General features: G+C 59.7%; 102 protein-coding genes, 2 pseudogenes and 1 riboswitch (2 of these 105 only partly in view). Of the genes and pseudogenes, 60 read left to right on the plus strand and 44 right to left on the minus strand.

The genetic code is table 11. The features are described 5' to 3' along the window. On the minus strand, positions 1-1206 hold the 5' portion of the coding sequence (murA, locus tag FP026_RS03975; protein ID WP_149633325.1) for a UDP-N-acetylglucosamine 1-carboxyvinyltransferase. It extends 51 nt beyond the left edge of the window; only the first 1206 of its 1257 coding nucleotides appear in the window; it begins with the start codon at positions 1204-1206; the stop codon falls past the left edge of the window. Positions 1207-1434: 228 nt separating this feature from the next. On the opposite strand from murA, the gene FP026_RS03980 reads away from it, so the two are divergent. From FP026_RS03980 to FP026_RS03995, 4 genes are all read left to right on the plus strand, one after another. Then, entirely contained in the window at positions 1435-2295 is an 861-nt protein-coding gene (locus FP026_RS03980) for a MurR/RpiR family transcriptional regulator (RefSeq protein ID WP_149633326.1), read from the plus strand. 101 nt (positions 2296-2396) lie between these two features. Continuing rightward, the gene (locus FP026_RS03985; RefSeq protein WP_149633327.1) at positions 2397-3173 is read left to right on the plus strand and encodes an SDR family oxidoreductase; all 777 of its coding nucleotides are present in this window, start codon (positions 2397-2399) and stop codon (positions 3171-3173) included. A gap of 120 nt (positions 3174-3293) precedes the next feature. Beyond that, complete coding sequence (locus FP026_RS03990; RefSeq protein ID WP_149633328.1) at positions 3294-3566, plus strand: type II toxin-antitoxin system VapB family antitoxin; 273 nt, start codon at positions 3294-3296, stop codon at positions 3564-3566. Further along, positions 3563-3976 (plus strand): type II toxin-antitoxin system VapC family toxin, encoded by a 414-nt coding sequence (locus FP026_RS03995; protein WP_149633329.1) that lies wholly within the window; start codon positions 3563-3565, stop codon positions 3974-3976. The genes FP026_RS03990 and FP026_RS03995 overlap by 4 nt, the downstream gene beginning before the upstream one ends. 73 nt (positions 3977-4049) lie before the next feature. Here the strand turns inward: FP026_RS03995 and nadC are convergent, their stop codons facing one another. From nadC to FP026_RS04015, 4 genes are all read right to left on the minus strand, one after another. Further along, entirely contained in the window at positions 4050-4907 is an 858-nt protein-coding gene (gene nadC / locus FP026_RS04000) for a carboxylating nicotinate-nucleotide diphosphorylase (protein WP_149633330.1), read from the minus strand. A 1-nt stretch (position 4908) separates the two neighbouring features. Next, positions 4909-6450 carry an L-aspartate oxidase gene (locus tag FP026_RS04005; RefSeq protein ID WP_149633331.1) on the minus strand — a complete coding sequence of 514 codons (1542 nt, stop codon included), beginning with the start codon at positions 6448-6450 and terminating at the stop codon, positions 4909-4911. Beyond that, on the minus strand, positions 6447-7418 hold the full coding sequence (gene nadA / locus FP026_RS04010) for a quinolinate synthase NadA (RefSeq protein WP_149633332.1): 972 nt from the start codon (positions 7416-7418) through the stop codon (positions 6447-6449). The genes FP026_RS04005 and nadA overlap by 4 nt, the downstream gene beginning before the upstream one ends. A gap of 69 nt (positions 7419-7487) precedes the next feature. Continuing rightward, the gene (locus FP026_RS04015) at positions 7488-8390 is read right to left on the minus strand and encodes an NUDIX hydrolase (protein ID WP_149633333.1); all 903 of its coding nucleotides are present in this window, start codon (positions 8388-8390) and stop codon (positions 7488-7490) included. A 136-nt stretch (positions 8391-8526) separates the two neighbouring features. On the opposite strand from FP026_RS04015, the gene FP026_RS30105 reads away from it, so the two are divergent. Continuing rightward, the gene (locus FP026_RS30105; protein WP_188112486.1) at positions 8527-8835 is read left to right on the plus strand and encodes a hypothetical protein; all 309 of its coding nucleotides are present in this window, start codon (positions 8527-8529) and stop codon (positions 8833-8835) included. A 152-nt stretch (positions 8836-8987) separates the two neighbouring features. Here the strand turns inward: FP026_RS30105 and FP026_RS04025 are convergent, their stop codons facing one another. Then, positions 8988-9680, minus strand: coding sequence for a GntR family transcriptional regulator (locus FP026_RS04025; protein WP_149633335.1), 693 nt, complete (start codon positions 9678-9680; stop codon positions 8988-8990). A gap of 129 nt (positions 9681-9809) precedes the next feature. On the opposite strand from FP026_RS04025, the gene FP026_RS04030 reads away from it, so the two are divergent. From FP026_RS04030 to FP026_RS04050, 5 genes are read left to right on the plus strand one after another with little or no spacing between them, the layout of a single operon-like run. Beyond that, entirely contained in the window at positions 9810-10814 is a 1005-nt protein-coding gene (locus FP026_RS04030; RefSeq protein ID WP_149633336.1) for an ABC transporter substrate-binding protein, read from the plus strand. A gap of 53 nt (positions 10815-10867) precedes the next feature. After that, the gene (locus FP026_RS04035; RefSeq protein WP_149633337.1) at positions 10868-11683 is read left to right on the plus strand and encodes an ABC transporter ATP-binding protein; all 816 of its coding nucleotides are present in this window, start codon (positions 10868-10870) and stop codon (positions 11681-11683) included. A gap of 3 nt (positions 11684-11686) precedes the next feature. Continuing rightward, positions 11687-12550: an ABC transporter permease gene (locus FP026_RS04040; RefSeq protein WP_149633338.1), complete on the plus strand. Its 864-nt coding sequence runs from the start codon at positions 11687-11689 to the stop codon at positions 12548-12550. A gap of 55 nt (positions 12551-12605) precedes the next feature. Next, the gene (gene araD / locus FP026_RS04045) at positions 12606-14342 is read left to right on the plus strand and encodes an L-arabinonate dehydratase (protein ID WP_149633339.1); all 1737 of its coding nucleotides are present in this window, start codon (positions 12606-12608) and stop codon (positions 14340-14342) included. A gap of 18 nt (positions 14343-14360) precedes the next feature. Then, positions 14361-15086 carry a ribonuclease activity regulator RraA gene (locus FP026_RS04050; protein WP_149633340.1) on the plus strand — a complete coding sequence of 242 codons (726 nt, stop codon included), beginning with the start codon at positions 14361-14363 and terminating at the stop codon, positions 15084-15086. A gap of 51 nt (positions 15087-15137) precedes the next feature. Here the strand turns inward: FP026_RS04050 and FP026_RS04055 are convergent, their stop codons facing one another. Together FP026_RS04055 and recX are read right to left on the minus strand one after the other, a co-directional pair. After that, positions 15138-15716, minus strand: a complete 579-nt coding sequence (locus FP026_RS04055; protein ID WP_246665252.1) for a DUF922 domain-containing Zn-dependent protease — start codon at positions 15714-15716, stop codon at positions 15138-15140. A 99-nt stretch (positions 15717-15815) separates the two neighbouring features. Continuing rightward, positions 15816-16352 carry a recombination regulator RecX gene (recX, locus tag FP026_RS04060; protein WP_149633342.1) on the minus strand — a complete coding sequence of 179 codons (537 nt, stop codon included), beginning with the start codon at positions 16350-16352 and terminating at the stop codon, positions 15816-15818. A 259-nt stretch (positions 16353-16611) separates the two neighbouring features. On the opposite strand from recX, the gene FP026_RS04065 reads away from it, so the two are divergent. Then, positions 16612-17643: an aldo/keto reductase gene (locus FP026_RS04065; protein WP_149633343.1), complete on the plus strand. Its 1032-nt coding sequence runs from the start codon at positions 16612-16614 to the stop codon at positions 17641-17643. Between the two features lie 69 nt (positions 17644-17712). Here the strand turns inward: FP026_RS04065 and FP026_RS04070 are convergent, their stop codons facing one another. Then, a complete protein-coding gene (locus FP026_RS04070) occupies positions 17713-18747 on the minus strand; it encodes an aldo/keto reductase (RefSeq protein ID WP_149633344.1) in 1035 nt (344 codons plus the stop codon). A gap of 94 nt (positions 18748-18841) precedes the next feature. Between FP026_RS04070 and FP026_RS04075 the strand changes: the two genes are divergently transcribed. Continuing rightward, on the plus strand, positions 18842-19744 hold the full coding sequence (locus FP026_RS04075; protein WP_149633345.1) for a LysR family transcriptional regulator: 903 nt from the start codon (positions 18842-18844) through the stop codon (positions 19742-19744). Between the two features lie 62 nt (positions 19745-19806). Here FP026_RS04075 and FP026_RS04080 read toward each other — a convergent pair whose 3' ends face one another. The 7 genes and pseudogenes from FP026_RS04080 to FP026_RS04105 all read right to left on the minus strand — a co-directional run bounded on the left by FP026_RS04080 (position 19807) and on the right by FP026_RS04105 (position 24012). Beyond that, positions 19807-20466, minus strand: a complete 660-nt coding sequence (locus FP026_RS04080) for a peroxiredoxin (RefSeq protein WP_149633346.1) — start codon at positions 20464-20466, stop codon at positions 19807-19809. Between the two features lie 113 nt (positions 20467-20579). After that, positions 20580-21164 carry an RBBP9/YdeN family alpha/beta hydrolase gene (locus FP026_RS04085; protein WP_149633347.1) on the minus strand — a complete coding sequence of 195 codons (585 nt, stop codon included), beginning with the start codon at positions 21162-21164 and terminating at the stop codon, positions 20580-20582. A 65-nt stretch (positions 21165-21229) separates the two neighbouring features. Continuing rightward, the gene (locus FP026_RS30110; protein ID WP_188112487.1) at positions 21230-21406 is read right to left on the minus strand and encodes a hypothetical protein; all 177 of its coding nucleotides are present in this window, start codon (positions 21404-21406) and stop codon (positions 21230-21232) included. A 51-nt stretch (positions 21407-21457) separates the two neighbouring features. Next, on the minus strand, positions 21458-22018 hold the full coding sequence (msuE, locus tag FP026_RS04090) for an FMN reductase (RefSeq protein ID WP_149633348.1): 561 nt from the start codon (positions 22016-22018) through the stop codon (positions 21458-21460). Between the two features lie 388 nt (positions 22019-22406). Continuing rightward, positions 22407-22620, minus strand: a pseudogene (locus tag FP026_RS30835) (NADP-dependent oxidoreductase); the annotation flags it as partial. 11 nt (positions 22621-22631) lie between these two features. Further along, positions 22632-23054 carry a DoxX family protein gene (locus FP026_RS04100; protein ID WP_149633349.1) on the minus strand — a complete coding sequence of 141 codons (423 nt, stop codon included), beginning with the start codon at positions 23052-23054 and terminating at the stop codon, positions 22632-22634. 109 nt (positions 23055-23163) lie between these two features. Beyond that, on the minus strand, positions 23164-24012 hold the full coding sequence (locus FP026_RS04105) for a DODA-type extradiol aromatic ring-opening family dioxygenase (RefSeq protein ID WP_149633350.1): 849 nt from the start codon (positions 24010-24012) through the stop codon (positions 23164-23166). A gap of 151 nt (positions 24013-24163) precedes the next feature. On the opposite strand from FP026_RS04105, the gene FP026_RS04110 reads away from it, so the two are divergent. Both FP026_RS04110 and FP026_RS04115 read left to right on the plus strand, forming a co-directional pair. Further along, positions 24164-25087, plus strand: coding sequence for a LysR family transcriptional regulator (locus FP026_RS04110; RefSeq protein ID WP_149633351.1), 924 nt, complete (start codon positions 24164-24166; stop codon positions 25085-25087). 213 nt (positions 25088-25300) lie between these two features. Further along, the gene (locus FP026_RS04115) at positions 25301-26737 is read left to right on the plus strand and encodes a family 16 glycosylhydrolase (protein ID WP_149633352.1); all 1437 of its coding nucleotides are present in this window, start codon (positions 25301-25303) and stop codon (positions 26735-26737) included. Between the two features lie 158 nt (positions 26738-26895). Here the strand turns inward: FP026_RS04115 and FP026_RS04120 are convergent, their stop codons facing one another. The 4 genes from FP026_RS04120 to htpG form a co-directional block, all read right to left on the minus strand. Next, on the minus strand, positions 26896-28206 hold the full coding sequence (locus tag FP026_RS04120) for an HlyD family type I secretion periplasmic adaptor subunit (protein ID WP_149633353.1): 1311 nt from the start codon (positions 28204-28206) through the stop codon (positions 26896-26898). Then, positions 28203-29942 (minus strand): type I secretion system permease/ATPase, encoded by a 1740-nt coding sequence (locus FP026_RS04125; RefSeq protein WP_149633354.1) that lies wholly within the window; start codon positions 29940-29942, stop codon positions 28203-28205. The genes FP026_RS04120 and FP026_RS04125 overlap by 4 nt, the downstream gene beginning before the upstream one ends. 334 nt (positions 29943-30276) lie before the next feature. Then, entirely contained in the window at positions 30277-31050 is a 774-nt protein-coding gene (locus tag FP026_RS04130; RefSeq protein WP_432444092.1) for a siderophore-interacting protein, read from the minus strand. Between the two features lie 279 nt (positions 31051-31329). Next, positions 31330-33216, minus strand: a complete 1887-nt coding sequence (htpG, locus tag FP026_RS04135) for a molecular chaperone HtpG (protein ID WP_149633356.1) — start codon at positions 33214-33216, stop codon at positions 31330-31332. Positions 33217-33504: 288 nt separating this feature from the next. On the opposite strand from htpG, the gene FP026_RS04140 reads away from it, so the two are divergent. The 16 genes from FP026_RS04140 to FP026_RS30115 all read left to right on the plus strand — a co-directional run bounded on the left by FP026_RS04140 (position 33505) and on the right by FP026_RS30115 (position 54105). Beyond that, positions 33505-34389 (plus strand): AraC family transcriptional regulator, encoded by an 885-nt coding sequence (locus FP026_RS04140; protein WP_149633357.1) that lies wholly within the window; start codon positions 33505-33507, stop codon positions 34387-34389. Between the two features lie 169 nt (positions 34390-34558). Then, the gene (locus FP026_RS04145; protein WP_149633358.1) at positions 34559-36745 is read left to right on the plus strand and encodes a TonB-dependent siderophore receptor; all 2187 of its coding nucleotides are present in this window, start codon (positions 34559-34561) and stop codon (positions 36743-36745) included. A 101-nt stretch (positions 36746-36846) separates the two neighbouring features. Beyond that, positions 36847-37740, plus strand: coding sequence for an ABC transporter substrate-binding protein (locus FP026_RS04150; RefSeq protein WP_149633359.1), 894 nt, complete (start codon positions 36847-36849; stop codon positions 37738-37740). Positions 37741-37747: 7 nt separating this feature from the next. After that, positions 37748-39739 (plus strand): Fe(3+)-hydroxamate ABC transporter permease FhuB, encoded by a 1992-nt coding sequence (fhuB, locus tag FP026_RS04155; protein ID WP_432444093.1) that lies wholly within the window; start codon positions 37748-37750, stop codon positions 39737-39739. Beyond that, positions 39736-40785 carry a siderophore-interacting protein gene (locus FP026_RS04160; RefSeq protein WP_149633360.1) on the plus strand — a complete coding sequence of 350 codons (1050 nt, stop codon included), beginning with the start codon at positions 39736-39738 and terminating at the stop codon, positions 40783-40785. Before fhuB ends, FP026_RS04160 begins: the two co-directional genes overlap by 4 nt. A 116-nt stretch (positions 40786-40901) precedes the next feature. Further along, a complete protein-coding gene (locus FP026_RS04165) occupies positions 40902-41489 on the plus strand; it encodes an ANTAR domain-containing response regulator (protein WP_149633361.1) in 588 nt (195 codons plus the stop codon). 61 nt (positions 41490-41550) lie between these two features. Then, positions 41551-42843, plus strand: a complete 1293-nt coding sequence (locus FP026_RS04170; RefSeq protein WP_188112488.1) for a CmpA/NrtA family ABC transporter substrate-binding protein — start codon at positions 41551-41553, stop codon at positions 42841-42843. A gap of 369 nt (positions 42844-43212) precedes the next feature. Beyond that, entirely contained in the window at positions 43213-44511 is a 1299-nt protein-coding gene (locus FP026_RS04175) for a CmpA/NrtA family ABC transporter substrate-binding protein (protein WP_149633363.1), read from the plus strand. A gap of 34 nt (positions 44512-44545) precedes the next feature. Beyond that, positions 44546-45442 (plus strand): nitrate ABC transporter permease, encoded by an 897-nt coding sequence (gene ntrB, locus FP026_RS04180; protein ID WP_149633364.1) that lies wholly within the window; start codon positions 44546-44548, stop codon positions 45440-45442. A gap of 10 nt (positions 45443-45452) precedes the next feature. Next, on the plus strand, positions 45453-46250 hold the full coding sequence (locus FP026_RS04185; protein ID WP_149633365.1) for an ABC transporter ATP-binding protein: 798 nt from the start codon (positions 45453-45455) through the stop codon (positions 46248-46250). Between the two features lie 4 nt (positions 46251-46254). Next, positions 46255-48705: a nitrite reductase large subunit NirB gene (nirB, locus tag FP026_RS04190; RefSeq protein WP_149633366.1), complete on the plus strand. Its 2451-nt coding sequence runs from the start codon at positions 46255-46257 to the stop codon at positions 48703-48705. 10 nt (positions 48706-48715) lie between these two features. Continuing rightward, positions 48716-49063: a nitrite reductase small subunit NirD gene (gene nirD, locus FP026_RS04195; protein WP_149633367.1), complete on the plus strand. Its 348-nt coding sequence runs from the start codon at positions 48716-48718 to the stop codon at positions 49061-49063. A 213-nt stretch (positions 49064-49276) separates the two neighbouring features. Beyond that, the gene (locus FP026_RS04200) at positions 49277-51934 is read left to right on the plus strand and encodes a nitrate reductase (protein ID WP_149633368.1); all 2658 of its coding nucleotides are present in this window, start codon (positions 49277-49279) and stop codon (positions 51932-51934) included. A gap of 137 nt (positions 51935-52071) precedes the next feature. Next, positions 52072-53103 carry a CorA family divalent cation transporter gene (locus tag FP026_RS04205; protein WP_149633369.1) on the plus strand — a complete coding sequence of 344 codons (1032 nt, stop codon included), beginning with the start codon at positions 52072-52074 and terminating at the stop codon, positions 53101-53103. Positions 53104-53167: 64 nt separating this feature from the next. Beyond that, positions 53168-53674: a hypothetical protein gene (locus tag FP026_RS04210; RefSeq protein ID WP_149633370.1), complete on the plus strand. Its 507-nt coding sequence runs from the start codon at positions 53168-53170 to the stop codon at positions 53672-53674. 257 nt (positions 53675-53931) lie between these two features. Next, on the plus strand, positions 53932-54105 hold the full coding sequence (locus FP026_RS30115; protein WP_086005378.1) for a hypothetical protein: 174 nt from the start codon (positions 53932-53934) through the stop codon (positions 54103-54105). 77 nt (positions 54106-54182) lie between these two features. Here the strand turns inward: FP026_RS30115 and FP026_RS04215 are convergent, their stop codons facing one another. The 3 genes from FP026_RS04215 to FP026_RS04225 form a co-directional block, all read right to left on the minus strand. Next, positions 54183-55016, minus strand: a complete 834-nt coding sequence (locus FP026_RS04215) for an alpha/beta fold hydrolase (protein WP_149633371.1) — start codon at positions 55014-55016, stop codon at positions 54183-54185. A gap of 353 nt (positions 55017-55369) precedes the next feature. Beyond that, positions 55370-56383, minus strand: a complete 1014-nt coding sequence (locus tag FP026_RS04220; RefSeq protein WP_149633662.1) for an alpha/beta hydrolase — start codon at positions 56381-56383, stop codon at positions 55370-55372. Positions 56384-56640: 257 nt separating this feature from the next. Then, positions 56641-57333: a DJ-1/PfpI family protein gene (locus FP026_RS04225; RefSeq protein ID WP_149633372.1), complete on the minus strand. Its 693-nt coding sequence runs from the start codon at positions 57331-57333 to the stop codon at positions 56641-56643. Positions 57334-57418: 85 nt separating this feature from the next. Here FP026_RS04225 and FP026_RS04230 point away from each other — a divergent pair, with 85 nt between their 5' ends. Together FP026_RS04230 and FP026_RS04235 are read left to right on the plus strand one after the other, a co-directional pair. Beyond that, positions 57419-58372 carry a GlxA family transcriptional regulator gene (locus FP026_RS04230; protein WP_149633663.1) on the plus strand — a complete coding sequence of 318 codons (954 nt, stop codon included), beginning with the start codon at positions 57419-57421 and terminating at the stop codon, positions 58370-58372. 138 nt (positions 58373-58510) lie between these two features. Continuing rightward, positions 58511-59422 carry an acetamidase/formamidase family protein gene (locus FP026_RS04235; RefSeq protein ID WP_149633373.1) on the plus strand — a complete coding sequence of 304 codons (912 nt, stop codon included), beginning with the start codon at positions 58511-58513 and terminating at the stop codon, positions 59420-59422. A 4-nt stretch (positions 59423-59426) separates the two neighbouring features. Here FP026_RS04235 and FP026_RS04240 read toward each other — a convergent pair whose 3' ends face one another. Together FP026_RS04240 and FP026_RS04245 are read right to left on the minus strand one after the other, a co-directional pair. Next, positions 59427-61169 (minus strand): cation:proton antiporter, encoded by a 1743-nt coding sequence (locus FP026_RS04240; protein ID WP_149633374.1) that lies wholly within the window; start codon positions 61167-61169, stop codon positions 59427-59429. 172 nt (positions 61170-61341) lie between these two features. Next, positions 61342-62388 carry an NAD(P)-dependent alcohol dehydrogenase gene (locus FP026_RS04245; RefSeq protein ID WP_149633375.1) on the minus strand — a complete coding sequence of 349 codons (1047 nt, stop codon included), beginning with the start codon at positions 62386-62388 and terminating at the stop codon, positions 61342-61344. Between the two features lie 247 nt (positions 62389-62635). Here FP026_RS04245 and FP026_RS30120 point away from each other — a divergent pair, with 247 nt between their 5' ends. Continuing rightward, a complete protein-coding gene (locus tag FP026_RS30120; RefSeq protein ID WP_188112491.1) occupies positions 62636-62776 on the plus strand; it encodes a hypothetical protein in 141 nt (46 codons plus the stop codon). 22 nt (positions 62777-62798) lie between these two features. Here the strand turns inward: FP026_RS30120 and FP026_RS04250 are convergent, their stop codons facing one another. After that, entirely contained in the window at positions 62799-64259 is a 1461-nt protein-coding gene (locus FP026_RS04250) for a DHA2 family efflux MFS transporter permease subunit (RefSeq protein ID WP_210247955.1), read from the minus strand. Between the two features lie 418 nt (positions 64260-64677). Here FP026_RS04250 and FP026_RS04255 point away from each other — a divergent pair, with 418 nt between their 5' ends. Further along, positions 64678-65472: a FadR/GntR family transcriptional regulator gene (locus FP026_RS04255; RefSeq protein ID WP_149633376.1), complete on the plus strand. Its 795-nt coding sequence runs from the start codon at positions 64678-64680 to the stop codon at positions 65470-65472. A 137-nt stretch (positions 65473-65609) separates the two neighbouring features. On the opposite strand, the gene FP026_RS04260 is transcribed toward FP026_RS04255, so the two are convergent. After that, positions 65610-67109, minus strand: a complete 1500-nt coding sequence (locus FP026_RS04260; RefSeq protein WP_149633377.1) for an MDR family MFS transporter — start codon at positions 67107-67109, stop codon at positions 65610-65612. Positions 67110-67491: 382 nt separating this feature from the next. On the opposite strand from FP026_RS04260, the gene FP026_RS04265 reads away from it, so the two are divergent. The 4 genes from FP026_RS04265 (at position 67492) to FP026_RS04280 (ending at position 73743) form a co-directional block, all read left to right on the plus strand. Beyond that, positions 67492-68625 (plus strand): ROK family transcriptional regulator, encoded by a 1134-nt coding sequence (locus tag FP026_RS04265; protein ID WP_149633378.1) that lies wholly within the window; start codon positions 67492-67494, stop codon positions 68623-68625. A gap of 7 nt (positions 68626-68632) precedes the next feature. Further along, positions 68633-70075, plus strand: coding sequence for a M81 family metallopeptidase (locus tag FP026_RS04270; protein ID WP_149633379.1), 1443 nt, complete (start codon positions 68633-68635; stop codon positions 70073-70075). Positions 70076-70534: 459 nt separating this feature from the next. Further along, entirely contained in the window at positions 70535-71767 is a 1233-nt protein-coding gene (locus tag FP026_RS04275) for an HlyD family secretion protein (RefSeq protein ID WP_149633665.1), read from the plus strand. After that, the gene (locus tag FP026_RS04280) at positions 71749-73743 is read left to right on the plus strand and encodes a glycosyltransferase (protein WP_149633380.1); all 1995 of its coding nucleotides are present in this window, start codon (positions 71749-71751) and stop codon (positions 73741-73743) included. Before FP026_RS04275 ends, FP026_RS04280 begins: the two co-directional genes overlap by 19 nt. Before the next feature lie 145 nt (positions 73744-73888). On the opposite strand, the gene FP026_RS04285 is transcribed toward FP026_RS04280, so the two are convergent. From FP026_RS04285 to FP026_RS04315, 7 genes are all read right to left on the minus strand, one after another. Beyond that, a complete protein-coding gene (locus FP026_RS04285; RefSeq protein ID WP_149633381.1) occupies positions 73889-74227 on the minus strand; it encodes a slr1659 superfamily regulator in 339 nt (112 codons plus the stop codon). Positions 74228-74245: 18 nt separating this feature from the next. After that, positions 74246-74800: a slr1658 superfamily regulator gene (locus FP026_RS04290; RefSeq protein ID WP_149633382.1), complete on the minus strand. Its 555-nt coding sequence runs from the start codon at positions 74798-74800 to the stop codon at positions 74246-74248. Between the two features lie 4 nt (positions 74801-74804). Continuing rightward, positions 74805-77165: a SpoIIE family protein phosphatase gene (locus FP026_RS04295; protein ID WP_149633383.1), complete on the minus strand. Its 2361-nt coding sequence runs from the start codon at positions 77163-77165 to the stop codon at positions 74805-74807. Further along, complete coding sequence (locus tag FP026_RS04300; protein ID WP_149633384.1) at positions 77162-78337, minus strand: class I SAM-dependent methyltransferase; 1176 nt, start codon at positions 78335-78337, stop codon at positions 77162-77164. The genes FP026_RS04295 and FP026_RS04300 overlap by 4 nt, the downstream gene beginning before the upstream one ends. Beyond that, on the minus strand, positions 78334-78840 hold the full coding sequence (locus FP026_RS04305) for a ubiquinone biosynthesis methyltransferase UbiE (protein ID WP_149633385.1): 507 nt from the start codon (positions 78838-78840) through the stop codon (positions 78334-78336). Before FP026_RS04305 ends, FP026_RS04300 begins: the two co-directional genes overlap by 4 nt. A gap of 43 nt (positions 78841-78883) precedes the next feature. Continuing rightward, a complete protein-coding gene (locus FP026_RS04310) occupies positions 78884-80587 on the minus strand; it encodes a putative bifunctional diguanylate cyclase/phosphodiesterase (protein WP_149633386.1) in 1704 nt (567 codons plus the stop codon). Positions 80588-81214: 627 nt separating this feature from the next. Next, a complete protein-coding gene (locus FP026_RS04315; RefSeq protein WP_149633387.1) occupies positions 81215-82273 on the minus strand; it encodes an HD-GYP domain-containing protein in 1059 nt (352 codons plus the stop codon). Between the two features lie 485 nt (positions 82274-82758). Between FP026_RS04315 and serA the strand changes: the two genes are divergently transcribed. The 4 genes from serA (at position 82759) to FP026_RS04335 (ending at position 87026) form a co-directional block, all read left to right on the plus strand. Further along, complete coding sequence (gene serA, locus FP026_RS04320) at positions 82759-83997, plus strand: phosphoglycerate dehydrogenase (protein ID WP_149633388.1); 1239 nt, start codon at positions 82759-82761, stop codon at positions 83995-83997. 158 nt (positions 83998-84155) lie between these two features. After that, positions 84156-85166 carry an AraC family transcriptional regulator gene (locus FP026_RS04325; RefSeq protein WP_188112492.1) on the plus strand — a complete coding sequence of 337 codons (1011 nt, stop codon included), beginning with the start codon at positions 84156-84158 and terminating at the stop codon, positions 85164-85166. 36 nt (positions 85167-85202) lie between these two features. Then, positions 85203-86411, plus strand: coding sequence for an MFS transporter (locus FP026_RS04330; protein ID WP_149633390.1), 1209 nt, complete (start codon positions 85203-85205; stop codon positions 86409-86411). 417 nt (positions 86412-86828) lie between these two features. Further along, complete coding sequence (locus tag FP026_RS04335) at positions 86829-87026, plus strand: hypothetical protein (RefSeq protein ID WP_149633391.1); 198 nt, start codon at positions 86829-86831, stop codon at positions 87024-87026. 84 nt (positions 87027-87110) lie between these two features. On the opposite strand, the gene FP026_RS30905 is transcribed toward FP026_RS04335, so the two are convergent. The 5 genes and pseudogenes from FP026_RS30905 to FP026_RS04360 form a co-directional block, all read right to left on the minus strand. Beyond that, entirely contained in the window at positions 87111-87419 is a 309-nt protein-coding gene (locus FP026_RS30905; RefSeq protein ID WP_149633392.1) for a DUF982 domain-containing protein, read from the minus strand. A gap of 798 nt (positions 87420-88217) precedes the next feature. After that, positions 88218-88427 (minus strand): cold-shock protein, encoded by a 210-nt coding sequence (locus tag FP026_RS04345; RefSeq protein WP_149633393.1) that lies wholly within the window; start codon positions 88425-88427, stop codon positions 88218-88220. Between the two features lie 307 nt (positions 88428-88734). Beyond that, positions 88735-88938, minus strand: a complete 204-nt coding sequence (locus FP026_RS04350; RefSeq protein WP_149633394.1) for a hypothetical protein — start codon at positions 88936-88938, stop codon at positions 88735-88737. A gap of 55 nt (positions 88939-88993) precedes the next feature. After that, positions 88994-89092: pseudogene (rpsU, locus tag FP026_RS04355) on the minus strand (30S ribosomal protein S21); the annotation flags it as partial. Between the two features lie 416 nt (positions 89093-89508). After that, positions 89509-89718 carry a cold-shock protein gene (locus FP026_RS04360; RefSeq protein WP_149633395.1) on the minus strand — a complete coding sequence of 70 codons (210 nt, stop codon included), beginning with the start codon at positions 89716-89718 and terminating at the stop codon, positions 89509-89511. A gap of 384 nt (positions 89719-90102) precedes the next feature. Continuing rightward, a riboswitch (guanidine-I (ykkC/yxkD leader) is annotated at positions 90103-90216 on the plus strand. A gap of 74 nt (positions 90217-90290) precedes the next feature. Between FP026_RS04360 and FP026_RS04365 the strand changes: the two genes are divergently transcribed. The 12 genes from FP026_RS04365 to FP026_RS04425 all read left to right on the plus strand — a co-directional run bounded on the left by FP026_RS04365 (position 90291) and on the right by FP026_RS04425 (position 104633). Then, positions 90291-91364, plus strand: a complete 1074-nt coding sequence (locus FP026_RS04365; protein WP_149633396.1) for a putative urea ABC transporter substrate-binding protein — start codon at positions 90291-90293, stop codon at positions 91362-91364. Between the two features lie 57 nt (positions 91365-91421). Further along, complete coding sequence (locus tag FP026_RS04370) at positions 91422-92240, plus strand: ABC transporter permease (protein WP_149633397.1); 819 nt, start codon at positions 91422-91424, stop codon at positions 92238-92240. Then, positions 92237-93058 carry an ABC transporter ATP-binding protein gene (locus FP026_RS04375; protein WP_149633398.1) on the plus strand — a complete coding sequence of 274 codons (822 nt, stop codon included), beginning with the start codon at positions 92237-92239 and terminating at the stop codon, positions 93056-93058. The genes FP026_RS04370 and FP026_RS04375 overlap by 4 nt, the downstream gene beginning before the upstream one ends. Positions 93059-93060: 2 nt before the next feature. Continuing rightward, positions 93061-93879: an urea amidolyase associated protein UAAP1 gene (locus FP026_RS04380; protein WP_149633399.1), complete on the plus strand. Its 819-nt coding sequence runs from the start codon at positions 93061-93063 to the stop codon at positions 93877-93879. 15 nt (positions 93880-93894) lie between these two features. Beyond that, a complete protein-coding gene (locus FP026_RS04385; RefSeq protein WP_149633400.1) occupies positions 93895-94545 on the plus strand; it encodes an urea amidolyase associated protein UAAP2 in 651 nt (216 codons plus the stop codon). 1 nt (position 94546) lies between these two features. After that, entirely contained in the window at positions 94547-98083 is a 3537-nt protein-coding gene (gene uca / locus FP026_RS04390) for an urea carboxylase (RefSeq protein ID WP_149633401.1), read from the plus strand. Next, positions 98083-99894, plus strand: coding sequence for an allophanate hydrolase (gene atzF / locus FP026_RS04395; RefSeq protein ID WP_149633402.1), 1812 nt, complete (start codon positions 98083-98085; stop codon positions 99892-99894). The genes uca and atzF overlap by 1 nt, the downstream gene beginning before the upstream one ends. A gap of 759 nt (positions 99895-100653) precedes the next feature. Beyond that, positions 100654-101496 (plus strand): transporter substrate-binding domain-containing protein, encoded by an 843-nt coding sequence (locus FP026_RS04405; protein ID WP_149633403.1) that lies wholly within the window; start codon positions 100654-100656, stop codon positions 101494-101496. A gap of 57 nt (positions 101497-101553) precedes the next feature. Then, positions 101554-102216 carry an amino acid ABC transporter permease gene (locus FP026_RS04410; RefSeq protein ID WP_149633404.1) on the plus strand — a complete coding sequence of 221 codons (663 nt, stop codon included), beginning with the start codon at positions 101554-101556 and terminating at the stop codon, positions 102214-102216. Positions 102217-102222: 6 nt separating this feature from the next. Further along, positions 102223-102882, plus strand: a complete 660-nt coding sequence (locus tag FP026_RS04415; RefSeq protein WP_149633405.1) for an amino acid ABC transporter permease — start codon at positions 102223-102225, stop codon at positions 102880-102882. 13 nt (positions 102883-102895) lie between these two features. Then, on the plus strand, positions 102896-103666 hold the full coding sequence (locus FP026_RS04420; protein ID WP_149633406.1) for an amino acid ABC transporter ATP-binding protein: 771 nt from the start codon (positions 102896-102898) through the stop codon (positions 103664-103666). Between the two features lie 163 nt (positions 103667-103829). Continuing rightward, positions 103830-104633, plus strand: coding sequence for an IclR family transcriptional regulator (locus FP026_RS04425; RefSeq protein ID WP_149633407.1), 804 nt, complete (start codon positions 103830-103832; stop codon positions 104631-104633). Positions 104634-104710: 77 nt separating this feature from the next. Here the strand turns inward: FP026_RS04425 and FP026_RS04430 are convergent, their stop codons facing one another. The 4 genes from FP026_RS04430 to FP026_RS04445 all read right to left on the minus strand — a co-directional run bounded on the left by FP026_RS04430 (position 104711) and on the right by FP026_RS04445 (position 107727). Then, positions 104711-105502: an amino acid ABC transporter ATP-binding protein gene (locus FP026_RS04430; protein ID WP_149633408.1), complete on the minus strand. Its 792-nt coding sequence runs from the start codon at positions 105500-105502 to the stop codon at positions 104711-104713. Beyond that, positions 105499-106167 (minus strand): amino acid ABC transporter permease, encoded by a 669-nt coding sequence (locus FP026_RS04435; RefSeq protein ID WP_149633409.1) that lies wholly within the window; start codon positions 106165-106167, stop codon positions 105499-105501. The genes FP026_RS04430 and FP026_RS04435 overlap by 4 nt, the downstream gene beginning before the upstream one ends. Continuing rightward, on the minus strand, positions 106164-106805 hold the full coding sequence (locus tag FP026_RS04440) for an amino acid ABC transporter permease (RefSeq protein ID WP_149633410.1): 642 nt from the start codon (positions 106803-106805) through the stop codon (positions 106164-106166). The genes FP026_RS04435 and FP026_RS04440 overlap by 4 nt, the downstream gene beginning before the upstream one ends. A gap of 94 nt (positions 106806-106899) precedes the next feature. Next, entirely contained in the window at positions 106900-107727 is an 828-nt protein-coding gene (locus tag FP026_RS04445) for a transporter substrate-binding domain-containing protein (protein ID WP_149633411.1), read from the minus strand. 230 nt (positions 107728-107957) lie between these two features. Between FP026_RS04445 and FP026_RS04450 the strand changes: the two genes are divergently transcribed. The 4 genes from FP026_RS04450 to FP026_RS04465 all read left to right on the plus strand — a co-directional run bounded on the left by FP026_RS04450 (position 107958) and on the right by FP026_RS04465 (position 111641). Next, positions 107958-108701, plus strand: a complete 744-nt coding sequence (locus FP026_RS04450) for a UTRA domain-containing protein (RefSeq protein ID WP_149633412.1) — start codon at positions 107958-107960, stop codon at positions 108699-108701. Continuing rightward, a complete protein-coding gene (locus tag FP026_RS04455) occupies positions 108698-109639 on the plus strand; it encodes a LysR family transcriptional regulator (RefSeq protein ID WP_149633413.1) in 942 nt (313 codons plus the stop codon). Before FP026_RS04450 ends, FP026_RS04455 begins: the two co-directional genes overlap by 4 nt. 110 nt (positions 109640-109749) lie before the next feature. Beyond that, a complete protein-coding gene (locus tag FP026_RS04460) occupies positions 109750-111090 on the plus strand; it encodes an LLM class flavin-dependent oxidoreductase (protein WP_149633414.1) in 1341 nt (446 codons plus the stop codon). Between the two features lie 11 nt (positions 111091-111101). Then, entirely contained in the window at positions 111102-111641 is a 540-nt protein-coding gene (locus FP026_RS04465) for a flavin reductase family protein (protein ID WP_149633415.1), read from the plus strand. On the opposite strand, the gene FP026_RS04470 is transcribed toward FP026_RS04465, so the two are convergent. Then, positions 111618-112781 (minus strand): aminotransferase, encoded by a 1164-nt coding sequence (locus tag FP026_RS04470; protein WP_149633416.1) that lies wholly within the window; start codon positions 112779-112781, stop codon positions 111618-111620. The genes FP026_RS04465 and FP026_RS04470 overlap by 24 nt on opposite strands. Before the next feature lie 258 nt (positions 112782-113039). Here FP026_RS04470 and FP026_RS04475 point away from each other — a divergent pair, with 258 nt between their 5' ends. Next, on the plus strand, positions 113040-114167 hold the full coding sequence (locus FP026_RS04475) for a DMT family transporter (protein ID WP_246665232.1): 1128 nt from the start codon (positions 113040-113042) through the stop codon (positions 114165-114167). A 407-nt stretch (positions 114168-114574) separates the two neighbouring features. Then, a protein-coding gene (locus FP026_RS04480) for a class I SAM-dependent methyltransferase (protein WP_246665233.1) crosses the window boundary here: on the plus strand, positions 114575-115343 show its 5' portion. Its footprint extends 32 nt past the window's final position; the window shows 769 of its 801 coding nt (coding positions 1-769); it begins with the start codon at positions 114575-114577; the stop codon falls past the right edge of the window.

A 115343-nucleotide genomic window follows, 5' to 3' on the forward strand; every position in this document is an offset into this window, starting at 1 on the left:
GAGCTGCTCGTAGCCGCGGTCGAGATGATAGACGCGGTTGACGATGGTTTCGCCCTTGGACACGAGGGCAGCGAGAACCAGCGACACGGAGGCTCGAAGGTCCGTCGCCATCACCTGGGCGCCCTTGAGCGGTGCTCCACCACGCACCAAAGCCGTCGTGCCCTGCAGCGTGATTTTGGCACCGAGCCGCGTCAATTCCGGCACGTGCATGAAGCGGTTTTCGAAGACCGTCTCGCGGATCAGCGAGGCACCCTCGGCGCAGCAGGCGAGAGCCATGAACTGCGCCTGCAGGTCCGTCGGAAAGCCGGGATAGGGTTCGGTGGTGATATCGGCTCCCTTGAGCGGGCCGCCTCGAGAGACGACGAGACCGCGATCGCTCGGCCAGACGCTGACGCCCATGGCCTCAAGCGCCTGGACGACGGAGGCCAGATTTTCCAGCCGGGCATGAATGAGCTCGAGCTGGCCGCCGGTAATTGCAGCCGCCACGGCATAGGTGCCCGCCTCGATACGGTCGGGAATGCCATGATGCCTGGCGGGATGCCAGTCGGTGTCGCCATCGATGAGGATGCGATGCGTGCCTGCGCCTTCGATGCGCGCACCCATGGCGCTGAGGCACGCCGCTAAATCCGCGACCTCCGGCTCGCGGGCGGCATTCAGGATCTCGGTTTCGCCCTTGGCCGCGCAGGCGGCCATCATCGCCGTTTCCGTCGCGCCGACGGATGGCGAACTCAGAACGATCCGCGCGCCCTTCAGCCCATTTAAAGCCGAAGCGACGATCAGGCCGCTTTCGATCGCGATATCGGCACCGAGGCTCGATAGCGCCTTGATGTGCATATCGACGGGCCGCGCCCCGATGGCGCAGCCGCCGGGAAGCGAAACACGCGCATGGCCGAAACGGGCAAGCAACGGCGCAAGCACCAACACGGTCGCCCGCATACGCCTGACGGTATCGTAGGACGTCTCCTTCGAGACGATGTTATTCGCATCGATCGTCGTGCCATGCGGCCCGCGCTCAACCCTGGCACCGTGCAGGGCAATGACATCGAGCATGTTCTCGACATCGCTGACCGAGGGCAGGTTCGTCAGTTCGAGCGGATATGGGCTCAAAAGCGCTGCGGCGATCTGCGGCAAAGCGGCGTTCTTGGCGCCGGCAATGGTCACCGCGCCCTGCAACCGTCTGCCGCCGGAGATGCGAAGTCTGTCCATGATGAATATCCGTCCAGGAAATAGACAAGGACACAAAGGTCCCTCGCCTGTTCCTCTCAAAGATTATTCGACCATTCCATACTGTCAACGGGAATTGGAATTTTTTATTCCAATTTGCTGTGATAATGTCTGATCGCGCGAAGCAAGGTTGCCGACGTTGAACCGGATGTTATTTTCAGCATGCTTCGCGTCGAAGGGTGAAGCGGCCTCGATGGCTCGAAGGGACAAATGTCGATCTTAAAGAAAATCAGCGCACAGCTGGAAAGCATGGCCCCCGCCGATCGCCAGATCGGGCAATTCATCATCGACAATCCCGACCAGATGCTGCGCCTCTCCTCCGCTGCTCTCGCGGCAGAAACCGGCCGCAGCCAATCGAGCGTCGTTAAGTTCAGCCAGAAGCTCGGCTATGCCGGCTATCAGGAAATGAAGCTTGCCGTCAGCGAGGCCAAGGCGCAGGAATGGCAGGCGCCAGCCGGCATGATCCACGGCACGATCGAAGTGGGCGATGGCTATCTCACGATCCTGCAGAAGCTGCTGGGCAGCAAGATGCAGGCCATGCAGCAGACCATCTCGGTCAACAACGAAGCCGACATCGAAAAAGCACTCGAAGCGCTTCATGATGCCCGGCGCATCCATCTTGCTGGCGTCGGCGCGTCGTCGCTGGTCGCACGCGACTTTTCCTACAAGTTGATGAAGCTCGGACGCAACGTGCTTCACGACAGCGACAGCCATGTGCAGATGGCCAATGCGTCGACATTGGGTCCGGACGACCTGCTTTTTGCGCTTTCCTACTCCGGCGCCAGCATCGAGACGCTGCGGATCGCCGAGCTGGCAAGCCAGCGCCAGGCAACCGTCGTTGCCGTTACCGGGCTACAGGACAATCCGCTTGCTCGTGTCGCCGATATCTGCCTGCACACCGTCGGCGACGAGGATCGTGTCCGCTCGTCGGCAATCACCGCCCGCGATGCACAGCTGATGCTGACCGACCTGCTGTTCATTCTACTGGTGCAGCGCCAGCCCGACGCCAACGACTATGTCCATAATAGCGAAACGGCCGTTTCAGTGCTGAAGGCCAAGCGTCTTTCATAAGATCGCGCTCCGGTAACCAAGCTGTGACGACCGCGACCCTGTACGGTGGTGATTTCGGGACGTAGCTTGGCGATCCAAGCAAATCATTCCGGAGACATTCCATGGACCTTGGCCTCAAGGATAAGGTCGTTCTGATCACGGGCGGCTCGAAGGGCATCGGCTATGCCTGTGCTGAACTCTTCCTGCGGGAAGGCGCCCGCGTTGCGATCTGTTCGCGCTCGCAATCCAATATCGATGCGGCACTCTCGAGGCTTCCCGGCGCGTATGGCTATACCGCCGACCTGATCTCCGACGAGCAGGCACTTGCCATGGTGAATAAGGTCGAGTCCGACGTGGGCCCGATCGATATCCTCGTCAATAGCGCAGGTGCCGCGGCGCGCACGCCGGCGGACGAGTTGACCCCTGCCATCTGGCGGGCTGCGATGGATGCGAAATACTTTTCCTACATCAATGTGATCGATCCCGTCATCAAGCGCATGGGCACACGCGGAACGGGCGCCATCATCAATATCATCGGCAATGGCGGCAAGATCGCCTCCCCCGTCCACTTGGCCGGAGGATCGGCCAATGCCGCCCTGATGCTCGCAAGCGTCGGGCTTGCCAATGCCTATGCCGGCAAGGGTGTGCGCGTCGTCGGCCTCAATCCAGGCCTCACCGAAACCGATCGCGTCGCCGAGGGCCTGAAGGCGGCGGCGAAGGCTTCGGACTCGACCGAGAAGGAAGCGCTAGCCGATGCGCTGAAGCGCATCCCAATCGGCCGCATGGCAAGCCCGACCGATATCGCCAATGTCGTTGCTTTTCTGAGCTCGGGCAAGGCGAGCTACGTCACCGGCGTCGTGATCAGCATGGACGGCGCGCAGGTGCCGGTCGTGGTGTGAAAGCTGAGTAGCGGCTTGGTCGCATCAGAATGACCAGACTCAACTTGATCGAGACCCTTTTCCATTGAAGAAGCGATGTAGGCATGCTATCTAGATTACCCATCTAGAAAGATAGCGACCATGGCGTTGAGCATCAAGACCGAAGAAGCAGATCGGTTGGCGCGGGAATTGTCCCGACTGACCGGCGAAACCATGACCGACGCCATTACCCAGGCCATGCGCGAGCGGCTTGAGCGGCTGCGTGCCGAGCAGGAAGCGCAGGGCGACTATATTGCCCGCATGAAAGCTTTCGTTCGCGGGCGCGCTGACCGCTACGACCGCCGACCCGTCACGAAACAGGAATGGGATGAAGCGGTCGGCGACACAGCTGAAGAACTCGATTTCCGCCGATGATGATCGTTGATGCGTCTGCCATCATTGCGATCATGTTCGAGGAGGCAGAAGCCTCCGACTGCATGGTGGCCCTTCAGACCGATAGTCTTCGTCTCATATCGGCTGTGAATTACGTCGAAGCCGGCACGGTCATGGCGGGCAGGGTCAAAGAGGGAAACCGGCGCGAAGCGATTGCCGATCTGGACGAGTTTTTAACCGAGTTCCGCATCGAGATTGCCTCGATAGACGAAAACCTCGCGCGTGCCGCAATGAAGGCTCGTGTGGAATACGGCAAGGATTTTGGTACGCGAGGCGGCCTGAATTTCGGTGATTGCTTTGCCTATGCCCTTGCCAAACGACATTCAGCCCCTCTGCTCTATGTCGGAGATGATTTTGCGTTGACCGATGTGCAATCCGCATTGACGAAGTAAATGACCAACTGGAAGCTGGAGGGCCGGTAACCTTGCGTTCCCGGCGTTCCAAAATGCGGAACCTCGCCCTGCCTCAGACCACCGCCTTCCAGTCCAGTCCGATATCGAGCGTCGGCGCGCTATGCGTCAGCCAGCCGACGGAGATGAGATCGACGCCGGAGGCGGCGATTGCGGCAGCCGTTGCCGGCGTAATGCGGCCCGACGCTTCGGTAATGGCCCGGCCGCCGACGATATCGACCGCCTCGCGCAGTTGATCCAAGGTCATATTGTCCAGCAGCACGGCGTCGACACCCTCCTGCATCGCTTCGCGAAGCTGCTCCAGCGTATCCACCTCGACCTCGATCTTGACCATATGACCCACTCCCACCTTGGCGCGGCGGATGGCTTCAGTGATGCCACCGGCAATGGCGACGTGATTGTCCTTGATCAACACGGCGTCATAGAGCGCGAAGCGATGGTTCATGCCGCCGCCGGCGCGCACCGCGTATTTTTCCAGAGCCCTGAGACCCGGCGTCGTCTTACGCGTGCAGACGATCGAAGCCATCGTGCCGGCGATTGCCTCGACGATACCGCCGGTCACGGAGGCAATGCCTGAGAGATGGCCGAGGAAATTGAGCGCGGTGCGCTCCGCCGTCAGCAGAGCGCGGGATGGTCCCTCGATTGTCGCGATGACGTCGCCTGCTTCGACCTTCGTACCGTCGGGCACGTGACGGGTCATGGCGATAGCAGGATCCACCAGCTGGAAGGCCAGTTCGGAGGCATCGAGACCTGCAACCACGCCGGGCTGGCGGGTGACCATAGCAACGCGGGACCGATGTTCCGCCGGGATGACGGCAGTGGATGTGACGTCGCCGGCAAGGCCGAGATCTTCGACCAATGCATTGCGCACCGGCGGCTCGACGATCAGGCGCGGGAGGGGAGCAAGCGTCATATCAGGCACTCCTTGCCATCGAATAGGGGAGGACGGACCTGGCTATATCCAGGGCATCAGTGAGATACATCATGCGGCGCTGCGCATGTTGCAGTTTCAGCGGAAAATCCGTGCGCGCATGGGCGCCGCGCGATTCCATCCTGAGGCTCGCGAAGACGGCGATCAGCAAGGCCACCAACGCCGGATCGGTTGCCGTGCTTTCGTTCTCGCAAAGCGGCAGGAGTGCCGCGATCGCGCCATGGATGGCGCCGGCATTGCGCAGCACGCCGAGATGCCGCGACACGATCGGCCGGACGAGCGTCAGGTCTGGCGCGAATGTCTCGGGAAGTCGGTTCTGCAATCTTGCGGGGCTTGCATCCGTGCCGGCAATATCGCGCGCCGCCCGCATGCCCATGACCGCAGCCTCCAGCAGGGAGTTGCTGGCAAGGCGGTTCGCGCCGTGCAGGCCGGTGGAAGCTGCCTCGCCCACCACCGATAGGCCGGGAACCGAACTGCGACCGCTCTCGTCGGTCGCCACGCCGCCCATATGATAGTGAACGGCCGGACGCACCGGGATAAGGTCGCTCGCCGGATCGACGCCTGCCTCATGGCAAAGAGCCTCGATGACTGGAAAGCGCGCGGCGAAACGGTTGCCCAGCGCATATCGTGCATCGAGGAAAACCCGGCCGCCTCGGGCGATTTCCGCGCTGATGGCGCGTGCGACGACATCCCGCGGCGCAAGCTCGGCACCCTCAACGCCTGCCATGAAGCGCTCGCCGCTTTCATTGACGAGGAGCGCGCCTTCGCCGCGAACCGCTTCACTGACGAGCGCCAGGGGGCGGCGGCGGCTATCGAGCGCCGTCGGATGAAATTGCACGAACTCCATATCGGCAAGCCGTGCCCCGGCCCGTGCCGCAAGCGCAATCCCCTGTCCGAAATTGCCGACCGGATTGGTCGTGGCATCGAAGAGTCCGCCAATGCCGCCCGTGGCAAGGACGATACGAGAGGACGGCAAGACGACATTGCCCTTGTCGGTCAGGCACAGAAGGCCGGCGACGCGATCCCCATCCAGCAACAGCCGCTGCGCCTGATAGCCCTCGAGCACCGTGATCGACGGCGTGCGGGCGACCGCCTCGGCAAGCGCGCGGACAATGGCGGCACCCGAACCGTCGCCCTTGGAATGCACGATACGCCGAAGTGAATGTGCGGCTTCAAGGCCTAAAGACAATTCTCCGGCATCATCGCGATCGAATTCGACACCCGCCCGCTCCAGCGCGGCGATCGCCGCTGGAGCTTCCGCAACGATTCTTGCCGCCACCTTCGCGTCGCAGAGCCCGTCGCCGGCGACGAGCGTGTCGGCGAGATGCAGGGCTGCACTATCGCCCTTGCCGATACTGGCGGCGATACCGCCCTGCGCCCAGGCGCTTGAGGTCTCCGCGCCGATCAGGGCGCGCGTGACGATCACGGTCGGCTCGGGCGCCAGCGTCAGCGCCGTCATCAATCCGGCAAGGCCGCTGCCGACGATAACGATGCGGCCGCTTAGCTCTTCGAGGATCTCGCTCATATCGCCAGCATCCTTTCAACCGCCCGACGGGCGTCTGCGGCAATCGCCGGGTCGATCGTCACCTCATGACGCCCTTCTTCCAAAGCCTTGCGGATATTGCCAAGGGTGATGCGTTTCATGTGCGGGCAGAGATTGCAGGGGCGGATGAATTCGACGTCCGGATGATGCACGGCGACATTGTCGCTCATCGAACATTCAGTCAGGAGAACGACGCGCGACGGACGCTTTTTGCCGACATAATCGGACATCACGGCGGTCGAGCCCGCAAAATCCGCTGCTGCGACGACATCGGGTGGGCATTCCGGATGCGCAAGCACGGTTACGCCAGGATAATTCTCGCGAAGCTGGCGGATATCGTCTGCCGTGAAGAGTTCGTGAACCTCGCAGTGCCCATGCCAGGCAATGAGCTCGACATTGGTTTCGCGCGCGACGTTGCGTGCCAGATATTCATCCGGAAGCATCAGCACCTTCGGCACGCCGAGCGATTCCACCACCTGCCGGGCATTGCCCGAAGTGCAGCAGATATCAGACGCCGCCTTCACGGCTGCCGACGTATTGACATAGGTGACGACCGGAACGCCCGGATGGGCCTCACGCAGCAAAGCGATATCCTCGGGCGTGATCGATTCCGCCAGCGAACAGCCGGCCTCCATGTCCGGGATCAGAACCGTCTTTTCCGGGTTCAGCAACTTGGCCGTCTCTGCCATGAAATGCACGCCGGCGAGGACGATGATGTCGGCATCGACCTCCACAGCCTTGCGAGCGAGCGCGAGACTGTCGCCGACGATATCGGCGACCCCGTGGAAGATTTCCGGCGTCTGGTAGTTGTGCGCGAGAATGACGGCGTTGCGGCGTCGCTTCAATTCAAGGATCGCCTCGACGTCATCCTGGAACGTCAGCCATTCGGCTTTCGGGATGACGCGGCTGACACGATCGTAGAGGGAGGATGCGGATACGGGAAGATTCATGACCGGCTCCTTATTATACTCACTTTGAGCATATTATGCGCAAATAGATATTCTCAAGCTGAGCATATGTCAATTGCGGGAGAGCGGTAATTTCGTTCCGGCGAGTTCGCGTTCTTCAAGCACGGCGCGGCGGAAGCGGAAGAGCTTGGCGGGGCGGCCGCCGGTCTCACTTTCGGTGCCGCCGGTCTCTTCCACCAACTCCTGCTGTTCGATCAGCCGGCGGAAATTCTGCTTATGCAGTGTCAGGCCTGCGAGCGCCTCCACCGTTTTCTGCAATTGCAGCAGCGTAAAATTCTCCGGCATCAGCTCGAACACGACCGGGCGATATTTGATCTTGGCCCGCAGCCGCGCCATGCCGGTCGCAAGGATGCGACGGTGATCGGCAAACATCGATCTGCCGAAATTATGCTTGAGATCGCAGCCCGCCTCGGAGACAAGACGTGCTTCGTAGAGCAGTTCATAGCGCTGCAGAACAAGATCTTCGTTCCATGCCGCACCATTCAGTCCGAAGTCGAAGTCAGCGCGGCGTCGGCGCTGGCCGCTGCGCATCGCGTCCTCCTCGATCCAGGTAGTCAGGCGGGCGGCAATATCGTCGAGGATCGGCGGCCGGCCATCTCGATGATCCTCCCAAGGAAGATATTCGTACCAGCCATGCCAGCCCGGCATGCCACCGCCGGGGGCCGCCTGCTCGCGCACCAGCCCCAGATAGCTGATGGAAATCGTGCGCCCGCCGAGAATTTCGTTGTTTCGATCGCGATCGGCAAACGTATAGAGCTGCTCCAGATAGCCGACAGGGTGGGCCGTCTGGTCCTGAACCCATTCGCGCAATCCGCTCTGCAGCGTGCGATGCCCGAGCTCGAACGGACCGGACGGCAAGGCATCACCCGACCGCACCGTCATCACCCTTGGATCGCTGCCCGTGACAGCCGTCAGAACCGCGATCAGCTCGGCATGCGCTAGCCCGATGGTCAAGCGAACTCCATGATTTGTTTGCCTGTGAACCTTGTCGCATGAAGTAAGGTACAAGCCAATGCGGGCACTTGGGCGCTCCACATCTCACACCGGCCCGACAGGGTGAAATACTCTATTTGGAACATGCCGATCGGGAGTGCAGCGCGACCTCGCCGGCGACGCTGCATATCCACAAGGCGAAGCGCATCAAGCCGGTTATCAGGAATTGCGATCTTTACGACTGCGACGGCAGCAGATTTCTTCCCGCCTCAGTAAGGACGACAAAACCTTGTTCCCGTTCAACAAGGCCAAGATCCACTGCATCCTCCCATATGGGCAAGCGAGGACAACTCGTCCGCCACGCATCCATAACTTCATGATAAGGTCGGGGACCAGCTTTCAAGAAAACCAGGAGATCGATGACAAGGGTATTGGGCGCTTCCAACGCAACCTCCTTGAGTGGTGAATTGGAAATCTACATCCTCAGATCATCATTGTCATGCTGCGCCGGACGAGTTCTAGCAGCCAGCCGGTATCAGTGGCTCAACAATTGACGGCAGCATTGATCCTTCGCTTGTGCCACAGGCAATCCAACCGACCAAATCCAACAGAATAAGTCTAGCGGCTCACATAATCCGGATATTGTTCACAAATCAGATCGATGATCGACAAGGTGCCGGAGAGGTGCTTGCGCAGGGCGGCGACGGCGGCCTCCGCATCGGCGGAACGGACAGCGTCGACGACTGCCTGATGATCGACGATGATCTGCTCCAGCTTGCCAGGCATCGGCAGGTTCAGCATGCGCAGCCGGTCGATATGCACCCCCTGGCGCCGGACGGTCGACCAGAGGCCGAGGATATCCGCTCTCTCGTAAAGCACCCGATGAAAATCCTTGTCGAGCGAATCGAAGAGATCGTAGGTCTCGGGAGACATGACATGCTTCTGACGGACCAGAACGGTCTCCAAAGCCGCGGCCGTTTCATCGGGTGAATCCAGCGTCAGCCGTCGAACGGCTTCAAGCTCGATCGACAATCGCAGGAAATGCGCCTCGATGGCGTTGCGGACATCGATCCGCGAAACGACGGTCGCATATTGCGGATAGACTTCGACCAGCCCTTCCTCCTCGAGCCGGATCAGAGCATCGCGCACTGGTGTCTGGCTGACATTGAATTCGCTTTGCAGCGAGATGCGCGACAGGACCGTGGTCGGCGGCAGGCTCATGGAAAGGATGCGCGACCTTAGGATTTCCAGGATCTGCGGCGCGACCTGACGGGAACGATCAAGAGCGAATTCCTTCGGATTGAGCTTCACTGGCGGCCTTTCTGATCACGAGAACCTGCTCATTAAACACAAATGAAGGCTTGATGCACTGATACATTAGTGCTTTAGTTCGATGAAGCCAACTTCAATGTCTCAGAGTTGGATCCATGGAAGGAGCTAATGAGAGGATTTCTTCGCTGTCTGACTGCAGTCGGCATGGTGATTGCCGGCAGCCTTTCGGCCAATGCTGCCGAAAAGACGGATATTTCGATCACGCGGCAACCCGGTATTCTCTATCTGGCGAGCCACGTCATGGAGACACAGAAGCTGATCGAGAAGCACGCGGCCGCCGATGGCCTGCAGGGCCTCAAGGTAGAATGGCGTACCTTCAGCGGCGGCGGCGCGCAGACCGACGCGCTACTGTCAGGCAACGTCGACATCGTCAACACCGGCACCGGCAATCTGCTGCTGCTTTGGGACCGCACCCGAGGCAAGGTCAAGGGCATCGTCACCAATTCGGCTCAGCCCGTCATCATGGTTTCGCGCGACCCGCGCATCCAGTCGCTGAAGGATATTCAATCTGGCGACAAGATCGCCGTGCCAACCGTCGGCGTCTCGACGCAGGCGATCCTGCTGCAGATGGCCGCCGCGCAAATGTATGGCGACGACCAGGTGCACAAATTCGATGCCAATACGGTGCAGCTTGGCCACCCTGACGCGATGGCGGCGCTCGCCAACCAGACCCATGAGGTCAAGAACCACTTCTCCGCTCCGCCCTTTCAATATCTCGAACTGAAGCAGCAGGGCGTTCACAAGGTCATCGATTCCCGCGACATCATCGGCGGCGAATTGACCCAGGGCACCTTCTTCACCACCACCCAATTCGCAAGCGCCAACCCGACCATCATCAAGGCCGTGCGTGAGGCGACGGCTGAGGCCATCGATCTCATCAAGAAGGATCAAAAATCGGCCGTGGAAGCCTACAAGACCGTCAGCGGTGACAAGACCAGCGTCGAGGATCTCATGGCGATCCTGAATGAGCCGCACATGATGGAGTTCCGCATGGATCCGCAGGGAACCATGAAGTTTGCGGCCCACCTCTACAAGATCGGCACATTGAAGACCATGCCCAAGGCCTGGACCGACTACTACCTGCCGGAAGCCGCCGATCTCAACGGCAATTGACGCGCCCAGGCGGCGCGAATGCCGCCTTCAAGCCCATCCTTCGGAGAAGGCCCATGCTTCAGGCAAAAACGCACGCCGACGTGGCGGTGACGGAAAAGATGACCGCAAAACCGCTCTTGAATGTCGACAGGGTAACGCTTCGCTACAAGACGCCGAACCTGCTGATCACCGCGACGGAAAACGTTAGCTTCTCGGTGGCCCAGTCAGACCGCTTCGTCCTCCTCGGCCCCTCTGGCTGCGGAAAATCGACGCTGCTGAAGGCCATCGGCGGCTATATGACGCCGACGACGGGCCGTATCGAAATCAAGGGGCAAACCGTCAAGAAACCTGGCGCCGATCGCATGATGGTCTTCCAGGAATTCGACCAGTTGCTGCCCTGGAAGACGGTTCTGGAAAACGTGATGTTCCCGCTGACGACGGCCCGCCGCCTGCCGCGCGGCGAAGCCGAGGCCATCGCCCGCGACTATATCGAGAAGGTCAAGCTCACCCGTGCGGTCGACACCTATCCGCATATGCTGTCAGGCGGCATGAAACAGCGTGTTGCGATTGCCCGCGGGATGGCGATGCAGCCCGATATTCTCTTGATGGACGAGCCCTTCGCAGCACTCGATGCGCTGACGCGCCGGCAGATGCAGGACGAGCTCCTGCAGCTCTGGGAAGATATCCGTTTCACCGTCATCTTCGTCACCCATTCGATCGCCGAGGCGATCAAGATCTCCAACCGCATCCTGCTGCTGTCGCCGCATCCCGGCCGCGTCAAGGCCGAGGTGCGCGACGTGGAAGCCGTCCGCGACGATCCGGCGGCCGCCGCCAAACTGGAGCAGGAAATTCATCACATGCTGTTTGCCGAACAGGGGCACAGGGAGTAATCCATGAGCGCACCGCAGATTATCCTAGCCCCCGCACCGAGCGAAGCGGCGGGCCATATTGCCGCCGTCGAACAGAAGCTCGGCACGATCGAGCTCCTCTGGCAATCGACCCTCTTCCGCAAGTCGTTGCTGATCGTCGTCCTTGCCATCATCTGGGAGGCCTATGCCCGGCATCTCGACAATCCGCTGCTGTTCCCGACGCTCAGCGACACGCTGACCGCGCTTTACGATCGCTTTGTCGACGGCGTTCTCCCGGCGCGCATTTGGACCACGCTGAAGATACTGGTGACGGGTTACATCTCGGGAACGGTTCTTGCTGCCGTGCTGACGGTCGTTGCGATCAATACCCGCATCGGCACCGATTTTCTCGAGACCATGACGGCGATGTTCAATCCGCTGCCGGCAATCTCGCTGCTGCCACTCGCCCTGATCTGGTTCGGGCTGGGGCCGGCAAGCCTCGTCTTCGTGCTCATACATTCGGTCCTCTGGGCCGTCGCGCTCAATACACATGCGGGCTTTCTCGGCGTCTCTCGCACCTTGCGCATGGTCGGCGCCAATTATGGGCTGACGGGATTTTCCTATGTCTTCCGCATCCTGATCCCCGCCGCCTTCCCGTCGATCCTCACGGGGTTGAAGATCGGCTGGGCCTTCTCCTGGCGCACCTTGATTGCCGCCGAGCTTGTCTTCGGCGTCTCCTCCGGCCAAGGCGGTCTCGGCTGGTTCATCTTCGAAAACCGCAATCTTCTCGACATCCCCTCCGTCTTTGCCGGCCTGCTGACAGTCATCGTCATCGGCCTTATTGTCGAAAACCTCGTCTTCCAGACGATCGAGCGGCGCACCCTGCTAAAATGGGGCATGAAGGAATGATGCGGCGCACGGACTTATCCTTTCGGCCAACATTCGGATACAAGGCGCAAATACAATGAACAGCAGGAAGAAGCCCCAGGACTTGCGCAGCGCCAGATGGTTTGCGCCGGATGATCTTAGAAGCTCGGGACACCGTTCACGCACCATGCAGATGGGCTATGCACCCGAGGAATGGACGGGCAAGCCCGTCATCGCCATCCTCAACACCTGGTCCGACGCCAACCCGTGTCATGCGCATTTCAAGCACCGCGTCGAGGACGTCAAACGCGGCGTCCTGCAGGCTGGCGGTTTCCCGCTCGAACTGCCTGCGCTTTCGTTGTCGGAAAGCTATGTGAAGCCGACGACCATGCTCTATCGCAATATGCTGGCGATGGAAGCTGAGGAACTGCTGCGCTCGCATCCCGTCGATGGGGCCGTGCTGATGGGCGGCTGCGACAAGACCACGCCGGGCCTCGTCATGGGCGCCCTTTCCATGGGATTGCCGATGATCTACCTGCCCGCCGGCCCGATGCTGCGCGGCAATTATCGCGGCGAATATCTGGGTTCGGGCTCCGACGCCTGGAAATTCTGGGACGAGCGCCGCGCCGGTACCATTTCGGAGAAGGAATGGGTCGATGTCGAGGCCGGCATCGCGCGTTCCTACGGCCACTGCATGACCATGGGTACAGCGAGTACCATGACGGCAATCGCCGAGGCGCTAGGCCTCACACTGCCCGGTGCCAGCTCGATCCCCGCCCCCGACGCCAACCATATCCGCATGTCCTCGGCCGTCGGCCGGCGGATCGTCGAGATGGTTTGGGAAGACTTGCGGCCGGAGAAGATCATCACGGCTGCCGCCGTCAACAATGCGGTCGCTGTCGCCATGGCGACGGGCTGTTCCACCAATGCCGTCGTGCATCTGATCGCAATGGCACGCCGCGCCGGCGTCAATCTCTCGCTTGACGATCTCGACAAGGCCGGGCGCACGACGCCGGTGCTCGCCAATATCAGGCCGACCGGCAAGACCTATCTGATGGAGGATTTCTACTATGCCGGCGGCCTGCGCGCCTTGATGGCGAAGCTCTCTTCGAAGCTCGACCTCTCGGCGCTGACCGTATCCGGCGTCACCCTAGGCGAAACGCTGGAGGGGGCGAAATGCTACAATGACGACGTGATCCGTTCGCTCGACAATCCGGTCTATCACGAGGGGTCGCTTGCGGTACTGAAGGGTAATCTCGCGCCGACCGGTGCCGTTATCAAGCCCGCCGCCTGCGATCCGCGCTTTCACAAGCACCAGGGACCGGCGCTCGTCTTCGACAGCTATCCGGAAATGAAGGCGGCTGTCGACAACGAGGATCTCGACATCACGCCCGATCACGTCATGGTGCTGCGTGGCGCCGGCCCGCAGGGCGGCCCGGGCATGCCCGAATGGGGGATGCTGCCGATCCCGAAAGCACTTCTGAAGAAGGGCCACAGGGATATGCTTCGCCTTTCCGACGCCCGCATGAGCGGCACCAGCTACGGCGCCTGCATTCTGCACGTCTCGCCGGAATCCCACGTCGGCGGCCCACTGGCGCTGCTACGCAATGGCGATATCGTCCGCCTCGATCTTGCAGCGCGACGCATCGACATGCTTGTCGACGAGGATGAGCTGCAGCGCCGGCGCGACGCCTGGGTCAAGCCGGCGGAAAAATACGGCCGCGGCTTTGGCTGGATGTTCTCGCGCCATGTCGCCCAGGCAGACACCGGCTGCGATTTCGACTTCCTGGAAACCAGCTTCGGCCCGACGCCGGGCGAGCCCGACATCTATTGATCACGAGGGATATATCGCATGAGCAATTACGTTTTGAGTAGCGAGACGCGTAACAAGCTGATGGGCGTCGCAACACCGACGATCGCCACCGCGCTTTTCAAGCGCGGCCTGCGCAACCAGTTCATTCAGGATGTGCGGCCGCTCTCGTCAAAGAAGGCGAACATGGTCGGCCAGGCCTTTACGCTTCGCTATATTCCGGCACGCGAAGACTTGAACACGCTCGAAGTCTTCCGCAACCCCGAGCATCCGCAGCGCGCCGCCGTCGAGCAATGCCCGCCGGGTTTCGTGCTTGTCATGGATAGCCGCAAGGATGCGCGCGCTGCCTCGGCAGGTTCCATCCTCGTCTCGCGGCTCCAGGTGCGTGGTGTGGCCGGCGTCGTCACCGACGGCGGTTTCCGCGACAGCCCGGAAATCGCCGCTCTCGATATCCCCTCCTATCATCACCGCCCGTCCGCACCGACTAACCTGACACTGCATCAGGCGATCGAAATCAACGGCCCGATCGGTTGCGGTGACGTGGCGGTTTTCCCCGGCGACGTTCTCGTCGGCGATAATGAGGGCGTCATCGTCATCCCCGCCCATCTCGCCGATGAAATCGCCAATGAGACCGTGGAGATGACGGCTTACGAGGATTTCGTCACCGAAGAGGTCATGAACGGCGCGACCATCATCGGCCTCTATCCGGCGACCAGCGACGCTCCGAAGCTCAAATTCGCCGAATGGCGGAAGCGGAAGGGCCGCTGAGGCCATCTGTCAGGCGCAGCCAGTCCGTATGACTGGCTGCGTTTCTCACAGCTATTCTTCTCTGACCAGCTTCAGTACGAGCTGCTGGAGATTGCCGCCGTCGCTGAATTCGACCTTGTCGAAATCGCTGTTTTTCTGCCGCTCTTTGCTGGAAATCTCACCGAGCCGCTTTGTGAGTTCGACGCGGATCTTGCTGCATTTCGAGTCATCCGGCACGGAAAAGCCGACGCTTATAGCTTCGATCTCCTTGACCATATCCTTGATGAACCCACCATGCACACGCTCATGCGCCTCGACGCCGGCGATGAATTTCTGCCAGCTTTTGCGGGTCGAAGCGGACAGTTGCGCCGAGGGTTTCGGCAAGGTGTAGGTGATCATCAGCTTCGGTATGTTGACCGTGATCATGCAGGCGCCATCCGGCTGCGGCTCGTATTTCCGCGTCCAGGTGAGTTTGAAATCGGTATGGGCGATCGCCCTCACCTTAGGGCCAAGTAACGGGCCTCGCTCGCCGATCGAATCGTAAAGTTCGGCCCCGGTTGTTCCGGCAATCGCATAGGTCTTGACGATCTCAACCGGCTGCCAATCCGCCTGTGCTGCAAAAGGATAAAAGGCGATGCCCACCGCCAGCATACGCAACGCAATATCTGATTTCACCGAGATCCCCATGCCTAGCCACACGCGAGCGCGGCAAACTAACCGGCGCGATCAACCATGACAATGCGGGCCGTGTCAAACGGCCGAGGTCGACTGCAACAGGTCTTCGGCATCCTCTCGCTCCATATCGAAAACCCTCTTGCCGATCGCGAAGCTGAAGCCATTGCGGGCGAAAGCGGATAGTTCCTTCGCCTTGCGTTTCTCGTCGAGGTCACCGCGCCGGAAGGGACCGAAGCCACGCTTCCGGGCAAAGATGACGGCGGAATGGAGATCATCGACCTCTTCCACCGCCGCGACGACCGTTTCACCATCTATGCCCTTGGCAGCGAGCTTGAAGGCAATGGCTTTCTTCGACTTGCCGGACCGAACTGCCGAACGCGTGCTGATCTCGGCATAGGCGACGTCATCGAGGACCTTCAGCTCATAGGCGAATTTGACGGCAAAATCGGCAAGCGCCTTAATCTGCACGTCGCCGATATCCTCAAATTTCTGCTTCGCCTTCTTGGAAATCGCATCGAACAGCTGCTTCTCGGTCATCATGCGACGTTCGAGGCGATAGATGGTGGAGTTGCGTGCCCAGGAGAGCATGCGGCTTGTCGGCGCTTCATCCATGAAAAGGGCCATTCGAGAAGAGAGGAATCATCACGGAGAATTTTACGCGAGCAGGGCCAACCAGGCAACGAATGCGCTTGGTAATCATGGGATGATTGGCTATGGTGTCTCTGCGGCCACGGCGTTGAAACGCCGAGCGTCGAACCCCATCGACGGTGGAGGCCGTCTCAAGCATCACATTGCTATGGATCACGGAGCCTGCGGCTCTCCCGACCGCTTTGCCGATCGGGCACCAGCGCTCCGTTCAGAGGAGGCAGAAATGGATTATCGCAAGCTCGGCCCAAGCGGGGCCGTTGTCACGGCCTATTGCCTTGGCACCATGACTTTCGGCGCGGAAGCAGACGAGGCCGCGTCGCATAAACTTCTCGACGATTATTTCGCATGGGGCGGCAATTTCATCGATACCGCCGATGTCTACAGTGCCGGCAAGTCGGAGGAGATCATTGGCCGCTGGCTGAAGGCTCGCCCCGCCGAAGCCCGCCAGGCGATCGTCGCCACCAAGGGCCGTTTCCCGATGGGCAACGGACCGAACGACATCGGTCTGTCGCGCCGTCATCTCGGCCAGGCGCTGGACGATTCGCTGCGCCGTCTCGGCATCGAGCATATCGATCTCTACCAGATGCATGCCTGGGATGCCCTGACGCCGATCGAGGAGACGCTACGGTTTCTCGACGATGCCGTGCGCGCCGGCAAGATCGGCTATTACGGTTTCTCCAACTATGTCGGCTGGCATATCGCCAAGGCCGTCGAGATCGCCAAGGCACAGGGTTACACGCGCCCGGTCACGCTGCAGCCGCAATATAATCTGCTTGCCCGGGATATCGAGCTTGAAATCGTCGATGCCTGCCTTGATGCCGGCATAGGTCTGCTTCCCTGGTCGCCGCTTGGCGGCGGCTGGCTGACCGGCAAATATAAGCGCGACGAGATGCCGACCGGCGCCACAAGGCTTGGCGAAAACCCCAATCGCGGCAGCGAATCCTTCGCGCCGCGCAATGCGCAGGAGCGCACCTGGGCCATCATTGCCGCCGTGGAGGAAATCGCCAAGGCGCGCGGCGCTACCATGGCACAGGTGGCGCTTGCCTGGACGGCCGCACGTCCGGCGGTCACCTCCGTCATCCTCGGCGCCCGCACGCGTGAGCAGCTTGCCGACAATCTGGGCGCGGCCGAATTGAGGCTGACGGACGCGGAGATGGACAGGCTGAACGAGATCAGCGCACCTCAGCCCGCTGCCTATCCTTACGGCGAGAGTGGTCGGAACCAGCGCCATCGCAAGATCGAGGGCGGCCGCTAAATACGGTTGGCGGCGGAGCAGTCAATTTGCTCCGCCGCCATCATTGCCATAGTCCGGAGTACTACCGCGTCAAACCAGCGGCGGATTGAGTCTCGCAAAGCCTTCCTGACGCCGATACGGAAAATAGGGGTAGGGAGCCGTCAGCTCGCTCACCTTGTCCAGCTTCTCGATCTGCTCTTTCGAAAGCGTCCAGCCGACCGCACCGAGATTTTGCCGCAGCTGCTCTTCGTTGCGCGCGCCGATGATGACGCTGGCGACCGTCGGCCGGCTCAGCAGCCAGTTGATCGCGATCTGCGGCACGCTCTTTCCGGTCTCGCCGGCGATCTCATCCAGCACATCGACGATATCGAACAGCTTCTCGTCATCGACGGGCGGACCGAAGGTCGCTGTCTCGTGCAGCCGGCTCTTTTCCGGCAACGGCTGCCCGCGACGGATCTTGCCGGTCAACCTGCCCCATGCGAGCGGACTCCAGACCAAGGCGCCGACGTTCTGATCCTTACCCAGCGGCATCAGCTCCCATTCGTAATCGCGGCCGGCGAGCGAATAATAGACCTGATGGGCGACGTGTCGGACATAGGCGTACTTGTCGGAGATGGCGAGCGACTTCATCAGCTCCCAGCCCGAGAAGTTGGACGCTCCGATGTAGCGGATCTTTCCTGCCGTCACGAGGCCATCAAGGGTGGAGAGTGTTTCTTCGACCGGGGTCGAAGCGTCGAAGGCATGCAATTGCAAGATGTCGATATAATCGGTCCCGAGGCGGCGCAAGGCAGCGTCGACCGATCTGATCAGCCGCGAACGCGAACTCCCCCAATCGGCCGGCCCCTCGCCCATCGGCAAAGCTGTCTTCGTCGAGATCAGCACGGCATCGCGCCTGCCACGGATCGCTTGGCCGAGTACCTCCTCCGATGCGCCTGCCGAATAGACATCGGCCGTATCGAAGAGATTGACACCCGCCTCCAGGCAGATATCGACCAGACGGCGCGCCTCCGCCGCATCCGTCGAGCCCCAGGCGCTGAAGAGGGGGCCGCTGCCGGCAAACGTGCCGGCGCCGAAACTGAGCACGGGAACGCGCAAGCCGGAAGCACCGAGATTTCTGTATTCCATCGTCTGTCTCCTGTTGGTTCTTCAGATAGATAGATCACCAAAGGAAAGTGATATAGATTACCGGTCAGAAATTGATTTGTGATTTGAATTCATCATGAGCCGCCAAGAGATCAACCGTTCTGCCGAAATGGAAGTTTTCGTGCGCGCCGTGGAACTTGGCGGCTTCACCGCTGCCGCCACGGCCTGCCGCATGACGCCCTCAGCGGTCAGCAAACTTATCACAAGGCTGGAAAGGCGTCTTGGCGCCCGTCTCATCAACCGCTCGACACGGCGGCTCCAGCTCACCCCCGAGGGCTGCGCCTTCTTTGAGCGGAGCGTTGCCATCCTCGCCGATATCGCCGAGGCAGAACGCCACGCCTCGGCGGGAGAGCAGGCCGCCGGCCATATACGCATCAACACCAGCGGCTCGTTCGGAAACCATGTGCTGGCCCCGCTTGTGCCCGCTTTCATGGCGCTGCACCCGAATATCTCGCTGGAGATCTTCCACACCGACCGAATCGTCGATCTCATGGAAGAGCGAGCCGATGTCGCAATCCGCGCCGGGCCGCTGAAAAGCTCCAGCCTGACGGCCCGCAAGCTTGGAGCAGCGCGCAAGGTCATCGTCGCTTCGCCAGCTTATCTGCAGCGGCACGGCATGCCCCGTTCCTTAACCGAACTGGAGAAACATTGCCGCATCGGCTTTGCCTATTCCCGGGCAATCGAAGGCTGGCCGTTGCTGGTTGACGGCGAGATTGCGACGATACCGACCCCTCGCAGCCTGCAGGTGAGCGACGGAGAGGCCATGCGCCACCTTGCGCTCGGTGCCGCCGGCCTGGCACGGCTCGCCGACTTCACCGTCAAATCGGATATTGCCGCTGGTCGTCTGCTGCCGATCCTTGAAGAGCTAAACCCCGGCGACGTCGAGGAATTCCATGCCGTCTATATCGGCCAGGGCGGCCCGTTGCCGGCCCGCGTACGGACGCTTCTGGAATTTCTGCGTGAAAACGTCAGCCTTTGAAAAAGCAATGCGGCCTTTGCGGCCGCACCGCTTCTCCAGCAAATTTCAACCGCTTGTCCGGATCAGGCGGACGGCTGGCGGGTCTTGCGCAGATAGGGCAATACCGTGTCGAACGAGCCGAAACGGGTAATAGCATCTTCGTTGGACACGGCCGCCGTGATGATGACGTCTTCACCCTGCTGCCAGTTTGCCGGCGTCGCGACCTGATGCTTTGATGTCAGCTGGATCGAGTCGATCGCGCGCAGGATTTCGCCGAAATTGCGGCCTGTCGTCATAGGATAGGTGAGGATCAGCTTGATCTTCTTGTCGGGACCGATGACGAAGACGGAGCGGACGGTGGCGTTGTCGGCCGGCGTGCGCCCTTCCGAGCTTTCGCCGGCACCGGCCGGCAGCATGTCATAAAGCTTGGCGACCTTGAGGTCCTTGTCGCCGATCAGCGGATAGTCGACGTCGAAGCCCGTCGCCGTCTTGATGTCGTTCTTCCACCGGCCGTGACTTTCGACGGGATCGACGGAGATGCCGATGATCTTGACGCCGCGCTTGCGGAATTCACCTTCGAGACCGGCCATCGCGCCGAGTTCCGTCGTGCAGACGGGCGTGAAGTTCTTCGGATGGGAGAACAGCACGGCCCAGCCATTGCCGATCCAGTCGTGAAACTGGATTTCGCCTTGGGTCGTGTCCGCCGTAAAATCCGGAGCAATATCGTTGATGCGCAAACTCATTGTCTTACCTCCAAAGTTCTGCCCCGTTGCACGCCTTAAATGCGCCGACGTGGGGCAGGATCAGTAAATCCGCTGCACAATGGCGCCGAACGTTCGATATGAAAAGCCTTCTTTTAAATGGGGGCTGCGACAGCCGTCGAAAACCCTTGCGGCCGGCGATGTCTGCTGCGCGCCTTCAGCATTTCGAGGAAGCCATAACCGCTTGGCCAGCGCCCGAAGCCGCTGGCAATATTGATGTGCCCCGCAAGGCCGATATTGCGGACATCGGAATTCCAGAGCCGCCCGAACAAGGTCAGCCGGTCGAGCCTCATATAGATATCGTTCAGGCTTCCGATCGTGATGCTGGGAAAAGGCAAGGCTTCAGTCGGCATCGTGCCGAAGGAAAGATGCCCGGCATGCAAGGCTTCCGTCACCGGAATATCGCAGGGCGCGACCAGCAGCGCTCCCTTGACCCTTCGCGCGGCGGGGCGGCCTGCCAATCTTGCCGTCAATACGCAGCCCAGGCTGTGCGCGACAATATAGGCATCGCCGGCCTCTTCCAGCGCTTCCTCCAGTTTTTCCATCCAGCTGCCGAGATGGGGAAAATCCCAATCGTTCTGCTCGACCAGCTGGACATCTTGATGGTCCTGCAACCAGTGACGCTGCCAATGCCCCTCACCTGAACCAAAGAGGCCTGGCGCGATCAGTACTCTGGTCATGGAAGCCTCGCGACGAATAACGACAGGAAACTCAACCCGCGACAGGACATCAAAGGCGCATCCTTTCAATACCAGGGCGCCGGCGTGGAGCACCAATAATAGATCTCGTAGTCACGGGCGGAGAGTTCTCGTTCCCGCTCCACAGATTCCACCCAGTCAACGGACCGCGTGCGAATATCCACTCTCTGCAGCGCCGGACCGGCAAAAATCGTCTTCAGGCGGCTGATGACATTCCATCTCATGTAACCCTCCATTCCGTTGACAAATCCGAGACGTTCGGGTGTGACCGACCATCATTCCGCAGCGGCAAGCCTTGTCACCGGATGCGGGAAAAAGGCCGCGAGCTCGCCGACGACCTCGTTGATGCGGTTGGCCAGCGGCTCGGACGAGACTTTGTAGTCGGTGAAATCGCGATCCGACGCATAGACCGCCGTCGGCAAGGTATGGGCCATGAAGAAGCCGAAGAGCGGCCGCAGCTGATGCTCGACCATCAGAGCATGCCGATCTCCACCGCCGGTCGCCGCGATGATGATCGGCTTGGCTCGCAGCTCATGCGGATCGATGAGATCGATCAGATGCTTGAACAGCCCGGGATAGGATCCCTTGAAGGTCGGCGAACCGATGATGAGAGCATCGGCCGACACGATCTCGTCGATCACGCTTCTCGCCTGATCGTCGAGATCCTTGCGCCATTGTGCCAATCCGAGGGAGGCGCCGACATCGTGCAGATCGTAAACCCTGTTGATGAAGCCATACTGCTCGCTTGCCAGGTCGGCAACGGTCTGGACCAGCACGTGGGTCTTCGACGGCCTGTTGAAGCTGCCGGCAAAGCCGACGAGTTTGGGCGCACTCATTCTCATCCCTTCCGAAGAATCCAATGCGTTTTCGATAATGCGAATATTGTCCATTAAAATAGTAGATTAAAAGGAACAGCCATCTCTTGGGTCGCCGGAAACGGAAAATCTCTTTCCCATCTCATGACCTGCGGCGCGCCTATTTGAGTTTGTGCGACTGGGTTGGATCGGATTGCAGAGATTTCAGCGTCCACCCGTTGGATCAGGGCGAATAGGATGAAACACGTGCCACTGATTGTGACACCTGTTCTCCAGTGAGACGTTGTCATCAATTGGCCAGCCTTTCGGCAGAGGCTATCGAGCCAGCAAACGGGCTCAAAACATCGTTTCAGTGTCCGTTGGCGACGGCGAAATGGCGAAGGTGCGCGCGACGATCGATAATGAATGCTCAATGCTTGAGCACGACTTTGCCTTGCGCTCCCTGGCGACCGCATCTTGAGACAGACCCAGCTGTTCTAGGGCAAAACCCGCGAAATCGGTATCACCAGCAATCCGCGGGCTGCCGCGTCGAGTGTCGCGGCATCGGTTCGATGATAGAGTTCGTGGATGGTCATCCGGTCGCCGGGATTGGCGTCCTCAGGCACTGGAACGATGCTTGCGACCGGCGTTAGCCTTATGCGCGCTCCGTGAGCGATACCTGCTTCGAAGAGCCGCGCAGAATGTTGTCGAATGCCCAGCCGCCGGCGCCGGCAAAGGCGATATAGAGGAAGGTGAAGCAAAACATGATGGCGGCCTCGCCCATGTTGAGCGCCGGCCAGAAGCCCTGGGGTGCATGTGCCATCCAATAAGCCGCCGCCATTTCGCCCGACGCGACAAAGGCGGCGATGCGCGTGTAGAGACCGACAGTCATCAACAAACCGGTGACGATTTCAATTGCGCCGGCCACGAGCATGATGGCGGGCAACGGGTAGGTTACGCCGGGAATTGCCGCCGGGAACTGGAAGAATTTCATGGTTGCATGCTCAAGGAACAGCAGCGCGGTGACGATCCGCAAAATGGCGAGAACGTGAGGCGTCCATTTCGTCGTGTTCAACATAGTACTTCTCCTGAATGGCCGTTGAGATCGTCAATCGGCGGTAGCTTTGAGTTCGAGATTTTTCGTCCGGAGTTTCATTACTGGCTTGAGTGCGGCGTCGAGGGATCGCTCATTCCGCCTCCCCATCGAGCGTAGCTAATGCCGATGCATCGCCGAAGCGGAAGCTTGATGCAGTAAGCCCGCCCGCGAAATCGGTCTGATGGTAGGTAACGGCACCAGGTTCGTCCCTGGCAGCGCCGACAGCCACCATGAGCGGAATGAGATGATCCTCGCGTGGATGTGCCGCGCGGGCGGATGGTGCCTGTTCCCATTCGAGCAACAGCCTTGCACGCTCATAGGCAGACGAATGGATCAGCGTCTCTTGCAGCCAGGCGTCGAACTGCCGGGATGGTTCGTAGCCCTCCTTCCCGCGCATCGCCGGAAGATTGTGGTAGCTGAGACCGCTTCCGATGATCAGAACGCCCTCATCGCGCAGCGGCGCTAGCGCGCGCCCGACTTCCAGGTGCAAGGCGGGATCGTAGCCGGCGTCAAGCGAAAGCTGAACGACAGGGACGTTCTCCTCCGGGTAGAGCGGCTTGAGAATGCTGAAGGTGCCATGGTCGAAGCCTCGGGTCGGATCGAGCCCTGCCTCGATGCCGCGCTCCTGCAGCAGCGCCCGCACCCGCCTGGCAAGCTCCGGCGAGCCCGGCGCGCCATATTTGATGCGATAAAGATATTCCGGAAAACCATGATAATCATAGACCATCCCCGGTTGGGCGCCCGACGATATGGCGAAGCCCTGCTCTTCCCAGTGACCGGAAACGACAAGCACTGCCTGGACCGCATTGCCGAGTTCCAGGCGCATATCGATCAAGGATTGCTCGAGTTGGTCGAAATTACTGCGGAAATCGCCGGTCATATAGGGCCAGGGACCGCCGCCATGGCTGATGAAATAGGTCGGAAGGCGAAACTTGGTCACGTATTGCATCCTTTTCCAAGCGACTTACCATCCGCCTCAAGACCAGAAGGAATGATGAGCCGTGCGGCGGCGTGCAATGCAAACTAACCTTTCGTCATCATTGATCAATGCAGCTTACATTGAAGAAACATTTCCTCTATGTTGATGATCTATGGATACATTGATGAGCTTGCGGGTCTTTTGCACGGTGGCTGAGCTGAAGAGCTTTACAGCCGCCGCCGATCGCCTCGGTCTCTCGCCTGCGATGGCGAGCAAACATGTCATGCATCTGGAAAATCGGCTGGGAACTCGCTTGCTGAACCGAACCAGCCGGCATGTCAGCATGACGGAAAGCGGCACGCTCTACTTCAACCAGAGTCGACAAATGCTTGACGGCCTCGACGAAGTCGAAGCGGCCGTCAGCAACGTCACCGTCATGCCGCGCGGAACCTTGAGATTAAGCGCTCCGGTATGGGTCGCAAATGCGCTTGTCACTCGCGCGCTCGCCGAATATCACCAGCGCTATCCCGACGTGCGCTTCGACATCGATCTCAGCGGCCGGATCGTCAATCTGGTGGACGAGGGCTTCGATCTTGCCCTGCGTGCGACGGCACCGGAGCGGCTAGATCCCAGCCTTGTCGCACGTCCGTTGTTGCAGGTCCCCTTTCACCTCGTGGGATCACCTGCCTATCTCGCGCGCACCGGGCGTCCCGCCGAGGTGAGCGATCTCAATGGTCATTCGCTGCTGGCCTATAGCGGCATGAACGCGAACGGCAGTTTCGCATTGGATGGGAGAAAAGGCCCTGAAACGGTAAGTTTCCGCACCGTCATGCAAAGCGAAAACGAGATCATGCTGCATCTGGCCGCGTTGGAAGACATGGGCCTGGTTTTCCTGCCGGTATGGATGACACAAGCTGATATTGCCGACGGCCGCCTGGAAATGGTGCTCCCCGAGGATGTGACATTCAAGGCCACGCTGCATGCAGTCTATCCAACTAGAAAATATCTTTCCGCCAAAGTTCGCACCTTCGTCGATTTCCTCGCCTCCCGAAAAAGCCTTTGCCCGATGTCGGCCGAAATTCAATTGGCAAAATAAGCGTCCTTATTTTGCCAAGCGACTTCAGGGCGGCATTGCAAGTGGAGCGGATCGGACACGGGTATTCCACCATCGGTCCAATCCTTGGCGACGGCGAAAAAACTTCTCCGCAGGGCTGGGCAGAAAAACAATGCACGCTATCTGATGCGTATGAGCGGGGAGAAATATTAGATCGGTGGAGGAGCTGGTCCGGCACCAAGGAAGAGGTTTCTCATGCCCAATTCAGTTTTGAATGCTCTTGGACAACCACTTTACTATAGCGGTAGTTCGGCAGGTTTCTTTTCCGCCACCGGCTCGGGGCCGACGCTCTACGGTACCGCCGGCAATGATTCCATATGGGGCGACAACACCGTCAACGTGACGTTGATGGGCGGCACCGGCGACGATATCTATTATATCTACTCGAGCAACAATCGGGTCTATGAAGCCCCCAATGCCGGCATCGATACCATCAACACCTGGATGGATTACACGCTGCCCGCCAATGTCGAAAACCTTACCGTCACGGGCGACAACCGCCACGCCTATGGCAACGGCGCCGACAACATCATCACCGGCGGCAGCGGCAGCCAGACCATCGACGGGCGCGGCGGCAACGATGTGCTCATTGGCGGCGGCGGGGCCGATACCTTCGTCGTCACCAAGGGTAACGGCAGCGATCTCATCACCGACTTCAGCGATGACGACAAGGTCCGGCTCAACCAATACGGCCTGACGTCGTTCGATCAGGTCGTCAGCCATTCCACACAGGAAGGAGCCAATGTTCGGCTCGACCTCGGCAACGGCGAGAGCCTGGTCTTCGCCAACAAGACCGTGTCCGACCTTCACGAAGACCAGTTCCAGCTAGGCCTCGACAGAGCGTCGCTGACGCAGACCTTTTCGGACGATTTCAATTCGCTTTCGCTGCACGAGGGAACGCAAGGCACCTGGGACGCTAAATACCATTGGGCGCCGGACAAGGGCAGCAGCCTGAACGATGAGCTACAATGGTACATCAATCCGTCCTACGCGCCTACGGCATCCGCAAACCCGTTTTCCGTCTCGGACGGCATTCTGACGATCACGGCGAAACAAACGCCGGATGCATTGAAATCGATTGTCGAGAACCATGATTACACATCCGGCCTTCTGACCACCCATTCCACCTTCTCGCAGACCTATGGCTATTTCGAAATGCGCGCGGAGATGCCACACAATCAGGGCGTCTGGCCCGCCTTCTGGCTGTTGCCGGAGGATGGCTCCTGGCCGCCGGAACTCGATGTGGTGGAGATGCGCGGGCAGAACCCCACCACGGTGAATGTCACGGTTCATTCGAATGCAACCGGCGAGCACACGAAGACGTCCATTCCGGTGGAAGTGCCGAGCACCGACGGCTTCCACAATTACGGCGTGCTCTGGGACAAGGATCAGATAGTCTGGTATTTCGACGACGTCGCCGTCGCCCATGCCGATACGCCCGCCGATATGCATGGCCCGATGTATATGCTGGTCGATCTCGCAGTCGGCGGCGTGGCGGGCACTCCGACGGATGGGCTTCCGAACGGATCCGAGATGAAGATCGACTATATCAAAGCCTATTCGCTGGACGATCACGCCGCCCAGCTGGCCACTTCGGCCCAATCCGCCCATACGACGGACTGGCATATCTGACCGGTCTCAGAACTCGATACATTCCAGAGCGGCCGTTCGACGCAAATCGGACGGCCGCTTATTTACCGTATAATTTCAAAGAGTTATATCGCCATTGGCCTGCCTTAAAAGACACGCGGCGCTGTAATATCAGCACGCAGGACCGGGGGAAGGCCGCCTTATTCCTCCCTGAACGCCCGCCTGATCTGGTCGGTCATCGGCTTTGTCAGATAGGCTAGAACACTTCTCTGCCCTGTCTGCAGGAAGGCTTCCACGGGCATGCCGGGCAGAGGCGTAAGCTGTCCCAGCCTTTCCCATTCCGGCTTTGCCACCTTGGCCCTCACGACATAATGGCTTTGGCCCGAACGCTGGTCCGTCATCAGATCCGCCGAGATGGTGTCGACACGCCCGTTGAGCTCGGGCGTTATCCGCTGATTGAAGGCGGGAAAGCGCAAGGATACCGCCTGCCCCACGCTGATCTGGTCAATATCCTGTGGCGCGAGCTTCAGCTCCGCCACCAGCGCGTCCTTGTCCGGAACGATCTGCAGGATCGCCTCGGCCGGCGAAATGACCGCCCCTTCGGCATGGATGCTCAGCTGATCGACGATCCCGGCCTGCGGTGCCTTGAGGTCGATCCGCTTCAGATCATCCTCGGCGGCGATCAGCCGCTCGGAAAACTGGCCGCTGTCGCTCTCTGCCTGACGCAGCTGATCGGAGACCTCGGAGCTATGATCGGCATCGATCTGCAGGATCTGCAGCTCGGTTTCCGCGATCTTGCCCCTGGTCTGGGCGATGGACGAGACGAGATTGCCGAGATCGCCGTTCAGCGACGCGCTTTCCCGTTGCAGGGAATAGACTTTCGTCGCCGAAATGATGCCTTGATCGAGCAGGCCTTCAAGGCTGCCGAGCTCCTTGGCGATGAGCGCGATCTCGCGCCGCTTGCCCTGCTCCTGCGCCACGAGCCCCTCGATCTCCTGCTTCAACTGTTGAATACGCTCGTGCAGCTGCGATTTCTGGCCCTCGCGCGATGCATGGCGATCAAAAAAGAGCCGGCGTTCGCCGGCCATGATCGCCGCGACACCTACGTCGTCGGCGGTCGAGAGCAGATCGGCGGGAAAGGCGATATCCTGCCTGCCGTCGCGCTCCGCCGCCAGACGCGCCGTGCGCGCGGAAAGCTCGTTCAGCCGCTTGCGGATGATGGCGAGGTTGGCCTTGGTTTGCGTGTCGTCCAGCCGCACGAGTACCTGGCCAGCCGCGACATGATCGCCGTTCTTGACCAGGATCGCGCGGGCGATGCCGCCCTTCAGGTGTTTCACCGGCTTCACATAGCTGTCGACGACAAGCGTGCCCGAGGCAATCACCGCCCCGGAAATCCTGGTCGCCGCCGCAAGGCCGCCCATGACGCCAAACAGCAGCAATACGGCCGCCGCCACCAGCAGCGACAGGCGGCGGATCGTCCGTTCGGTCGATGGCGAAGCCTTTTCGGTCATCCGTGCGTCTCCCCGCCGGCAACGGCAAAATGCGTCGTTCCGACCTGCTTGGGCGATGGCCCGAGGATGTCTTTCTTCGGACCGAATGCCTGAACCTGGCCGCCGGCAACGATCATGACGGTATCGGCGGCGGCCAGGGCGCTTGGCCGGTGGGCAACGACGATCGCGATAGCGCCACGTTCCCGCACGCCTGCGAGAGCCCCAGTCAGCGCCGCCTCCCCCTCCGCATCCAGATTGGAGTTCGGCTCATCGAGAACCACCAGGAACGGATCATTGTAAAGCGCTCTCGCCAGGGCTATGCGCTGCCTCTGCCCGGCTGAAAGGCGCGATCCGCTCTCGCCGATCCTGGTATCGAAGCCATCGGGGAGCTTGACGATCATGTCGTAAACACCGGCCGCCTTCGCCGCAGCGATGATCGGCTCGGTCCGCATGTCCTCGGCGAAACGGGAAATGTTTTCGGCGATCGAACCGTCGAATAGATCCACATCCTGCGGCAGATAGCCGATATGCCGACCAAGTTCGTCGCTATCCCATTGCGACAGCGCTGCACGATCGAGCCGCACGGCGCCGATGGGAACCGGCCACAGGCCGGCAATCGCCCGCGCAAGAGAGGACTTGCCCGACGCGCTCGGACCGATGACGCCGAGCACGGTGCCCGCCAATATCTTGAACGAGATATTGCGCAGGATGAGATCGCGGCTGCCTGGAGAGGTAACGCTGATGTTCTCGACGCTAAGCTCGCGTGACGGCGGCGGCAAAGCGAAGGCCTGCTGCTTGGGCGGCACAACGTCGAGGAGCGCGGCAAGCCGCGCCCAGCCCTGACGCGCGGCGACAAGGCCTTTCCACTGGCCGATCGCAAGCTCGACGGGCGCCAGCGCCCGCGTCACCAGGATCGAACTGGCAATGATGATGCCACCCGTCGCCTCCTGGCGAATGACGAGGATCGCCCCGACAGCAAGAACGCCGGACTGAAGCATCATGCGCGCCATCTTGGCAGCGATGGTCAGCGCTCCAACGATCGTGCTCGCCGCCAGCTGATGTCGGAGATAGTCGTCGTTCATGGCCGCCCACTTCTCGCTCAGACGGCCAACAAACCCCATGGCAATGGCCGCCTCCCAGTTGCGCCGCGCCGCCTGGGCGAAACCGAGGCGCATGGCCGAAGACCTGGCCGCCTCCTCAGCCGGTCGACGTGACAGCAGTTCGGCGAGCACTGTAATGCCGACGAGCAACAAGGCGCCGCACAGAGCCGTGAAGCCGATCCAGAAATGGAACAAAAAGCAAAGGATCAGATAGAACGGCACCCACGGCAGATCGAAAAGCGCCGTCGAGCCGCTGCCGGAGAGGAAGGAGCGGATCTGCTCGAGATCGCGGACCGATTGCAGGCCGTCGTCCGACGTCTGCTTCCTGGTCGGCAGGAACAGGAGCGAGCGGAAGACCTTTCTGTTCAATCGTTCGTCAAGTGACATGCCGATGCGAACAAGCAGCATGGAACGCAGGAACTCGATCAGGCCTTGAAACAGGAAGAGCGCCGCAACGATGATGACGAGGCCGGACAATGTTGGCAGGCTCCGGCTCGGAATAACCCGGTCGTAGACCTGCAGCATGAAGAAGGAACCGGTCAAGGCCAGCACGTTGATGGCGGCACTCGCCAGAGCGATGCCGGCAAAGGCCTTGCGCAGCGCCGACAGCATCAACGCGATAAATGTCTGCGGAGGGTCTTTCGGGACGGCAAGCACCTTGGCTTTATCCTCAATATTGGCCGTCGCGCACGGCAGATCGACATGACGCCCAAGGCACCGCCTCCCGCTCGGCGCCATGAACCTGCAAAGCGATCATGATGAACTTTGCCACCACTCCCGCTTCACACTTAACTTTCAGCGATCCCATGCAATTTAGGAAGTCGAAATCTATCCGGAACGCAGTTTCGGTGAACCCAAGCTTATCATGGAACGCCTTATCCCTTTACGGGACAATTGCGCCATGAAATGGGGCAGCAGCCGGTTCCGGCAAGATGCCTGACCCATGAACATTGGGACAAGCAGGCAGCATCTTGCCGCCTGCGTCCCGCATTCAATCGAATTTTTCCGTCGTGTCCGCCTTGCCCTTCACCCAATAGCCGGATGCCTTGATCCAGCTCAGCGGATAGCCGCGTTCTTCCACGAGGTGGGAACGCAGAGCGCGCGTGACGGAGGCCTCGGCGGCTATCCAGACGAAGGTGCCGGGCTGCAGGTCCACGGACTGAAGGATTTTCATCAGCGCGGACGGATCGGTCGCCTCCGAAAGGGGACGATGCGCCCAGCGCATATCCAGCTGCGCCTCGGTTTGAAAAGCCTGGTGTTCGGCAGCGCCGACAACCGCCGCAATGGCCGTTATGCGCGCACCGGCCCGAGCCTCTTCGATCCGGCGACCCATGGCTGGCAATGCCGTTTCATCGCCGATGAGCAGCCAGTTGGCGATATCGCCCGTCACCATCGCCGAGCCGCGGGGACCAGCGATCTCGAGCTTGTCGCCCGGCCGAGCGTCGAGCGCCCATCTGGTCACCGGTCCCGCCTCGTGAATGGCGAAATCGATGATGAGCGTCCGTGCATCGGCGTCGTAACGGCGAGGCGTATAGTCACGCCGCTCCATGTCCTCGCCCGTGCCAGCTACGAAAATCTTGATGTGATCGTCGGGCGCCAGGCTGACGAAATCGGCCAGATCGTCGCCTGACAATTGCAGCCGCAGCATGCCGGGCGTGATCCTGTCGACGGTCGTAACCGTCAGGGAGCGCCGCTTCAGCTCATGGCGCACGCGCTCGATCCTCGGCGCCAAGATATTCGGATTGGAAGTTTGGGGATTGTCCACCATGTGTCCTTTCGAGGCGCTTCGATCTCGATCCGCAGGACACAGTCGCGCAGACCGAAGCCGCAGAGCCGTTCGATCATACGCGTTGAGTGACGTTAACGCTTACGTGGCCGAGTGATATCAGGCCAATCCGACCTCTCTATAGAAGAAGTGCCCTCGCCTCGCAACAAAAAGATGATAGTTTTAGACAAGTTTTTGATGCATCAGGATCGCAAGGCGAACGCAACCCTCTATGAATGGATCGGCACGGCCGTTTCGAGCCGCGCCGATCCCGTTGGATTACTGCAGCGCCTTCTCCATCAGCCGTGCCAGACGTTCGGCGAAGGCGCGCGGATCAGCCGGCTTGTCGCCATCCAGAACGCGGGCCTGATCGAGCAGAAGGAAGGCGGCATCATCGCGCAGGGACGGTAAATCGGCCTTGGCGGCAATGGCCTTGACGACCGGGTGATCCATGTTGATTTCCAGGATCGGCTTGGCGCCGGACTGCAGCCGGCCGGCACCCTGCAGGATCTTCTCGAGCTGCCGGTCATAGCCCTGTTCGGAGGCAACGAGGCAGACGGCGCTTTCGATCAGGCGATCGGACGCACGCACGTCGGATACTTCGTCGGCAAGCTTCTGCTTGGCATAGTCGAGGAATGCCTGCACTTCGGCGGGCGCGCTTTCGCTTTCCGGCTTGTCCTCATCCTGCTTCTTGAACTGGGCAAGATCGGCGGACCCTTGAGTGATCGACTTGAAGCTCTTGCCTTCGAATTCCGGGGCATTGGTCACCCAGAAGCTGTCGACAGAATCGGTCAGCAACAGAACTTCGATGCCGCGGGCACGGAAACCCTCGAGCTGCGGTGAGGCCTTCAGCTGCTCCAGGCTGCCGCCGACGAGATAATAGATCGACTGCTGGCCTTCCTTGGCATCCCTGACGTAATCGGCAAGCGAGCGATAGCCGTCTCCCGAAGTGGTCGTGCGGAAGCGCGAGAGCGCCAGGAGCTGCGCCCGGCGTTCGAAGTCCTCGTAGATACCTTCCTTGATCAGGCTGCCGAAATTTTCCCAGATCTTCAGGAAAGCGTCATGATCGCTCTCCGCCTGCTTCTCGATCGCCGTGATGATGCGGTTGGTGACACCCTTGCGGATCGCAGTGAGGATCGGGCTTTCCTGGATCATCTCGCGTGAGACGTTGAGCGGCAGGTCCGACGTGTCGACCAGACCGCGCACGAAGCGGAGATAGCGCGGCAGCAATTCCGCTTCGTCGGTGATGAAGACGCGCTTCACGTAGAGCTTCATGCGGCCCTTGCGGTCCGGATCGAAGAGATCGAAGGGCTGCGAGCCGGGCACGAAAGCGAGCGCCGAATATTCATGGCGGCCCTCGGCGCGGAAATGCACCGTCAGCGCCGGTTCATCATACTGGCCGGAAACGCCGCGATAGAAATCGGTATATTCCTCGGCCGTGATATCGTTTTTCGACTTGGTCCAGAGCGCGGTGCCGTCGGTGAGCTGCGTTGCCTCCTCGCCGGGCTTTTCGGCGATCTTGATCGGCACCGGCACATGGCCGGATTGCTCCTTGACGATGCGCTCGACGCTCCAGCGCGAGGCGTAGCTCTTGGCATCCTCCATCAGATGCAGCGTGATGCGGGTACCGCGCACCGGCGCCTCGCTCACCTCGACGGGAGCAACGCTGTAACCGCCCTTGCCGTCGGAAGACCAGAGCCAGGCATCTTCCGCACCGGCGCGGCGCGAGACGACATCGACGCGGTCAGCAACCATGAAGCAAGAATAGAAGCCAACACCGAACTGGCCGATGAGCTGCGCGCCCTCGCCCTGCTTGTTGGCCTCGATGCGCTCCATGAAGGCGCGCGTGCCGGAACGGGCGATCGTGCCGAGCGCCTCGATCATCTCGTCGCGGCTCATGCCAATGCCGTTGTCTTCGACGACGAGCTTGCCGCCATCGGCATCGAGCGTCAAAAGAATGCGGCTGTCGGGATCATTCGCGAGCAGGCCGGGCTGCGCGATTACCTCGTAGCGCAGCTTCTCGCAGGCATCGGCCGCGTTCGAGATCAGCTCGCGCAGGAAGACATCCTTGTCCGAATAAACCGAGTGAACCATCATATGCAGAAGGCGGGCAACGTCGGCCTCGAAGACGTGGCTCTCGGCGGTCATTTCTGCGGTGGTCGTCATATGCGTCTAGTCTCCTGGGAATAAAGTTGAAAGTCGCGCCGAACAGGTGGCGGAAGACGAGGGAAATTTCAAGCGGGCGTTGTCAATGCGGGCTCCGAAACGGAGCGAGGGACTTGTTTTTCAGCGTGTACAATCGCCAATCCAATGCATTGTTCCGCGCTACGGGCCGAAAGGACCGACAGGCGTCGCCTCGGATCTCAGCTGCATGATTGCCATTGCCGCAGCGCTGCTATAATAACTTGAGTTTAATTTGAAGGATTATTGCAGAAGCAACGCCGGAAGCTCCGAATGACGTTTCAGCCAAGAATGCAAAACAAGATCGGAGGCTTTTCCGTGGTCGGCGGCATGCATCGCCGCCAATGGAACGGCATGGTTGCCGACATCTGGAATGTCAATTGCGCAGCACAGGCCGGTGGGTACTATGTCGCAAGGGACCCGCGACTGTTCATCCTGCTGGAGCAGCGCGGCTTAGGCACGACCAATGTCCGCCCGTCGCCGCGCGCGCAAGGCCAGCTGCAGAACTACGATAGCGGCCGCATCTCCTACATCCCCGCCGGCATGGAGCTCTGGGTCGATATCTCTGGCGTCGAGTTCGTGCGCCACCTCGATATTCATTTCGATGCCGAGATCATCAGCCAGCGCCTGATGGAGAACATCGACCCGGCGCGGCTCGACCGTCCGCAGCTGCATTTCAACGACACGCACATGATGGCGCTCGCCGAGCTGATCGCGGCTGAATGCGAAAACCCCGAGCCGTTGCACGATCTCTATGGCGACGGCCTGACGCTTTCGCTGCTGATCGATGTGCTGCAATTGCGCGGCACCCAACCACGCAAGCGCAGCGGTCTTGCCACCTGGCAGCTGCGCCGTGCGGTCGACTATATCGAAGAGCACTGCACGCGGGCCATCCGGCTGGAAGAGCTGGCTGAACTGACCGGCCTCTCGCAATCGCATTTCAGCCATGCCTTCAAGGCGTCTACGGGTCTGCCGCCGCATCAGTGGCAGACCCAAGCCAGGCTCGAAAGGGCCAAGCATTTGCTCCTGAACAGCGAGATGCCGCTGACGACCGTTGCGGTTGAAACCGGCTTTGCCGATCAGGCGCATTTCACCCGCGTGTTCCGCAAGAATGTCGGTACCGCGCCGGCGAGCTGGAAACGCAGCAAGCTGGCCTGAAAACCACAGTCCGCGAGCAATTGTACCTTTCGCAGAGATTTGCCCAAAAACATTCAATTTTCTTAGTGACAGACAAGCCGCACCGATAAATATGAGTTAACTCCTCATCTTATCTAGGGATCGGCCGCCAAGGCCGAACGGGCGCAAGAATTCGGGACAAATAGCGGAAATGCAGGGATTGAAGCAGGACGTATCGCGGGCGCGGCTCATGGCGACGGGCATAGCCATTTTGGCGCTTCTGGCAGGCTCACAGGCCAATGCTCAGGAAAAGCCGACAGAACTGCAGCCATTGGTCATTCAAGGCTCGCAACAGAAGAGTGAAGCCAGCGGCACCGCCCCGGTCAAGGGCTACGTCGCCAAGAAGACCACATCCGGCTCGAAATCCGACACGCCGATCACCGAGGTGCCGCAGTCGGTCTCCGTCATCGGCCGGCAGGAAATGCAGGATCGCGGCATCACCAACAAGGTGGACGAGGCGCTACGCTACACACCGGGCGTCACTACGCAGCCCTTCGGCAACGACGGCGACACCGACTGGTTTTACATTCGCGGCTTCGACGCGACGCAGAGCGGCGTCTTCATGAATGGCCTGACGCTCTACAGCTACGGCTTCGGCGGCTTCCAGATCGACCCGTTCATGCTCGAGCGCGTGGAAGTGCTGAAAGGCCCCTCCTCGGTACTCTATGGCGGCTCTAATCCCGGTGGTCTCGTCAACATGGTCCGCAAGGAGCGGACCGACGATCCCTATTATTACACCGAGATCGGCATCAACAATCTCGGCAATGCCTTCGTCGGCTTCGACTTTTCCGACAAGTTTTCGGCCGACGGCGTCTATCGCTACCGCGTGACCGGCAAGATCGCCGGCGGCGACACCTATAGCGACGGCACCCATGACCTGCGCGGCTTCATCATGCCGCAGGTCACCATCTCGCCGGACGATTCCACCAAGCTCACTATTTTCGGCATGCTGAGCGGTCTCGACGAAATCCACAGCGGCAACGGCTTCTTCCCCTATGTCGGTACCGTCGTCGATGCGCCTTTCGGCAAGATCAAGCGCGATGCCTTCTATGGCGAGCGCAGTATCGACAATCTGAAATATGCCCAGCAAATGCTCGGCTACGAATTCTCACATGACTTCGACGGCGGCTGGACCGTGTCGCAGAACGCGCGTTACGGCCATCTCTACAAGCGCGAGGAAGGCCCGTATCTGAACGGCTACGTCGACGGCAACCCGCTCGATCCGTCCTACAATGATCCGGATTACATGCTGAACCGCATCGGCTTCTTCGAGCGCTCGAAGGTCGATACGTTCTCGGTCGACACCCGCGCGCAGAACAAGTTCGACACCGGCCCGATCAGCCATGACTTCCTGATCGGCACCGACTATTCGATCTATCGTCTCGACCAGGTCCAGGCCTGCTGCGGCTCCAATCCGATCAGCGCCACCAATCCGGTCTACGGCGCGGCCCAGGGTACGAACTTCGTCTATCTCAACCAGGTGCTGACGCAACAGCAGCTTGGTATCTATGCGCAGGACCAGATCCGCTTCGGCGGCGGCTGGCTGGTCACGCTCAACGGCCGCTACGACTTTGTCGACAACAATTCCGATGCGAAGGTCGGCACCACCTACAGCTCGAACGACAGCGCACCGAGCGGCCGCGTGGGTCTTGCCTATGAATTCGCCAACGGCATCACGCCCTATGTCAGCGCCGGCACCTTCTTCCGGCCGCTGGTCGGCACCAGCGTCACCGGCGGAGGGCTGCTTCCGGAAAAGGGCGAGCAATATGAGGCCGGCGTCAAATACGAGCCAGACTTTATCGACGGCCTGTTCACGGCGTCCATCTTCCAGATCGACCGCAAGAACATGGCGTTGACCGATCCCGTTACCTTCCTGCAGCGGCAGGTCGGCGAGGTCCGTTCGCGCGGCGTCGAATTCGAAGGCAAGGTCAATCTGGACGAAAACTGGAAGCTGCTCGGCTCCTATTCCTATACCGACCTCGAAGTCACCAAGGACCTCGACTCCTCCATCGTCGGCAACTCGCCCTATCTGGTGCCGAACTCCACGGCATCGCTCTGGCTCGACTACGCTTTTACCAGCGACGCGCTTGACGGTCTCAACATCGGTGCCGGCGTGCGCTATCAGGGCAAGTCCTGGGCGGACCAAGCCAACACCCTGCGCGTGCCTTCGGCAACGCTCTTCGATGCGGGCATCCGCTACGAGAAGAAAGGCTGGGGTGCAGCTCTCAACGTCTCGAACCTGTTCGACAAGGAATATGTCTCGGGCTGCGCCGGCGAGAACGTCTGCGGCTACGGCGAAGCGAGAACCATCACCTTCAAGCTGAGCAAGAAGTGGTAAGTTGAGAATAAAAGTATACTTTATTTCTCGATCATGGCAGAGAGCCGGGGATTGCCGCAAGGCAATCCCCGGACCGATTTGAAATCAGAGGCGACGCCAGCATGACGGCAAGAAGCGCTCACAGGCTGTCGCGTCGGCAGCTGCTGGCCATGGCGGGCACCGCTGCGCTTGCCGGTTTGGCGCCGGCGCGTGCGGCAACGAGCCCGCGCGTGGCGACGCTCGATTGGGCCATTCTAGAAACGCTGCTGGCGCTCGGCGCCAATGTGGTCGCCGGCACCGAGCTGCTACAGTTCCGAGACGTTGCCGTAACGCCGGCCATTCCCACGGCAGTCGCCGATCTCGGGCTGCGCGGCACGCCGAATTTCGAGGTCCTTTATGCCGCCAAGCCGGAGCTGATCTTCAACTCCAATTTCTATGCCTGGGCCGACGATCGCCTGCGCCTGATCGCGCCGGTCGAGAGCCATGCCGTCTATCAGCCGGGAGCCAGCCCCTATCGGCTATCCGAAGAGATGACGCTTGCGGTCGCGGAACGGCTTGAGCTTCCGACTGGCCGCGCGCTCGTCGACGCCATGCGGCAAAAGCTGGAGGCCTATCGCATCAGCTTCGGCAAGGGCGATCATCGCCCAATCCTGCCGATCAATCTTGGCGATGCCAGACACTTCCGCGTTTTCGGCTCCGACAGCATGTTCGGGGAGGTCCTGGCCCGCACCAGTCTTGCCAATGCCTGGCCGGATCTCACGAGCTATTCGGCGACCGCACCCGTTGGCATAGAGCGGCTCGCCGCCCTGCCGGACGCATGGATCGTCCTGATCCCGCCACATCCGGCCGAAGCCTTAGCCGAACTCCGGCAAAGCGCATTCTGGAACGCACTTCCGCCGGTGCAGCAGGGCCGTGTCCTCCTGCTCGGCTCGATCAACCCTTACGGCGCGCTGCCGGCAGCGGAGCGCTTTGCCGATCTCCTGGCGGGAGGGCTCGCCCGTGCATGGAATGGTTGATCGTCGCATGATTGCCCGAGACATGATTGCCGGGGATAGGCCGCTTGCACGCAATGCCGTCCTGCTTGCTGTCGTCTGCATCCTTGCCTTTGCGGCGCTCGTCTTCCTGCGTCCGAAGCTTGCCGCGGACGTGGGCGGTGCGGCCGCCCTCAACCGTATCCTGCTTATCGATAGCCTGCTGCCCCGCTCGGCGATCGCGATCATCGCCGGGGCAGCGCTTGGCCTTTCCGGCGCTCTGTTGCAAAGGGTCTTGCGCAACCCGATCGCCGATGCCTCGACGCTTGGGATCGCCGCCGGCGGACAGCTGGCGATGACGATCGCCATTGGCCTCTTTCCGCTTCTCATCGGCTTGCCGCGAGAAATTTCCGCCTTTGTTGGCGGGCTTGCGGCTGTCCTGATCGTTCTTGCCCTGAGCTGGCGCCGTGGCCTCGATCCGGTGACGGTGGCGCTATGCGGCATGATGGTGACATTGGTCGCGACCGCACTCAGCATCACCATCATTCTCGCGCGTGGCGAATACGCCATGTCCGTCTTTATCTGGGGCGCGGGCGCGCTCAACCAGCAAAGCTGGGATGGCGTCGTCACGCTTGCTCCTCGCCTTGCCATCGGCTTTGCAGCGGCCCGCGTGCTCGTTCGTCCGCTCACGGTGATGAGCCTGGACGACAACAGCGCAAAGAGCCTCGGCCTGGCCTTGCACGGCATGCGCTTCGCCTTTCTGGCTCTCGCCGTCTGGCTCGCAGCTTCGGTAACGGCGCAGGTCGGCATCATCGGCTTTCTCGGCCTTGCCGCGCCTCATCTGGCAAGATTTTGTGGTGCACGCAGCACCAGGCAATTGCTGATTGCCGCGCCGCTCGCCGGCGCCGGGTTGTTGTTCCTCACGGATTGCGTTGTGCAGCTCCTGTCGCCGGGATTTACGGATCTCGCCCCGACAGGGGCGGCGACCGCACTTCTCGGCGGACCGCTCCTGCTTCTACTCTTGCCGCGCCTGCATTCGCGCAATGCGCCGCGCGCCGATGGTGCTCCACGAGCGCGGCTGAACCTTGCTGTCCCCGGGCGGGCACTTGTCTTGCTCGCCATAGGTTTCATTTTCCTGACGGTCTTTGCCTTGTCGGTCGGACGCGGCATCGAGAGCTGGCAGGTGGCTGTCGGCGGCCGGTTCTGGGAGCTCCTGCCCTTCCGCCTGCCACGCACCGTTGTTGCCGCGACCGCTGGCGCCATGCTCGCCGCAGCCGGCTTCATCATACAGCGCCTGACCGCCAATCCGCTTGCAAGCCCCGAGGTCCTGGGCGTTAGTGCTGGCGGTGGTGCCGGACTGACCGCGGCTCTCTTCCTGTTCGCCTTCCCCTCGCCCGCCATCACGATCACGGCGATGACGTTCGGCGCGCTGATCGCGTTCCTCGCCATCATGATGGTCAGCGCTCGCGGCGGCTTCGGGCCGGAGCGTCTGCTGCTCTCCGGTATTGCGATCGGTGCACTGTCGATGGCGATTGTCACGATCGTTCTGTCCCGTGGCGATCTGCGCGGTTATCTGCTGCTGACCTGGCTGTCGGGTTCCACCAACCGCGCCGGCTCCTTCGAGGCATGGACCGGCATCGTTTCGGCCGTCCTCCTCATACCGGTATTGCCCGTCCTGCGGCGGTGGTTCGATATTCTGCCGCTTGGCAGCGACGTCTCCCGCTCCGTCGGCCTGTCGGTCGCGGCAAGCCGGCTGACTTTGGCGGTTCTCGCAGCGATCCTGACCGCGATCCCTTCTTTCCTCGTCGGCCCACTCAGCCTGACCGGGCTGATCGCGCCGCATCTTGCCCGCCTCATCGGCTTCCGCGAGACGATCAAGCAATTGATGGCCAGCCTGCTGCTTGGCGCCATGCTGCTGGTGCTGGCCGATTGGCTGTCGCGAATGGTGATCTTTCCCTACGAGGTTCCCGTCGGCCTGTTCGCGGCGCTGATCGGCGGCCCCTATCTCATCTGGTTTCTGACCCGCAAGGAGACTAAGCAATGATGCATGCCAGGGATTTCACCGCTTCCGGCGTTGCCACGCATAAGGATGCCGGTCAGTTGCTGGATCAGTTCTGCGCGCGGTTTGCCGAGCATGTCATCATCACGCGGAGCGAGGTCGGAGCCCGCCTCGAGACGGTCATCGGCAGCGCCGATATCGCCGTCAACAACGATCGCCTCGACATCAAACTGCGTTGCCCGACAGCGGCGATGCTCTTCACGATCCGCAGCATGGTCGCCGAAAACCTGTTCGAACTTTCCACCGGCAATGCGCTCGACCTCAATTGGGCCGACGGGCCGCAACCATTAGCCATACCGAATTTCCGCGAAATCAGCGTCGTCGATGCCTATGATGTCACCCCGCATATGCGCCGCGTCGTGGTGGCGACCGATGACGCCAGGCATTTCGTCGAAGGCGGCATGCATGTTCGCCTGCTCATCCCGCCGAAGGGCCGCGAGCCGGTCTGGCCGCATACGGAGCCGGACGGCCGCATCCATTGGCCGAAGGGCGACGATGCACTGATCATCCGCGCCTATACAATTCGCAGCATCGATCTTGACCGCTGCGAGATGAACATCGATTTCGTCGTACATGACGGCGACAACGTCCCCGGCGCGAGCTGGGCGATGACTGCCCGCCCCGGCGATCGTGCCGGCCTCATCGGTCCGGGCGGCGGTGTGCCGACAGCGCGCAAGCTCATTCTCGCCGGCGACGAAACCGCGCTGCCGGCCATCGCCCGCATCGCAGCCTCCGTGCCTGCCGATGCCGATCTGCGCATCTTTCTCGAGGTCGCCGACAAACAGGAAGAGCAGCCGCTAACATCGAGCGCATCGATGGATATCACCTGGCTGCATCGCAATGGCGCCGCTGCCGGGACGACGGATACGCTTGAATGCATCCTGCGCGACATCGTGCCCGCAGCCGATCCGGAAACCTTTGTCTGGGCCGCCTGCGAACAAAAGCAGGCCCGCTCCATCCGCGCTTTCGTCAAGAGCGAGATCGCCAGGGATCCCGGCACCTTCAGCATCGCCGCCTATTGGCAGCGTTGATGAGGAAATAGCCAGAACAAGTCGCAACAGCCCAGTATTTAGGCAAAATTCAAAATCGCCCAATATTTCGGCGAATGGCGCTTGCCCGTTTTGCTGCATTGCGTCATAAAGATGCAATGAGCCGTCTCGATCTGACCATTCTTGTGATCGATGAAAACACCATCCGCGCCTCGATCATTGAGGAAGGTCTGCGGGAGGCTGGCCACGCGCGCGTGACCGTTATCCACGAAGTGCAGGGCGTGGCGCGCACGATCGAGACACTTCACCCGGACGTCATCATCATCGATCTCGAAAATCCGAACCGCGACATGATGGAACATCTGTTTCAGCTGACGCGGACAGTGGGCCGGCCGATCGCCATGTTCGTGGACCGCTCCGACACGGCCTCGATCGAGGCGGCCGTCGATGCCGGCGTTTCGGCCTACATCGTCGACGGCCTGAAGAAGGAACGGGTCAAGCCGATCCTCGATATGGCGGTCAGCCGCTTCAACGCCTTCAGCCGGTTGCAGCGCGAACTGGCGGAAGCCAAGTCGGCACTGGAAGAGCGCAAGATCGTCGAGCGCGCCAAGGGCATCCTGATGAAGATGCGCGGACTTTCGGAAGACGAGGCCTTCGCGCTGCTGCGGCAGACGGCCATGAACGAGAAGAAGAAGATGTCCGAGATCGCGCAAAGCGTCGTGACGGCAGCGGGATTGCTGATGTGAGCGCGCTGAGACCAATCTCGTCCGTCACCCGCACAGGGGAGACATCGGAGTGAATATGAGAATGCAGTCAGCCCCTTTCGCCAATGCCCGCAAGGCAGGCGGCAGCAATCCCCCCGCACCGGCGCGGATTGCAAGCGAAGGTCCGCGCATATTGCGTGCGGGCTTCATTCCGCTGGTCGATGCTTCGGTCCTGATCGCGGCCGCGGAATTCGGCTTCGCGCGCAAGGAAGGGATCGCGCTCGACCTCATCAAGGACGTCTCCTGGGCCAATATCCGCGACCGGCTCGCCTTTCGCCAGTTCGACATCGCCCATATGCTCTCGCCCATGCCGGTCGCGGCGATGCTGGGGCTTGGCTCGAACCCCTCGCCGACGATTACGCCATTCTCGCTCGGCAGCGGCGGCAATGCCATCACGCTATCGACACGGCTGTTCGAGCGCATGTGCAGCGACGCCGGCCTTTCCGACCACGCAAGCGCATTGGAAAATTCGCAGGCGCTTGCAACGGTGATCGGCACGATGAAAGCACGCGGCGAGCAGCCGCCGACACTCGGCATGACCTATCCGTTCTCATCGCATAATTACGAGTTCCGCTATTGGCTGGCTGCCGGCGGCATCGATCCCGACCGGGACGTGAAGCTCGTCGTCGTACCGCCGCCGCTGACCTCCGATGCGCTTGCTGCAGGGGCCATAGATGGCTTCTGCGTCGGCGCGCCCTGGAACATGGTCGCCTCCGAGCGCGGCGTCGGCCGCATCGTTGCTGCTAAGCAGGACATATGGCCCTCCGCGCCGGAAAAGGTGATCGGCATGCGCCCGGAATGGGCAGAAAGCCATCCCGAAACCGTTTCCCGCCTCATCGTGGCACTCGATGCGGCAGCGCGCTGGTGCGACGAAGCGGAAAATCACGATGCTCTTGCCGAAGCGCTTGCCGATCAGCGCCATATCGCAGCGCCCGTCGGCATTATCCGCCGCGTGCTCTCGGGCGAGTTTAATCTCGACGCCAAGGGCAATCGCCGGGTGATCGACCGATATTTCAGCTTTCATGCCGGCTTCGCCAATTATCCGCGTCCGAGCAGAGCCCTGTGGATCTTCAGCCAGATGGTGCGCTGGGGGCAAAGCGCGCTTTCCGAGCAAAACATGACGATGGCGGCTTCCGCCTATCGATCGGACCTCTATCGGCTGGCGCTTGGAAACGAGGCCTCGCCTGATGATGCAGATATCCGCATAGAGGGCGATACGGATAGCGATCGCTTCATGGATGGTCACGTTTTCGATCCCACAGACATGGCGAGCTATATCAACGGCTTTGCGGTAAAGACGGTGAACGCGGCGCAATTTTCCACCGACGATATTTAGCCTGCGGCTACGCTGCGCTGCACAGAATAAACGCAGAATTCCGAACCGGACAGTTAGCATCCGCCCAAAACTTTAGCAGCTGCAGCATTCGCACACAAAACAGCCAATGCCCGCAGCCGATGAATTAATTAAATGATTTCATCGCATTAGGAACGATATCAAAAACTGGCACGCGGATTGCTTGGTTAAACACGCTTCGATCAACGGCGATCGAGGCACGCAATGCGCGGAAAACGCGCTCGCAAAGACATCGACGTCGCAAGGTTCCTGCCCCCGAGGACTCACCTCCTGTCCCGGGCCGCATCGACCGAGCGGCGTTTTTTTATGTCCGAATTCCACGCATCACGAGCAAAAAAGGGGAAACTGCAAGTGAAGAAGATCCTGTCCGGTAGTGTTACGCGGCGAAACCTTTTGAAGACATCTGCCACGGCAGCCCTGATCGGCGCCGTCAGGACGGCTTTCCCCTCTGGCGCCTTTGCAGCAACAGCCGGACCCGAAGTGTCGGATGTGAAGCTAGGTTATATTGCGCTGACGGACGCCGCGCCGCTGGTCATTGCCAAGGAAAAAGGCCTGTTCGAAAAACACGGCCTTCCCAACGTCGATGTGGCCAAGCAGGCATCCTGGGGGGCAACCCGCGACAATCTCGTGCTCGGCGGGGCGGCAAACGGCATCGACGGCGCCCATATTCTCTCGCCGCTCCCCTACCTCATGCATACCGGCAAGGTAACGCAGAACAACCAGCCCGTGCCGATGGCGATCCTCGCCCGCCTCAATTACGACAGCCAGGGCATTTCGGTCGCAAAGGAATATGCGGAAACCGGCGTCCAGCTCGATGCATCCAAGCTGAAAGCTGCCTTTGACGCGAAAAAAGCCGCGAGCAAGGAGATCAAGGCAGCCATGACCTTCCCGGGCGGCACGCATGATCTGTGGATCCGCTACTGGCTGGCCGCTGGCGGGATCAATCCCGACAAGGACGTCTCGACCATCGTCGTACCACCGCCGCAGATGGTGGCGAACATGAAGGTCGGCAACATGGACGTCTTCTGCGTCGGCGAACCCTGGAACGAACAGCTCGTCAATCAGGGGATCGGTTTCACGGCCTGCACGACCGGCGAGATCTGGAAGGGCCACCCGGAAAAAGCGCTCGGCATGCGCGCCGACTGGATCGAGAAGAACCCGAACGCCGCCAAGGCCCTGCTGATGGCGGTCATGGAAGCGCAGCAATGGTGCGACAGCATTGATAACAAGGAGGAAATGGCCACCATCCTCGGCAAGCGGCAGTGGTTCAACGTGCCGCCCAAGGACGTGCTCGGCCGCCTCAAGGGCGACATCAACTACGGCAACGGCCGCATCGCCAAGGGCACTGATCTTTACATGAAGTTCTGGAAAGGCGGCGTTTCCTATCCCTATCAGAGCCATGATGCCTGGTTCATCGCCGAGAACATCCGCTGGGGCAAGTTCGCTCCCAATACTGACATCAAGACACTGGTCGGCCAGGTGAACCGCCAGGACATCTGGCGCGATGCCGCCAAGGATCTCGGCGTCGCCGCGTCGGATATTCCCACCTCGACCTCTCGCGGCAAGGAAACCTTCTTCGACGGCAAGGTTTTCGATCCCGAGAACCCCGCTGCCTATCTCGAAAGCCTCTCCATCAAGGTGGCGTCGTGATGCTCGGCACTCTCTCCCAAAAAGGATTCGTTCAATGTCGGTAACCGCCCGCAAACAGCAAGCCGCCGTTGCGCAAGCGCCTGCTCCCGCAAAGAGCCATGTCGTGACATTGGCGGCCCGTCCCACTCGTCGTGTCGACCTGGGCCGAATTGCCGGCTCGGTCCTGCGCAGCGCTCTGCCGCCCCTCGTGGTGCTGGTGCTTCTGCTCGGCATCTGGCAGCTGCTCTGTGGGCAGCCGGGCGCTAGCCTGCCGCCACCTTCCCAGGTCTGGCAGGAGAGCTATGACCTCATCGTCTACCCCTTCTTCTATAACGGACCGCAGGATATCGGACTTGCTTGGCGCGTGCTCGTCTCGCTGCAGCGCGTCGCCTATGGCTTCGGCTTAGCGGCCGTCGCCGGTGTGCTCGTCGGTGCAGTCATCGGACAATCGGTCTGGGCGATGCGCGGCCTCGACCCGATCTTCCAGGTGCTGCGCACCGTGCCGCCGCTTGCATGGCTGCCGCTGTCGCTCGCGGCCTTCCAGAATTCCAACCCTTCGGCGATCTTCGTGATCTTCATCACCTCGATCTGGCCTGTTATCATCAATACGGCGGTCGGCGTGCGCAACATTCCGCAGGACTATCGCAACGTCGCCAAGGTGCTGCGGCTGAACCAGATCGAATTCTTCTTCCGCATCATGGTGCCGGCCGCCGCCCCCTACATCTTCACCGGACTGCGCATCGGCGCCGGGCTTTCCTGGCTTGCGATCGTCGCCGCCGAAATGCTGACCGGCGGTGTCGGCATCGGCTTCTTCATCTGGGACGCGTGGAACTCCTCGCGCCTGCCCGACATCATCGTCGCCCTCGCCTATATCGGCGTCACCGGCTTTGTCCTCGACCGGCTGGTCGCAGGCCTCGGCGCCGTCGTGACCCGCGGCATGACGAGCAACTGAGGAGAAAAGGATGAGCGCCTATCTGAAGCTCGATCATATCGACAAGTATTTCGACCGCGGCGGCCAGCGTGCCGAAGTCCTGAAGGGCATCGAACTCGTCATCGACAAGGGCGAATTCGTGTCGATCATCGGCCATTCCGGCTGTGGCAAGTCGACCCTTTTGAACCTCATTGCCGGCCTGACGCCAGTCTCTTCCGGCGCGGTGCTGCTTGAAAACCGCGAGGTCAACGCGCCGGGTCCGGATCGTGCCGTAGTCTTCCAGAACCATAGCCTGCTGCCCTGGCTCAGCGTCTACGAAAACGTCAACCTCGCCGTCTCGAAGGTGTTTCGCGGCACGAAGACGAAGGCCGAGCGCCATGAATGGGTCATGCGCAATCTCGATCTCGTGCAGATGGCACATGCCAAGGACAAGCGCCCCTCGGAAATCTCGGGCGGCATGAAGCAGCGTGTCGGCATTGCCCGGGCGCTCGCTATGCAGCCCAAGATCCTGCTGCTCGACGAGCCCTTCGGAGCGCTGGACGCCCTCACCCGCGCCCATCTGCAGGATGCGGTGATGGAAATCCATGCCCGCCTCGGCAGTACCATGGTGATGATCACCCATGACGTCGACGAGGCGGTGCTACTGTCCGACCGCATCGTCATGATGACCAACGGTCCAGCAGCGCATATCGGCGATATCCTCGAAGTGCCGATCGCGCGGCCGCGCAACCGCATCGAGCTTGCGTCCGACAGAACCTACCTCAAATGCCGCGAGGCCGTGCTGAAGTTCCTCTACGAACGCCACCGCTTCGTCGAAGCTGCGGAGTGATACCATGACCCAAAAACTCGTCATCATTGGCAATGGCATGGCGCCAGGGCGCATGCTGGAGCACCTGCTGGAAAAAGCGCCGGATCTCTATCAGGTCACGATCTTCAACGCCGAACCGCGCGTCAATTACGACCGCATCATGCTGTCGCCGGTCCTCTCGGGCGAAAAGGACTTTGAGCAGATCATCATCCACGGCGACGGCTGGTACATCAAGCACGGCATCACCCTCTACAAGGGGCACAAGATCGTCGCCATCGACCGGGTGGCAAAGACGGTAACCTCCGATCACGGTGTGACCGAGAGCTACGATAAGCTTGTCATCGCAACCGGCTCCGTGCCCTTCATCATTCCGGTTCCGGGCAAGGAACTGCGTGGGGTCATCACCTATCGCGACCTCGACGACGTGCAGGCGATGCTGCTTGCGGCGCAATCGCGCGAAAAGGCTGCTGTCATCGGCGGCGGCCTGCTCGGTCTGGAAGCGGCTGCCGGCCTCAGCCTGCGTGGTATGGATGTCACCGTTCTCCATGTGCAACCGACGCTGATGGAACGTCAGCTCGATCCGGCCGCCGGCTATCTCCTGCAAAAGGCCGTCGAGGAGCGCGGCATCAAGGTCATCACCAAGGCCAACACCAAGGCGATCGTCGGTGACGGCAAGGTCGAGGGGATCGAACTGGATGACGGCCGCGTGATCCCAGCCACGCTCGTCGTCATGGCCGTCGGCATCCGTCCCAATGTTGGCCTTGCCAAGGAGGCAGGCATTGCCGTCAACCGCGGCATCGTCGTCGACGACGGCATGCAGACCTCGGATGGGAGCATCATGGCGCTCGGCGAATGCGCCGAGGTTGGCGGCATGGTCTATGGCCTCGTCGCGCCGCTCTATGAGATGGCGCGTGTCGCCGCCTCGCATTTGGCGGGTGACGCGAGTGCCGCCTTCGTGCATTCGGACACGCCGACGAAGCTGAAAGTCACGGGCATCGATTTGTTTTCGCTCGGCGACTTCGCCGATGGCGACGACCGCGAGGAGATCGTTCTGCGCGACGCGGCAGCCGGTGTTTACAAGCGGCTGGTGCTGAAGGACAACAAGATCATCGGCACCGTGCTTTACGGCGAGACGGCCGACGGCGCCTGGTTCAACGATCTGAAGAAGAAGGCGACCGATATCTCGCAGATGCGCGAAACCCTGATCTTCGGCCAGGCCTATCAGGGAGGGTCACCGCTGGACCCTATGGCGGCCGTTGCAGCCTTGCCGGATGATGCGGAAATCTGCGGCTGCAACGGCGTCTGCAAGGGCAAGATCACCTCGACGATCACGGCCAGGGGGCTGACCTCACTCGATGACGTGCGCGCTCACACGAAAGCATCGGCCTCCTGCGGCTCCTGCACCGGCCTCGTCGAACAGCTGATGGCGATCACGCTTGGCGACAGCTACAATCCCGCCGCCGTCCAGCCGATGTGCACCTGCACCGAGCTCGGCCATGACGATGTCCGAAGGCTGATAAAAGCCAAGGGCCTGAAGACCATTCCTGCTGTCATGCAGGAGCTTGAATGGAAAACGTCCTGCGGCTGCGCCAAGTGCCGCCCTGCTCTGAATTATTACCTCGTCTGCGACTGGCCGGACGAATATGCCGATGACTATCAGTCGCGCTTCATCAATGAGCGTGTTCACGCCAACATCCAGAAGGACGGCACCTATTCCGTCGTGCCGCGCATGTGGGGTGGCGTCACCAGTTCGAACGAGCTGCGTGCGATCGCCGACGTCGTCGACAAGTTCGAAATCCCGATGGTGAAGGTGACCGGCGGTCAGCGCATCGACTTGCTTGGCGTGGAGAAGGAGGATCTGCCCGCCGTCTGGGCCGACCTCGGCAAGGCTGGCTTCATCTCCGGCCAGGCCTATGCCAAGGGCCTGCGCACGGTGAAGACCTGCGTCGGCTCCGACTGGTGCCGCTTCGGCACGCAGGATTCGACCGGCCTCGGCATCCGCATCGAAAAATTCATGTGGGGCTCATGGACGCCGGCAAAGCTCAAGATGGCGGTCTCCGGCTGTCCACGAAACTGCGCCGAGGCGACCTGCAAGGATATCGGCGTCATCTGCGTCGACAGCGGCTTCGAAATCCATTTCGCCGGTGCGGCCGGTCTCGACATCAAGGGCACGGAAGTACTCGGCCTCGTCAAGACGGAAGACGAGGCGCTCGAACACATCGTGGCGCTGACGCAGATGTACCGCGAGCAGGCCCGCTATCTCGAACGTATCTACAAATGGGCCAAGCGCATCGGCCTCGACGAAATCCGCCGCCAGATCATGGCCGATGCCGAAAAGCGCAAGGCCTACTACGAGCGCTTCGTCTTCAGCCAGAAATTCGCACAGGTCGACCCCTGGTCTGAGCGTGTCTCCGGCAAGGATAAGCACGAGTTCAAGCCGATGGCGACAGTCGGCTTCCCGCAGGCCGCCGAGTGAGGAGATGGATATGACGACCTGGCCAAAGGAAACCTGGCATGCAATTGGTGATATCTCCGACATTCCGCTGCGTGGCGCCCGTTGCGTGAAAACCCCGCAGGGCAAGATTGCCGTATTCCGCACGGCCGAAAATGAGGTCTTCGCCATCGAGGATCATTGCCCGCACAAGGGTGGCCCGCTCTCCCAGGGCATCGTTCACGGGACGGCCGTCACCTGCCCGCTGCACAACTGGGTGATCTCGCTCGAAACCGGCAAGGCGCTTGGAGCCGATCAGGGCGAGGTACGAACCATTCCCGTCCGCAACGAGGACGGCGCGCTCTTCATCGCGCTCGAAAGCCTGATGATGGGGGCGGAGTGAAGATGTTCGGAAGAAGTTACCCTCCTCTGTCAGCTACGCTGACATCTCCCCCACAAGGGGGGAGATTGGTCGGAGCAAGAGGCCGTCTTCGTCGAGCCAAGACAAAGGGATCGGTGACAGTGACACCAAATGATCTCCCCCCTTGTGGGGGAGATGTCCCGCAGAGACAGAGGGGGGTCTTCTCCCACGCTCAAAGTTTCATGGAAACAATCCATGTCCATTGAAACCAAAACCACCTGCCCCTATTGCGGCGTCGGCTGCGGCGTCATTGCCAGGGTCGACGAAGACGGCAAGGTCTCCGTCAAAGGCGATCCTGACCACCCTTCCAACTTCGGACGCCTCTGCTCGAAGGGCTCCGCCCTAGCCGAAACGATCGATCTCGATGGTCGCCTGCTCCATCCGGAAATTGCCGGCCAAAGGGCAAGCTGGGACGAGGCGCTTGATCTGGTCGCGAAACGCCTCAGTGAGACGATTGCCGAGCATGGGCCTGATTCCGTTGCCTTCTATGTCTCCGGTCAGTTGCTGACGGAGGATTATTATGTCGCCAACAAGCTGATGAAGGGCTTCATCGGCTCGGGCAATATCGACACGAACTCGCGGCTCTGCATGTCATCCTCGGTCGCCGGTCATCGCCGCGCCTTCGGCTCGGATACGGTGCCGGGAACCTACGAAGATATCGAGCTTGCCGATCTTGTCGTCCTCACCGGCTCCAATCTCGCCTGGTGCCACCCGGTCATCTACCAGCGGCTCGCGGCAGCAAAGGCGGCACGGCCGACGATGAAGATCGTCGTCATCGACCCGCGCCGGACCATGACCTGCGATATCGCCGATCTGCATCTGGCGATCCGGCCGGACGGCGACGTCGCCCTTTTTCTGGGCCTTTTCGAGCATCTGATCACAAGCAATAGCATCGATCAGAACTACATCGCCGAGCACACAGGCGGATTTGCCGAGGCCTTCGCCGCCGCCAACTCCCTGTCGTTCAACCGGGCGCTTGACCTGACCGGCCTGCCCGCAATGCAGCTGCGCGAGTTCTACCGGCTGTTTGCCCAAACCGAGAAGGTCGTCACCTGCTACAGCCAGGGCGTCAACCAATCCTCATCCGGTACCGACAAGGTCAACGCCATCATCAATTGCCACCTCGCGACCGGCCGTATCGGCCGGCCGGGCATGGGACCGTTCTCGCTGACCGGCCAGCCGAACGCCATGGGCGGCCGCGAGGTCGGCGGGCTTGCCAACATGCTGGCCGCTCACATGGCGATCGAGAGCGCTGAGGATCGAGGCCGGGTGCAGCGCTTCTGGCAATCGCCCCGAATTGCCGCCAGGCCGGGATTGAAGGCGGTCGACATGTTCCGCGCCGTCGCAGACGGTCGCATCAAGGCGCTGTGGATCATGGCGACGAACCCGGTCGTCTCCATGCCGGACGCCGATGCCGTCGAAGCGGCCATCAAGGTATGTCCCTTCGTCGTCGTCTCCGACATCCTGCGCGAGACGGACACGACGCGGCATGCGCATGTGCTGCTGCCTTCGCTGGGCTGGGGCGAAAAGGACGGCACCGTCACCAATTCCGAACGGCGAATCTCCAGGCAGCGCCAGTTTCTGGCAGCACCAGGCGAAACCAGACCCGACTGGTGGCAAATGGCGGAGGTCGGTAGCCGCATGGGATTTTCCCAAGCTTTCTCCTTTCGAACGAATGCGGAGATTTTCGCCGAGCATGCGGGCCTCTCCGGCTACAAAAACCAGGGCAGCCGCGACTTCGACATCGGCGCTTATGAAGTAATGGCGGAGAAGGAGTATGACGCGCTCCAGCCTTTCCGGTGGCCCCAGCCGGCTGGCGCGGCTCCGAGGTTGACGCGCTTCTTCGCAAATGGCGGGTTTTATCATCCCGATCGCAAGGCGCGCTTCGTCGCCATCGAGCCGCCGGTGAGCGATCGAACCGATAGCCGCTTTCCGCTCATCCTCAATACCGGGCGCGTTCGCGATCACTGGCACACGATGACGCGCACTGGCAAAAGCGCGCGGCTGTCAGCTCATATTGCCGAACCTTTTGCAGAAATACATCCACGCGATGCGATCGAGATCGGCGTCGCCGAGGCCGGCCTGGTCGAAATCGAAAGCCCGCATGGCAAGGTGATCGTCCGCGCTCTGGTGACGGAACGGCAGGCGCGCGGCAGCCTGTTCGTGCCGATGCATTGGAACGATAGTTTCGCTGCCAAAGCCCGCATCGACGCGGTGGTCGCCCCCGTCACGGATCCGGTCTCCGGCCAGCCAGCCTCGAAGAATGTCGCAGTCCGCGCCCGGCGCTTTCAGGCCTCGCATTATTGCTTCGCAGTCTCCGCAGCAAAGCCGCGCGACCTCGACAGTGCCTATTGGGCGCTTGCCAAAGCAGATGGCGGCTGGCGGACGGAACTTGCATTCGATCTGGCGCCCGACGACTGGATCGGCTGGTGCCGCGCGACATTCGACATACCTGCCGATCTCGAGCCGCTCGGCTATGCCGATCAAGCCTCTGGCGACCTGCGTCTTGCCTTCTTCGATGGCGAGCGGCTGCTTGCGGCTCTCTTCGTCGGGCGGCAGCCTGTCGCGGTGGCCCGAAACTGGGCGATCGCCCAGCTTTCGGCATCGCATGGCAATCTCAGCAAGCGGTTTGCGCTCATCGCAGGCAGACCGGGAGCCGATACCATCGACGCCGGCGCGACGGTCTGTTCCTGCTTCAGTGTCGGCGTCAATCAGATCGTCGCCGCCATTCGCGGCGGTTGCCATAGCGTGGATGCCGTCGGCAAGGAGCTCAATGCCGGAACCAATTGCGGCTCCTGCCGCGCCGAGATCCGCACCATCATCGACGGCTGTCTTGCTGCGGCGGCCGAATAATCGCCCCGTCTTGAGATCCCGCGAGCACGATCATTCGTCATAAACTTTAGTTCCGCCTCAAGCCGAGGGGTGCTAGAACTACTAAAAATAGACTCATGATTTCGCTTTCTTTTATACTCGGGGGAGGATGGGAGCGGATGGAGGTTGCAGGCCAGACGGTTCAACTCAGCTACGGTGTCGAGCCTGGCATACGTTTCGCGGTTCTTCTCGACGGCAATGGCGGCTGTCGCGAGATCGGCGCTGCCGGCCTGCAGAGCTGGAAGCCGGCCGATGGCATCCTCTGGGTCCATCTGGAGCGTAATCATGATGCCGCGGCAGCATGGGTAATCAGCAGTGGCGGCTTTGATCCGCTCGTCGCGGATGCACTGCTGGAAGACGAATCCCGCCCGCGCGTGGAGCCGGTTGACGACGGCCTGCTGATCATCCTTCGCGGCGTATGCGCCGCTCCTCCTGAGGACGTCGAAGGCGCCGCCGAGGAACTGGATCTGGTGCCCATTCATGCCTGGGTGGACGAGAACCGTGTCGTGACGCTTCGTGACAGCGGACATTACATCACGGCCCTTCGCGATATTCGCCAGGCACTGGGAAAGGGCAAAGGGCCGAAGCGCACCGGCGAGCTGCTGGCGCTCGTCAGCGACAAGCTCGTCAGGGATCTCGAACCCGTGCTCGACCAGATGGACGAAGAAGTGGACGAGCTGGATGAGCTGATCTTCCATGGCGAAGCCGCCGAGGTCCGCGAGCGCCTGAAGCTGCTTCGCCGGCGGGCCGTGCAGCTGCGACGTTATCTTTCGCCGCAGCGCGATGCCCTCACCCGCATCGAACACGACGACGCTCCCTGGCTTGCCGAGCGCGACAAACTCCGAATGCGCGAGGTCATCGACAAGCTGATGCGCTGCATCGAATATCTCGACGCAATCCGCGACCGGACAAGTATTCTGCACGACGACCTTTCCACCGTCATTAGCGAGCGTATCGCCCGCAACTCAAACCGGCTTGCAGCGCTTGCTGCGCTCCTCCTGCCCCCGAGTGTCGTTGCCGGGCTTTTCGGCATGAATGTCGGCGGCATTCCGGGCGTCAACGACACCTGGGCGTTCGTCATCATCGTCGCTTTGGTCGCCATCACCTCCATCATCACTCTTTATGTGCTGAAGCGCATCAATTGGCTGTGACTGCGGCGGAACCGTCGATGTCTTTGCGGCGTTCTCCGTCAATTCCCGTGAAAAGGCTATCACCATGCGCCGACTGGCATGCCTTCTCGCAATCCTTGCAGGGCTCTATGCCGCAACTCCCGCGGCCGCGGACGAGAGTGGATTTCTGGAACCGTTGAACGGCAGCTGGACGGGAACCGGCAAGGTGCTTCGAAAAATCGGCAGCCCGCCCATCGATGTCTCCTGCGGATTCAACATCAGCGCACCAGGCACTTCGATTTCCATGAAAGGGAACTGCCGTGGCCTTCTCATTATCAGCCGCGCGATTTCGGCGCAGCTCACGGCCCGGGGAAACCGATATTCCGGCACCTATACCGGTCCATCCGGCGCGACGTCGCAGCTGTCGGGCAGCAGGCAGGGCGATGTCATCAATCTGGCCGTGAACTGGGCGCGCCTCGTCAATGGCGACAGGGATGCCAATATGACCATCCGCAGACAGGATAGCGGCCAACTGACGCTGAGAACCATCGACAAGGATCTGACCTCGGGCAAATCCATCATTACCAGTGAAATCAACCTGCGCCGCCAATAGCGGGGCAGGCAATCCAATCAATCGCCGATCGAAGCCAGGGCAATCGCATATAGGACATGTCGGCGCCGCAGGCTCCCTCTCTCCTCGGGAGAAGAGGTGCGCAGCAACGATTTCATTTCACATGCGATGCCCTGCCATCGGAGCGGACTTGGAGATTGCGTCCTCCAGTGGCTTGGAAGGAGGAACGTCCAAAGATGTCCCTTGCTTGACTTTGCGCGCCTAATATGAGAACATAAAGTGAACAAATGGAGATTTCCATGACCAAGGCAGAACAAGTCATCGAACGTGCAATGACATTTGTCGCTGTCTCGAAGGCACTTCGGGAGCGCGAACAGGAACGGCGCGCCAACTGGACGCGCCGTGTCGAAATCAGCCGGCCGCTACCGCCCTTGCCGCGCGCCGTTCAGCTCTCGTTGAAACTCGACAGCTGAAATGGTGGGGGTGGTAACAGCACTCGGCAGGCTGTAAAGCGCCCGCCTTTTGGCGGGCGCACTGCTCTTGGGTTGCTTCAAGCCTTGAAGAAGGCCAGCAGATCCGCATTGATGATGTCTGCATGCGTGGTGGCCATGCCGTGTGGGAGGCCCTTATAGACCTTGAGCGTGCCGTTCTTCAGCAGCTTCGAGGAGAGAAGGGCCGAGTCCGCGATCGGCACGATCTGGTCATCGTCGCCATGCATGACGAGCGTCGGTACTTCGATCTTCTTCAGATCTTCGGTGAAGTCGGTTTCCGAGAAGGCCTTGATGCAATCGTAATGAGCCTTGGTGCCGCCCATCATGCCCTGACGCCACCAATTGTCGATCACGCCCTGCGAAATGACGGCGCCGGGGCGGTTGAAGCCGTAGAACGGCCCGGCGGGAACGTCGCGGAAGAACTGAGCGCGATTGGCTGCAAGTGCGGCGCGGAAACCATCGAAGACTTCCAGCGGCAGGCCGCCGGGGTTCTTTTCGGATTTGACCATGATCGGCGGCACTGCGCCGATCAGCACAGCCTTCGAGACGCGGCCATGACCGCCATACTGCGCCACATAGCGGGCAACTTCGCCGCCGCCTGTGGAATGGCCGACGTGAATGGCGCCCTTGAGGTCGAGATGCTCGGCAAGTGCTGCCACATCGGCGGCGTAGGTATCCATCTCGTTGCCGGTTGCCGTCTGGCTGGAGCGGCCGTGGCCGCGACGGTCATGGGCAATGACGCGGTAGCCCTGATGGAGGAAGAAGAGCATCTGGGCGTCCCAATCGTCGGAGCTCAAGGGCCATCCGTGATGGAAGACGATCGGCTGGCCTGCTCCCCAATCCTTGTAGAAGATCTGCGTGCCGTCCTTGGTGGTGATCGTACTGCTGCTCATTGTGTCCTTACCTTTCGAAGTTGTTTGCTTTGTAGAGGCTTGTGCAGGTTGAGCGAAGGGTGTGACGGCTGCAGCGGCGGCAAGGCCGAGCCCGGCTGTCATAACGCCCCGGCGGGTAGCTTGATGGATCGACTGGCTCATTTCAATCTCCATTGAATGTTATTGTGCGATTTATTATCGCGATAAACATATGGATAAGACCTTTCTTTCGCCTTGTCTACCCAGAAAACTACTCCGCAATCATTTATCGCGATAAATAAATGACACTGTGATGACAGCGCAAGACAGGCAAAACAAACGCTCGCCTTCGATCTCGAATGGATCGAGGCTTGGCATGCCCTTGCGCATGAAAGCTATTGCATCGGCCTGTCGGCGAAATGCGATATCGCGAATTCCGCAACTCTCGCATTCGACTTTCTTGCGTCGTCGAGCCAGAAGGGGAAAATCTGCCACTGATGGATCATGCCCGGCCAGATTTCCAGATTCACGCTGCCGCCTGCCTGACGCACCTTATCCGCCAGCCTCTTGCTGTCATCGAGCAGCGTCTCGCGCGAACCGACCTGTATCAGCAGCGGCGGAAAGCCGGAGAGATTGTCATAGAGCGGCGATATGTCCGGATCGTCGAAGGATCGATCCCGAACGAATGCATTGCGGATGAGGGTCAGCTCGTCCTTGCCCATGAATGGATCCTCGGACGCATTGGCCGTCAGTGAGGCACCCGTTCCCGCAAAGTCGGTGACCGGGCTCATTGCAACGACCGCCGCGGGAAGCGGACCCCTCAGGTGGAGCTGATTGAGGACGACCTCGATGGCCAAGGTTGCGCCGACCGATTCGCCGGCAACGACGATATTGCCGGCCTTGTATCCCGACGTCAGAAGCCAGCGATAGGCCGCAACCGCATCGTCCCTTTGCGCGGGAAAGCTATTCTCCGGCGCGAGGCGATAATCGATCAGCAAAACATCGGCCGACGCCGCCTTGGCAAGCGCGCCCGCGATGTTGATATGCGTTCGCAGCGAACCGCTGTAGAAGCCGCCGCCATGCAGGTAAAGAATGGCGCGCCGGCCGATCGGATGATGCAATCGCGCAGGCCAAATCAAATCGCCATCCACACCATTGGCATCGACATGCCGTATCTGCACACGCATCGGACCTGGCGTCGATGCCATGAGCCTCTCGAAACCGGCACGCCGCTGCACAAGGTCCGAGCCTGACATGGCGTTGCTGTCGCGCAATGTGCCTATAAGCTTTTCCACCTGGTCGCTCGACGCCTTGGTCTGCGGCGCCATCTCGGATGTCTCGGCAGCCACAGCCGGGGATATCGGAGAAAGGCTCGCGCTGATCAGACCTGTGCTGATCAGGATTGTCATCGCCGTGACGAAGCGTGACACGCAGCGAAATGATCGGAACTCGTTCATCAAATGAGCCTTTTCCCCGCAAGGCTGTGGACGATGTCATGATCCCACGGTCGCAGAAAAGCTATTTGTGTCAAGTATGATGGGTGACGTGAGACCGGAATTCCATTCGCCCGCCCGACCATCACGACCTCGACATGATCAACCTACGACCGCTTCCCTATCGGCGCTCCATTTCATCGAAGTGACAATGCCAGTGGACAAATCGATGCTCATCCGGGCTCGTGTCCGGCAGCCGCCGCAAGGCGAGCCATGATCGCCTGCCGCGCCGTCCTTGAGCCGGCAAGGCGTGCCTTGGTTCTGGCCAGCACCTCGGCGCTGGCCTTCTCCGGCAATCCGGAATGAAACGGCGGCTCCGGCGCATATTCCAGCGACAACTGGATCCCTTCGGCTTCCTCCTGGTCACGCAAGGCGACAACGATCGTCAGTCCGAAATCGATGCCGGCGGTCACGCCGCCCGCCGTGAAGAGATTGCCATCCCGCACGACGCGCCCCGGCGTGGCGACAGCTCCGAAATTCTCAAGGAAATCGCTCGCATTCCAATGGGTCGTCGCCTTCTTGCCCTTAAGCAAGCCAGCCGCGCCAAGGACGAGAGCGCCAGTGCACACCGACGTCACGAAGCGGGCTCGGGCTGCGTGCTCCCGGATGAAACCGAGGACCGCTTCATCCTCCAGCAGCGCGTTGACGCCGACGCCTCCGGGGACGCAGATCACATCGAGCGGCGGGCATTCGGCAAACGTCGTCGTCGGTTGCAATATGAGCTTCGTTGCCGAAACGATGGGCGACGCATCCTTCCAGATGAGATGCACCTCGGCATCATCCATGGAGGCGAATACCTCATAAGGTGCAGTCAGATCGAGTTGCTGGACGCCTGGAAAGGCAAGCAGGCCGAAGCGAATGGTCATGATATGTCTCCGATGATTGACTTTTGCGAGCTTATGCGACAACGATCTGGCACATTTGCCAAACAACCCTCATTTCTCGCCAATCATGCGCCGCATCGAAATTCTCGCTTTTGACAATGCGCAGCTGCTTGACATCACCGGTCCGCTGCAGGTTTTCACCAGCGCCAACGAGGCAGCAGCGCTCGAGTTCGATCGGCCGAAACCCTACGAGGCTGTCGTGGTCGCGGAACACACGCAGACCCGAACCAGCTCGGGTCTGGCGCTCATGACCGCGCCGCTTGCCGATGCCGATAGTCCGCTCGACACATTGATCATCGCCGGCGGCTGGGGCGTCAATAAAGCCTGCGACAATCTCGGCCTGATCGAATGGGTGCGCCGGCGAGCCGCGAGTGCCCGGCGGATAGCCTCTGTCTGCAGCGGCGCCTTTCTGCTGGCGGAAGCCGGTCTTCTGGACGGGCGACGGGCGGCAACCCATTGGAACCGTTGCGAAGAATTCGCCAAGCGCTTTCCGCGGGTGAAGCTCGAGCCCGATCCGATCTTCGTTCAGGACGGGCAGATCTGGAGCTCCGCCGGCGTGACAGCCGGCATCGACCTTTCCCTCGCCTTGATCGAGGCCGACCTTGGCCGTACGCTGGCGCTTTCGGTCGCGCGCGAACTCGTCGTCTTCCTGAAGCGACCGGGCGGCCAGGCGCAATTCAGTACGACGCTAAAGCTTCAGGAAGGTGGCGAACGCTTCGACCGCCTGCATGGCTGGATCATGGACAATCTGCGCACCGACCTTTCCCTGCAGACGCTTGCCGAGCGGGCGAATATGAGCGCACGCAGCTTCTCGCGCCATTATCTGAAGGCGACCGGGCGGACACCCGCGCGAGCCGTCGAAGAAATCCGCATCGAAGCAGCCCGCCGCCTTCTGGAAGAAGGCCTGAGCGTGCATCAGGCGCGCATGCGCTGCGGCTTCAGTTCGGAAGAAACCATGCGGCGCAATTTCATGCGGAAATTCGGGACAACACCGCAGGCATTTCGCGATCATTTCGCTTGAAGCCGGTTGCAATGGCAGCATCTGCCAGTGTGCCAAGCCAGCCGGCCATCGCGCAAGAATATCGCGCAACGCTCTTTCCCATATGCGCGGAGTCATCATAGGTTGCCGTAACCGGATTCCACACGAGGCTTAAGCAAAATGGCAATACACCGTTTCGCCCCCACCCATTATCACAACGTCATCGGTTCGTTGCCGCCAGCCCTGCATGTCGCCGACGGCGATACCGTCGTCACAGAAACGCTCGATGCCGCCGGCTACGATAAGCACGATATCAACCGCATCTCAGGCCCCAATCCGATGAACGGGCCGATCTTCATCGAAGGCGCGGAACCTGGCGATTCCCTCAAGGTCGAGATCCTGAGCATGGTGCCGACGCGCGATACCGGCTTCACTCGCAGCGTAGTCGCGAGCAATGTCGTTGACCCGCACGACGCCCGCGCTCTGCCGGCGAGCCAAAAGGTGATCTGGCGGATCGATCGCGAAGCCCTGACAGCGCGGCTGGCCGAGCCCGTTGCCGGTCTCGAAACCCTCACGCTGCCGCTGTCGCCGATGATCGGCTGCTTCGGAGTCGCACCGTCGCTCGGCCAGGCCATATCGACTGCGACCAGCGGCGAGTTCGGCGGCAATATGGACTATCGCCTGCTCGGGCCGGGCACCACCGTCTGGTTTCCGGTCTCGGCGCCGGGCGCGCTCTTCTTTCTGGGCGATTGTCATGCGGTGCAAGGCGACGGAGAGATTGTCGGTACGGGGATCGAAACCACGTTCGAAGTGATGGTGCGACTAAGCGTGGAGAAGAAAAAGACAATCGTCTGGCCGCGCGGCGAGACTGCGGAGGATATCTTCACCATCGGCAATGCCCGGCCGCTCGATCAGGCCCTGCAGCATGCCACCAGCGAAATGCTGCGCTGGCTCGGCTCCGATTACGGCCTCGACAAAACGGCGGCGAGCCACCTTCTCGGCCAGGTAGTCCGCTATGATGTCGGCAACGTCTTCGACCCTGCCTATACGATGGCCTGCCGCGTTTCGAAAAACTGGCTGAAGCGTCGATAGGGCGTCAGCCTGCATCCTGCGACAGGTCGCGCCTTTGGCGCGACACGTTGCTCTCCTGCCGCTCGCGCGCCATGCGGCTCACGGCGGCACGCAATTGCGGATGACGCGACATGAAGAGATTGAAGTCGCGGCGGTCCAGCACGAAGAGCTGACAGAAATCGACAGCGACGACATCGGCCGTACGGCGTGCGCCCGTCAGCAGCGCCATTTCGCCAAAAAAAGCACCGGCGCCGAGCCGGATCTCGTCATCCTCCAGCTGCACCTCGACCGCGCCGGAGGCGATGAAGAACATGCTGTCGCCGCGATCCCCGGTTCGGATGACGCGATCCCCCGGCGAGGCCGATCGCGGCCGGAAGAGGAGCAGCAGCTCCTCATGCTCGTTGTCATCGAGTTCGGCAAACATCGGGAAGGTTTCGATGAGCTGCTCGATCTCGAGATGGTGCTGGCGATCCCGTTCTTCGCGCTGCTTGTTGATTGCAGTCAATTGACGACGCAGGCCGTCCTGCTTGGCCATGCCGTATTTGTTCGCCAGGAACGGCCAGCGGGCAAAGGTCCATTTTTCCAGCCTCTCCGTGGCGTAGAAGGCCAGCGGATTGAGCGTGATCGACAGGATCGCGCCGGCAAGGATGAGATCCTGCCCTTCCCGTGTCAGCAACCCCAGCGAAACGCCGAGCCCGGCCAGAATGAAGGAGAATTCGCCGATCTGCGCCAGACCTGCCGCGACCGCAAAGCCGATGCTGGCCGGGTAGCGCAACAACAGCACGACGCCGAAGGCGATCAGCGACTTGCCCAGCATGATCAGCGCAAGCACACCGATGATCATCAGCGGTTCGCGGATGAGAACCGAGGGATCGAAAAGCATGCCGACGGACACGAAGAACAGTACCGAAAAGGCATTCTGCAACGGCAGGGAGTCAGCCGCCGCCCTGTGGCTGAGATGCGATTCACTCATCACGAGGCCGGCAAAGAAGGCACCCAGCGCAAAAGATACGCCGAAGATCTCCGCCGCGCCGAAGGCGATGCCGAGCGCGATCGCCAGAACCGACAGCGTGAAGAGCTCGCGCGAGCCCGTGCGGGCGACCGATGTCAAAAGCCAGGGCACCACGCGCGGCCCGATGAAGATCGCAACGGCTGCAAAGGCGGCCACCTTGACGAGGGTCATGGCGATCGTCATCCAGATCGAGCCGGAAGCGGCATGCTCGCCAACATCCGCATGGCCGCCTAAGACACCGGCGAAGGCGGGTAGAAGCACGAGCGCAAGCACCATGGCCAGATCTTCGACGATCAGCCAGCCGACGGCGACGCGGCCATTGGTCGAACTCACCAGATTGCGTTCTTCCAACGCCTTCAACAGCACGACGGTACTGGCAACGGCAAGGCTCAGGCCGAAGACCACGCCGGCGCCGACGCTCCAGCCCCATAGCGACGTCAACCCGACACCCAGCACTGTTGCGATTGCGATCTGTCCGATGGCGCCGGGAATGGCGACGCCGCGCACCGCCAGCAGGTCGGCGGCGGAGAAGTGCAGGCCAACGCCGAACATCAGCAGGATGACGCCGATCTCGGCCAATTGCGACGCCAGCGAAACATCGGCGACAAATCCTGGTGTCGACGAGCCGATGATGACGCCGGCCACCAGATAGCCGACCAGCGGCGGCAGATGCAGTCTGTCGGCCAGATAGCCAAAAATGGCCGCGAACACGAAGCCCGCGGCAATCAATGCGATCAATGCAACGTCGTGCGGCACGGCGGTCCTTCCCGTTTCACGGCGTTAAAGCCTATTCCCTCTGTTGAAGGCTACCTAGCATCGCTTTTGCCGGGCCGTCTACGGGGTCGTGTGCAACTGAGGAAAAACATCGCCTTGCCGATACACGTGGCCGAATACCAGGCTCAAGGCAAGGCGATGTGACAACCGAAACTTATTGATCAAGAACGATCTGCAGCTTGACGTCTGTCGGTCGGGCTTCGACCGCACGATCGAAGGCCTTGATGGAGTCCTCGAAGACAAAGGTCTCCGAAATCAATGGCTTCAGATCGACGCGGCCGGATGCGATCAGCGCGATGGAACGCTCGTACTGATGCGCGTAGCGGAAGATCGTCTCAATGCGAATTTCCTTGGTCGATGCCGTCGAAACGTCGAAGCCGACCGGATTGACCGGCAGGCCGACGGCAACGATGACGCCGCCCGGACGCGGCAGCGTCATGACGGTTTCCCAGGCCTTCGGCGAACCCGAGCATTCGAAGACGACATCGGCGCCCCAGCCGTCCGTGAGCCGGCTGACCTCTTCCACCAGGTTATTCTCGCGAATGTTGACCGGGATGACGCCCTGATACTGCGCGGCGATATCGAGCTTCGGCTGGGCAAGATCGGCAACGATCGCCCGCGCGCAGCCGCCGGCAAGTGCTGCAACTGCAACCATGATGCCGATCGGGCCGGCACCGAGCACGACGGCGGTGTCGCCGGGCGTGATGCGGGCCTTGGTTGCGGCCTGCATGCCCACCGCGAAGGGCTCGACCATCGCCCCCTCCGCAAAGCTGACATTGTCAGGCAGCTTGAACGTGTAGTTGGCCGGATGAACGACGAAGGGCGTGAGAACGCCATGGATCGGCGGCGTTGCCCAGAAGGTAACGGCGGGATCGACATTGTACATGCCAAGACGGCTGGCCTTGGAATTGGCATCAGGAATGCCCGGCTCCATGCAGACCCGATCGCCGACCTTCAGATGCGTCACGCCGGCACCGACTGCGACCACCGTGCCCGCCGCTTCATGGCCGAGTACCATCGGCGCGTTGACGACGAAGGGGCCGATCTTGCCATGCGTATAGTAATGCACGTCGGATCCGCAGACGCCGACCGTATGGATCTTGATCTTCACCTCGCCCGGCCCAACCTCCTGCGGCAGATCGATATCACGGATCGCCAATTCATGCTGACGCTCCAAAACCAGGGCACGCATCTTGCTCATCGCCTCTTCCTCTTTCCAAGCAACCAACGCCCCGCTGACACGGGGACGAAATCTTTGTCCGTTATATCGTGTGAGCTGGCCTCACAAAACGATCTTTACGCGATGCCGATAAACTTCCGCGGCCTTCCTGCAGGCAACGGCTTATCAGCATTAATATTAGACATTTCTTATTATTTAGCTCCCTATTGCCAATATTGACTGGAGTTCCATTTCTTGCCTTCTAATAATAGAGAAGGAGGGGCTCATTATGACAGTATATGATTGGACCGGTCAGCGCGCCCGCCGGATGAAGATGCTGCGTGCGGCAAGCTTCGCAATGCTTCTGATCATCCTGATGGCGATACCGGTGATATTGCTGCACTACAACGTCATCGAATACCCGCACTGACCACTTCGGAAAGACACGATCGTCATGCCGCCTTCCTCGCCTGCTTCGGCTTGCGCGAGACATTGTCGCCTGCCCTGCGGTCCAGCGGCAGGCAGTCCAGCACGGCTAGCAGCGCAATGATACCCAGCATCACGAAAGCCAGGCGGAATTCGATGGCAACGATGCCGCTTGCACCAAGCGGCGCACTGATTGCCTGGCCGATGCGGATGCCGATGGCGCCGACGGCAATACCCATACCCATGGTCAGCTGAAAGACTGTGCTGAACAGCGTGTTGGCGCCCGTCATCTGCTGCGGCGGAATATCGGCAAAAGCGATCGTATTCAGCGCGGTGAAATGCATCGACCGACACATGCCGCCAATGAACAGCACCGGCACGACGAACCAGAGAGGGGTGTCGGGCGAAAATAGCGCGCAGGCCGCGATGAAGATGGCATTAAGGATGCCGTTGACGATCAGGACCGGCTTGAAGCCGAAGCGGCGCAGGATGGGCGTCGTTGCCGGCTTCATTGCTAGATTGCCGGCAAAAACGGCTAGGGTCAGCATGCCGGCATGAAAGGCGCTAAGCCCGAAGCCGACCTGGAACATCAACGGCAGCAAGAACGGGACGGCGCCGATAGCCGTGCGGAACAACGATCCGCCGGAAATCGTGACGGCGAAGGTCGGCAGCCTCAACCCGGAAAGATCGATGAGCGGGTGCTCCGTCCGGAGAAAATGGAATACGGCAATGGCAAGCAGGATGAAGCCGGCAAGCACATAGGCCCATGCCTCCAACCATACCGGCTCCGGCCGTCCGATCAGCTCCAACCCGTACATCAGGCTTGCCAGGCCGATGCCGCTGACGATGAAGCCGATCCAATCGAAAGGGGGACGCGCCGTGCTCTTTGTTTCGGGAATGAGCATGAGCGAGAAGACGAAGGCGAGAATCCCGAGCGGCAGATTGAGGAAGAAGATCCATCGCCAGCTTGCATGGTCGGTGATGAAGCCGCCGAGCGGCGGCCCGAGGACCGGCGCCACCAGCGCCGGCCAGGTGATCGTTGCGATAGCCGAAATCAGCTTGTCCTTCGGCGTGTTGTTCAAAACGACCAACCTGCCCACCGGCACCATCATCGCCCCGCCGATGCCCTGCAGGATGCGCATCGCGACGAAGGAACCGACGCCATTGGCAAAGCCGCACAGGACCGAGGCGAGCGTGAAGATGATGACCGCCGTGGTGAAGACCAGACGGGCGCCGAAACGATCGCTGATCCAGCCGCTGATGGGAATGAAAACACCGAGCGTCAGCAGATAGGCGCTCATGCCGATATTGAGATCGACCGGACGGGCACCGAAGGAAACGGCCATCTGCGGCAGCGCGGTGGCGATGACGGTGCCATCCAGATTTTCCATGAAGAAGGCGCCTGCCACGAGCAATGCAATCAACAACGACCGAGACCCAGTCTGTTGCCGCTCCTCCCTCTGCCCACGCGTGGACATGTCATTCATCTATCGGCCACTCCGAATCCGCCTCGCACCCGGATGCATTTAACCGGCTCGGTAACGTTTACGATAGGCCGAAATCGTCCCATCAATCGATTGAGCGATCACGTTTCGCGAAGCGCACGGCGCGCAATTTGATCGGCACGCCGACCGCTCTCGATCCAAACGCGCTCCACGCGAAGCACCCCGGCAGGTTCATGTTGGTGAACAGAGCGATCAATCCGGCGCTAGTAGGCATGCATGCGCAAGACATGCTAGGGTTTTTCGTCGGAAGAATGCCGCAGGGAGAACAACAGCATCGACGTCATAACAATATGGAACAGCCCCAAACTGGCCGGAGACACTGGCTTGAAGCCTCCAAACGCAGTGTAGGCCGATGAGTGTCTTCGCAACGGCGCATCAATAAGGAACAAGAGCCCGCATAATGAAACATGGCCACGACGCATTGATCACCCCGGCGACGCCGGAGTCGAAACTGATCGTAACCCAATCGCCCTTCGACGCTTTTGTGCGAAAATACGGTACGATCCCGCGGCGCGGCGTCTTCGGCTATTTCGTCCATGAACTCGGCCGCCGCATCGTCGGCGGGAATTATCCCGTCGGCGCGACGCTGCCGAACGAGCCGGATCTCGTCGAACAATTCGGCATCAGCCGCACCGTCATTCGCGAAGCGATGAAATGCCTTGCCGGCAAAGGGCTCGTGGAAATCAAGACCCGCGTCGGCACGCGCGTCAAGGAGCGCTCCAACTGGCATCACCTCGATACGGATGTCATGGTCTGGTACTACGAGACCGGCCCGTCGGTCGAAATCATGCGTTCGATCAAGGATTTGCGGCTGGCGCTCGAGCCGGAAGCCACCGCGCGCGCGGCTCTGCGCCGCAGCGAGAGCGACATTGCAGCCATCAGCTCCGCTTATGAGGAAATGGCGTCCACCATCGGCGACGTCAACAGCAATGCCGATGCCGACCTGCGCTTCCATACGGCGATCTTCGCCGCCACCCATAACATGATCTATTCGCAGCTGATCGACCTGATTGCCGTCGGGATCTACGCCAACCGCACCCTTTCCGGCCAGGAAGACATAGCCGAGGGCCAAAAGCGCGCGCTGCCACTTCACAAGGCCATCCTCGACGCCATCCTCGCGCAGGATTCGGATGCTGCAATCAAGGCATCGCGAAACCTGCTGGATGCCTGGCTCGCCCGCGACTACGGCTTCTGAAGCACCGCAACTTGCCCTTGCAGGCTAGAGCGCGATGCCGAAAAGTGTAGGCGGTTTTCGGACGACATCACGCTCTACTTCTTTGATTCTAGAGCGGATTCAGATTTTAGGTCGATTCGACCTAAAATCATCCGGCTCTAGTGGGTCATCGCATCCTGGGCCTCCGTCTTGGGCAAGGGCGATCCGCGACCAGCGTCACGCGTGACCGGGATAAGCCAGATGGTCGCGCAGGTCGTCAAGGCGACGATGACGACTCCCCAGAAGCTCCAGTGCAATGCGGCATTGAACACGCCCCGAATTGCGGGGTCGCCGACAAGATCGGAAAGGCCGGTCGGCTGGTTGAGGATATCGTGGAGCCTCGCTGCCAGCTCACCGCTGCCGTAATGCGCGATACCGATATTCATGATCGCGCCGAGCGCGGTTGCGCCAAGTGTGTTGCCGAGGCTGCGCGAGAAGATGATCGATGCCGTCGCACTGCCGCGCATCGACCATTCGACGCTTTCCTGCACCAATACCACGCTGGTGAGGCTGATAAGGCCCATGCCGAAACCCATTAGGAACGAGCCGATGCCGGCGATCACCGGGCTGCTTTCCGGCGTCAACAACAGGAGGAAGAGCGAGCCGAAGGGAAACATGAGACTTCCGGCGCGCAGAGTGTTGCGGATGCCGAAGGTGCGGAAGAAGCGGCTTGCAAGCATGACGGCGAGTGGCCAGCCGACGATCAGCATGGTGAGCGTAAAACCTGCCTCGAGCGGCGAACGGCCGAGCACACCCTGAACGTAGATCGGCAGGACCGTGGTCAGGCCGATGAGCGCTATGCCGGCAAGCAGCGTGGCGGCATTGCTGGTCGCGATCAGCCGCCGGCTCCAGAGAGCAATCGAGATGATCGGCTCGGGGGCGCGCCGTTCCTGCCACAGGAACAGGATACCGGAGACGACGAAGACGATCGCAAGGGGACAGAGAACGGCAAAGCCGGCATCGGTCTCCGTCAGGATGACGAGCAGCGACACGATCGATATCGAAAACAGGACCGTGCCGAGATAGTCGATCTTTGCTTCGCGCGGCGTGATGGACTCATGCAGAAAGACCATGAAACCGGCAATGGCGAGTACGCCAAGCGGCAGGTTGATCCAGAAAATCCAGGCCCAGGAGAGGTTGTCGACAATGATGCCGCCGGCAAGCGGGCCGATGACGGCGGAGATCGCCCAGACGCTGGCAAGCGCGCCCTGCACTTTCGCACGCTCTTCCAGCTTGTAGAGATCGCCCACGACCGTCATCGTCACCGGCTGGATCGCACCGGCGCCGAGACCCTGAAGCAGCCTGAAGACGATAAGCGAGGCCATCGACCAGGCAAAGCCCGCAAGCGTCGACCCTACCAGGAAGATGAGGATGCCGCAGATGAGGATGGGCTTGCGTCCGAAAATGTCGGAGAGCTTGCCATAAATGACCGTTGTGGTGGACTGCGCCAGGAGAAAGGCGGAAAAGACCCAGCTGTAATAGGTGAAGCCGCCGAGCTGGCCGACGATGCGCGGCATGGCGGTGGCGACGATGGTCGCCTCTACCGCGACCATGAAGGTCGCGAGCATGATCGAGACGATGACCAACGGGCGTCTCGAGCGATCGACCGTGCTGGACATGACATTCCTTTCTGACTACTGCACTCGATGTCGAAGACGCGCAGGCCGCGATTAAGGCCATGGTCGAGCGCTCAAATGCTGGGATCGAAGTCTAGGGACAAGGACGATTGGAGGGCGGAGGCCTGCGGAATCGCTATAATAAGCTTTGCATATTGGTGCCGGTCGATGTCAACTGTTTAAACGCGAGCACGCTTGCTTCTTGGCGGACGCTGCGGCCTGAAATCTCGGAACAACAGATCCGGATCCAAAGGGCACTACCGCGGCTCTCAAGCCCATTGACGATACCACATAATTGCGCCTTAATGAATTAACTTCTTTGTCTTTGTTCATTTTCTGAACTTAGCTGCAGGAGTACCAACCGGAATTCCAACGGAGCGCCGAATTGCTCACCTCTTCCCAGCAGCAGCTCTTGCGGGTCATCAGCCAGTCAGGTCCTTCGAGCCGCACTGTTCTGGCGGCATCCATGGGCTTAAGCAAAGCCGCCATGAGCGGAATTGCGCGCGATCTGATTTCCCTTGGCGTCTTGCGGGAGACGGAGACTATCTACGGTCAGGGCCGCCCGTCGATCCTTTTGGATCTGCATCCGGAGGGTGCCTTCTTCGTCGGAGTTTCGCTGCTGGAAGATCCGGCACCCCTGGTGCTCAGTGATTTCAACGGCAACATCATCGCGCGCCAGACCATGCCATTGTCGCGCGATCCCGATGCCATCGCCGAGATGATCGCCGATACGCTGCCGAAGTTGCTTGCTGAACAAGAAAGGGCCGACGGCAAGCTTTCCGGTATCGGCGTGGCACTTTCCGGCTTCGTCGACGAGAAGCAGGCAAATTGCGTCAAATCCACCCTGCTCGGATGGCAGGACGTGCCGCTTGCTGGCATCATTAGGCAGAAGACCGGCATCGACACTTTCATCGAGAACGATGCCAAGGCGGTCGCCGTCAGCGAGAAGCTGTTCGGCAGCGCCCGCGACGTGCAGAATTTCAGCGTCGTTTCCTTCGGCAACGGCATCGGCTGCGCCCATTTCGTCGGCGGAAAGCTCTATCGCGGCAATCATGGCGGCGCCGGCGAGATCGCCCATTGCACCATAGAGCCCAACGGTTCGCCCTGCCGCTGCGGCAAGCGTGGCTGCCTCGACACCGTGGCTTCTCTGAAGGCAATCAAGGAAATGGCGAAGGCGGAGGGCCTTGCCTGCCATTCCCTCAAGGATCTGGAGACGGAGGCGTCGATCGGCAATGCCGCCGCGATCCGCATCCTGCATCGGGCCGGCAGCGCGCTTGGGCTGGCGATAGCCCATCTCATCCAGTTCAACGATCCCGGCCTGATCCTGATCACCCATGTCGAGGGACATTTCGATGGCCTGTTCGGCACGGTCATGCGGCAGGCAGCCGAGGCAAACGTATTGCCGCGCTATGCCGGCCAGACGCCGATCCGCACGCGGCGCGTCGATGGCGATGTCTGGGCACGGGGTGCGGCCAGCATCGCCGCTCATAATTTCCTGATTGGTTCCACCCCTTATTGAGGTTCCCATGCGCATCGCCGTCGGAGGCATTCATATCGAATGCAGCACCTACAATCCCGTCCTGAACGAAGAGAAGGACTTTCGCGTCCTGCGCGGCGCGGAGCTGACCGCAGCACCCTACTTCGCCTTTCTGAGGGATTACGATGGCGAATTCCTACCGATCATCCATGCCAGAGCCATCGCCGGCGGTCCTGTCGCGCGCCAGACCTATGAGGCCTTCAAGGCGGAATTCCTGGATGGGCTGAAGGCATTGCTGCCGCTTGACGGGCTCTATCTCGCCATGCACGGCGCCATGTATGTCGAGGGCATGGAAGATGCGGAAGGCGACTGGATCAGTGCGGCCCGCGCCGTCGTCGGCGACGACTGCATGGTCTCGGCGAGCTACGACCTGCATGGCAATGTCACCCAGCGCATCATCGATGCGCTCGACATGTATTCCACCTATCGCACGGCGCCGCATATCGATGTCGAGGAAACCATGCGCCGTGCCGTCAAGATGCTGACGGAAAGCCTGAAGACCGGCGTGAAACCCATCCTACTCTGGGCGCCGATCCCGGTGGTGCTGCCGGGCGAACGCACCAGCACCGTCGATGAGCCGGCCAAGAGCCTCTACGACATGCTGCCCCGGATCGACGCCCTCGACGGCGTCTGGGATGCGTCGCTCATGGTCGGCTATGTCTGGGCCGACGAACCGCGCGCCACGGCCGCCGCCATCATGACCGGCACGGATCGAGCGGTGCTCGAGCGCGAGGCAAAGCGCTTAGCGCAGGCCTATTGGGATGTGCGCAAGGATTTCGTTTTCGGCTCGGAGACCGGCTCGATCGAGCAATGTGTCGCAAGGGCGATTGCGAGCGCGACCGCGCCCGTGGTTCTGGCGGAATCCGGCGACAATCCGACGGGCGGCGGCGTCGGCGACCGCGCCGACGTGTTGGCGGAACTGATTGCCAAGGGCGCGCAAGGCGTGATCTTCGCCGGCATTGCCGACAAGGCCGCGACAGAAGCCTGCTACTCCGCCGGCCTCGGCGCCACGCTCGATCTTTCCGTCGGCGCGTCGCTCGACACGGCGGGCAGCAAACCGGTGAAGGGCCGCTTCACCATCAAGTTCCTGCTCGACGTCGCGGAGGCGAGCGACGCGCAGGCGGTCGTCTCTATCGGCGACATAGACCTCGTCCTGTCGGCCAAGCGCCGTCCCTATCACAATATCGCCGACTTCACCCGCCTTGGGCTCGATCCAAACAAGGCGAAGATCATCGTCGTCAAATCCGGCTACCTCTCACCGGAACTGGCGCCGATCGCCAATCCGAACCTGATGGCGCTGTCGCCCGGTGTCGTCGATCAGTTCGTCGAGCGCCTGCCGCGCCTGCGCAAGCAGAAGCCGACCTACCCCTTCGACAAGGATTTCGACTTCACACCCGAAACAGCTCTTTCGGCGCGCGCCCTCGGTCGTTGAAGGGTCTTGCCCGGATGGAAGAGGCTGCTGCACCGATCCGGCCTTGACGCCCTCGAAATCCGGGCAAATATCGCACCGAAACTCGCTTCTACAAGTCTTGTTGATCCGTGAGAACTCTCTCCGCAGATTCCTCGATTCTTGTCATCGAGCGGGCTGGCACATACTTTCTCCGGAGCCACTCAAGCTTCTTTCGAGGTTAGGGCCTAAAGGACGCCGGCCAAGCGTTACGGATCAATCACGAGACCGTCGCCAAGTGGCGCAAGCGGACATCAGTCGCAGACCTTCCAATCGGCCCGAAAGAACCGAGATCGACGGCCATTGCGCCTTTCGTTAACGCAAGTCGAAGGTCACCCCTTGCCTGCTAAATTTCGCCACGCTAAATTACGCAAGATTTAGTTGTATTTTGCCGACATTAGCTCGGCGGCCTACTCCGCTAACCCGATCCTCTCGTATGCTGACATGATTTGGAATCATCGCATTACCCGTGTTATCGTAGGTCTGCTGCTGTTGGCGCTCGCAATTGTCGTCTCCTTGCCAGCAATCACCGGCTATACAAGCCGTGACGGCACCGTCAATGCTCGGCTGGCACTCGTCAATGCTCCTATAGATGGCGTGATTTCAGGTGAGCCCGTCAAAGTCGGCACTCCCATCAAAGCCGGCCAAAGCCTCGTGGAAATCAGCAATCCGCGCGTGAACCGCGCGGTTCTGGCGTCACTCGAAGCAGAGCGCAACACCGCCCGCGATCGTGTGATTGCCCTGAAGAGGGAACGCGACGACCTCTCGCAGCTTCGCGAACAACTGAGCAATCGCTTGGAAATCTTCAAGCAGGCCACGATTTCGAACCTCGAACGCGAAGTCGATATCCTGCGAAAGAGAGTAGAGGTTTCGCAGGCACAGGATCTCGCTGCACAGGTAGACCTCGACCGCCGCAAAGAGCTCGCCTCCAGGGGTATTCTCACGCAAAGGATGGTCGATGCGGCACGGGCCGCTGGCGCCGCAACCGTCGGTGAGGTCGAAGTGAGCAATCTGACCGTCGATCAATTGCAACAGCGGCTGAGCGCGGTTCGACAAGGTATTTTTGTGTTCGGAGATGGTCAAAATGACGTCCCATACTCCCGGCAGCGCCAGGACGAGGTTATCGTCCACATCAGCGATTTGAACTCACGCATAGCCGAAAATGAAACACGAGCCGCGGAGGTCGAAAAGCAGCTGACCGAGGAGGGCATCCGCGTTAGCAGCCTTGAGTCCGCGACGGCGACGGCGCCGTTCGACGGCGTCGTTTGGAGCAGAAGCGTCGTCAACGGCTCCAATGTCGTCCTTAACAATGAGCTCATGCGAATACTGGATTGTCGGGAACTGTTTGTCGACATCCTCGTCCCCGAAGTGGATTATGATGATATCTATCCCGGGCTGGTCGCGCAGGTTCGCTTACTTGGGCGCAGCGATGTTTTCAAAGGCGAGGTCGTTTCCGTGAAAGGCAGTTCGGCAGCTATGGAAACCGATTCGTTTGCAGCCAGCCTGCCGATTTCATCACAACGCAGTGCTCGTATTCGGGTTCGCCTGGAATCATCCATCATGAACGGCGATTTCGAGAATTTCTGCCAAGTGGGACGGACAGTCCAGGTCCGGTTTCCCAGGCGCGGGATCGGTCTTTCGAATTGGGTCAAGAACCTGTGGTTCAGTATCTTCTAGCTCTCGCTCCGACCTTTCTCGTAATGGCTTTCTTTCTTCTGGGGCCATTCAATTGGTCACGCCATCATAGCTGGACCAGGACGATCACCTGCGGGTTCGTCGCAGCTGTTGCACTACGCTACATGCTTTGGCGCTTCACGCAAACCGTCCTTCCCTATCCCTATGATGGAATCAATTTCTTTTGGGTCTGGCTCGTTTTCGTCGTCGAGATGTTAGCCTTCACCGACGTCGTGCTTTTCCTTGTGCTCATGAGCCGTTACGTCAACCGAAGCGCCGAGACGGACGGGCTAGGCACCACCTTTTTTGCCCGTGAGAGACGCGAACTACCGACCGTTGACGTCTTCATTCCCACCTACAATGAGCCGCTGGACGTTCTGGAAAGGACAATCGTAGGCGCCCTGTCGCTCGATTATCCCGCCGACAAACTCAAAGTCTATGTCCTCGACGATCAGCGCCGCGATTGGCTCAAAACCTTTTGCGAACAGAAAAACGCCATTCACGTTACGCGCAGCAACAACGCACATGCCAAAGCCGGCAACATGAATAACGGCTTGCAGGTCAGCTCGGGTGAATTCGTTGCCGTGTTCGATGCCGACTTCGTGCCCTACCGGCACTTTCTTCGTCGGACATTACCCTTCTTTTCCGATGAAACCATTGGCATCGTCCAGACACCCCAGCATTTTTTCAATGCCGATCCGGTGCAGACGAATTTGGGGCTTGAGAACATCTGGCCGGATGAACAACGCCTGTTCTTCGACGAAATCGCGCCCAGCCGGGATGGATGGGATGTCAGTTTCTGCTGTGGCTCATGTTCGATCGCACGACGTACGGCAGTCGAAGCGATCGGCGGCTTTCCGACGGAGTCCATCACAGAGGATCTGCTGACTACACTTTCCATGCTCAACAAGGGTTACAAGACGCGCTATTTGAACGAACGTCTTTCGATGGGGCTCGCGGCGGAAAATCTGACCGGCTATTTCGTTCAGCGTGAGCGCTGGTGCCAGGGGGGCATTCAAACGCTTTTCCTGCACAATGGCCCATTGCGCGGCCCAGGACTATCGCTTTTCCAACGCATCATGTTCCTGCCGGCTTCATGGTTGGTGCAGTATCTGGTCCGCTTGATGATTCTGGTCATCCCGATTGCTTATCTCTGGTTCGGACTGCTGCCGCTTTATTTCACGGATATGGCCGACTATGTCTCCTATCAAGTTCCGCTGCTGGCGGCCTATTTCCTTCTCATGCTTTGGATAACACCAACACGATATTTGCCGGTAATCTCAAGCGCCGTCGGAACCTTTGCGACGTTCCGAATGCTGCCGACCGTTGTGTCGAGCCTGATACGACCCTTCGGCAAGCCCTTTAGAGTGACGCCGAAGGGCAGCGGCAACCAAGCAGGCCAATTTGACCGGTACACGTTTTCCTGGATCGCAACCTTGATCATGATCACCGCCCTCGGATTACTGATCGATATTGTCCCCGAGACCACGCAACTTCAGGCTGAATTTTCGCCGATCGCAGCCTTTTGGGCAGGCATCAATATCGTCGTTTTGCTTATCGCCTCCCTAATTTGCTTTGAGAAACCCCAGCGACTGTTCCATGCCTTCAAATTGGACGAACCCGCCACAGTAGACGACATTTCTGGCCGGCTGGTTAGCCTGGCGCTGGACAAGGCGGTCGTGGCAATCCCCCCCGATTCACAATTCGAGTCTAAATCGGTCACCTTGCACCTTAAAGGCTTTGCGCCTTTCAATGCGGAATTGAGGCAGGTCACGCAGCGACGCAGGAGCATGAGCCGCGGCGGCGACAGGCAAGCATACTATCTCCACCTTCACTTCGATCTCCACGGCGCTATTCGAGACGAAATGATCGTGAAGCTCTACACGGGAGAATATTCGCAGGATATTCCAGACATCGACAAGGTCGCCGTGTCAGTCAATCTTCTGCTGCGCTCCTTCGGCCGGGTACGCACATTTTAAGCCGGAGTTGAATCCTCACTTCTGATTTGAGCAGTGCATACGGACTAATATTGTGCCCGCCTACATGAGTACGCAAAGAATGAGCGAGCCTACAGGCTTTCGCCATCCTGTCGGCGACGGTCGTGCCGGCAATGAGCGGGCATTGTTACGTCAAACGCAAATCCACAAGAGGGTGGAGCTTCTTGAGATTCGGCAGGGATTTCGTTTGCCAGGGGATTTGCGACGAGCCGCATATGGTGAGGTGAATATCCGGATTCTTGCGTGCTTCGATCGTCAATTTAGCAAGCAGATTGATGCCGGATGAGTTCAAAAACTGTAGACCAGTCAGATCGAAAGTCGCTTTGCCGCTGCCTCCATAGAGAATCTCCCTGGCCAGATCATAGACCGGCGCATAGGCATCAGGACCCGCCATGCGCATGGTCCCGTCGAAATACAAGGTACTGCCTTCGGACCAGACGCGGAATGCTTCTTCTTTGATTTCCATAAAGGGCCTCTCGCGGGTTCATGTCGATGGAATCGCCATCGCGGCATAGGTTTGCAGCTTGATCTGCTTGTGCGGACCATGCTCATCAAAATGCCAGGCCAAATCAGCCTGGTAGTCGCTCATCAACGTCAACAGTCCTAACCCGGACGCATTGTTTCCTGCAAGAACGCTTGCTTCGATCTGTTCTATGAGGAGATCGCCGGGATCACCGGCCGTCACCTTCTGCAATAGTTGTTGGAAGCGGGCAGCCGCTACGCGGTCGATCAGGTTCACGATCCGCATCTTGAAATGATCGGTATCCAGCAAGGCCTCGATAAGGATTTCGCCTGAGCCGCGAAACTTGATGGAATTTTCGATGAGCTCGTTGGTCAGGTAACCGATGTCGTGTCGCACCGTCTTGTATTGGCGCTCGGAAGCGCGGAAACCGAGCGCCATCGTCTCCGCGATAAAGTCTGATGTCATGGCCGAATGGCGCCACGCCAGATGAAGCGGACCGTCGAACAGGCGAATGCGAAGGGCATTGGCGGCGTCGAACGAAACCAGATCTTCCCTGCCGAAAGTTGCTGTCGTCATCTCCTCACCTGTGCCGCATCACCACCAGGGTAATATCGTCATGGATCTTATGGGTCCCGATATAAGTCATTAAATCGTCGAGTATGCCCTCGACGACCTCTTCCGCAGTCCCGCCATGCAGGCGGCGGGCATCCTCCAAAAGCCTGTCGAAGCCGAACAGCTCGCCCTTTGAATTCTCCGCTTCGGTGACACCGTCGGTGTGCAGGATAACCATGTCGCCTTTCTCGAAGGGCACTTGCCGCGTATCGATAAAGGGAGCTATGTCGAGCTCGAGGCCGACCGGAAGACCGAGATCGCCCGTGTCTATCCGCTCCACCTTGCCATCCTGGCGAATAATGATCATGTCTTCGTGCTGACCGGATACCGTCAGTTTCTCGCCGTCATAGTCGAGGAACGACAAGGTTAGATGCTTGTCGGTCCGTGTCCGTTCGATGTTCTTGAAGATTGTGCGGTTGAGATCGGTCAGGAATTTTGCCGGATCCATCTCGCCTGCCTCCTGCAGGGCGCGGGCGATCGATTGCACCATCAGCATCAGCACGCCGCTCTCCAGCCCGTGACCGGTCACGTCACCGATGCCGATCTTCAGGTTGTTTCCGTTCTGCAGAACATCATAGTAGTCGCCGCCGACTTCGTCGGCCGGGCGCATATAGGCAGCTATCTCCAGATGTTTGTTGGCCGTCAGCTCCTTGGCCCGTGGCAGGACCATGAGCTGGATCTGCCTGGCGACATTGAGCTCCGCACCCAGCCGCAGGTTTTCGTTCTTCAATTGACTGTTGAGGGTTGAAATCTCTTCCTTGGCCGCCTCGATCTCCTTGGTTCGCTCCGAAACGAGGTTTTCGAGGTTTTCGGTGTGGAAGCTGATATCCTCCGCCATCCGGTTGAATGCGATGCCGGCTTCCGCCACCTCGTCCCTGGTCGAGATATCGACCCTGACCGAATAATCCTTCGCCTGTATGCGTTTGGCGGCGCTCGCCAGCGCACTGATGCCGCTGGTAACGCGCTTCGAGGCAGCAAACACCGCGGCCGTGACGATGATCAGGGACACCAGCACCGCCATGATCTGATAGAGCAGGATGCGGTTGGTCGCCCGCGATATCTCGTCCTTGGCGGCAATGAGCGAAGCATAGATCTCGCGCTCAGGCACCACTATTCCCAGCGACATGACTTCGCGTTGCACCGGTCCGTCCACCCAGAGATTGGTCGGGGGCAATTGCTTGACAACCACGAGATAGGGAACGTCCTCTCCCTGTTCGCGGAGGCTAATGTGCTGGATCGCACCATCGGCGTCGAGCGGCAGCTTGGTGATGGCCGCCTGCATGCTGTTGCGCAAGGATCGGTCGAGGCCGGTAACCCCCTTGGCGGCAGCATCGCTGGCGGCGCGCAAGCCGATGACCTTTTCGCCCACCGGGTTGATTGCGACGACGTTTCCGTTCGACATAGTGAGGAAGCCGAAGCCGGTTTGGGCGACTTTGACGTGTTCAACGATTTCGGCAAGTTGTGTGAGCGTGATATCGGCGCCGGCGGCGCCGGCCAAATGATGCCGATCCGGCGTCCAGAGCGGATGAAAAAAGCTGACGATCAGCTTGCCGGTGATGGCGTCGGTATAGGGGGCCGTCTGGGTGATGTAATCGGCAACGGGGCGCGATGACGGGTTGGAGGCCCATTGCTGCCAGGATTCGTAGAGCCCCGGAAAAAAGAAGGTCCAGAAGTCTGCGCTATTGTGCCCGGGATAGAGTTTGTCGAAGGTCTGTGCCTGGGTCGTATAGGGCGCAGTCCGGAAAATCGGGCGCTCCCTCGGGCCGATATAGTACATCTGTAGCTTCGATGCGCCGTTATGCAGCAAGGAAGGGGCTACCAGATCGAGCACCGCGCTCCATTCTACGTCGGCCTGTACCTGAGGCAGGGGATGATGATCCTTGTCGAGCAGGTAACCCCAGACGCTGATGACCGAGGGCGTGCCGGGTGGGTTTTGCGACCATTGGCCAACCGGGTCGTAGGTCACCGTTACGGCGCCTGGAGAGGCTCTGCTCATGGCAGCACCGACGTCGACACTTCTCGCCGGATCATCGATCTGTCCCTGAAGCACGCCTGCCAGCGCCTTCACATCGGAATGGACCTGGTTGATCAGCAGACCGACCTCTGCGGCGGTCGAATCCGCATAGGAGCGAATGTAATCCTGGCTCGCCTTCTCCAGACCCTGTCCCACCTCGGTCGTGGCGTTGCGCGAAAGGCGCTGCACGTTCCACAGCGCAAGGCCACCGCTGACCAGGAGGTCGAACAGAACCGCTCCCCCCACGACGAGCAGAAACTTGGCACGAAATGAGCGCAGCCCGAGCCGTTGCTTGGCAATTGACATGTCTGTCATAGCGGTTTCTGTCCCGAAGAAGCCCAGATCGGCCAGCCGGCATAGCCTCTTGGATGGAGCGCGGCAAAAATATGATCGGCGAAACCTTGCTTGAATCGCTCGATGAATGCGGCCGAATCTCCTCTTCTGACCGCCATTTCATCGGCATAGACATTCTGCCACGCCGTGATGATGTCGGCGAAGTCCTGGGGTTCGCCGTCGAGATTGGTAACCATGAAACTTTCCATCCGCACATCCTTGAAACCGGCGTCCAGCAGCATGCGGCGACCCTTGGGCCCCATTTCGACATCCATATCGAAGTGGGCGAACAGCTTCGCGACCTCGTTATAGGTCCATTGGATGCTGTCGGCTCTGGGTTCGCCAAGACAATGGGAGTTCTTCTCGTTGGTGATGTAGACCCTGCCACCCGGCTTGCATATGCGATAGAGCTCCCGAAGCAGAACATCCGGGCGGTCGAAGATCTGCAATGAGTGCCTGCAGGTCACGAAATCGAACTGGTCGCTGTCGAACAGCATCTGGGATGCATCGCCATAGGTATATTCGATGTCCTGGACGCCGAAGTCGTCCGCCACCTTGCGGGCATATTCGAGGCTGGGCATCGAATGGTCGAGAGCCACGATCCGTGCCGGCTTGAAATCCTTTCGCAACAGCATGGCGAAATCGCCGATGCCGCAACAGATGTCGGCGATATGCAAGCCCTCGCGAAGGCCATGCCGCGGCAGTATCTCGCACTCGTGCCGCCACGTCATTTTCGTCTGGGTGCGGAGGATCGGTATGAAGTTCTGGTTCTCAACGAATGTCTGCCCGGGATAGAAGGCGGAATCATAGATGTCGACGGTGATGTTGGGCGACAGATCGCTCAAATGGCGAAACAGTCGCGATGCCCATGCAACGACGCTCGAAGCGACGACCGTCAGTTTGAGATCGGGCCTCGATCGCGTGGCATCGAGGAGTACATGCGTCAGGGCGCGGAACGCCGTGTTGTTCATGTGGGTGACGCGCTTCAGGTTGACATAGCAGACGCCGTTCACCGTCTCGATGCCGTTGCGCAGCAGCGCGAGATCATCGGCAAGCTCCGCAACCGAATGCGGCCTGAGGACCCCTGACAGGGAGAATTCCTGATTATTGGCATCGAATTGCGCCGTGAAACGGCCAGAGGAGAGGTTGCTCAATTGAGTAGCCTTTCGAGCGCGAGATCCACCACGAAAGTCATCTTTCCTGTATCCTGATCAGGCAATTCGATGTCGGCATCGTAGTTGACGGCAAGGCCGAGAAGGATCGCATGCTCAACACGCGCAGCGTCATCGGTGATGACCTCGAGATAGTTTGCCAACGCCTGGCCGTTTCCAATGCGCTCGACGATTGTCTCATATGAATTGCGTTGCTCGGCCGTGCAGGGAAAGGACAATTCGATCCGTTCGATCGTGCCATTTCGATAGAACCGACAGCTAAGAACACCGTCACTCTCCCTGGTGTGGAACGACATCTCGAAGAGCTCGTTCAGAGCTGCCGAAAGCAGATTGGCATGGCGGATGGGATCGTGGCGATCGTGGCTGACCATGCGAGCCACATAAGCGGCGCATTGATCGCAATGCGACCAGTCCGCCACCAGGGTCGCCATCTCCATCTCCAGTTCAAGCAATGGCTCGAAAGCCGCGTCCACTTGCACTTTCATGGTACCCTCTCGAGAAATCCCGAATGAAACACACTTCAGAAATTCACGGGCTGGCGTGAAATTCGTCGAATGTCGCGGCGGATTGAGTGCGCGTACCCTGCCTTATGAAATCATCAAGCTTGTCGGCGCTAAGCGGAGGGCTGATGCCGTAGCCCTGCAAGCGGTCGCAGCCCTCCGCCTGGAGCCAGGCTGCCTGCTGCTGCGTTTCGACACCTTCTGCGGTCACTTGCATGTCCAGGCCGTGGGCGAGGCTAATCACGGAGCGCACAATGGTTTGGCCTTTGGTATCCTGCAGAAGATCCCTGATGAAGTAGCGATCGATCTTGATCGTATCGAAGGGAAAATTCTTGAGATAGCTGAGCGAGGAATATTCCGTGCCGAAATCATCGAGGGAAATCTGAATGCCGAGCACATTCAGCGTGTTCAGCGTGTCCAGATTGTTAATCGTCCGCTCGAGAAGCACGCCTTCGGTGATTTCCAGTTCCAGGCGCTCGGCTGGAAATCCGACAATATCGAGTGTTTGAGAGATGCGATCGGTCAGGCCCTGCGTCAGGAACTCCGCAGGAGAAAGATTGACCGCAAGCGTATAGTGCACCGGCCATGCCAAGGCTTCGCGGCAGGCTTCTTCTAGCATCCACTGGCCAATTTCCCGCATGAGACCATCGGCTTCGGCCATGGGAATGAAAGCCGCCGGCGGAATGATTCCGAGGGTCGGATGCCGCCAGCGCAGCAGCGCCTCGAAGCCGACCACAATGGACGGAGGCTTCACCAGCGGCTGATATTCGATGAAGAACTCGTCGTGCTGTAGTGCCACGCGCAGGCTGCGCCGCAGCAATTCCCTTTGCTCGACCACGATCAGCATGGCCGGATCGAAAGTCCGCGCACGCCGGCGTCCCTCTTGCTTGGCGGCATAAAGGGCGACATCAGCAGCCTTCATTAGCTGCTCCCCCTCATTGCCGTCGCGCGGTGCAATTGCGACCCCTACGCTAACCCCAACGAAAAGAGAGATGCCGTTGACCATGAACGGCTTCTTGAATTCCGCAACCAGCGCGTTCGCCAGTTTTTCTGGCTCGAAAGCCCCTTGCGGGCTAACCTGGATAACGGCGAATTCATCGCCGGCGAGACGGTAGACAGTTCCGCCCCGGCCGAGCGCTTGCTTGATTCTTTCGGCGGCGAGTTTCAGCACAATGTCGCCGGCGCCGTGGCCAAGCGTGTCGTTGACGGGCTTGAAATCATCCAGATCGAGCTGCATCAGCGCCGGCCCGATCTTGCCGCTCACAGGAAGCAGTTGTGCCAGTGCCGAGCTGAATTGACGGCGATTGGGTAATCCGGTCAAGGCATCGTGCGTTGCTTGATGGATGAGCCGCGCTTTTTCATCATCTTCGGATGGCGGAGCCTCCTTCGTGCTTGCGCCGTTGGTTTCGACAATCAGAAGCCCTGCCCGGATATAGGAGACGAGGACGTTGCATTTTCCCCGCCTGGGATCGTCAAGCCGAATCGTGCGGGGTTCGCTGGTATCGATTACCTGACGAATGAGCTCGGCAAGCGCCGGTTTTGCAAGCAGCGGGTAGGCTTCCCACAACGTCATCTCGTTCCGGGACGCAAGACCGATATGCTTTTTGAATTTCTTGGAGGAATCGAGCAGTTTGAGATCGAGATCCCAAAGCGAAATCATCGCCTCTGAACTGTTGGCGGATTCGGACCCAGATGGAATTCGCTGCGACCGATCCACTCGGTTTTCGGGCATAGGGCCTCGTCCTCCCAAGCCGGCCACGCAAAATCCGGCCATTGTCCAGTTTGATCTAGTCCGTTCGCATCGGCGTGTGCGCATCAACAATCGCAGTCTCATCGAGCGAGCAGGCGTGAGTCGTAACTTACCAGAACGTAGCAACCGCTTTAAGCGAATATATTACGAGATCTTCATATTTAGCAATGACTGCTGCTTCATATACCGATTAAAGAATGGCAGCAGTATCGGCCTGTTTCATTACCGAACACAACATAGTTGCATTATCGCATGAACATTGTTTGGGTTGCAGATCTTCTACACCTCCGATGCTTCGCCCTGTCTCGTATACTTGCCGAAATTCATCGTCGCGATCACGGTCCAACTTTGTCCCCCGGCGATATTGCAGTGCAGCAGGACGAAACGGGTGAGCGGCCTCCTTCGACAGCGCGCACTTGCGGGAGCGACAAGGTGGCCAATCAGAGGGGCGAAAGTGTCGCTTTGCGATTGTTTCGGTGCTTCGATCGGAGGTCCCCTGCGCGAGGCGGTCGCGCGCTTTACCGGGTGAAGAATGGCAGCCGCAGAAATTGTCGCGGCTGAACGCAGCCACCATCCAGCCGCAACGCTGCCTATCTGCGATCCTTTGATCTATTGGGTGACGCCGTCGCTCGCTATCCACGATACGAACGCGTTCAACAGCACAGGGTCGAACTGTCCGGTTGACCTGAGCATCGCATCGATTGCTTCGCAGGGAGACCATGCGGTCTTATATGGCCTCATGGTCGTAAGAGCGTCATACACATCACAGATTGCAGCGATGCGCGCAACCTCGGGGATTTCGGCTCCGACAAGCCCGTATGGATAGCCGGAGCCATCGAACCTCTCATGATGATAGAGGCAAATATCTAGAACGACTTTCGGTATACCCTCGATTTGCCTGAGCATCTCGTGGCCCAACTCTGGATGTGTCTGGATAAGCATGAGTTCGGCGGCATCCAGTGGACCAGATGTCTCCAGCAGCTTCGTTGACAAAGCCATTTTTCCGATGTCGTGCAGCAGTCCGCCGAAACCGAGAAGACCTACCGTGTCTTCGTTCAATCCCAAACCTCGGCCAAATGCGATCACCGATGCGCTTACGGCCAACGAATGAAAGAGGGTTCCCTCCTGACCGCCTTCGGGTTTTTCAGCACCGATTAACGCAACAACATCGGCCGAGGACCGCGACATAAGTTTTCCTACCACTCTCCCGGCAAAATCATATTGGATGTCGTGATAACGCCGCGCCCGATTAAAGAGATGTCGAACGTCCGGTATTGCTTCTTTGATCAACTGCCTGGCCAGTCTGACCTGCTCTGCTCGGTGGGATGATTGGAAGTCGGCATCGATTCCAAGTGCAGTTGGCTTCATCGGCCTTAGAGCATCCGCGCCACTATCCGCATCTTGCGTCGGGTCGATCCACATTGCCTCCCGCTGCACTGTCGGCTTGATATCCACGCGAGATGGCCTCGGCATGGCGTCAATCCCGCTGAAAACCTCATCCACAGGGCGTTCTCGCTTCCCTGCGAAGTTTTTCGTGTCCAGCTGATGTAATCCGACTTTCTCCATCACCGGAACTGCCTGCCAGCCGTTAAAAACTCTGAATGCCCAGTAAATATCATTCACAAGAAACAAGCTACGATTCTGGCCATTGTAACAATAATTATCCATAATGTCGCGCCATATTTTATGAAATATTATCAGAATGATGAAATCATCAATTCACATCTAAATTCAATCGATAGTTATAAATTTTAATACTACAAATTTTGCAATTTTAATAAGATATTTTGAATATAAACTTGGAAATATGCACTATAGACTGATAGAGTTTGAAATTAACCGGCGAAATTTGTGCAACTTGCTCGGCAACCAGTTCCTGATTTCGCGGAGCTCTTTGCTGCTTCATCGGCAGACCTGCCTCCAAGATTGGATACAGCGTGGCTGCTATTATCGGTAAATCAGGTCTCAGCATCATAGGATCGGCCCCTCATGGCGGATACTGATCAGAGCACAGGTCAGCACGCGGCGACGGACTTGAGTTTGTTCTTGCACTGTCCATTGGATGGTCGCTAAGTCACGTTATGGTGGCTGTGAGATTTTGTCGTCGATGAGCGACCTCGGCCTAATCAAATTTGGAAATCAAAGGCAATTCAATGACCAGACAGCTTTCTCTTCCGCGTGATCGGATTTCCGTCCTTCTGTTGGAAGGGATCAGCCAGAGCGCGGTGGACTACTTTGTATCATCGGGCTACGTCAATCTCACTCATTTGCCGAAAGCCCTCGATGACAAGGACCTCAAAAGTCATATAGCCGAAGCGCATATTGTCGGAATTCGTTCACGCACGCAGCTCACAGAGGAAATTTTCAGCTCCGCCAAGAAGCTCATGGCCGTCGGCTGTTTTTCCGTGGGGACAAATCAGGTGGATCTGGATGCGGCCCGCCGACGCGGGATCCCGGTGTTCAACGCCCCCTATTCGAATACGCGCTCGGTTGCCGAGCTTGTCATCGGCGAAATCATCATGCTGACAAGGCGGATTTTCCCGCGTTCGGCTTCTGCTCATGAGGGTGGATGGGACAAATCCGCCGAAGGTAGTCGCGAGATGCGCGGGAAAACGCTTGGTATCGTGGGCTACGGCAACATCGGCTCGCAGCTAAGCGTTCTTGCCGAAAGCATGGGCATGAACGTTCGCTATTTTGATCCTTCAGACAAGCTTCGCCACGGCAATTCAGAATCCATGGCTTCGCTCGGTGAGCTCCTCGAAATCTCAGACTTCGTGACGATGCATGTTCCGGAAACCAGTTCGACGCAAAACATGATCACTGAGGCCGAGCTGCGCAGAATGAAAAAGGGAGCCTTTTTCATCAACAATTCCCGTGGCACCGTGGTCGATCTCGAAGCCCTTGCGAAGGTTTTGAAAGAGGGACATCTCGCAGGCGCGGCGGTCGACGTGTTCCCCAAAGAGCCGGCATCGAACAAGGAACGTTTCGAAACACCGCTGCAGGGTTTGGACAATGTGATCCTAACTCCGCATATCGGCGGGTCGACCGAAGAAGCCCAGGAACGCATTGGAAGGGAGGTTTCCAGGAAGCTCGTCGAATATTCCGATGTCGGCTCGACGCTGGGCGCGGTCAATTTTCCGCAGGTTCAATTGCCGCCGCGTCCAAACGGCACGCGCTTCATCCATGTTCATGAAAATCGCCCGGGTATCCTGAACAGTCTGAATACGATTTTTTCGTCGCGCGGACTGAATATCGTCGGCGAGTTCCTGCAAACGCACGGCGAAACAGGTTACGTGGTTATTGAAGTCGAAGGCGTTGGGCCAAAAGCGAATGATATACTTGACGCGCTTCGCCAGATTCCGGGAACGATAAGAGCTCGATTGGTTTACTGACACCGGTTTGAAATTGGCATTTTCCACCTGTCCTCGCGTAGTTTTATCGCGCAACTGGTGGAGACGCTCATCAATATGATTATCGGAATCGTGAAAACCAATCGTGACGCGTCGCCAACCTGCTTGAATGCCGGACGCTTGAGACCTAAATTGGCTCAATGCTTGATCATTCGTCTCGACCGTTGTCGCCGTCAAATGTCCCAATGGATGCCCTCAGCGAAGTCCTGCAAGACTTTCGCTTGAGTGGCGTCAACTATGGACGCTGCGAACTTAGGCACCCCTGGAGCATCGCCTTTCCGCAACAACAGCTGCTTCGTTTTCACTTTGTCAGCCAGGGTCCGTGCTGGATCCATACCGAAGCCCAAGGATGGCAGGAATTGAACGATGGCGATCTGGTTCTGCTGCCACAAGGCATCGCACATCGGCTGGCCAGCGCGCCAGATGTTGAGGGCGACTCGCGCAAGAGCTGCCAGGTAACAAGATTGGGGAGCAACGTATGCGACGTGGTGCGGGACGGAACGGGTGCAACTAGCACCCTCTTCTGCGGCTCCATGGCTTTGGGAGCGCATGCGCTTAATCCTTTGATCGCCTTGATGCCGCCAATCATCAAGGGCTGCGATGTAGCCGGCAATGACCCGATCGTCGGCCCACTGCTGGCGGCCATGTCGGTTGAGGCGACACAGCCCCAGATGGGGAGCGCGACCGTCTTATCGCGTATGGCGGACTTGCTCGCAGCGCGGCTTATCCGCTGCTGGGTCAACTGCAGCGGCGCCTCGACCACCGGCTGGCTCGCCGCCATCCGCGATCCCCACGTCGGTCGTGTGTTGGCGGCCATGCACAAGGACCCCGGCCGTAACTGGACTCTCGAACGCCTCGCCGGCTTGGCAGGTCAGTCGCGTTCGATCTTCGCCGAGCGCTTCAACGCCATGTTAGGAGAAGGCGCAGCCCATTACCTCGCCCGTTTGCGGATGCAGCTTGCTCGCGAGTTGTTGGGGCAAGGCGGCATGTCGGTTGCCGAAGTTGCTTCACGGTTGGGTTATGAATCCGAGGCATCCTTCGCTCGCGCCTTCAAACGCATCACGAACGTCTCACCGGGCGTTGTGCGTCGCACAAGTTCCGGACGAATAGACATGGATTTCGGATTTTTGGACACATACCGTCCTGAATAGTTCGTCTATGACCTCTCCCAACTCAAGGAGATACCTATGACGGACACAACATCACAGCTTGATGGGGTAGCAATTGACCCGGATACCCCTGAACCGTCCACATGGAGCGCGGCGACCTGGTTTGCCGTTCTTTCAATGGCGGCCACCAGTTTTGCGCTGGTATCGGCGGAATTCCTGCCGGCGGGCCTGTTGACCCCATTGGCCCACGATCTCGGGATTACCGAGGGAACAGCCGGACAGGTCGTCACCGCTACCGCTTCCGTCGGCGCTGTCACTGCCCTATTGAGCAATGTTCTCATCGGCAGACTGAACCGCAAAACGGTGTTGGTCGGCCTCAGCGCGTTGGCGATCGGTTCCAATGTTCTTGCATCATTGGCGACAGATTTTTGGTTATTGCTGTTGGCCCGGGCCGGGCTGGGCATCGCGCTGAGCGGTTTCTGGGCGCTTTCAGTTGCCGTCGTGGCAAGGCTGGTCGGCGCCAATGCGACAGGTCGGGGCATGGCTATCGTCACCCTCGGCGTCTCGCTCGCCACCATAGCTGCACCCTCGCTCGGCGCTTTGATCAGCGACTGGCTGGGATGGCGCGCAGCGATGGCGATGACCGCCGGGCTAGCCGCGCTTGCCATGCTGCTGCAGGTACTCAGCTTGCCGACATTGCCTGCAAGCACCAGCAACAGTCTCGTCGATGTTTTCCGGCTGACACGGCGGCGTACCGTTCAACTGGGAATGCTTGCTATTCTTTTGCTGATGACGGGCCATTTTGCCGGCTCGGTTTATGTGCGCCCCTTCCTCGAACAGGTGACGCTCCTTGAAACCAGATCGATCGCCCTGGCGCTGCTTGGATTTGGCACCGCCTCCGTGATCGGCAATGTCGCCGGTGGCCGCATGGCCGACGCCAGCATCCGCTTCGCACTCGCTGTCACGGCGGCGCTAATGGCGTTTGCTGCCCTTGCTTTGGTGCTTTGGGGCGCTCAAACCGGCATTGCGTTCGGGCTCGTCATGCTTTGGGGCTTCGCTTTCGGCATGGCACCGGTGGTACTGCCGACCAATCTTTCCCGCGGGGCGGCCGACGCTCTGGAGGCGGCGGGCAGCCTGATGGTCGTCTCTTTCCAGGTCGCCATCAGTATCGGCGCGGTTTTCGGCGGCTATATCGTCGACCGCTACGGCGCCGTTGGACCCCTGACGCTTACCGCCGTCCTAGCTGCATCGACGGTCGCCTTGGCGCTGACGCAACCTCGCAGCTGATCTTTGCTTCTGCACTGAGAGGCAAACGCAATCGGACTGAAGATGCTATGAGCCTTCGCATCTGTAAGCGCTGAGTGGGAAATGTATGCCGAGCCGAGTGACGCTCTTGCCGCGCACTGGATATGAGGCCACCGGCGATCGTCGGTGGCCTGGGCGGTTGCAGTTGACCCAATCTGAACGCTGGGTCCTGCAATTTCTCTGGGTTGTGGACTATGATTGCTTCGCGATCCGAACGTGAAAGGCGGGAGCTTCACTCCAATAATTAGTACAATGCCGTCGTTCCTGCGCAGGCGTCCCGGCGCGATGACTATCGATCAATCTTACGACCGCAGACTAGTCGACTGTTGCGTGGTATTGTGGAAGTGATCGATGTACGCAAGACCGGTTCGGCCGTTGCCATCCTTCAAGAGGGATGCGATGGCGACAAACACAAGACGATATGCCGTGCGCCGTGAGATGGATTTGTCCTGGACTGTTTATGATCTGTTTACAGGCATGCCGGCGAAGCCTTCAACTTGGGCACTTGAGAACTTGCCAGAGAAGGAAGCACGTGTCTTCTGTGCCATCCTCAACGAAAAAGATGCCGCTCGCCGCATTATCAGGGATCAGAAGTGAGGTTGACGCCCCACGAAACTTCCAGTGGCTATATCTCGAAACAACAATCTTTGACTATCGAGCAGTCGATCGAATAGCACCGGCCTAGCTGACATCGATCGATGCATTGTCACAAGCGATAATAAAACATTGTCGGGCGAGCTCGGGGGCGGATCGATGTCGAAGCGCCCTCATGCAGGAATAGACAGCATTCCAATAAAGCTGACCTGAGTGTTGATCAAAATCTCGCTGTAGATATCGCAACGCCTCCCTTGGGCCGTCTACAGACCTGATACAGATGTCCCCCTGATGAATGAGGACCGGCGTCTCCCAAGTAAGAGAAAATCCCACGCTGATGACAGAGCCCATTGACTTCCTCCTCGCGATGGCGAAGGGGAAAACCTCTGCCCTCATTGCCAGTATCACCGCCCCATCTAAAAGGATGGGAACGAAAGCGCGATCTTTCAGATTAGCTTCTTGCGAGGCCGGCCTTGCAAATCATCGTGCTATCGCCGCGCCTTTTGGCCGTCGAGATAGCCGTGCTCAAAGGCTTTCGCGAGCACGCATCCTTCTGGATATGGATTTTCTTCATCTTGCTTCTCCCGCATGCCAGCGTTGCCGCCACGCTCATAAGCTTGTCTGGATGCCTCATCGGAGGTTGCCAAATCCGGAGGGCCGATTGCTCCCATACTAGTCGCATCAGGGTGTCGCGCTCCCAGGTCGGGCGGGACGATAGAATTTTGGACATGCATGGCTGTTTCCTCCACGTTGCGCAAAGCGGCACGCGCCCGATGTTTCAGCCAACTTGCGCAGCTGCCGGAAACATCCGTCCTTGCAAGAACACCGCCGCCGCTGAAGCGACACTCACATTCTGGTAGCGACCAGATGAAAGCGACGCTGAAGAAACATCATCGCTCCCCATTTAAGGCTATTTCGTGCGCTGTGGCTTGCGAGATTTGTCATTTCTGTTCTTGCTGGACGATGTCTTCGCGTCAAAGGCCTGCCCGAAATTCGTGCCTCCGAGATGTCCGCCGCCGCTCGTGTTGTTTACTTGGCGCAGCGCTTGTCGAAGAAGCTTCTCTGCATTTGTTTTCGTCATTATGTTTCTCCAAAACAAAAAGGGCCGGGGGAATGCCCGGCCTTTCAAAGAGGTTCGCAATCCGTGCCGATACATGCGCAGTCAAAGCAGGCGCGAGCCGATTGCTTCTCTAACTATGCAGATGCCAGATTCTGCGCAGCATTCTTGCCGCTGCGCGCGTCTCTCACCAGCTCGAAAGTGACCGACTGACCTTCCAGAAGCACTGACATGCCAGACTGCTCTATTGCGGAGATATGGACGAACACGTCCGGCGATCCGTCGCTCGGTGCAATAAAGCCGAACCCCTTATTGATATTGAAGAATTTTACGATGCCTTTGGTCATGACGATGTCCTTTCAATCGCATGGAATTAGCGATGCCCGCGTTGTGCGCGCCATCAACGATCGAGCTTGAGAGGAGAGATCAGCATATGCGCGTGCGCGCACAAACGGAGCTAACGAAGCAAATCCGATGAAAAATAACGTATGAGAAATTTGCGTTCAGAATAAGGTGACTTTCCCATAAACTTGGAAGCCGTCTTAATTTAAAAATATAGATTATTATAATTATAGTGATAAACGTCAACGTCCTGCCAATAAAATTGACAGAAACGCTATCAACACTGGAAATAGCGTGGCGAACAGCTGAAATCTATTTCGATTTCTTCATTTTCTTTTGCTTTGCAGCCTCCACAACTGGCTGAGCCAGCCGTAAAGCTCGAAGCTTCTCCGTCTTTTTATGACGCGCAGCCTCTTCGGCTGCGAGAATATTTCTGGCTGCAGATGTCGTAAGGTCAGCCTTCGCCTGGGCGGAAATCTTTGCCGGCTTGAAGAAAACGTCCTTTGTCGCAGTCATGCTTGCTCCTTCTGATGGCTTCGATATTGAGACAGGGAATGATCGGTTACCGAACCTTTCGCTTGGGAGAAGCGAGGAGACCTTCTCGCTGCGTCTTTCTCTTCAGAACGCGAAGGGCCTGATCGACATTGTTATCTATGACGCTTACCTGCAGAACGGCTCCCTGCGGTTGCTACTGCTGTTTTTCCGGCCCGAATGGCTTGCGAGTTCACCCAACTGGATCCGATTCCGCCTATTGTTGCTCCTCTCTCATCCGGCGGCGGCAGGATACTGACATCAATGTCATCTAGTCCGATGCTACGCTCGAAGGTCTCGTTCTCGAATTGAACGCGGTAACGAACCAGGCCTTTCTCCTCGGGTAGACAGGAGAGAATATGACCGACCCCGGTTGGATGGGCATTTCCAAGAGCACGGGGCTTCAACTTGATAGTGTCGCCGGGCTTCAGGCGTTGATTTCGCATATGGTTCTCCGCCAGACAAAAAACAAAAGGCCGGGCGTTACCCCGACCTCTCATAGTCATTCAATTCTACTGCCAGTACATCCGTGGTCAGCGAGAAAGAATGACAAATTCAAACCGCCTGAAGATTGTCGGCGGAACTTTTGCCGGTTTTACGATCCTGAACAAGATCATATGCAATTTTCTGGCCATCCTTCAGTGCGCGCAGTCCGGCGCGCTCCAAAGCGGATATATGAACGAATACGTCCGTGCTGCCGTCATCGGGCTGGATGAAACCAAATCCCTTGCCGGCATCAAACCATTTTACGGTGCCTGTAGCCATGATGATTTCCTTTCGAGGCAATTGCCGTGGTTCCCGCGATACCTTGCGGGATCAGATCGATTATTTGAGAGGAAATCCGGCGAGCCCTGCGGCTCTTGAGCGACATCACAAGCAATGGTCGACATGACCAATATAGGCTCAATTTCTGATTTTGCAACGCCCGGACCAGTTTAATCGACGAACGGCAATGTCGCCGACATCCTGATATCAAGAGAATCTCCGTGATCGTTCATTGTCCCTGCTGTCCAAGACCAGCGCGCTCATCAAAATTGCATATTCTTCGCGCAAATTTCCGGATTGCTCAATTTTTCACCAACAGCACAGCGCCTTCCTCAAATAAAATCAATAGGTTGCAATCTGGCACGCCACTTGCGTCGTATTATCCGAGTTGGTGGCTAGGGTTCCGGCGCTCCATTGCGAGCGTGGCTGGTCCGAGAGCTACCACCGGCTGGGGGAGAAATCCCACCGGATGCACGGCGGGATAAAAGCCCGGGAGACCTCGTAAGCCAAGGGATTGGCGGCGCGATGGTCTTTGCCGATCCCTTTTTGAAAAAAGCAAAAGGGGAATTTCAATGCAGACGTTTTCGAAAATCCTTTCCGTCACAGCTCTGTCCATGTCGTTGGTCCTCGGGCTCGGTTCCGTCGCCAGCGCAGCTCCCAAAACCAGCTTCAAGGTTGCCTGGTCGATCTATGTCGGCTGGATGCCCTGGGGCTATGCCGCCGACCACGGCATCGTCAAGAAATGGGCTGACAAATACGGGATCAACATCGAGGTCACGCAGTTCAACGACTATGTCGAGTCGATGAACCAATATACGGCCGGCGCCTTCGACGCGGTGACGCTCACCAACATGGATGGTCTCTCCATTCCAGCGGCCGGCGGCGTCGACACGACGGCCGTCATCGTCGGGGACTTCTCGAACGGTAATGACGCCGTCATCCTCAAGGACAAGGCAGACCTCGCCGACATCAAGGGCCAGAACGTCAACCTCGTCGAATATTCCGTCTCGCACTATCTGCTGGCGCGCGCGCTCGACGGCATCAAGCTCAGCGAACGCGACGTGAAGGTCGTCAATACCTCGGATGCCGATATGGTCGCGGCCTATAAGACGCCTGACGTTTCGGCTGTTGTCACCTGGAACCCACTTGTTTCGACTATTCTCGAGGATCCCACCGCCAAGAAAGTCTTCGACAGTTCGCAGGTACCGGGCGAGATTATCGATCTGATGGTCGCCAACAGCAATGCGCTGAAGGACAACCCGAATTTCGGCAAGGCGCTCGCCGGCATCTGGTATGAAACGGCCGCGCTCACGAAAGCCGACACGCCGGAGGGTAAGGCTGCTCGCGAGGCAATGGGCACGGCGTCGGGCACCGACCTCAAAGGTTTCGAGGCGCAGCTCGCTGCGACCCGCCTTTTCGACAAGCCCGCAGATGCGCTCACCTTCACCACCTCGCCGAGCCTGCCGAAGACCATGGACCTGGTGCGCAACTTCCTCTTCCAGAAGGGGCTGCTCGGCAATGGTGCTCCTTCTGCCGATGTCATCGGCATCGAAATGCCCGACGGCAAGGTGCTTGGCGATAGCAAGAACATCAAGCTTCGCTTCACCGAGACCTACATGAAGTCAGCCGCCGACGGCTTGCTCTGAGCCTTTTCCATAGGGCGGCGCGAGCGCGCCGCCAGCCTTCCTTCCGCGGAGCCTTTCATGCGTTGGATCAATACGAAGCCAAGCCCTGGTGCGCGGCTTGCCTTGACGCTCTTACCCTTTGCGCTGCTGATCATTGCCTATGCGATCGGTTCCGCCGCAAGGCTTGCCGAAAACGCCAATGACAAGCTGCTTCCCAATTTCGCCGGCTTTGCCGACGCCATCAACCGCATGGCCTTCGTCGCCGATCCGCGCACGGGAGATTACCTCCTGTGGTCCGATACAGGAGCAAGCCTCGTCCGGCTGCTGTCCGGTCTTGGCATATCGACGGCGATCGCGCTTTGCCTGGGCATGCTGATCGGCATGCTGCCCTATCTGAGGGCGCTTCTGTCCCCCTTCGTCGCCGTCATTTCCATGGTGCCCCCGCTCGCGCTGCTGCCGATCCTCTTCATCGTCATGGGCCTCGGCGAGACGTCGAAGATCGCCCTCATCGTCATCGGCGTCGCGCCGACGATGATCCGCGATCTGGCCCTGAAGGCGCTGGAACTGCCGCGCGAACAGATCGTCAAGGCCGAGACGCTTGGCGGCTCCTCCTGGCAGATCGCCCTTCGCGTCGTGCTGCCGCAGATCCTGCCGCGGCTGATAACCTGCCTCAGGCTGCAGCTCGGCCCGGCTTGGCTGTTCCTGATCGCCGCCGAAGCGATCTCGTCCGATTCCGGCCTCGGCTACCGCATTTTCCTCGTTCGCCGCTATCTCTCGATGGACGTGATCTTTCCCTATGTCGTCTGGATCACGCTGCTTGCCGTGCTCATGAACTACCTGCTCGATCGCATCCGCATCGCCGTCTTCCCCTGGTCCGAACTGGAGAAGCAGGCATGAGCGAGCTCAAAATCGAAAAAGTCTGGAAGGAATATGGCGACCAGATCGTGCTCGAGGATGTCTCGCTGACGGTCGCCTCCCGCGCGTTCGTTGCGCTCGTCGGCCCCTCTGGCTGTGGCAAGTCGACCTTCCTGCGCATGCTGCTGGGACAGGAACAGCCGACGCGCGGTACGATCCTGCTCGATGGCACCGCCCTGCCCTCGGAACCTGGCGCGGATCGCGGCGTGGTCTTCCAGCGCTATTCAGTCTTTCCGCACCTGACCGCGCTCGGCAACGTGCTGCTCGGCAAGGAGCTTGCCGCCTCGCGCTACAAGGCACGGCTTTTCGGTTCAGCGCGGCGCAGCGCCATCGATGAAGCGCGCGGGCTTCTTGCCGAAGTCGGCCTTGCCGGCGCCGAGAACAAGTATCCGGCCCAGCTTTCCGGCGGCATGCAGCAGCGCCTCGCCCTTGCGCAGGCGCTCATCATGCGGCCGAAGGTGCTGCTGCTCGACGAGCCGTTCGGTGCGCTCGATCCCGGCATCCGCGCCGAAATCCATACGTTGATGAAGCGCCTTTGGCACGAGACGCAGATGACCGTGGTCATGGTGACCCATGACATGCGCGAGGCCTTCACGCTTGCGACCCGCGTCGTCGCCTTCGACCGCCGCCGCGACAGGCCCGAGGAGAAGGAACGCTATGGCGCGACCATTACCAAGGACATTTCCATCTGGCCGCCGCGCATTGCCGGCGCAGCCTTGATCTTTGGCCCCGACCGGGACGGCCCGGTCTCTTCCCTGGGGCACCGCCGGGACGACCTGGCACCGTCGGGAGATATTTAGCCATGCAGCACGTCAGACGTTCGCCAGAAGAAATCGCCGCCAATCGAGCGCGGTATGAAGACCATCAAAGGAAGGGGCTGGAATTCGCGCCAAAGGCATTGCCGGCGCCAAGCCCGCTTCCCGCCCCGCCGATCGACCCCGCCCTTGTCCTCCACCGGGAGACCGTCCCCGGCGGCTGGTACTGGTCGACACGCATCAGGGCGGGTGAGACGCTGCGCATCGCGCAGGAGCATGGCTTTTCCGCCGTGTCGCTGATCGCCTGGAACGCGGCGGATCCGAGCGAGCGGCTGAACCTCGTCGATACCGTCAAAATGCAATGGACCACCGCGCTGTCGAAGGGCCGCGTGATCTTCTCCGACATGGGCCGTGTCATGTTCTCGGTCACGGAAGATTCCTCCGGCGCCCATGATTGCCTGATGGGAGGCTCCACCGCCGCCTCCAACGAGGCAAAATATGGCCAAGGCCAGCGCAACAGCCGCGATAATTTCATCTTGCTCGCGACGAAAGCAGGTTTGGATCGGCGCGATATTCCCGCCGCCTTCACGCTTTTTGCCCCGGTCCGGGTCGATGCGGACGGCAGGTTCGCCTGGAAGCCGGAACTTCTGCATGACGGCGATTACGTCAATCTTCGCGCCGAGATGAATATGATCGTCGGCTTTTCCAATTGCCCGCATCCGCTCGATCCAAACCCGCACTACGCGCCGAAGCCAATCGTCATCAGCCGCCTGGCTGCCCAGGCCATCCCCCTCGACGATCTGTGCCGTACCGCCACCGCCGAAGCCGTGCGCGGCTTTGAAAACAATGCCTTCGCCAATCTTTAAGCCGGGAGAACGATCATGAGCGATTTCATTCAGACCGCGCCGTCCCGCACGCTCGACAAGGCGGTGCAGGATCATTTCACCGCCGCCGAGGCGCCATTTTCGACCATCGTGCGCAAGGGCCAGACGCTGCGCATCGAGGACAGCTACGGTCAGCAGGCGATCGACACGCTGTTCTACAATGCCGGGGACTATTCGGAGCGCTATTCCAATCAGGACACCATGCGCGAACAGGGTGCCGCCTATATCACCACGGGCACCCGGATCATCTCGAACGAGGGGCGCGTCATGCTGACGATGACCGCCGACAGCTGCGGCCGTCATGACACCTCGGCCGGCGCGTGCTCGTGCGAGAGCAACACGGTGCGTTTCGGCCATGGCACGAAATATCTTCACGCCTGCCGCGACAACTTCGTGCTGGAGGTTTCCAAGCATGGCATGAGCAAGCGTGACGTCGTGCCCAATATCAATTTCTTCATGAATGTGCCGATCGAACCATCAGGCGAAATGACGATCGTCGACGGCATCTCCTCTCCCGGCGACTATGTCGAGCTCAAGGCCGAGATGGACGTGCTTCTCGTCATTTCCAATTGCCCGCAGATCAACAATCCCTGCAACGGCTTCGACCCGACGCCGATCCGAGTCCTCGTATGGGACGGTGAGGCCTGAGATGTTCAAGAAGATATTGATCGCCAATCGCGGCGAGATCGCCGTCCGGATCATCGGGACGTTGCGGCGGATGGGCATTGCCTCCGTCGCCGTCTATTCCGATGCGGATCGCTTCGCCAAAGCGTCTCTGATGGCTGACGAAGCCGTCAGGCTCGGTCCGGCGCCCGCCTTGGAAAGCTATCTCAATGTCGATGCCGTCATCGCGGCCTGCAGGGCAACCGGTGCCGAGGCCGTGCATCCGGGCTACGGATTCCTTTCGGAGAACATCGCCTTTGCCGAGCGGCTGGCGGCGGAAGGCATTGTCTTCATCGGGCCGACGCCGGACAATATCGCCGCCTTCGGGCTCAAGCACACGGCGCGAGAACTGGCGCGTGCCAGCGGAGTTCCGCTACTGCCGGGCAGCGACCTCGTCGAAACCAGCGAAGCGGCGCTGACGGCTGCTGCAGAGATCGGCTACCCGATCATGCTGAAATCGACGGCCGGCGGTGGCGGCATCGGCATGCAGCTCTGTGAGGACGCAGCCGGCCTAAAGGCCGCCTTCGACAGCGTGCAGCGCACCGCCAGGGCGAGCTTCGGCGATGCCCGCGTCTATCTGGAGCGCTTTGTCTCGCGGGCGCGGCATGTTGAGGTTCAGATCTTCGGCGACGGCAAGGGTCGCGTAATCGCGCTCGGCGAGCGCGACTGCTCGTTGCAGCGCCGGAACCAGAAGGTGATCGAGGAGACGCCCGCGCCAGGCCTTTCGCCTTCCGTGCGCGAACGTCTGCATGCTGCGGCGGTGGCACTCGGCGCTTCTGCCCACTATCGCTCCGCCGGCACGGTCGAATTCATCTATGATCCCGCGCGGGAGGAATTCTACTTCCTGGAGGTCAATACCAGGCTTCAGGTCGAACATCCGGTCACCGAGGCCGTCTACGGCATCGATCTCGTCGAATGGATGATCCGCCAGGCCGCTGGCGAAGAGGTGATAACAGGCGATGATCGTCTCACTCCCAAGGGTGCCGCGATCGAGGCGCGCATCTATGCCGAGATGCCGCATGCCGGCTTCCGGCCGAGCGCCGGCCTTTTGACCGAAGTTACTTTTCCGGAAGACACGCGTGTCGATGGTTGGATCGAGACGGGCACGGACGTCACCGCCTATTACGACCCTATGCTCGCCAAGGTGATCGTGGCGGCAGAAGACCGGCCGGCCGCGATCGCGAAGCTGAAGCTTGCGCTTGCCCAAAGTTCCCTATCCGGCATCGAGACCAATCTCGACTATCTGAAGGCAATCGCCGGATCCGAGCTGCTCGCCAGCGGCAAAGTGGCGACGACGGCACTCAAGGATTTTCCCTTCGTGCCCGACGTGATCGAGGTGGTGGCGCCCGGCGCGCAGTCGAGCATTCAGGAGCTCCCCGGCAGGCTGGGGCTCTGGCATGTCGGCGTTCCGCCGAGCGGCCCGATGGACGAGCGCTCGTTCCGCCACGCAAACAGGCTGGTCGGCAACGCCGACGAGACCGCGGCTCTGGAACTGACCGTCTCGGGACCGGTGCTGAAGATCTTCTCCGACGTAACGATCGCGCTTGCGGGCGCTCGCATGCCGATGACCCTCGATGGCGTTCCATTACCCCATAATGAGGCCGTCATCGCCAAAGCAGGGCAGACGCTTGCCATCGGCGCCATAGAAGGCCCGGGCCAGCGCTCCTATCTCGCCGTTTCAGGTGGTTTTGCCGCGCCGCTCATGCTCGGCTCCAGGGCAACCTTCGGCCTCGGCCGGTTCGGAGGCCATGCCACCGGCACGCTCCAAACAGGCCACGTATTGCGCCTTGCACGCACACCCCAGCTTCAGGCCAAGCCGGCGAACGTGCCGGCCTCCCTCACCCGGACCTGGGAGGTTAGTGTCGTCTATGGGCCGCACGGCGCGCCGGACTTCTTTCTGGACGAGGATATCGAAAGGCTGTTTTCGGCGGACTATGAGGTGCATTTCAACAGTGCCCGTACCGGCGTGCGCCTGATCGGCCCTACTCCCAAATGGGCGCGCAGCGACGGCGGCGAGGCCGGCCTCCACCCCTCCAACCTTCACGACAACGCCTATGCGATCGGCGCGATCGATTTCACGGGCGATATGCCGATCATTCTCGGCCCGGATGGGCCAAGCTTGGGCGGCTTCGTCTGCCCGGCCGTCATTGCACGCGATGAGCAATGGAAGATGGGCCAGTTCAAGCCAGGTGACAAAATCCGTTTTCACCCGGCAGCGCGCAGTGAGGATGCCCTTGCCGGCCCGACGGTTCATCGTGCGCCCGAAGAGACCGGATCGGCGATCGTCGGCCAGAACCGGGACGGCCCAGTGCCTGTCGTCTATCGCCGGCAGGGCGATGACAACCTGCTCATCGAGTATGGGCCGATGACACTTGATATCGCGCTTCGCCTGCGCGTGCATCTGCTGATGCAGGCAATTGTCGAGGCGCGCCTGCCTGGGATTATCGACCTGACGCCAGGCATCCGTTCGCTGCAGATCCATTATGACGGGACGACGCTGACGCGGAAACGCCTCCTTGGCCTTTTGACCGAGATCGAGGCAAAACTGCCGCCGGCGCAAGAGGTGAAAGTCCCAAGCCGGATCGTGCATCTCCCGCTCTCCTGGAACGATCCGCAGGCCGAGCTTGCCATGCGTAAATATCAGGAGCTCGTGCGCCCGAATGCTCCATGGTGCCCTTCCAACATCGAGTTCATCCGCCGCATCAACGGCTTGCCCGACGAGCAGGCGGTGCGCGACATCGTCTTTGATGCCAGCTATCTCGTGCTCGGCCTTGGCGATGTCTATCTCGGGGCGCCTGTCGCAACACCGGTCGATCCGCGACATAGGCTGGTGACGACGAAATACAATCCGGCGCGCACCTGGACACCGGAAAACGCCGCGGGCATCGGAGGTGCCTATATGTGCATCTATGGCATGGAGGGACCGGGCGGCTACCAGCTCTTCGGCCGCACGATCCAAGTGTGGAACAGCTGGCGGCATACGCCGGTCTTTGCCGAGGACAAGCCGTGGCTTCTCAATTTCTTCGACCAGATCCGCTTCTTTCCCGTCACGCATGAGGAGCTCAACGAAGCACGTGCCGCCTTCCCGCACGGCGGCTATCCGATCAGAATCGAGGAGACGGAATTCTCCTATGCTGCCTATGAGGCCGGCCTCGCACGCGAGGCCGCGGCGATCGGTGCCTTCAAGTCGAGACAGCAGCTAGCCTTCGAGGTGGAACGGCAACGCTGGAAAGATCTTGGGCTCGACAGCTTTTCCGTTGACGAAGGGTCGGGGCCTGCTCTTGCTGGAGATGTACCGGAAGGTTGTTTTGGCATCGAAAGCGCCGTGCCCGGCAATGTCTGGAAAATACTCGTCGAGGAAGGCCAGCTGGTTGCAGCCGGCGATACTTTGGCCATCATCGAGTCGATGAAAATGGAAATCAATGTTACCGCGCACGCCGCCGGACGCGTTCGTGATCTGCGGGCAGCGCCGGGGCGCAATGTCAAAGCCGGCGACGTGCTCGTCATTCTGGAGGAAATCTGATGCTGCCCACCATTCTCGATCTCACCTCCCTGCGAGACGCGTATAAGGCAGGCCTGTCGCCCCTCGACATGGTGGAGGAAATCATAGCCCGATGCGGGGCATCGGACGATCCGGCTATCTTCATCACGCCGACATCTCCTGAGGCCTTGCGAGCTGCGGCGACGGAATTGCTGGCGACGGCACCCGAGCCCAACAGCCTGCCGCTCTGGGGCATACCCTTCGCAGTCAAGGATAATATCGACGTTGCGGGCCTGCCGACGACGGCGGCTTGCCCCGCCTTTGCCTATCATCCCCAAGCGGATGCGACCGTGGTTGCGCGTTTGAGGGCTGCCGGCGCCATCGTCATTGGCAAGACCAACCTCGATCAGTTCGCAACCGGCCTCAATGGCACCCGTTCGCCCCATGGTGCGCCTCGTTCGGTTTTCGATCGCGCCTATGTCTCCGGTGGCTCCAGTTCCGGCTCCGCCGTTGCCGTGGCGGCAGGTCTTGCCAGTTTCTCGCTCGGCACCGATACGGCAGGCTCCGGCCGGGTGCCGGCTGCCTTCAACAATCTCGTCGGCATCAAGCCGACGCCGGGGCTCGTTCCCAATGTCGGCGTGGTGCCGGCTTGCCGCAGCGTCGACGTCGTCACGGTTTTCGCCGCGACCGTCGGTGACGGGGTCGCCATTCGCCGGATCATGGAAGGTTACGACGCTCGCGACCCGTTCTCGCGGGAAGCAACTCCAGCGAGCCTACCGTCGGTGCGCCCGCGCGTCGGCGTACTCGACGGAGCCGAGCGCGAATTCTATGGCAACAGCCAAGTCGAGGCCCTCTACGATGCCGCCATCGATCGGGCGAGATCGCTCGGCGCGGAGATCGTCCCCTTCGACTACGCACCCTTCCGCCAAGCTGCCGAGCTGCTCTATAGCGGCCCCTGGGTCGCCGAGCGCCTGGCCGCGGTAAAGGATTTCCTCGCAAGCAATGCCAGCGATTTCGACCCCACGGTTAGAACCATCATCGAAGGGGCGAGAGGCTATGACGCGGTTGCGGCCTTCGAAGGCAAGTACAGGCTGGAGGCGTTGCGGCAAAAGACGAAGGTGGAGTGGGAGAAGGTCGATTTCCTGATGTTGCCGACATCCCCCACGACCTACACCGTCGAGGAAATGCAGGCCGATCCTATCGTCAGAAACAGCCATTTCGGCCGTTATACCAATTTCGCCAATCTGCTCGACTGCGCGGCTATTGCCATACCCGCAGGCTTCGATCCCGACTGCCATCTGCCAGCCGGCGTCATGCTGGTTGGACCTGCCTTTACCGACGATGCTTTGGCGCCTTTCGCCGATGCCATGCATCGAGCGGCAAATAGCGGAATGGGCAAGGACCGCATGGCGACACTGCCTGATAGAAGCCACGTGACACCTGAAGCCGCCGACGTCGTTCCAATCGTCGTTGTCGGCGCGCATCTGACCGATATGCCGCTCAACCATGAACTCACTGGAAAGGGCGGCTATAGGATGAAGACGGGTCGAACGGATGGCAGTTATCGGCTTTTCGCCCTTCCTGGGACAGTGCCGCCGAAGCCGGGATTGGTGCGCGATCCAGGCTTCGGCGGCAACGGTATCGAAGTCGAGGTTTGGGCCTTGCCGCCTGCGGCATTTGCCCGCTTTGTTCAGAATATCCCCGCGCCCCTGGGGATCGGCAAGATCCTGCTTGACGATGGCAGCCATGTTTCCGGATTCCTCTGCGAGACGCACGCCGTGGTTGGTGCCAGGGACATCACTGAGTTTGGTGGCTGGCGAAATTTCATTCGCGCCGCCGATGCCTCGGCTTGAATGAAGGAAGAAGCAGGATGAGAAAGACCCTCTTGTGGGCATTGCAGATCATTCTTCATGGCCTGACCGCGAGAACCCAGGCAATTGGCAGCCTTGATCAGCCTCAGTTTCATTCCGCTCGCAGCGAAGCATCGTCAGAGACTGACTAACTGCTTCGGACGAAAGCATCTTGCCGATCCCGACGTGTCAGCTTCGGTCCTCGGCATAGGCCGACCAAACTCGAGTGATGACAGGAAAAACGCCAACAAGCGAGTGCAGGCATACAAGATGGCTGCGCTCCCCCGGTGAAGGATTCAACTCGCCAACCTCGCCATTTAGTCGAATGGACAACTCTAGGGAAAGTCGCAAACGGCTACTTTGCTCTTGATGGGACTCGCACCGGCACCCACGACGAAGGTGCGTCGACAACACCTGACAATAGACCAAACAGAGCGCTCAGATTTCGAGGGCACCCGAAAGGGCATGTCCTAACGACCACCTCCGGTTTAGCACCGACGAGAATCTCCATCCACGTGATGATGCTGATCGCCTTTTCCTGATATCGCGCCGGTCCGTGGCGCCTGCGGTATCGCGTTGAGATAGTCGATCAAGACATTTGTATCGAAAAGCGCCTTTACCCCTCCCTACCTCCGACGATCAGCAACAGCGGTCACTATTGACAAGTTGCCCCGTATATCCCTTGATATGCCACATCCGAGATAACAGACAGATGTCCGGAATATTGGATTATTCGAATGCCATTAACTAAGGGGAACAACCATGACCATTTCCTTCCGTGTCGGCCTGATGTCGCTGGCCGCCGCCGCACTCCTTTCTTCCACGCCCGTTCTCGCCGATAGCAGCAAGCTCGATGAGGTGCTTGCGCGCGGTCATCTCGTTCTTGGAACCGGCAGCACCAATGCGCCATGGCATTTCAAGAGCGCCGACGACAAACTGCAGGGTTTTGACGTCGACATGGGCCACATCATCGCCAAGGCCCTCTTCGGCGATCCCGACAAGATCGAATATGTGAACCAGTCGTCCGATGCCCGCATTCCAAACATCACCACCAACAAGGTCGATATCACCTGCCAGTTCATGACTGTCACGGGCGAGCGCGCCCAGCAGGTGGCCTTCACCATTCCCTATTATCGTGAAGGCGTCGGCCTCATGCTGAAGGCGGACGGGCAATATGCCGACTATGCGGCGCTGAAGGCGGCAGGCTCTTCCGTCACCATTTCGGTTCTTCAGAACGTCTATGCGGAATCCATGGTCCATGCCGCCCTTCCGGATGCGAAGGTCGACCAGTATGAATCCGTCGATCTGATCTATCAGGCACTGGAATCGGGACGCGCCGATGCCGTTGCCACCGACCAGTCGTCGCTCGCCTGGTATATGACGCAGAATCCGGGCCGCTATAAGGATGCAGGCTACGGATGGAACCCGCAGACCTATGCCTGTGCAGTCAAGCGTGGCGATCAGGACTGGCTGAATTTCGTCAATACCGCCTTGCATGAAGCCATGACAGGCGTGGAATTCGACAGCTACGCCAAGTCCTACAAGACTTGGTTCGGCAAAGACCTTACCCCGCCGCAGATCGGTTTTCCGGTCGAATACAAGTAACGGCCGAGCGGAGCGGGCATACCCCCGCTCCGCCAGCCTGAAAAGGGGCGGCCCGACATGGGTTACACGCTGAATTTTGCCGCCGTCTGGCGCAACTTTGATTTTCTTATGAGCGGTCTGGCGCTCAGTCTCGGCCTGGCGATCATATCGATTCTGATTGGTGCCTTGATCGGCCTGATACTTGCCTTTGCGCTGACGTCGAAAAGCCGGGCGGCAATCATCCCGGCGCAGGGCTATGTGACCGTGATCCGAAACCTGCCGATCCTGGTGCTGGTGCTGTTCGCCTTCTTTGCCTTGCCGCAGATGGGCCTTCGCCTGGACAAGATCAAAAGCTTCGTCCTGGTCCTGTCCATCTACTCGGGTGCCTATCTTGCCGAAGTGTTTCGCTCGGGGTTGCTATCGATCCCGAAAGGTCTCTCAGAGGCGGGTCTCGCAATCGGCCTGACGCCAATGCAGATCCGCGGATCGATCATCGCGCCGCTGATGCTGCGCAACGTGCTTCCGTCGCTGTCTTCGACCATCATCTCGCTGTTCAAGGATACCTCGCTTGCAGCCGCCATTGCCGTGCCGGAGCTGACATTCGCGGCGCGCAAGATCAACGTCGAGAGTTTCCGCGTCATCGAAACCTGGATGGTCACATCAGCTCTTTACGTCGCAACCTGTTTCCTCATCGCCGCGCTGATGCGTTTCGTCGAGCGCAGGCTGGCTTTGCCGAGGTAACACAGGATGTCTCATAGCTTTCTCGAACAACTCTGGATCGCCCGCTACGTCATCATCAACGGGCTCGGCGTGACGGTATCGATTTCCCTTCTTGCCATTCTTGCCGGTTCCATCGTCGGTGTCTTCGTTGGCCTCGCGCTCGTCTATGGCGGCGCCATCCTGCGCCTTTTGATCCGGGCCTATACCGACATCATCCGCGGCACACCGGTGCTGGTCCTCGTGCTGGCAAGCTACTACGTCTCTTCCGCGGTGGGCCTCGATTTGGGGCCGTTTTCCGCAGGCGTTGTTGCCCTTGCCGTCTTCTGCTCGTCGCATGTCGGTGAGATCGTGCGCGGCGCGCTGCAGGCCATCCCGAAGGGTCAGACGGAGGCGGCCAAGGCGATCGGCCTCACCTTCACCCAGACCTTCACTTCGGTCCTCTGGCCGCAAGCGATGCGCCAGTGCCTGCCGGCTTGGGTGAATACGGCAGCAGAGATGGTCAAGGCCTCGACATTGCTTTCCGTCATCGGCGTCGCCGAACTGCTCCTGCGCACGCAGGAGATCATCTCCCGCAATTTCATGAGTCTCCAGTTCTATTTCCTGGCTGGTGGCCTCTATTTCATCGTCAACTTCGGTATCGAGCGCTTCGGCAAATATGTCGAGCGCAAGACCGCACTACCGTCCTGAGGAGATCAGACCGATGGGCAAGACAATTCTAGACATTCAGGGCCTGCGCAAGACCTATGGCCAGCACGAGGTTCTCAAGGGCGTCGACTGCACGGTGCAGGAAGGTGAGGTCATTTCCATCATCGGCTCCTCCGGCTCCGGCAAGACGACGATGCTGCGCTGCATCAACATGCTGGAGGAATTCCAAGGCGGCAAGATCAGCCTCGATGGCGAGGAAATCGGCTATCACGCCGACGGCAGCACCCGCCGTCGCAAGAGCGAGAAGGAAATCGCCCGCCAGCGCGCGCTCACCGGCATGGCGTTCCAGCAGTTCAACCTTTTTCCGCACATGACCGCCGCCGAGAACGTCATGCTCGGCCTCGTCAAGGTGAAGAAGATGTCGAAGCCGGATGCACGCGCCGTCGCCGAAAAATGGCTCGACCGTGTGGGCCTCGCTGCTCGCGCCAACCATTATCCGGGCCAGCTCTCGGGCGGCCAGCAGCAGCGTGTCGCCATTGCCCGAGCGATTGCCATGGCGCCGCGGTTGATGCTGTTCGACGAGGTAACATCGGCCCTTGACCCCGAACTGGTGGGCGAGGTTCTTCAAGTCATCAAGGGGCTAGCCGCCGACGGCATGACGATGCTGCTTGTCACCCATGAGATGCGCTTTGCCTATGAGGTCTCGTCACGCGTCATCTTCATGAACCAGGGCGTCATCTGCGAAGAAGGAGATCCAAAGGACATGTTCCTACGCCCAAAGACGGAGCGGCTTGCCGAATTCCTCAAGACCTCGAGTTTCAATTGAGAGGAAAGAAGAGCGCGGCGCAAGCGTTGCGTCATCGCAGGCGTGGATGCTATCGCAGCGTCTTGCTGAGACCTGGCGGCACCAGCGCCGTATAGCCGGCACCATGTGCCGATGCGTCGCAGCGTGCCGGTTGCGGCCGGTTTAGGAATATTCGGAGAAAAGCATGGCCGAGACTGCAAATGACATTGTATCCCGACGCATGCGAGGCCTGGATCGCGCGTTTGAGATCCTGGAGTTTCTTCGGGTGAAACGCCAGCCCATGCGTCCGAACGAGATCGCCACTGAAATCGGCGCGCCACGCTCTTCCGTCTATGAGCTCGTCAATCTTCTGCTTGGTCATGGCATGCTTGACTATCAGGGCGGCGATGGCCGGGTTTTTCTCGGCCGCCGTCTCTATTTTCTCGGAACCGCCTATGCCGAACAATTCGACCTGATGCGCGAATGCGGCCGCATGCTGGGCGTGCTCGCCGAGGAGACGCGCGAGACAGCGCAAATGTGCCTGCTGGAAGGCAGTAAATATACGGTCGCCATGATGCGTGAAGGCATCCGCCCGTTTCGCATTTCCTCGAATGTCGGCGAACTCGTCGCCATTCCCTGGACCGCCTCGGGGCGCCTGCTTGTGGGCCATCTTTCGGACCAGGAAATCCTTGATTTCATTCCGCCGGAAGATTTCGTCCTGCCGAATGGCAGGCGGCTGGAGCCGGCCGATTTCATCGCTCAAGTGCGCCAAGCCACCGAAGACGGATATTTCACCTTCAATAGCGAAGTGGAGAATTTCACCCATTGCTTCGCCGTGCCCATCCATCAGGCCGACGGCGCCTGCATCGCGACACTTTGCCTGGTTACCCCGCGCGAGGATGGCTTGCGCAACCGCACCGCCTATCTCGACAGCCTCTTGAAAGCCGCTCACGAGATCTCCGAAAAGCTCGGCTTCCGATCATCGAAAGGCCGCTTCTTCGGTTCCTAAACCTAGCAAGATTTTTCGCGAAAGTGGCAAATCTCCGCTCTAGCTTGGCGCTGGCTCAAGCCGCACTCGGCGCGATGTCAGAGCAACATCGACGCACCGCGGTCGAGATAGGTATCGAGGAATTGCTCAAGTCGAGGATTTCTCGGCTTCTTGAAGACCTCTTGTGGCGATCCGGTGAACAGCACCTTGCCATGATCGAGAAAGATGATCTGCTGGCCGACGGTCGCAGCGAACCCTATTTCGTGCGAAACAACCACCATGGTCATACCCTCGGCCGCCAGGTCGCGCATGACGTTCAAGACTTCGCCGGTCAGTTCCGGATCAAGCGACGAGGTCGGCTCGTCGAACAGCATGATCTTCGGCTTCAACGCCAGGGCGCGGGCGATCGCCACGCGTTGCTGCTGTCCGCCGGAAAGCTGTGACGGATAGTGCCCTGCTCTGGCTTCGAGCCCCACCTTGACGAGTTGCACCATAGCCGCATCCTCGGCCTGCTTTCGGCTCATCTTATGAACCGTCTTCAATGCCTCGCTGACATTGCCGAGTGCAGTCATATGCGGCCAGAGATTGAACTGCTGGAACACCATGCCGATCTGGGCACGGATCGAGCGATTGGTCGCTGCCGAAATGCGTTCGCGACGTCCCTGAGCGTCTTCGGCAAAGCCAAGCACCTCACCGTTAATGGCGATCGTCCCGCGCGTTGCCTCCTCAAGAAAGGCCATGCATCGCAAAAGCGTACTCTTGCCGGAGCCGGACGGACCGATGAGACACGAGACCTGTCCCGGCTCGATGGCAAGATCGATGCCATGAAGAACCGTGGTCTCTCCGAACGTCTTGACGAGATTGCGGACTGCTATAGCGGGGACGCTCATGCGTTGAAAAACCTGAATCTGGAAAGTTTCGTTTCGGCAAGATTGCCAAGCCAGCCGGTGACTTCGACAAGCACCCAGTAGAAGAGCGCCAGGGCGGAAAGCGCTTCGACGAAGGCATATTGCTGCGATCCGATCGCGCTCAGCGTCGCCGTCAGTTCCGGTACGGTGATGATGGACAAGACCGCCGTCTCCTTCATCAGGATGACCACCATGTTCACGAAGGGCGGCAGCACCAGCATGGTCATCTCGGGCAACAGAATGCGCCTGATGATCTGTCCCCGCGTCAAGCCGACGCATTCGCCAGCTTCGATATGGCCCTTCGGCACGGCCTGGAATCCGGAACGGAAGATTTCGCTGAAATAGGCCGCGCCATAGATCGAAATGCCGATCAGCCCCGCGGGCAAAGGATCGAGCTCGAGGCCGACGAAAGGGCCACCATAATAGACGAGGAAGATCTGGATGAGAAACGGCGTTCCGCGCAGCACGGCCACGATGGCACCCAGTATCTTATCGACCACCATACCGCCATACTGCCGGGCGACCGCCATCAGGAAGCCTATGACGGCCGCAGCAATCGTGCCCAGGATCCAGATCATGATCGTCACGCCGGCGCCGCTGAGGATCGCGGGCCACTGCCCGATCAGGACATTGATATCGAAGCTCATCGCGGTACCCCCGGCAATCTGCTTTCGATCAGGCCGCCGGCAAGCGCCACCAACCAGTTGATCACGAGATAGATAAGGCCAGCTGAGGCGAAGATCTGCAGCGGCAGAAAAGTGCTGCCGGCGAGATCCTGCGCCATGCGGGTCAGTTCGACGATGCCCACGACGGAGACCAGCGACGATGCCTTCAGAATGAGGATCGCCTCGTTGACGAGAGCTGGAAACGTGAGACGTAGGGCGATCGGAACCTTGATGCGGCGGAAGATCTGGCGCGGAGTAAGGCCAACCATCTCGGCCGACTCCACTAGGCCGCGCGGCACGCTGGCAAAGCCGCCACGCAGGTTCTCGGCCTGGTAGGCAGCCGTACAGAGCGACAGACCAATGATCGCCGCCACGATGCTCGGCACATTGATGCCGATGACGGGAAGCAGATTGTAGATCAACAGCAATTGCACCAGCAGCGGCACACCACGAAAAAAGCTGATGAAAATCTGGGCAGGCCGCACGAAAAGGCTACGCCCCGACAGCAACATTCCCGAGATAAGAATCGCAATCGCAAAGCCGATGAGGATCGACACGACGCTGATCGTCACTGTGTAGATGGATGCCTGCAGAAGCAACCCGAATAGCTCGATGGACATATGAGATTTCGCCCGCTTGGCGGTCAGAAAGTGCGGCCTCTTCCTTCGCCCATGCCACGCAATAGCGCGGGCATGGGCGATTTCCGAGGGCTGCTCAGAATGCCGGGTCCTTGACGGCGTCAGGCGTGTCGAAGCTGGCGCCGAACCATTTCTTCTGCAGTGTCGCCATGCGGCCATCTGCCTTGATCTTCAGCATGGCGGCATCGATGGCGTCCATCAACGGCGCGTGATCGGCATCCTTCAAGCCGATAAAGCCGAAATAGGACTTCTTGCCGAAGGGCGGCAGCACGACTTCGAACGTGCCTTCACGTTGTTTGGCGACAAAGGCGATATTCGGCAGCGAATTGGCAACGCCGGCGATACGGCCGGCCGCGAGGTCGGCGTAGGATTCCGTAAAGGCCGGATATTCGCGGATATCGACCTTGCTCGGCAGGGTTTCGGAAAACTCCTTCAGCTGATCGAGCTGCGCAGTTGCCTTGCCGACGCCGATCTTCTTGCCGGCGATGTCTTCCGGCTTGCTGATCGTCTTGTCACCGGCCTTTTTCAGGATCGCGATGGTTGCTTCGGCCAAAGGCGGCGTGAAGCGATAGCGCTCCATGCGCTTCTTGGTGATCGTCGCCGGGCCGGCGACAACGTCGAACTTGCCGGCTTCAAGCGCCGGAAACACGCCGTCCCATGGGAGCGTGACCCATTCGATCTTCACGCCCAACTCCTTGCCGATCTCATCGAAGAGGTCGACGTTCAAGCCGACATGCTTGCCTGCATCGATGAAATCGAACGGCGCGAAGGCCGTCTCGGTGCCGACCTTCAGGGTGCCGGCTGCCTTGACCGCGGTAAGCGTGTCAGCCGCATGGGCCGAAATCGTTGCGCCAAACAAAAGTGCGGCGCCAACCAGCCCCTTCAGAAGCGAATTTTTCGTCATGTCTTTCTCTCCAGTTTTGTACCCTTCCTTCGGAAGGTTTAGGTTCCCCAAGCATTGTCCCGTCAGGCCGATTTCTATGACCTTTTTTGTCTATACAAATAGATACAGCCTCGCCTACACTGTCAAATACAAAACATAACGAACGCAAGAATTATGCCGTATGATGCCCGATGGATCTGGCAGAAGCGGTTTTCACGGACATTGAATTCACTGCCGGAGCAAGGCGAGCGTTGGTCCCAATTCATCAGAAAATTCTGAAGGATATCGAAAGCAGGATCGTGAGCGGCATCTGGCCGCCGGGATACCGAATACCCGTCGAACATGAGCTGCTGAAAGAGTATCGATGCTCCCGGATGACCGTGAACAAGGCACTTTCGACCCTGGCTGAGCGTGGCATGATCATACGTCGTCGCAAGCTCGGCTCCTTTGTCGCTTCGCGGCAAATCGACCGCACGGTCATGGACATCCAGGACATTTCCACGGAAGCGGAGTTGGCGGGACACGAACATAGCCACACGATGCTGATGCGGAAAGTCGAAAGGCTCGATTCTGCCACCGCGATACGGCTTGGCGAAACCGTGGGGGCGGAAATCCTGCGGCTTCACTGCCTGCATGCGGTCGACGGCAAGGCGAATGCGCTTGAGCGGCGCATCATCATGCTGGACCTGGTGCCTTCAGCAAGAACCGAGAGTTTCGCTTCGGTACCACCCGGCAAATGGTTGCTGGACATGGTGCCCTGGTCGAAGGCCCGGCATGTCATTCGAGCCGTCTCGGCCGATGCCGCGACGGCACGCCTGCTTGAAACCGAACGCGGCGAAGCCTGTCTGACGCTCATCCGCCAGACATGGCAGAGCAGCCGCACGGTCACCTATGTCGAATTCATCCATCCCGGCGATCGTTTCCAGTTCGCCGGCGACTTTCATCCCAACGAAAGAGGCGTCATCGATCCATCACCGCAAGGAAGCTCTTCTTGAACGACAAACGGATTAACAGGGCAGTTCCGCTCAAGGGCTTGCAGGCCTTTGAGGCCGTCGGCCGTTGCGGCAGCGTGAGCGCCGCGGCCTTAGAGCTGAATGTTTCGCCCGGAGCGATCAGTCAGCAAATCCGCAAGATCGAGAGCTTTCTTGGCGTCACCTTGCTCGAGCGCAATGGTCGAACGGTGGAGCTCACCCAATGGGGGCGGCTCTATCATCAGGAAATATCGAAGGGATTCGAACAATTCGCAGCCGCGGAGCAGATCCTGGAACGGGCTCGCAACGAGAATGCCCTGGTTCTCAGCGCGCTATCTTCCGTCGTCAACAAATGGATCGGGCGCCGGATCTTCGACTGGCAGGCCCTTCATCCCAACGCGCATGTCAGGATCGTCGGCCGCGACAAGGAACCGCGCATGGGTTTCGACGACATCGATTTCCGCATCAGCTACGGATCGGACGTACTGCAGCATGAACACTATACCGAGCTGTTCCGCGATTGGGTGGTTCCGGCCTGCTCGCCGGCACTGATCAAAGGCAAGGCGCCGTCCGCCGCGCAGCTTCTTCAATATCCGCTCCTGCACGTCGAATGGGAGCGGCATTTCACGCCCTATCCGAGCTGGCTTGAATTCGCCGCGAAGACGGGGGCGGCACTCGAGGAAACCGCCGCCGGCCTTTCCTTCACCCTATCGAGCAGCGCAATTGACGCTGCCGTCAACAAACGCGGCGTCGTTCTCGCGCAGATGTCGATGATTGCAGATGAGCTCGAGGCGCAGACGCTCGTCATTCCCGTCGACATACGCATTGCCTTGCGCGAAAGCTACTTTCTCGCCTGGGACAGGGCCGCCCTGGAAAAACCGCACGGACGCCAATTCCGCGATTGGCTCGTCGCCATTTCCCGCCAGCAGGGCCTGATGTCGGCGCCCGGATCAACATTTTAGAAAAACTAAAACGGAACTCAGCTGCACGATATTGATGAAATTTTGCGCCTGGCGATAATTTACGCATCCGCCTCCGAAACGAGGGCGAGACCGACATAGAGGAGAATTCGATGGCGCGGACCGACAAGATGAAACTGGGAACTTTCGTCTATACGTTCGGCTTCCATCCGGCCTCCTGGCTGCATCCGGCAAGCGATGTCAACGGCGCCAACGGCTTCGCACATCTACTGGATGTCGCCAAACGATCCGAGGCGGCGAAATTCGATTTTATGTTCATGGCCGATTCTCCGGCTGCGGCCGTCGGCGATCCGAATGCGCTTGCCCGCATTCCAACCAAGATGAACCGTTTCGAGCCTCTCTCGCTGCTCTCGGCGCTGGCGGTCACGACCAACGATCTCGGTCTCGTGGCAACAGTCTCGACGAGCTACTATGAACCGTACAATGTAGCCCGTCTGTTTGCCTCGATCGACCATCTGAGCAAGGGCCGCGCCTGCTGGAATGTCGTCACGTCAGACCATGACGAAACCGGCTACAACTTCAATCGCGAAGGGCTCGATCCGCACGCGCTGCGCTATGAGCGTGGCAACGAATTCGTCGACGTCGTCTTCGGCCTTTGGGACAGCTTCGAGGAAGGCGCACTCCTTCTCGATCGCGAATCCGGCGTCTACTATGACAAGGACAAGCACCACACGCTCAACCACAAGGGCAAGCACTTTCAGGTTCGCGGCCCCCTCAATATCGCGCGAACGCCGCAGGGCCGTCCTATCATCGCCCAGGCGGGTGGTTCCGAACCCGGAATGGATATGGCGGCACGTACCGCCGAGATCGTCTTTAGCCTCGCATCGAATATCGAGCGGAACCGGTCCTTCTACGACAATGTCAAAAGCCGGATGGCTGCCTATGGCCGCGATCGGGGCGACCTGAAAATCATGCCGGGCATCGTCATCAATGTCGGTGAAACCGAGGCCGAGGCAAAGGCGAAGGTGGACTATCTGATCGACAAGATGCATCCCGATGTCGGGCGGTTGATGCTCTCCGAATTCTTGGAAGCGGACCTGCGTGGCGTGGCTCTCGATGAGCCCTTCCCGATGGACCGGCTGCCGGCGGCGCCAAAGGGATCGCGTGCCCTGTTCGACGAACTGGTCGATTTCGTCAAGAGCGGTCACACGGTCGGCGAACTGATCCGGCACTATGCCGAGAAGCACACCGGCAATGGCATAACGGGCACGCCGACCCAAATCGCCGACTACATGGAAGAGTGGTTCGAGACGCGTGCCGCCGACGGCTTTATTCTGATGTTTCCGACCTTGCCGTCCAGCCTCGACGACTTCGTGCGGCTCGTCCTGCCGGAGCTTCGCCGCCGCGGGCTGTTCCGCGAGGAATATGAGGGCAAAACCTTGCGCGAAAACCTCGGCATTTCAACGCCGGCAAACCGCTTTGCCAAGAACTGAGGGCCGATCCAATGGGTGACGAGGCTCTGATCAGCGATGCGGAATTCAGACTATCGATGCGTCATCTGGCCGGTGCGGTCAGCGTGATAACGGTCGGTGACGGGCAAGACCGCACCGGCTTCACCGCAACATCGGTCTCTTCATTTTCGGCGGAGCCGCCTTCCGTCATCGTCAGTGTCAACAGGGCTTCTTCCTCCTGGCCAGCGCTTGAGCGGTATGGCTGTTTCTGCGTCAATGTGCTCGCGGCCGACCAGCAGCACGTGGCGCAGTCCTTTGCCGGTATTAATGGGCGTAGGGGCGCCGACCGCTACGATGGTGCGCGATGGTATCGTCTCAGGACAGGCGCAGCCGCACTTGAAAATGCCCTCACCGTCCTGGACTGCGAGCTCGAAACCGCATTCCACCATCATTCCCATGCCATTCTGATCGGGCATATCCGCGCGATCGAAATCCGACAGGGCATCGGGCCGCTCCTATATTGGCGAGGCGGCTATCATGAACTTCCGATGGACGTCGATCGCGATGGTCTAGCGAAGCCGCTCCGGCAATAGCCCGATCGAAGCGACATCCGCATTGGCAAAGGCGAGCCTGAGATACCGCTCCTGCCCTTCGCCGAAATAAGCACCTGGTATGCAGACGACACCGCGTTTGCTAGCAAGTTCTTCGGCAACCTCGGACGACGATCGATCCGCAAAAGGATGGCGAACGAAGGCGAAATAGGCACCGATCGCTGCAATTTCCCAGCCCGTCAGTTCCGAAGCGGCCCGTCTCAAAGCATCGGCGCGGCGAGCGATCTCCAGCCGGTTGCCGGCCCGCCAATCAGCCAGCACCGGCAAAGCCGATGCGACTGCGATCTGAGCCGAACGCGGGGCACAGATTTGCATATTGTCCATAACCTTCGCGATCTCCGCGATGAGCTTGGGTCCCGCCGTGATTGCACCCAGTCGATGACCGGGGATGCAGAAGGATTTCGAAAAGCTGTAGAGAAGGACGAGCGTATCCTCCCAACCCGGTTCGGATAGAAGCGAGTGTGGCCTGCCGTGACCCTCGACAAGGAAATCGCGATAGGTTTCGTCAACGATCAACCATGCGCCGTATTTTCGGCACAGCATAAAAAGCTCGTGAAGCAGGCCGGGCGGATAGACTGCTCCGGTAGGATTGTTGGGCGTAACGATGGCGAGCATCCTCGCGCCGGCCGCAAGTGCGGCCTCGGCTGAACTGAGATCGGGAAGAAAGCCAGCGGCCGCGTCGCAATCGACCAATCGTCGCCCAATCCCCAGCATCGACAGCGTCGTGTCATGATTGAAGTAGAAAGGATTGGTCAGCGCCACGGTATCGCCAGCGCCTGCAAGGGCGATTGCAGCGCACATGAACGCCTGATTGCAACCCGCGGTAATATGGATATTGCCGGCAGATATGTCAGCGCCATAAAATTCTGCAACATGCGCAGCATAGGCCTGCCGCAATAGAGGTTCGCCCTCGATCGGCCCGTATCCCGTCATCGCCTGTTGCCCGGCGGCCTCGCTAAGCAGCCGCAGCATCTCCGGATGCGCGGGATAGCCGGGCACGGCCTGCGACAAATCGATGAGCGGTCCCTTCTGCCCCCTGTATTCGCGGCCCCAGGCAACGACGGAAGGAATGGGCGGAGGGGAAAGGCGGGCAACGAGCGAGTTGAATTTTGCAACGGTCATATCGATTTCTCTTTGATACCGATTGCTACAACGATACCTATTGCTTTCTCAACCTCTTTGTTGGGCGAGACGGACCTCAAGCGGAGACGCATGCACATGGTGTGGAGCATGGTGTTCAGTCCATCGATCGCTAAACGCTGAGCACGGTGTTCCGGCAAGTTGCTCAATTTTTGACGAGGAATCGACACCGCCATAGGATCGGCTTAGGCCGGACCAGAAAGAGCATCTCTTGATCATCGAAGCTCTCGAACGAGAGCGATGCAAAGCAAACGCGCCTTGCAGTGGCTGGCCACATCAAAAGCCTCATTGCGTTTACAAGAGAACGGTTGGAATAGCGTTGCAGCATCCAGCCTCATAGATGCCCCCTTAATATCGCTGGAACCACACGAGCGAGGTCAGCCAATCCCTTTAATTACTTGCACTTTGCAATTAAATGGTAGATTTTATAAGCCCGATCCTCGATCAGCGCAATGCCGACGATCCGGTCAGCGCTCAACTGACAGCAAAGGATGTGAGATGACTGCAACTGTGGCCCTCTTTCTCGCGACCGTGCTTTTCTGGGGTTCGGGCGCCATTGTGACATCCCTGCAGGCAAGCGCTTCCGCTCCCGAGCTGTCGGTAGCGATCCGCATGTTTCTTGTTGGATTGAGCATGCTCGGGTTTTCGATCGCCACCGGCAAACCGATCACGATAGCCCGCAGTGATCGTCTTTGGGTGATGATGCAGGGCATATTGTTTTTCGGCCTTGCCTTCATCGCCTTTTATAAGGCGACCAAGGGCATCCCGAGCGGCATAGCAGCCTTGGTGCTATCGAGTTCCTCGCTGTTTGCGGCCATCGCCAGCCGTTTACTGCTGAATCTGCGGATAAGCCACCGCGCAACGATTGGCATAGTTTGTGGTCTTCTGGGTCTTGGCATCGTCGCCGCCCCACAGATCTTCGCACTGCGTCTCAACCCGCAAACCGTGACGGGCTTCATCTGGGCCGGCGTTGCGGCGATGGCGACAGGTGCGGGGACAGCGATTGCGGCGCGCAACCAGCGGCGCGGTCTGCCGATCCCGGTGCTCATGGGTTGGGGCGCATTGTGTGGATGCGGCTTCGGGGTCGCCTGGGCTATGGTTGTCGGCACCTCTCTCACGATACCTGTAACCGTTGGCTATCTGGCGCAGCTCGCCTACCTGGCAATTGTCGCCTCCTGCGTTACGTTTCTCATGTATTTTACGCTCATCGAGAAGGTCGGCCCCGCGCGAGCGGCCTATGCGCTAACCGTTGTTCCGATTGTCGCCATAACGATCTCGATTATCTTCGAAGGCCTGCACATTGATACCCGTCTTGCCTTCGGCGGCGCGACGATCCTCCTTGGCAATATCCTGGTGCTCAATGCCTGAAGTGGAACAATGAAGCGTGGGTTCTGCGATCAGCATCCTTTCCGTGTTCGCCCGCCGTCCCGGCGATTGAAGTGCTTCCGGCAAGGCTTAATAATCCTGGCAATTCGTGCTGGGCTCGCGTGTTGCGGTCACAGCTTGGGAGCTGTTTAGCGACCGATCCGATAGTCGGAAAAAGCGCGGACACCCACGAAGAACATCCCTTTGGCTATTGGCTCCGCTAAAACTGCCTCAAATAAGCTCGATTGCACAAAGCTTATGCATGTATAAATTACTTGCAAATAGCAATTGATTTCCTATCAAATCTATGTTGTAGTTTAATCATAAGAGGTAAATCGCATCGCGATTACCCGTATAACTAGAATCTAGGGAGATGTCCGAACCGCAACAATTTTGGAAGGCATATGTTCATGTATATGTCCTCGACACCGATCGAATCTGACGTCGTCTTCTCCGGCCGCCGCTCGGCGACCTACCGCGATGCACTCCATCTCTTTCCCGAGGCCTGGCTTGACGACATTGCCGCCATGCGCCGCTTTCTGCAGCCGGTCGACGGCCGACGCGTCTTGGAAATCGGCGCCGGCAACGGTCATTTCAGCCGGGCGATCGCCGAAGATGTCGGCCCTACCGGCTTATTGGTCGCGACCGACCCGTCCACTGAACAACTTGAGGATATCGAAGTCGAAAGTGGTGGCCGGATCCGGGTCTTCGGTCAGGCTGCGCACATGCTCGACCTGCCAATCCGCGATTTTGACATGGCCTGGTCGCGCGGCGCTGTGCACCATATTTCCGACAAGACTGCCGCTTGGAGGGCGATCGCAGCCCATATGCGGCCCGGCGGCAAGCTGGTGATTGCCGACATCTTCGCCGGAACGCGGCTTGCAGCCTATTTCGACGATTTCATCGCACTGAGCTGCTGTACCGGCCACGAGGTCTCCTTCCTTTCGCGAGAGTTTGCAGCGAGCCTGTGCGTTCTGACCGGATGGGACAAGCCTCAATTTACCGATGTCACCACCCGCTGGCGCTTCGACACCAAGGCAGATCTCGGACATTTTCTGCGATTGCTGTTCTCGGCAACCGAGATCTTCACCGACGACGACTGCCTTGTTGCAGCGGAACGCCATCTTGACATCGTTTCCGACGGCAACGGCATCGCCCTGCTTTGGCCGATGACGGTAA

Source organism: Martinezella tropici, assembly GCF_008370325.1.
GTDB lineage: Bacteria > Pseudomonadota > Alphaproteobacteria > Rhizobiales > Rhizobiaceae > Rhizobium > Rhizobium tropici_B.

Coding starts and splice junctions, on each gene's coding strand:
- FP026_RS03980 (WP_149633326.1), top strand. CDS start 1,435: ATGTCGATCTTAAAGAAAATCAGCGCACAGCTGGAAAGCATGGCCCCC.
- FP026_RS03985 (WP_149633327.1), top strand. CDS start 2,397: ATGGACCTTGGCCTCAAGGATAAGGTCGTTCTGATCACGGGCGGCTCG.
- FP026_RS03990 (WP_149633328.1), top strand. CDS start 3,294: ATGGCGTTGAGCATCAAGACCGAAGAAGCAGATCGGTTGGCGCGGGAA.
- FP026_RS03995 (WP_149633329.1), top strand. CDS start 3,563: ATGATGATCGTTGATGCGTCTGCCATCATTGCGATCATGTTCGAGGAG.
- nadC (WP_149633330.1), bottom strand. CDS start 4,907: ATGACGCTTGCTCCCCTCCCGCGCCTGATCGTCGAGCCGCCGGTGCGC.
- FP026_RS04005 (WP_149633331.1), bottom strand. CDS start 6,450: ATGAGCGAGATCCTCGAAGAGCTAAGCGGCCGCATCGTTATCGTCGGC.
- nadA (WP_149633332.1), bottom strand. CDS start 7,418: ATGAATCTTCCCGTATCCGCATCCTCCCTCTACGATCGTGTCAGCCGC.
- FP026_RS04030 (WP_149633336.1), top strand. CDS start 9,810: ATGAGAGGATTTCTTCGCTGTCTGACTGCAGTCGGCATGGTGATTGCC.
- FP026_RS04035 (WP_149633337.1), top strand. CDS start 10,868: ATGCTTCAGGCAAAAACGCACGCCGACGTGGCGGTGACGGAAAAGATG.
- FP026_RS04040 (WP_149633338.1), top strand. CDS start 11,687: ATGAGCGCACCGCAGATTATCCTAGCCCCCGCACCGAGCGAAGCGGCG.
- araD (WP_149633339.1), top strand. CDS start 12,606: ATGAACAGCAGGAAGAAGCCCCAGGACTTGCGCAGCGCCAGATGGTTT.
- FP026_RS04050 (WP_149633340.1), top strand. CDS start 14,361: ATGAGCAATTACGTTTTGAGTAGCGAGACGCGTAACAAGCTGATGGGC.
- FP026_RS04055 (WP_246665252.1), bottom strand. CDS start 15,716: ATGCTGGCGGTGGGCATCGCCTTTTATCCTTTTGCAGCACAGGCGGAT.
- recX (WP_149633342.1), bottom strand. CDS start 16,352: ATGGATGAAGCGCCGACAAGCCGCATGCTCTCCTGGGCACGCAACTCC.
- FP026_RS04065 (WP_149633343.1), top strand. CDS start 16,612: ATGGATTATCGCAAGCTCGGCCCAAGCGGGGCCGTTGTCACGGCCTAT.
- FP026_RS04070 (WP_149633344.1), bottom strand. CDS start 18,747: ATGGAATACAGAAATCTCGGTGCTTCCGGCTTGCGCGTTCCCGTGCTC.
- FP026_RS04075 (WP_149633345.1), top strand. CDS start 18,842: ATGAGCCGCCAAGAGATCAACCGTTCTGCCGAAATGGAAGTTTTCGTG.
- FP026_RS04080 (WP_149633346.1), bottom strand. CDS start 20,466: ATGAGTTTGCGCATCAACGATATTGCTCCGGATTTTACGGCGGACACG.
- FP026_RS04085 (WP_149633347.1), bottom strand. CDS start 21,164: ATGACCAGAGTACTGATCGCGCCAGGCCTCTTTGGTTCAGGTGAGGGG.
- FP026_RS30110 (WP_188112487.1), bottom strand. CDS start 21,406: ATGAGATGGAATGTCATCAGCCGCCTGAAGACGATTTTTGCCGGTCCG.
- msuE (WP_149633348.1), bottom strand. CDS start 22,018: ATGAGTGCGCCCAAACTCGTCGGCTTTGCCGGCAGCTTCAACAGGCCG.
- FP026_RS04100 (WP_149633349.1), bottom strand. CDS start 23,054: ATGTTGAACACGACGAAATGGACGCCTCACGTTCTCGCCATTTTGCGG.
- FP026_RS04110 (WP_149633351.1), top strand. CDS start 24,164: ATGGATACATTGATGAGCTTGCGGGTCTTTTGCACGGTGGCTGAGCTG.
- FP026_RS04115 (WP_149633352.1), top strand. CDS start 25,301: ATGCCCAATTCAGTTTTGAATGCTCTTGGACAACCACTTTACTATAGC.
- FP026_RS04120 (WP_149633353.1), bottom strand. CDS start 28,206: ATGACCGAAAAGGCTTCGCCATCGACCGAACGGACGATCCGCCGCCTG.
- htpG (WP_149633356.1), bottom strand. CDS start 33,216: ATGACGACCACCGCAGAAATGACCGCCGAGAGCCACGTCTTCGAGGCC.
- FP026_RS04140 (WP_149633357.1), top strand. CDS start 33,505: ATGACGTTTCAGCCAAGAATGCAAAACAAGATCGGAGGCTTTTCCGTG.
- FP026_RS04145 (WP_149633358.1), top strand. CDS start 34,559: ATGCAGGGATTGAAGCAGGACGTATCGCGGGCGCGGCTCATGGCGACG.
- FP026_RS04150 (WP_149633359.1), top strand. CDS start 36,847: ATGACGGCAAGAAGCGCTCACAGGCTGTCGCGTCGGCAGCTGCTGGCC.
- fhuB (WP_432444093.1), top strand. CDS start 37,748: ATGATTGCCCGAGACATGATTGCCGGGGATAGGCCGCTTGCACGCAAT.
- FP026_RS04160 (WP_149633360.1), top strand. CDS start 39,736: ATGATGCATGCCAGGGATTTCACCGCTTCCGGCGTTGCCACGCATAAG.
- FP026_RS04165 (WP_149633361.1), top strand. CDS start 40,902: ATGAGCCGTCTCGATCTGACCATTCTTGTGATCGATGAAAACACCATC.
- FP026_RS04170 (WP_188112488.1), top strand. CDS start 41,551: ATGCAGTCAGCCCCTTTCGCCAATGCCCGCAAGGCAGGCGGCAGCAAT.
- ntrB (WP_149633364.1), top strand. CDS start 44,546: ATGTCGGTAACCGCCCGCAAACAGCAAGCCGCCGTTGCGCAAGCGCCT.
- FP026_RS04185 (WP_149633365.1), top strand. CDS start 45,453: ATGAGCGCCTATCTGAAGCTCGATCATATCGACAAGTATTTCGACCGC.
- nirB (WP_149633366.1), top strand. CDS start 46,255: ATGACCCAAAAACTCGTCATCATTGGCAATGGCATGGCGCCAGGGCGC.
- nirD (WP_149633367.1), top strand. CDS start 48,716: ATGACGACCTGGCCAAAGGAAACCTGGCATGCAATTGGTGATATCTCC.
- FP026_RS04200 (WP_149633368.1), top strand. CDS start 49,277: ATGTCCATTGAAACCAAAACCACCTGCCCCTATTGCGGCGTCGGCTGC.
- FP026_RS04205 (WP_149633369.1), top strand. CDS start 52,072: ATGGAGGTTGCAGGCCAGACGGTTCAACTCAGCTACGGTGTCGAGCCT.
- FP026_RS04210 (WP_149633370.1), top strand. CDS start 53,168: ATGCGCCGACTGGCATGCCTTCTCGCAATCCTTGCAGGGCTCTATGCC.
- FP026_RS30115 (WP_086005378.1), top strand. CDS start 53,932: ATGACCAAGGCAGAACAAGTCATCGAACGTGCAATGACATTTGTCGCT.
- FP026_RS04215 (WP_149633371.1), bottom strand. CDS start 55,016: ATGAGCAGCAGTACGATCACCACCAAGGACGGCACGCAGATCTTCTAC.
- FP026_RS04220 (WP_149633662.1), bottom strand. CDS start 56,383: ATGACAATCCTGATCAGCACAGGTCTGATCAGCGCGAGCCTTTCTCCG.
- FP026_RS04225 (WP_149633372.1), bottom strand. CDS start 57,333: ATGACCATTCGCTTCGGCCTGCTTGCCTTTCCAGGCGTCCAGCAACTC.
- FP026_RS04230 (WP_149633663.1), top strand. CDS start 57,419: ATGCGCCGCATCGAAATTCTCGCTTTTGACAATGCGCAGCTGCTTGAC.
- FP026_RS04235 (WP_149633373.1), top strand. CDS start 58,511: ATGGCAATACACCGTTTCGCCCCCACCCATTATCACAACGTCATCGGT.
- FP026_RS04245 (WP_149633375.1), bottom strand. CDS start 62,388: ATGAGCAAGATGCGTGCCCTGGTTTTGGAGCGTCAGCATGAATTGGCG.
- FP026_RS30120 (WP_188112491.1), top strand. CDS start 62,636: ATGACAGTATATGATTGGACCGGTCAGCGCGCCCGCCGGATGAAGATG.
- FP026_RS04250 (WP_210247955.1), bottom strand. CDS start 64,259: ATGAATGACATGTCCACGCGTGGGCAGAGGGAGGAGCGGCAACAGACT.
- FP026_RS04255 (WP_149633376.1), top strand. CDS start 64,678: ATGAAACATGGCCACGACGCATTGATCACCCCGGCGACGCCGGAGTCG.
- FP026_RS04260 (WP_149633377.1), bottom strand. CDS start 67,109: ATGTCCAGCACGGTCGATCGCTCGAGACGCCCGTTGGTCATCGTCTCG.
- FP026_RS04270 (WP_149633379.1), top strand. CDS start 68,633: ATGCGCATCGCCGTCGGAGGCATTCATATCGAATGCAGCACCTACAAT.
- FP026_RS04275 (WP_149633665.1), top strand. CDS start 70,535: ATGATTTGGAATCATCGCATTACCCGTGTTATCGTAGGTCTGCTGCTG.
- FP026_RS04285 (WP_149633381.1), bottom strand. CDS start 74,227: ATGGAAATCAAAGAAGAAGCATTCCGCGTCTGGTCCGAAGGCAGTACC.
- FP026_RS04290 (WP_149633382.1), bottom strand. CDS start 74,800: ATGACGACAGCAACTTTCGGCAGGGAAGATCTGGTTTCGTTCGACGCC.
- FP026_RS04295 (WP_149633383.1), bottom strand. CDS start 77,165: ATGACAGACATGTCAATTGCCAAGCAACGGCTCGGGCTGCGCTCATTT.
- FP026_RS04305 (WP_149633385.1), bottom strand. CDS start 78,840: ATGAAAGTGCAAGTGGACGCGGCTTTCGAGCCATTGCTTGAACTGGAG.
- FP026_RS04310 (WP_149633386.1), bottom strand. CDS start 80,587: ATGCCCGAAAACCGAGTGGATCGGTCGCAGCGAATTCCATCTGGGTCC.
- FP026_RS04315 (WP_149633387.1), bottom strand. CDS start 82,273: ATGGATAATTATTGTTACAATGGCCAGAATCGTAGCTTGTTTCTTGTG.
- serA (WP_149633388.1), top strand. CDS start 82,759: ATGACCAGACAGCTTTCTCTTCCGCGTGATCGGATTTCCGTCCTTCTG.
- FP026_RS04325 (WP_188112492.1), top strand. CDS start 84,156: ATGCTTGATCATTCGTCTCGACCGTTGTCGCCGTCAAATGTCCCAATG.
- FP026_RS04330 (WP_149633390.1), top strand. CDS start 85,203: ATGACGGACACAACATCACAGCTTGATGGGGTAGCAATTGACCCGGAT.
- FP026_RS04335 (WP_149633391.1), top strand. CDS start 86,829: ATGGCGACAAACACAAGACGATATGCCGTGCGCCGTGAGATGGATTTG.
- FP026_RS30905 (WP_149633392.1), bottom strand. CDS start 87,419: ATGAGGGCAGAGGTTTTCCCCTTCGCCATCGCGAGGAGGAAGTCAATG.
- FP026_RS04345 (WP_149633393.1), bottom strand. CDS start 88,427: ATGACCAAAGGCATCGTAAAATTCTTCAATATCAATAAGGGGTTCGGC.
- FP026_RS04350 (WP_149633394.1), bottom strand. CDS start 88,938: ATGACTGCGACAAAGGACGTTTTCTTCAAGCCGGCAAAGATTTCCGCC.
- FP026_RS04360 (WP_149633395.1), bottom strand. CDS start 89,718: ATGGCTACAGGCACCGTAAAATGGTTTGATGCCGGCAAGGGATTTGGT.
- FP026_RS04365 (WP_149633396.1), top strand. CDS start 90,291: ATGCAGACGTTTTCGAAAATCCTTTCCGTCACAGCTCTGTCCATGTCG.
- FP026_RS04370 (WP_149633397.1), top strand. CDS start 91,422: ATGCGTTGGATCAATACGAAGCCAAGCCCTGGTGCGCGGCTTGCCTTG.
- FP026_RS04375 (WP_149633398.1), top strand. CDS start 92,237: ATGAGCGAGCTCAAAATCGAAAAAGTCTGGAAGGAATATGGCGACCAG.
- FP026_RS04380 (WP_149633399.1), top strand. CDS start 93,061: ATGCAGCACGTCAGACGTTCGCCAGAAGAAATCGCCGCCAATCGAGCG.
- FP026_RS04385 (WP_149633400.1), top strand. CDS start 93,895: ATGAGCGATTTCATTCAGACCGCGCCGTCCCGCACGCTCGACAAGGCG.
- uca (WP_149633401.1), top strand. CDS start 94,547: ATGTTCAAGAAGATATTGATCGCCAATCGCGGCGAGATCGCCGTCCGG.
- atzF (WP_149633402.1), top strand. CDS start 98,083: ATGCTGCCCACCATTCTCGATCTCACCTCCCTGCGAGACGCGTATAAG.
- FP026_RS04405 (WP_149633403.1), top strand. CDS start 100,654: ATGACCATTTCCTTCCGTGTCGGCCTGATGTCGCTGGCCGCCGCCGCA.
- FP026_RS04410 (WP_149633404.1), top strand. CDS start 101,554: ATGGGTTACACGCTGAATTTTGCCGCCGTCTGGCGCAACTTTGATTTT.
- FP026_RS04415 (WP_149633405.1), top strand. CDS start 102,223: ATGTCTCATAGCTTTCTCGAACAACTCTGGATCGCCCGCTACGTCATC.
- FP026_RS04420 (WP_149633406.1), top strand. CDS start 102,896: ATGGGCAAGACAATTCTAGACATTCAGGGCCTGCGCAAGACCTATGGC.
- FP026_RS04425 (WP_149633407.1), top strand. CDS start 103,830: ATGGCCGAGACTGCAAATGACATTGTATCCCGACGCATGCGAGGCCTG.
- FP026_RS04430 (WP_149633408.1), bottom strand. CDS start 105,502: ATGAGCGTCCCCGCTATAGCAGTCCGCAATCTCGTCAAGACGTTCGGA.
- FP026_RS04435 (WP_149633409.1), bottom strand. CDS start 106,167: ATGAGCTTCGATATCAATGTCCTGATCGGGCAGTGGCCCGCGATCCTC.
- FP026_RS04440 (WP_149633410.1), bottom strand. CDS start 106,805: ATGTCCATCGAGCTATTCGGGTTGCTTCTGCAGGCATCCATCTACACA.
- FP026_RS04445 (WP_149633411.1), bottom strand. CDS start 107,727: ATGACGAAAAATTCGCTTCTGAAGGGGCTGGTTGGCGCCGCACTTTTG.
- FP026_RS04460 (WP_149633414.1), top strand. CDS start 109,750: ATGGCGCGGACCGACAAGATGAAACTGGGAACTTTCGTCTATACGTTC.
- FP026_RS04465 (WP_149633415.1), top strand. CDS start 111,102: ATGGGTGACGAGGCTCTGATCAGCGATGCGGAATTCAGACTATCGATG.
- FP026_RS04470 (WP_149633416.1), bottom strand. CDS start 112,781: ATGACCGTTGCAAAATTCAACTCGCTCGTTGCCCGCCTTTCCCCTCCG.
- FP026_RS04475 (WP_246665232.1), top strand. CDS start 113,040: ATGCAAAGCAAACGCGCCTTGCAGTGGCTGGCCACATCAAAAGCCTCA.